The sequence below is a fragment of the Thalassovita litoralis genome (assembly GCF_900182725.1).
In the GTDB taxonomy this organism is placed as follows: domain Bacteria; phylum Pseudomonadota; class Alphaproteobacteria; order Rhodobacterales; family Rhodobacteraceae; genus Thalassobius; species Thalassobius litoralis.
Genome location: NZ_FXTO01000014.1, coordinates 1 through 94,963, shown reverse-complemented (window position 1 = coordinate 94,963; position 94,963 = coordinate 1). Strand labels below are relative to the sequence as shown.

General features: G+C 58.8%; 88 protein-coding genes and 4 tRNA genes. 41 read left to right on the top strand and 51 right to left on the bottom strand.

All coding sequences use genetic code 11. The features are described 5' to 3' along the window. Positions 1-96 precede the first annotated feature (96 nt). From FN828_RS12000 to FN828_RS11970, 7 genes are all read right to left on the bottom strand, one after another. Positions 97-942, bottom strand: a complete 846-nt coding sequence (locus tag FN828_RS12000; protein WP_142493718.1) for a DUF4394 domain-containing protein — start codon at positions 940-942, stop codon at positions 97-99. A 42-nt stretch (positions 943-984) separates the two neighbouring features. Further along, positions 985-1,440 (bottom strand): peptide-methionine (R)-S-oxide reductase MsrB, encoded by a 456-nt coding sequence (msrB, locus tag FN828_RS11995; RefSeq protein ID WP_142493717.1) that lies wholly within the window; start codon positions 1,438-1,440, stop codon positions 985-987. A gap of 70 nt (positions 1,441-1,510) precedes the next feature. Then, positions 1,511-2,062: a fasciclin domain-containing protein gene (locus FN828_RS11990; RefSeq protein WP_142493716.1), complete on the bottom strand. Its 552-nt coding sequence runs from the start codon at positions 2,060-2,062 to the stop codon at positions 1,511-1,513. 122 nt (positions 2,063-2,184) lie between these two features. Continuing rightward, on the bottom strand, positions 2,185-2,871 hold the full coding sequence (locus FN828_RS11985; RefSeq protein WP_142493715.1) for an anti-sigma factor: 687 nt from the start codon (positions 2,869-2,871) through the stop codon (positions 2,185-2,187). Further along, positions 2,868-3,377 carry a sigma-70 family RNA polymerase sigma factor gene (locus tag FN828_RS11980; RefSeq protein WP_235891469.1) on the bottom strand — a complete coding sequence of 170 codons (510 nt, stop codon included), beginning with the start codon at positions 3,375-3,377 and terminating at the stop codon, positions 2,868-2,870. The genes FN828_RS11985 and FN828_RS11980 overlap by 4 nt, the downstream gene beginning before the upstream one ends. Positions 3,378-3,810: 433 nt before the next feature. Next, entirely contained in the window at positions 3,811-4,236 is a 426-nt protein-coding gene (locus FN828_RS11975; protein WP_142493713.1) for a thermonuclease family protein, read from the bottom strand. Positions 4,237-4,421: 185 nt separating this feature from the next. Next, the gene (locus tag FN828_RS11970; protein ID WP_142493712.1) at positions 4,422-4,754 is read right to left on the bottom strand and encodes a hypothetical protein; all 333 of its coding nucleotides are present in this window, start codon (positions 4,752-4,754) and stop codon (positions 4,422-4,424) included. A gap of 740 nt (positions 4,755-5,494) precedes the next feature. Between FN828_RS11970 and FN828_RS11965 the strand changes: the two genes are divergently transcribed. The 3 genes from FN828_RS11965 (at position 5,495) to FN828_RS11955 (ending at position 5,951) form a co-directional block, all read left to right on the top strand. Beyond that, positions 5,495-5,571, top strand: a tRNA-Asp gene (locus FN828_RS11965). Between the two features lie 35 nt (positions 5,572-5,606). Continuing rightward, a tRNA-Asp gene (locus FN828_RS11960) sits at positions 5,607-5,683 on the top strand. A gap of 46 nt (positions 5,684-5,729) precedes the next feature. Continuing rightward, positions 5,730-5,951: an RND transporter gene (locus FN828_RS11955; RefSeq protein ID WP_142493711.1), complete on the top strand. Its 222-nt coding sequence runs from the start codon at positions 5,730-5,732 to the stop codon at positions 5,949-5,951. A 14-nt stretch (positions 5,952-5,965) separates the two neighbouring features. Here FN828_RS11955 and FN828_RS11950 read toward each other — a convergent pair whose 3' ends face one another. After that, positions 5,966-6,715, bottom strand: coding sequence for a hypothetical protein (locus FN828_RS11950; RefSeq protein WP_235891468.1), 750 nt, complete (start codon positions 6,713-6,715; stop codon positions 5,966-5,968). Between the two features lie 90 nt (positions 6,716-6,805). Between FN828_RS11950 and FN828_RS11945 the strand changes: the two genes are divergently transcribed. Continuing rightward, a complete protein-coding gene (locus tag FN828_RS11945) occupies positions 6,806-7,678 on the top strand; it encodes a glycosyltransferase family 2 protein (RefSeq protein ID WP_142493710.1) in 873 nt (290 codons plus the stop codon). On the opposite strand, the gene FN828_RS11940 is transcribed toward FN828_RS11945, so the two are convergent. Both FN828_RS11940 and FN828_RS11935 read right to left on the bottom strand, forming a co-directional pair. Beyond that, complete coding sequence (locus FN828_RS11940; protein WP_142493709.1) at positions 7,675-8,556, bottom strand: alpha/beta fold hydrolase; 882 nt, start codon at positions 8,554-8,556, stop codon at positions 7,675-7,677. The genes FN828_RS11945 and FN828_RS11940 overlap by 4 nt on opposite strands. 67 nt (positions 8,557-8,623) lie before the next feature. After that, the gene (locus FN828_RS11935; protein ID WP_142493708.1) at positions 8,624-9,997 is read right to left on the bottom strand and encodes a M20/M25/M40 family metallo-hydrolase; all 1,374 of its coding nucleotides are present in this window, start codon (positions 9,995-9,997) and stop codon (positions 8,624-8,626) included. 170 nt (positions 9,998-10,167) lie between these two features. Here FN828_RS11935 and hemA point away from each other — a divergent pair, with 170 nt between their 5' ends. The 3 genes from hemA to ispG all read left to right on the top strand — a co-directional run bounded on the left by hemA (position 10,168) and on the right by ispG (position 13,970). Beyond that, positions 10,168-11,397, top strand: a complete 1,230-nt coding sequence (gene hemA, locus FN828_RS11930) for a 5-aminolevulinate synthase (RefSeq protein WP_142493707.1) — start codon at positions 10,168-10,170, stop codon at positions 11,395-11,397. 109 nt (positions 11,398-11,506) lie between these two features. After that, a complete protein-coding gene (locus FN828_RS11925) occupies positions 11,507-12,730 on the top strand; it encodes a helix-turn-helix domain-containing protein (RefSeq protein WP_142493706.1) in 1,224 nt (407 codons plus the stop codon). 106 nt (positions 12,731-12,836) lie between these two features. Then, a complete protein-coding gene (gene ispG / locus FN828_RS11920) occupies positions 12,837-13,970 on the top strand; it encodes a flavodoxin-dependent (E)-4-hydroxy-3-methylbut-2-enyl-diphosphate synthase (protein WP_142493705.1) in 1,134 nt (377 codons plus the stop codon). A gap of 9 nt (positions 13,971-13,979) precedes the next feature. Here ispG and FN828_RS11915 read toward each other — a convergent pair whose 3' ends face one another. From FN828_RS11915 to FN828_RS11905, 3 genes are read right to left on the bottom strand one after another with little or no spacing between them, the layout of a single operon-like run. Next, positions 13,980-14,504, bottom strand: a complete 525-nt coding sequence (locus tag FN828_RS11915; RefSeq protein ID WP_142493704.1) for a hypothetical protein — start codon at positions 14,502-14,504, stop codon at positions 13,980-13,982. Further along, a complete protein-coding gene (locus FN828_RS11910; protein ID WP_142493703.1) occupies positions 14,494-15,243 on the bottom strand; it encodes a DsbA family protein in 750 nt (249 codons plus the stop codon). Before FN828_RS11910 ends, FN828_RS11915 begins: the two co-directional genes overlap by 11 nt. Before the next feature lies 1 nt (position 15,244). Continuing rightward, positions 15,245-16,573 carry a M48 family metalloprotease gene (locus tag FN828_RS11905; protein ID WP_142493702.1) on the bottom strand — a complete coding sequence of 443 codons (1,329 nt, stop codon included), beginning with the start codon at positions 16,571-16,573 and terminating at the stop codon, positions 15,245-15,247. Positions 16,574-16,635: 62 nt separating this feature from the next. Between FN828_RS11905 and FN828_RS11900 the strand changes: the two genes are divergently transcribed. The 7 genes from FN828_RS11900 (at position 16,636) to FN828_RS11870 (ending at position 25,901) form a co-directional block, all read left to right on the top strand. After that, positions 16,636-17,784: a pyridoxal phosphate-dependent aminotransferase gene (locus FN828_RS11900; RefSeq protein WP_142493701.1), complete on the top strand. Its 1,149-nt coding sequence runs from the start codon at positions 16,636-16,638 to the stop codon at positions 17,782-17,784. A gap of 103 nt (positions 17,785-17,887) precedes the next feature. After that, on the top strand, positions 17,888-19,108 hold the full coding sequence (locus FN828_RS11895; RefSeq protein ID WP_142493700.1) for an N-acetylmuramoyl-L-alanine amidase: 1,221 nt from the start codon (positions 17,888-17,890) through the stop codon (positions 19,106-19,108). A gap of 115 nt (positions 19,109-19,223) precedes the next feature. Then, the gene (locus FN828_RS11890; protein ID WP_142493699.1) at positions 19,224-21,776 is read left to right on the top strand and encodes a penicillin-binding protein 1A; all 2,553 of its coding nucleotides are present in this window, start codon (positions 19,224-19,226) and stop codon (positions 21,774-21,776) included. A 90-nt stretch (positions 21,777-21,866) separates the two neighbouring features. Continuing rightward, a complete protein-coding gene (gene prfB / locus FN828_RS11885; RefSeq protein WP_142493698.1) occupies positions 21,867-22,994 on the top strand; it encodes a peptide chain release factor 2 in 1,128 nt (375 codons plus the stop codon). Positions 22,995-23,096: 102 nt separating this feature from the next. Further along, positions 23,097-24,512, top strand: a complete 1,416-nt coding sequence (locus FN828_RS11880; RefSeq protein ID WP_142493697.1) for an amidase — start codon at positions 23,097-23,099, stop codon at positions 24,510-24,512. Positions 24,513-24,582: 70 nt separating this feature from the next. Beyond that, complete coding sequence (locus FN828_RS11875; RefSeq protein ID WP_142493696.1) at positions 24,583-25,371, top strand: DUF2189 domain-containing protein; 789 nt, start codon at positions 24,583-24,585, stop codon at positions 25,369-25,371. 275 nt (positions 25,372-25,646) lie between these two features. Then, positions 25,647-25,901 carry an EF-hand domain-containing protein gene (locus tag FN828_RS11870; protein WP_142493695.1) on the top strand — a complete coding sequence of 85 codons (255 nt, stop codon included), beginning with the start codon at positions 25,647-25,649 and terminating at the stop codon, positions 25,899-25,901. 66 nt (positions 25,902-25,967) lie between these two features. Here FN828_RS11870 and ilvN read toward each other — a convergent pair whose 3' ends face one another. The 4 genes from ilvN to FN828_RS11850 all read right to left on the bottom strand — a co-directional run bounded on the left by ilvN (position 25,968) and on the right by FN828_RS11850 (position 30,788). Then, a complete protein-coding gene (gene ilvN, locus FN828_RS11865) occupies positions 25,968-26,528 on the bottom strand; it encodes an acetolactate synthase small subunit (protein WP_142493694.1) in 561 nt (186 codons plus the stop codon). Positions 26,529-26,601: 73 nt separating this feature from the next. Then, a complete protein-coding gene (locus FN828_RS11860) occupies positions 26,602-28,356 on the bottom strand; it encodes an acetolactate synthase 3 large subunit (protein WP_142493693.1) in 1,755 nt (584 codons plus the stop codon). 363 nt (positions 28,357-28,719) lie between these two features. Continuing rightward, on the bottom strand, positions 28,720-29,364 hold the full coding sequence (locus FN828_RS11855) for a response regulator transcription factor (protein WP_142493692.1): 645 nt from the start codon (positions 29,362-29,364) through the stop codon (positions 28,720-28,722). Beyond that, on the bottom strand, positions 29,361-30,788 hold the full coding sequence (locus tag FN828_RS11850; RefSeq protein WP_142493691.1) for a cache domain-containing protein: 1,428 nt from the start codon (positions 30,786-30,788) through the stop codon (positions 29,361-29,363). Before FN828_RS11850 ends, FN828_RS11855 begins: the two co-directional genes overlap by 4 nt. Positions 30,789-31,030: 242 nt before the next feature. Between FN828_RS11850 and FN828_RS11845 the strand changes: the two genes are divergently transcribed. The 3 genes from FN828_RS11845 to FN828_RS11835 all read left to right on the top strand — a co-directional run bounded on the left by FN828_RS11845 (position 31,031) and on the right by FN828_RS11835 (position 35,591). Beyond that, entirely contained in the window at positions 31,031-32,116 is a 1,086-nt protein-coding gene (locus FN828_RS11845) for a TRAP transporter substrate-binding protein (protein ID WP_142493690.1), read from the top strand. A 178-nt stretch (positions 32,117-32,294) separates the two neighbouring features. Next, positions 32,295-33,218 (top strand): TRAP transporter small permease subunit, encoded by a 924-nt coding sequence (locus FN828_RS11840; protein WP_142493689.1) that lies wholly within the window; start codon positions 32,295-32,297, stop codon positions 33,216-33,218. An 18-nt stretch (positions 33,219-33,236) separates the two neighbouring features. Then, complete coding sequence (locus tag FN828_RS11835; RefSeq protein ID WP_142493688.1) at positions 33,237-35,591, top strand: TRAP transporter large permease; 2,355 nt, start codon at positions 33,237-33,239, stop codon at positions 35,589-35,591. A 133-nt stretch (positions 35,592-35,724) separates the two neighbouring features. Here FN828_RS11835 and FN828_RS11830 read toward each other — a convergent pair whose 3' ends face one another. The 4 genes from FN828_RS11830 to FN828_RS11815 all read right to left on the bottom strand — a co-directional run bounded on the left by FN828_RS11830 (position 35,725) and on the right by FN828_RS11815 (position 38,152). Beyond that, positions 35,725-36,540: an arginyltransferase gene (locus tag FN828_RS11830; RefSeq protein WP_142493687.1), complete on the bottom strand. Its 816-nt coding sequence runs from the start codon at positions 36,538-36,540 to the stop codon at positions 35,725-35,727. Between the two features lie 87 nt (positions 36,541-36,627). Further along, positions 36,628-37,065 (bottom strand): RDD family protein, encoded by a 438-nt coding sequence (locus tag FN828_RS11825; protein ID WP_142493686.1) that lies wholly within the window; start codon positions 37,063-37,065, stop codon positions 36,628-36,630. A gap of 60 nt (positions 37,066-37,125) precedes the next feature. Then, positions 37,126-37,575, bottom strand: a complete 450-nt coding sequence (locus FN828_RS11820; protein ID WP_142493685.1) for a DUF2852 domain-containing protein — start codon at positions 37,573-37,575, stop codon at positions 37,126-37,128. Positions 37,576-37,684: 109 nt separating this feature from the next. Further along, positions 37,685-38,152, bottom strand: a complete 468-nt coding sequence (locus FN828_RS11815; RefSeq protein ID WP_142493684.1) for a YbaK/EbsC family protein — start codon at positions 38,150-38,152, stop codon at positions 37,685-37,687. Positions 38,153-38,233: 81 nt separating this feature from the next. On the opposite strand from FN828_RS11815, the gene FN828_RS11810 reads away from it, so the two are divergent. Together FN828_RS11810 and FN828_RS11805 are read left to right on the top strand one after the other, a co-directional pair. Beyond that, on the top strand, positions 38,234-41,017 hold the full coding sequence (locus tag FN828_RS11810; protein WP_142493683.1) for a [protein-PII] uridylyltransferase family protein: 2,784 nt from the start codon (positions 38,234-38,236) through the stop codon (positions 41,015-41,017). A gap of 15 nt (positions 41,018-41,032) precedes the next feature. Beyond that, complete coding sequence (locus FN828_RS11805) at positions 41,033-41,302, top strand: hypothetical protein (RefSeq protein ID WP_142493682.1); 270 nt, start codon at positions 41,033-41,035, stop codon at positions 41,300-41,302. A 21-nt stretch (positions 41,303-41,323) separates the two neighbouring features. On the opposite strand, the gene eda is transcribed toward FN828_RS11805, so the two are convergent. Both eda and edd read right to left on the bottom strand, forming a co-directional pair. Further along, the gene (gene eda, locus FN828_RS11800; protein ID WP_142493681.1) at positions 41,324-41,965 is read right to left on the bottom strand and encodes a bifunctional 4-hydroxy-2-oxoglutarate aldolase/2-dehydro-3-deoxy-phosphogluconate aldolase; all 642 of its coding nucleotides are present in this window, start codon (positions 41,963-41,965) and stop codon (positions 41,324-41,326) included. A gap of 7 nt (positions 41,966-41,972) precedes the next feature. Further along, the gene (gene edd, locus FN828_RS11795; RefSeq protein WP_142493680.1) at positions 41,973-43,781 is read right to left on the bottom strand and encodes a phosphogluconate dehydratase; all 1,809 of its coding nucleotides are present in this window, start codon (positions 43,779-43,781) and stop codon (positions 41,973-41,975) included. Between the two features lie 126 nt (positions 43,782-43,907). Here edd and FN828_RS11790 point away from each other — a divergent pair, with 126 nt between their 5' ends. The 3 genes from FN828_RS11790 to FN828_RS11780 are packed head-to-tail and all read left to right on the top strand — an operon-like array spanning position 43,908 to position 48,375. Continuing rightward, on the top strand, positions 43,908-46,595 hold the full coding sequence (locus FN828_RS11790; RefSeq protein WP_185959003.1) for a CHAT domain-containing tetratricopeptide repeat protein: 2,688 nt from the start codon (positions 43,908-43,910) through the stop codon (positions 46,593-46,595). 41 nt (positions 46,596-46,636) lie between these two features. Next, positions 46,637-47,833, top strand: a complete 1,197-nt coding sequence (locus tag FN828_RS11785) for an RSP_2647 family RNA methyltransferase (protein ID WP_142493678.1) — start codon at positions 46,637-46,639, stop codon at positions 47,831-47,833. Then, complete coding sequence (locus FN828_RS11780; protein WP_142493677.1) at positions 47,830-48,375, top strand: RSP_2648 family PIN domain-containing protein; 546 nt, start codon at positions 47,830-47,832, stop codon at positions 48,373-48,375. The genes FN828_RS11785 and FN828_RS11780 overlap by 4 nt, the downstream gene beginning before the upstream one ends. Here the strand turns inward: FN828_RS11780 and FN828_RS11775 are convergent. Both FN828_RS11775 and FN828_RS11770 read right to left on the bottom strand, forming a co-directional pair. Beyond that, positions 48,372-49,061 carry a M48 family metallopeptidase gene (locus FN828_RS11775; protein WP_142493676.1) on the bottom strand — a complete coding sequence of 230 codons (690 nt, stop codon included), beginning with the start codon at positions 49,059-49,061 and terminating at the stop codon, positions 48,372-48,374. The genes FN828_RS11780 and FN828_RS11775 overlap by 4 nt on opposite strands. Before the next feature lie 38 nt (positions 49,062-49,099). Further along, positions 49,100-50,263 (bottom strand): cytochrome P450, encoded by a 1,164-nt coding sequence (locus FN828_RS11770; RefSeq protein WP_142493675.1) that lies wholly within the window; start codon positions 50,261-50,263, stop codon positions 49,100-49,102. 118 nt (positions 50,264-50,381) lie between these two features. On the opposite strand from FN828_RS11770, the gene FN828_RS11765 reads away from it, so the two are divergent. After that, the gene (locus FN828_RS11765) at positions 50,382-51,113 is read left to right on the top strand and encodes a maleate cis-trans isomerase family protein (protein WP_142493674.1); all 732 of its coding nucleotides are present in this window, start codon (positions 50,382-50,384) and stop codon (positions 51,111-51,113) included. Between the two features lie 72 nt (positions 51,114-51,185). Here the strand turns inward: FN828_RS11765 and FN828_RS11760 are convergent, their stop codons facing one another. From FN828_RS11760 to FN828_RS11750, 4 genes are all read right to left on the bottom strand, one after another. Beyond that, positions 51,186-52,370, bottom strand: coding sequence for a vWA domain-containing protein (locus FN828_RS11760; protein WP_142493673.1), 1,185 nt, complete (start codon positions 52,368-52,370; stop codon positions 51,186-51,188). 3 nt (positions 52,371-52,373) lie between these two features. After that, the gene (locus FN828_RS20530; protein WP_185959002.1) at positions 52,374-52,541 is read right to left on the bottom strand and encodes a hypothetical protein; all 168 of its coding nucleotides are present in this window, start codon (positions 52,539-52,541) and stop codon (positions 52,374-52,376) included. After that, positions 52,538-53,917, bottom strand: a complete 1,380-nt coding sequence (locus tag FN828_RS11755) for a DUF2927 domain-containing protein (protein WP_235891467.1) — start codon at positions 53,915-53,917, stop codon at positions 52,538-52,540. Before FN828_RS11755 ends, FN828_RS20530 begins: the two co-directional genes overlap by 4 nt. Before the next feature lie 100 nt (positions 53,918-54,017). Next, positions 54,018-54,857: an AAA family ATPase gene (locus FN828_RS11750; protein WP_142493672.1), complete on the bottom strand. Its 840-nt coding sequence runs from the start codon at positions 54,855-54,857 to the stop codon at positions 54,018-54,020. Between the two features lie 181 nt (positions 54,858-55,038). Between FN828_RS11750 and dksA the strand changes: the two genes are divergently transcribed. The 4 genes from dksA to FN828_RS11730 all read left to right on the top strand — a co-directional run bounded on the left by dksA (position 55,039) and on the right by FN828_RS11730 (position 58,135). Continuing rightward, complete coding sequence (dksA, locus tag FN828_RS11745) at positions 55,039-55,461, top strand: RNA polymerase-binding protein DksA (protein WP_142493720.1); 423 nt, start codon at positions 55,039-55,041, stop codon at positions 55,459-55,461. A gap of 74 nt (positions 55,462-55,535) precedes the next feature. After that, positions 55,536-56,714, top strand: a complete 1,179-nt coding sequence (locus FN828_RS11740; protein WP_142493671.1) for an FAD-dependent monooxygenase — start codon at positions 55,536-55,538, stop codon at positions 56,712-56,714. A gap of 103 nt (positions 56,715-56,817) precedes the next feature. Then, positions 56,818-57,624 carry an exodeoxyribonuclease III gene (gene xth / locus FN828_RS11735; protein ID WP_142493670.1) on the top strand — a complete coding sequence of 269 codons (807 nt, stop codon included), beginning with the start codon at positions 56,818-56,820 and terminating at the stop codon, positions 57,622-57,624. Between the two features lie 67 nt (positions 57,625-57,691). Then, positions 57,692-58,135, top strand: a complete 444-nt coding sequence (locus FN828_RS11730) for a GNAT family N-acetyltransferase (RefSeq protein ID WP_142493669.1) — start codon at positions 57,692-57,694, stop codon at positions 58,133-58,135. Between the two features lie 113 nt (positions 58,136-58,248). Here FN828_RS11730 and FN828_RS11725 read toward each other — a convergent pair whose 3' ends face one another. Next, positions 58,249-58,572 (bottom strand): HesB/IscA family protein, encoded by a 324-nt coding sequence (locus FN828_RS11725; RefSeq protein ID WP_142493668.1) that lies wholly within the window; start codon positions 58,570-58,572, stop codon positions 58,249-58,251. An 85-nt stretch (positions 58,573-58,657) separates the two neighbouring features. Here FN828_RS11725 and FN828_RS11720 point away from each other — a divergent pair, with 85 nt between their 5' ends. The 8 genes from FN828_RS11720 to FN828_RS20525 all read left to right on the top strand — a co-directional run bounded on the left by FN828_RS11720 (position 58,658) and on the right by FN828_RS20525 (position 67,143). Further along, a complete protein-coding gene (locus tag FN828_RS11720; protein ID WP_142493667.1) occupies positions 58,658-59,845 on the top strand; it encodes a deoxyguanosinetriphosphate triphosphohydrolase in 1,188 nt (395 codons plus the stop codon). 5 nt (positions 59,846-59,850) lie between these two features. Continuing rightward, positions 59,851-61,674, top strand: coding sequence for a cation:proton antiporter (locus FN828_RS11715; RefSeq protein ID WP_142493666.1), 1,824 nt, complete (start codon positions 59,851-59,853; stop codon positions 61,672-61,674). Positions 61,675-61,748: 74 nt separating this feature from the next. Further along, positions 61,749-63,494, top strand: coding sequence for an arginine--tRNA ligase (gene argS, locus FN828_RS11710; RefSeq protein WP_142493665.1), 1,746 nt, complete (start codon positions 61,749-61,751; stop codon positions 63,492-63,494). A 76-nt stretch (positions 63,495-63,570) separates the two neighbouring features. Continuing rightward, entirely contained in the window at positions 63,571-64,458 is an 888-nt protein-coding gene (locus FN828_RS11705) for an SPOR domain-containing protein (RefSeq protein ID WP_142493664.1), read from the top strand. Next, positions 64,434-65,453 carry a beta-N-acetylhexosaminidase gene (gene nagZ / locus FN828_RS11700; protein ID WP_142493663.1) on the top strand — a complete coding sequence of 340 codons (1,020 nt, stop codon included), beginning with the start codon at positions 64,434-64,436 and terminating at the stop codon, positions 65,451-65,453. The genes FN828_RS11705 and nagZ overlap by 25 nt, the downstream gene beginning before the upstream one ends. A gap of 6 nt (positions 65,454-65,459) precedes the next feature. Continuing rightward, positions 65,460-66,257: a segregation and condensation protein A gene (locus FN828_RS11695; protein ID WP_142493662.1), complete on the top strand. Its 798-nt coding sequence runs from the start codon at positions 65,460-65,462 to the stop codon at positions 66,255-66,257. After that, entirely contained in the window at positions 66,250-66,897 is a 648-nt protein-coding gene (gene scpB / locus FN828_RS11690; protein WP_142493661.1) for an SMC-Scp complex subunit ScpB, read from the top strand. The genes FN828_RS11695 and scpB overlap by 8 nt, the downstream gene beginning before the upstream one ends. Before the next feature lie 78 nt (positions 66,898-66,975). After that, entirely contained in the window at positions 66,976-67,143 is a 168-nt protein-coding gene (locus tag FN828_RS20525; protein WP_185959001.1) for a hypothetical protein, read from the top strand. Here the strand turns inward: FN828_RS20525 and FN828_RS11685 are convergent. The 10 genes from FN828_RS11685 to FN828_RS11640 all read right to left on the bottom strand — a co-directional run bounded on the left by FN828_RS11685 (position 67,118) and on the right by FN828_RS11640 (position 75,069). Beyond that, positions 67,118-68,275, bottom strand: coding sequence for an MFS transporter (locus FN828_RS11685; protein ID WP_142493660.1), 1,158 nt, complete (start codon positions 68,273-68,275; stop codon positions 67,118-67,120). The genes FN828_RS20525 and FN828_RS11685 overlap by 26 nt on opposite strands. Positions 68,276-68,339: 64 nt before the next feature. After that, positions 68,340-69,428: a 2'-deoxycytidine 5'-triphosphate deaminase gene (locus FN828_RS11680; protein ID WP_142493659.1), complete on the bottom strand. Its 1,089-nt coding sequence runs from the start codon at positions 69,426-69,428 to the stop codon at positions 68,340-68,342. A gap of 96 nt (positions 69,429-69,524) precedes the next feature. After that, entirely contained in the window at positions 69,525-70,325 is an 801-nt protein-coding gene (locus FN828_RS11675) for a crotonase/enoyl-CoA hydratase family protein (RefSeq protein WP_142493658.1), read from the bottom strand. Positions 70,326-70,521: 196 nt separating this feature from the next. Beyond that, a tRNA-Pro gene (locus FN828_RS11670) sits at positions 70,522-70,598 on the bottom strand. 70 nt (positions 70,599-70,668) lie between these two features. Further along, a complete protein-coding gene (locus tag FN828_RS20855; protein WP_235891466.1) occupies positions 70,669-71,622 on the bottom strand; it encodes a MerR family transcriptional regulator in 954 nt (317 codons plus the stop codon). 18 nt (positions 71,623-71,640) lie between these two features. After that, positions 71,641-71,943 carry an integration host factor subunit alpha gene (gene ihfA, locus FN828_RS11660; RefSeq protein ID WP_142493657.1) on the bottom strand — a complete coding sequence of 101 codons (303 nt, stop codon included), beginning with the start codon at positions 71,941-71,943 and terminating at the stop codon, positions 71,641-71,643. Positions 71,944-72,057: 114 nt separating this feature from the next. Then, positions 72,058-73,032: a beta-ketoacyl-ACP synthase III gene (locus FN828_RS11655; RefSeq protein WP_142493656.1), complete on the bottom strand. Its 975-nt coding sequence runs from the start codon at positions 73,030-73,032 to the stop codon at positions 72,058-72,060. A 3-nt stretch (positions 73,033-73,035) separates the two neighbouring features. After that, positions 73,036-74,136 (bottom strand): phosphate acyltransferase PlsX, encoded by a 1,101-nt coding sequence (plsX, locus tag FN828_RS11650; protein ID WP_142493655.1) that lies wholly within the window; start codon positions 74,134-74,136, stop codon positions 73,036-73,038. Positions 74,137-74,159: 23 nt separating this feature from the next. Then, positions 74,160-74,366: a 50S ribosomal protein L32 gene (gene rpmF / locus FN828_RS11645; RefSeq protein WP_142493654.1), complete on the bottom strand. Its 207-nt coding sequence runs from the start codon at positions 74,364-74,366 to the stop codon at positions 74,160-74,162. A gap of 142 nt (positions 74,367-74,508) precedes the next feature. After that, positions 74,509-75,069 (bottom strand): YceD family protein, encoded by a 561-nt coding sequence (locus FN828_RS11640; RefSeq protein WP_142493653.1) that lies wholly within the window; start codon positions 75,067-75,069, stop codon positions 74,509-74,511. An 88-nt stretch (positions 75,070-75,157) separates the two neighbouring features. Here FN828_RS11640 and FN828_RS11635 point away from each other — a divergent pair, with 88 nt between their 5' ends. The 3 genes from FN828_RS11635 (at position 75,158) to FN828_RS11625 (ending at position 78,358) form a co-directional block, all read left to right on the top strand. Beyond that, positions 75,158-75,613 (top strand): outer membrane protein assembly factor BamE, encoded by a 456-nt coding sequence (locus tag FN828_RS11635; protein ID WP_408033804.1) that lies wholly within the window; start codon positions 75,158-75,160, stop codon positions 75,611-75,613. Between the two features lie 83 nt (positions 75,614-75,696). Continuing rightward, entirely contained in the window at positions 75,697-76,434 is a 738-nt protein-coding gene (locus tag FN828_RS11630) for a GNAT family N-acetyltransferase (RefSeq protein ID WP_142493652.1), read from the top strand. Between the two features lie 103 nt (positions 76,435-76,537). Further along, complete coding sequence (locus FN828_RS11625; protein ID WP_142493651.1) at positions 76,538-78,358, top strand: ABC-F family ATP-binding cassette domain-containing protein; 1,821 nt, start codon at positions 76,538-76,540, stop codon at positions 78,356-78,358. A gap of 57 nt (positions 78,359-78,415) precedes the next feature. Here the strand turns inward: FN828_RS11625 and FN828_RS11620 are convergent, their stop codons facing one another. Together FN828_RS11620 and FN828_RS11615 are read right to left on the bottom strand one after the other, a co-directional pair. Next, positions 78,416-79,171, bottom strand: coding sequence for a 3-hydroxyacyl-CoA dehydrogenase (locus FN828_RS11620; protein ID WP_142493650.1), 756 nt, complete (start codon positions 79,169-79,171; stop codon positions 78,416-78,418). Between the two features lie 75 nt (positions 79,172-79,246). Further along, complete coding sequence (locus FN828_RS11615) at positions 79,247-80,335, bottom strand: AbrB family transcriptional regulator (RefSeq protein ID WP_142493649.1); 1,089 nt, start codon at positions 80,333-80,335, stop codon at positions 79,247-79,249. 291 nt (positions 80,336-80,626) lie between these two features. On the opposite strand from FN828_RS11615, the gene FN828_RS11610 reads away from it, so the two are divergent. After that, positions 80,627-82,099 (top strand): calcium-binding protein, encoded by a 1,473-nt coding sequence (locus FN828_RS11610; RefSeq protein ID WP_142493648.1) that lies wholly within the window; start codon positions 80,627-80,629, stop codon positions 82,097-82,099. A gap of 285 nt (positions 82,100-82,384) precedes the next feature. Here FN828_RS11610 and FN828_RS11605 read toward each other — a convergent pair. The 5 genes from FN828_RS11605 to FN828_RS11585 form a co-directional block, all read right to left on the bottom strand. Continuing rightward, positions 82,385-82,458 (bottom strand) — tRNA-Gly (locus FN828_RS11605). Positions 82,459-82,573: 115 nt separating this feature from the next. Beyond that, complete coding sequence (locus tag FN828_RS11600; protein ID WP_142493647.1) at positions 82,574-82,975, bottom strand: potassium channel family protein; 402 nt, start codon at positions 82,973-82,975, stop codon at positions 82,574-82,576. 8 nt (positions 82,976-82,983) lie between these two features. Continuing rightward, positions 82,984-83,631: a DsbA family oxidoreductase gene (locus FN828_RS11595; protein WP_142493646.1), complete on the bottom strand. Its 648-nt coding sequence runs from the start codon at positions 83,629-83,631 to the stop codon at positions 82,984-82,986. An 88-nt stretch (positions 83,632-83,719) separates the two neighbouring features. After that, positions 83,720-85,180, bottom strand: coding sequence for a calcium-binding protein (locus FN828_RS21000; protein WP_185959000.1), 1,461 nt, complete (start codon positions 85,178-85,180; stop codon positions 83,720-83,722). Positions 85,181-85,378: 198 nt separating this feature from the next. Beyond that, positions 85,379-86,899 carry a class I adenylate-forming enzyme family protein gene (locus tag FN828_RS11585; RefSeq protein WP_142493644.1) on the bottom strand — a complete coding sequence of 507 codons (1,521 nt, stop codon included), beginning with the start codon at positions 86,897-86,899 and terminating at the stop codon, positions 85,379-85,381. Between the two features lie 65 nt (positions 86,900-86,964). Between FN828_RS11585 and FN828_RS11580 the strand changes: the two genes are divergently transcribed. Then, entirely contained in the window at positions 86,965-87,588 is a 624-nt protein-coding gene (locus tag FN828_RS11580) for a helix-turn-helix domain-containing protein (RefSeq protein ID WP_142493643.1), read from the top strand. Between the two features lie 62 nt (positions 87,589-87,650). Here the strand turns inward: FN828_RS11580 and FN828_RS11575 are convergent, their stop codons facing one another. Together FN828_RS11575 and FN828_RS11570 are read right to left on the bottom strand one after the other, a co-directional pair. Continuing rightward, entirely contained in the window at positions 87,651-87,764 is a 114-nt protein-coding gene (locus FN828_RS11575; RefSeq protein WP_142493642.1) for an entericidin EcnA/B family protein, read from the bottom strand. A 7-nt stretch (positions 87,765-87,771) separates the two neighbouring features. Then, positions 87,772-89,586, bottom strand: a complete 1,815-nt coding sequence (locus FN828_RS11570) for an extracellular solute-binding protein (protein ID WP_142493641.1) — start codon at positions 89,584-89,586, stop codon at positions 87,772-87,774. A gap of 220 nt (positions 89,587-89,806) precedes the next feature. Between FN828_RS11570 and FN828_RS20520 the strand changes: the two genes are divergently transcribed. Beyond that, a complete protein-coding gene (locus tag FN828_RS20520; protein WP_185958999.1) occupies positions 89,807-89,980 on the top strand; it encodes a hypothetical protein in 174 nt (57 codons plus the stop codon). A gap of 12 nt (positions 89,981-89,992) precedes the next feature. On the opposite strand, the gene gyrA is transcribed toward FN828_RS20520, so the two are convergent. Next, positions 89,993-92,722 (bottom strand): DNA gyrase subunit A, encoded by a 2,730-nt coding sequence (gene gyrA / locus FN828_RS11565; RefSeq protein WP_142493640.1) that lies wholly within the window; start codon positions 92,720-92,722, stop codon positions 89,993-89,995. Between the two features lie 276 nt (positions 92,723-92,998). After that, positions 92,999-94,807 carry a calcium-binding protein gene (locus FN828_RS20995; protein ID WP_185958998.1) on the bottom strand — a complete coding sequence of 603 codons (1,809 nt, stop codon included), beginning with the start codon at positions 94,805-94,807 and terminating at the stop codon, positions 92,999-93,001. Positions 94,808-94,963 lie beyond the last annotated feature (156 nt).

Here is a 94,963-nt window from a genome sequence, read left to right as displayed (position 1 = left end):
CCTGCGCGACGAACAGTGTGATCCCAAAGTCGTCGAGAGCATCATGGCCGACGAGAAGAGCTGCTGAGGCAAGACGGCCCTCGGCGGAACCTTACGTTACATGCCCATCGATACCGCGAAGCTTGAGATATCGGACGTGCCGAGATCCGCGAGCAGGGTTGCGGCCCCTGATGTCACGTCGATGGCATAAAGCCCGGTAGTGTCCTGCCCGTCGATTCGAAGAACCGCGTAGGCTTCATTCACGCCTTCTTTGGCGGAAACGATGTCGAAGCCACCGACGGGCAGGATGTCTACCGGTTTCCCGTCAATTGTGATCAGGCCAATGGTCGCGAGCGTTCCAGCATTATTGGCCAGGCTGACCAATGCGTTTGCACGTGCATCGAGCGCATATTGGAACGTGCTGTCCGCCTTCGCGCCACTGATGGCGTTGGTATAGGCATTGGCAAATATCAGAGGCTCTGCCCCTTCGGACATATCGCCTTCGGCATAAAATAGATTGCTGAAACGGCGGACGGAGTTAGCGCGCTCGTCCCCAAAATCACTCGGGAAGTAGACCAGGTTCTCGCCTGTAGAGCCGACCGCGCGCACGGCGTCGATCTTGTTATTAAAGTCAAATGCCACAACGGAGCCCTCCGCGATCATCGCGTCGTCCATGAAGATTGCGGACTGGTCCATCGTCTGACCGGTCATTGGGTTGATTGTAACAATCATCCCATCGGCAAAACCGACCAGCTCGCGGGTGACAGGACGCCATGCGATGGACCGAACCGGTGTGGAAAGCGTGACGCTGCGCGCGTCACCGGGCGCCGCGAGGCTGTCCATCACCATCAGGCTGGTGCCGTCACCTGAGAGGGCATAGCCTATCTTGCCTGCGTGGCCATCAGCCGGCACTGGCGTGGCAAGAAGAGTAATGGTTGAAGTAATAGCTGTGAGACGAAACATGGGTTTTCCTTTATTTGTTATATGTGTAGAGCGGGGTTCTGGTCAGGTGAGGAAGGTCAGGCTGACACCATTGAGGCAATGACGCTTGCCGGTTGGTTGCGGTCCGTCGTCAAAGATGTGGCCCAGGTGAGAGCCGCAGCGACGGCAATGCACCTCTGTCCGGGTGGCAAAGAGGGTGTTGTCTGGCTTTGTGTCCACGGCATTGGGCAGGCTTTGCCAAAAGCTCGGCCAACCGGTGCCGCTGTCGTATTTTTGCGCAGAGCTGTAGAGCGGCAGGTCGCAACCCTTGCAGTGATAGGTCCCCTCACGGGATTCTTTATCTAGGGGGCTGGAAAAGGCAGTCTCGGTGGCTTCCTCGCGCAGGACGGCATATTCCAAATCCGTCAGCATTGCGCGCCATTCGGCCTTGGTGCGGGTGACCTCGAACCGGCCTTCCGCTGCACGCAACGGAAAGGCAGCAGAGCACAGTATCCCGGCGATAATTGTGCGGCGTTTCATTGGTGCCTCCTGGTCTTGGGGGTGGCTCCCCTCGCGCGAAGCGAGGGGAGGGCGAACGCGGAGTGTGGCCTTATTTGGGCACCAGAACCGAGTTCACCACGTGGATCACACCGTTCGACTGATCGACATCGGCCACGGTCACTTTGCTGGCATTGCCGCTTTCGTCGAAGATGTAGACATTGCCGCCCACAACCTTGGCCGACAGCGCATCACCCGAGACGGCGTTGAAGTGGTAGAAGCCGTCGGGGCTTGCCTTGGCTGCGGCCATTATATCGGCGGCGGACCAGTCACCGGCCACCACATGCGCAGTCAGAACCTTCTGCAGCATGGCCTTGTTTTCAGGTTTCAGAAGCGTTTCCACCGTGCCAGCGGGCAGAGCGGCAAAAGCGTCGTTGACAGGCGCAAACACGGTGAAGGGACCGTCGCCTTGCAGCGTCTCGACCAGATCGGCGGCTTTTACCGCGGCAACCAGGGTGGTGTGGATCGGGGAATTGACGGCATTCTCGATGATATTGCGCTCTTCCAGCATCGGTGCGCCGCCCACGGTGGGGTTCATGGCAAAGGCTGCGGTGGCAAAAGCGATGGCAGTGGTCGAAGTGGCAACAAATGTTTTGATGGTCATGGTCTTTCTCCGTTTTTGAGGCGAGGCCGTTTGGCCTTGCGATGGAGAAGACACGAGAGGCGGTCCAAGGAAGTTTCAGAAAAAATCTGATTTTGTAAAAAAAAATGGATTATGGTTTTAGATCAAGCGTTTGTCACAGGACCGACAGCCAAAACCTCTCCTGTAGGCGCACCTGTCGGAGAGCCACCGAGCGGTTCGTCGCTGATCGCAAGAAGGCCATTGGCCAGCCGCTGTGCGATGTCCTGTGTAAGCTCAATCCGGGTCTCCGTGTCTGCCGGGAGCACACCCAGCGATACAGGCGCATCACTTCCCTCGGCGATCAGCCAAAGTTCAAGCACCCGGCCCGGGCGCGCCGCCCCTGCTTCGCGCGTCAATTCAAGCGCGTTTGTCTGAGCGATGAAGCGCGCCGCAACAACCAGCGTGCCATCTTGCGCGGCCACGCTGGCGGTTAAGCTTGGTTCAAAGACCGGGTCTTGGATCAGCGAAGGGGTTAGGAACGCGGCCCCCACCACAATCGCAGCGACGGCCACGCCACCGGCCAGCCAAGTCCACAAGGAACGCTTTGGCTTGGCGGCATCGGGAAAGAGCACCGCTTGCAGCTTGTCTTTCACCATAGCTGGTGGCGTTATGGGGGCGATGCCGTCGGTCAGGGCGACAAGCGATGCATCCCAGTCACGCACCAGCGCCCGCAGAGCTGGTTCCATAGTCAAACGCGCCTCAAAAACCGCAAGCTCTTCCCCATCCAGAAGATGCAAGACGTACTCACCGGCCAGAGCCGCATCGTCGTTATGATCTTCTTTCTGGCTCATCGGCTCAGACAATCCTTCAGTGTCATCAGGCTGCGGCGCAGCCAGGTTCGCATCGTGTTCAGCGGCACATCGTATCGTGCTGCTAGGTCTTTGTAACTGTCGCCGTCCAGATAGGCCCGGCGTACCGCCTCTGATTTGTCTGACTCTAGCTCTTCGAAACAGTCATTCAGCCGTTTTCGTTCGGACGAGGCAATTGCCTCAGCCTCGGGTGTGGGCGACCCATCCGAGAGGTCATGCACATCGTCGATGTCCACATTCCCAGTTTTCCGCGCCCGCAACCGGTCAATGGCCGTGTTTCGCGCCAGAGTGATCAGCCATGTCATCGGACTGTAACCGCCTGCTTTGTATCGGTCGGCCTTGTTCCAAACCTTTACAAAAACATCCTGCAGCGCGTCTTCTGCTTCAGCTCTGTTGTTTAAGACACGAAGACACACCCCAAAAAGTTTCGAGGAGGTCGCGTCATAGAGTAAAGAAAACGCCTCGCGGTCCCCGAGGCTGACGCGCATAATTGCGCTCTCTATGTCATTCGTGTCCGTCAAAATGATATGATTCCCGTCGCCTAGCAGAGAGACAATGGTTCAACGATGGCGAAAAAACCAGTTGGAATCTGAAATTATATCTACAGGCAACGGACTGCCAAAACCCATTACCATAACCTGCACGGCAATAACGGTTTTTCACGGTTTTCCGCCTCCCCTAGAAACAAGCTATTGAAAGGTAAAAAACCATCAAAACCCATCCAGTTTGGGCAGTTTTTTGTCTAGGTCTATGGAGCCAGACATTCCTACACAGTGCAGCATTAATGGTGCTTTTGCCTTTCGGGGACGTTAAATGGTTTGAGTTCCCTGTGCATCAAAAAGCTGAAAACAAACTGACCCCCTAAACTCAATAGCTGATACTCTGCGCGTTCTCCGGTGGTTTGGGGGCTGCCGGCAGACCTTAACGCTGGCAGTAACCTGCGCGTTTTATTTTGGCGCGTGCAGAGGCGGTTTCCAGAGAGCGGTATCGTCCGCCGGAGTATCTCGCACAATCCAGCGCCATACCCGACTGTATGGCAATTGCGCCGATGTCTGTACCGTCAAGGTAGCACACTCCAACCCACCGGTCATATGTGCGATCACCGTTCAGGTCGCATTTCACGAACTTACCAGCCACAAGCCGCTGCATAAACAATTTCGCTTGTTTGCCTGCGCGCGTTGATACCTCTGGGCCATCAACGCCATTTAACCTGATCGGCGTTCCTGCAACCACAATGGTGTCTACGTCCCTGACGCGCGTTACGCGCCCCTCAACAGTATCCTTGGCCGCCAGAAAGGATGGGTAGAGAAGGGTCCAGATAGAAAGAGCAACAATAAGGAGACGCATACGAGAAAATCACTGCATAGTGGAGGTCGATGATGTCCGCTTATATGGCATGTAAATCGGTTGGCAAGTTAGGGGCAACTCTTTGAAACGCCGCTCTCTGAAAACGGGATGATTGGGCAAATTTTAAAGACCAGCCATTTGCTTCGGCCGGCCTCCAAGACAGGTGTTCATGCGATGCCTGGGCATCATCGCTTTCTGTTGGCCTGAATGGCCATCATTATAGCCATTGCGCTGGCCGCATCACCGGCTGAGCCCGGTAGTTCGTCGCTGCTATCGTTGGCCTTCACAACGCTTATCTCGGCGCGATTCATCACACTGAGCTCCAGATTGGCAGATGTCCTATCTGCCACGGTCATGATCTGTTCCAGCAGGCTGGCCAGCATGTGCCAAGCATAAATGGGCGGAGGGGTCTTTCCGCTGGACCATGTCTTGATGGTTGCCTGGGAGACGCCAAAGTAGTCTGCGGCTTGCTTGTGCGCCAGTCCGCATATGTCAATTGCTGCTTTAAATGTGGTCATCTGTTTTGCTTTTGGTGAATCAGGTTGTGCTCGATCTGCCTGCCTTAGATTCCTAATTAGACCAAAAGTATAGAGTTCGCAACGAGAGCTGCGGGGCGCTCCGCAAAATGACGGGATAGGCGATGCGCCACCTGCCGGATAGGGAGCCGATTTGCCTTGAGGTCAGGTCGGCAGCGCTGGGATGTGCAATTTTACGAAGTGCATAGCAGTTCAATGAACCTGTTGAACCTGACTTTGCCTGTGAAGGCGGCAAAAAATAGTGAATAAAAACAGTTCTGTTGACGAAGAATCAATAGATTGAGCGGCCCGTTCTTCGTTTACACCGAAGATGTCGGGAGTTCGAGTCTCTCATCACCCACCATTTTCCCTTATATCAAAGACTTATGCCGCATATTTGTTGTGCGTTATCGCAAACAGCTTAGCGCGCGACTCGTTCGGGAAACAGGCATACGCCCGATTTTATATCGGTTTGCGGTTCGGGTACGGCAAAGGTGCCAGATTTTTAATCACGCACGGGCAGGGCGGCGGTTGATCCATTCGTGTTCCTGATTTTTTTTGCCGGGGGTTTCGCGTGAAAATCCCGAATTTATAGGGGAATTTACCCCATCTAAAAGGTGGCGCTATTCGCCTGAAAGGCCGCGATGAATTATTTGTAATTTTTCCGCCCACAGGCGCTTGACGCCCGCGACCGCTACGCATAAACACCCCCTCACGCTCAGGACGATATGAGCGGGCAGCGAGCGGTTGTAGCTCAGTTGGTTAGAGTACCGGCCTGTCACGCCGGGGGTCGCGGGTTCGAGCCCCGTCAACCGCGCCACCGCTGTCCAATCTAATGTCCCGACGCAGAAAAGCGCGGTTGTAGCTCAGTTGGTTAGAGTACCGGCCTGTCACGCCGGGGGTCGCGGGTTCGAGCCCCGTCAACCGCGCCATTTTCTCCCTTGAAATGGCGCCGCGAATATCCAGAGGACCATAGCAATGCGTTGGATTGATAGCTTGCCTTGGACCTCGGTCGCAATTGCCTGTGCCACGCTGGGATTGGCCCCGTTCGTTCCCGAACCGCATATCTGGGAAAAGCTGAGGATGCTGGCCAGTGGTACGCTGGCGCGTCCGGTTGATATATTCGATCTGCTGTTTCACGGGTTTCCGTGGCTGTTGGCAGGGGCCAAGGGGCTGCGTCAGGTGGCGCGGCGGGGGTAGTTCCGTCCCTGACCTTAGTCGTAACAATAGCCCAAGGCCGATTCCATCGGCAGGTCCAGTTCCTGCCGCAGAAAGGAAAGCTGGCCTGACGGAAAAGACGATGGACCCGAAGGACGGTTAACCGCCGCGTTGAATCTGGCCCCCAGCCGTTTCACCACCGGACGCAGGGCGTTTTCTGACACAGGCAGGCCTATCGCAGCACGAAACTGCGCCAGAAACCCTTGTGGATCGGCCAGAACGGTTTCCTGACGCACCACGACACAGGCGCAACCGCGTTGCAGAAAGCTAAGATGACTGCGCAGTTTTCCGGTACGCAGACGCAGCAGATTCGCATAGGGCAGGCCCGTCAACGGATCACGATCCTGTTGTAATGGTTCCCCCAGCATGAGCGGGCCGGTGCCGGGGAAATATTTGGTGTGATCAATCACCGTGTCCCAAGGCGCCCGCAGGAATTGATCAAAGGGCAGGGCCTGATGGTCGGGTTTTGTGTGCCACGGCTTTGCAAACATCGACAGCGCCCAAGGCCGCGCATCCCGCAGGCTGATCAACACCACCATATCCCGCGGAATCGCCAGCGCCTGCATATGCCCGTGCTTCCAGCCCTGCAATTCAACTGGCTGAAGCGGCGTATTCCGGCCCAACAGACGTTTCAGGTAATTCGTGCCGCTGCTGCGTTCCCCGATCACCTGAAACCGGGTTGGCGCAACGGCACCCGGCACGAAATGCAGGCCGGTTTCGGCGAAACTGTCGGGTAGGGCGATCACGAAGGCTCCTGCATTCAAAATTCGATTCTCTTATAGCAGTAAATTCGTTACGGTCACGAAAAGGCAGAAAAAGAGCAGAGGCCACAGGCGATGCAATCGACCGTTGCGGTTGTCACGATGGTACGGGACGACCTGTTTTTCCTGAAACTTTGGCTGAACCACTATGGGCGGCAGTTCGGGCGTGAAAACCTGTATATCGTCAATCACGGGCGCGGCACGGATGTGGCGCGGCTGGCCGAAGGGTGTAACATCATCGGTATTCCCGGCGACGGACAGCGCAATTTCGATATGAAACGCTGGCGGTTGCTGAACAATCTGGTGATGGGGCTGCGGTCATATTACACCCATGTGATCGTGGGCGATGTGGATGAATTGGTGGTGATTGATCCGGCAGACGGGCGTACCCTGTTGGAGTTTCTGACAGAGGTGCGCAAGAACCGGGTTTATACGCCGCTGGGACTGGAAGTGATCCACCGCATCGACCAGGAACATCAGCCGATCACCGATCATGTGCTGGGGCTGCGACGCCATGTACGGCTGGCCCCGCATTATTCCAAGCCCTGTATCATTTCGACCGGAACCAAGATCGCACGGGGTGGGCATTACACCCAGTTTGAACAATTGTTCACGCCGGATTGCCTGTATCTGCTGCATCTGAAATTTTGTGACTTTGGGGAATATGCGGCGGCAATGAACCGGCGCAATGCGCTGACACAGGATCTGGGGGCGGTGCAGGACGTGTCTATCGGGCGGCATTGGTTTGCCGAAGCACGGGGCGAGGATCGCGCCGTATTTGATGCGTTCGCCGACTTACCGATGGTCGAAGGGTTCGATATGCGCCCCTATCGTAAAAAGATGCAGCGCAGCTTTGGCCCGCGCGGCGATACCGGGTTTTTTGAATTTGAACGCCCCGAATATAAGCTGCAATTCCAGTTGCCGGATCGATTTAACAGTATCGTCTAGTGGTCTGACAAAAAACGAAAAACAGCCTGCGCGGTTTCCTGTGGGGCAGTGTCGGGGAAAAAATGCCCGCCGGGAATGCCTGCGGCCTGCATATTCGGGCAACGGGCGGCCCATGTGCCGGGAACATCATAGGCCTTGGCCATTGCGCCATCCGCACCGTACAGGATCAGCGCCGGGCAATCCACGGTCCGTTCCAGATCGGCCTGATCCAGCGCGAAATCCACCTGAAGCGCCGCGCGGTAATCGTTGCACATGCCGCGGATCGTGTCCGGGTCGCGCCATGCGGCGCGATATTCCGCCAACAGGGCCGGATCAAAATCCGACAGTTGCGATGCGCCCCAGCCCAGCAGGCAGCTTTCAAAATAATAATCCGGGTCCGCGCCGATCAACCGTTCCGGAAACGGGGCGGGTTGGGCCAGAAAGAACCAGTGATAATAAGCGGTTGCCACCTGCTGCGTCAGTTGATCCAGCAACAGATGGGTGGGGATGATATCCATCATGGTCACGGTTTTCACTGCGCCCGGATGATCCAGCGCCATGCGATGCACCGTGCGCGCGCCCCGGTCGTGGCCAACGGCGTGAAATTGATCAAAGCCCAGCGATGCCATCAACGCCACCTGATCCGCCGCCATGTCCCGAAACGAACAGGCCGCCACATCCGCAGGCTTGGACGATGCCCCATAGCCGCGCAGATCGGCGCAGACCACGGTGAACCGCTGCGCCAGAACCGGCGCGATATGGGTCCACATCGCGCGGGTCTGCGGAAAGCCATGCAGTAATAAAACCGCCGGGCCAGTCCCCCCTTTGCAAAAGGCAATCTGAACCCCGTTCACATCGGCCACGCCGTCCTGAAACCCTTGCATCGTTTTGCCTTTCATCTTGCCAAAAATACTCTGGGGGAGTCGCGCAAAGCGCGGCGGGGGCAGCGCCCCCACCGGCCCATCCTCAGCGCGTCAACGCTTCCAGAATCCGTGCCCAGCTACGGATGCCGTGGTGGAAGCTGGATACGTCGTATTTTTCATTCGGGCTGTGGATCTGGTCATCGTCCTTACCAAATCCGATCAACATGGAGTCGGTTCCCAGAATATCCTTGAAATACCCGGCAATCGGAATTGACCCACCGCACCCCACATAAGCTGCCGCATTGGGCCATTCGTCTGACAGCGCCGCGCGGGCCTTATCGAACATCGGATTGTCGATGGACATTTGCGAAGCGGGCGATCCTTTTTCAGTGCGGTATTCGATGCTGAACCCTTCGGGCAGGCGGCTTTCGATATAGGCGCGGAACGCTTTGCGAATTTTATCCGGGTCTTGCTGCCCGACCAGCCGGAAGCTGACCTTGGCGCTGGCCTTGCTGGGCAGTACGGTTTTGAACCCCGCGCCAGTATACCCGCCCCAGATGCCATTCACATCGCAGGTGGGCCGCGACCAGATCATTTCCAGCGGCGTGCGGTCCTGTTCACCTGCGGGGGCTTTCAGGCCGACTTCGCCCAAAAAGGACGCGTGATCAAAATTCAGCGATTGCCATTGGGCGCGCACTTCGTCCGGCAGTTCTGGCACATCATCATAAAAACCGGGCAGGGTGATCCGGCCCGTATCGTCATGCAGGTCGGCCAGAATGCGGGTCAGCACGCGGATGGGGTTCATCGCAATGCCGCCATACATCCCCGAATGCAAATCGCGGTCCGGGCCGGTGATGGTGAAATCTTCGCCCAGCAACCCGCGCAGCATGGTCACGATGGCGGGGGTGGTTTCTCCGAACAGACCCGTGTCGCAGATCAGCGCGATGTCGGATTTCAGTTCGTCCGCGTTGTCCTGCATGAACGGCACCAGCGACGGCGAGCCTGATTCCTCCTCGCCCTCGAAAAAGAAGGTGATCTTGCAGGGCAGGCTGCCGTGGATGGATTTCCACGCGCGGCACGCTTCGACAAAGGTCATCAACTGCCCCTTGTCATCGGACGACCCGCGCCCGCGAATGACCTTGTGGCCGTTGTCATTTTCAATCGCCGGATCAAAGGGATCGCGGTTCCACAGTTCCAGCGGGTCCACGGGTTGCACATCGTAATGGCCATAAAACAGGATATGTGGCCCGTCGCCATCAACATGCCCCACCACCATCGGATGTCCGGGGGTGGCGCGTTTTTCGGCAGCAACCCCAAGGCTTTGCAGATCAGCCACCAGCCAATCGGCGGCGGTCTGGCAATCGTCCTTATAGGCCGGGTCGGTGGAAACTGACGGGATGCGCAGCAATTCCATCATCCGGTCCAGCGCCTGCGGCAGGTCTTCGTCAATACGGGAAAGGACGGTGTCCAAACTCATCGGGGTCGCTCCTGTGTCTGTTTGGGGCGAAGCGTAGCATCCGGTGCCGCACTGTCCAGAGGGGGACTTGATGGAAATCAAGGTGGCGGGCAGGGTATGGGCCTAAGGCAAGACATGGGAAAACCCTGCTCAAAAGGCAGGCATATGCGAACAAGACAAGGAAGACCCCCGTGGATTATTCGGCTCAACTGGATCAGGCGCTGAACGCTTTGCACAGCGAAGGACGCTATCGTACTTTCATCGACATCGAACGGAAGAAGGGCCAGTTTCCTCACGCGGTCTGGCAGCGGCCCGACGGGACGGAAAAAGACATCACTGTCTGGTGTGGCAACGATTATCTGGGCATGGGGCAGCATCCCGTGGTTCTGGCCGCCATGCACGAAGCAATCGACGCCACCGGCGCGGGATCGGGCGGGACGCGGAATATTTCCGGCACCACGGTCTATCACAAACGGCTGGAGGCCGAACTGGCCGACCTGCATGGCAAGGAAGCCGCGCTTGTATTTACCAGCGCCTATATTGCCAATGATGCCACGCTCAGCACGTTGCCCAAACTGTTTCCGGGGCTGATCATCTATTCGGATGAATTGAACCACGCCTCGATGATCGAAGGGGTGCGCCGCAATGGCGGGGCCAAGCGCGTGTTCCGGCATAATGACGTGGCCCATCTGCGCGAATTGCTGGCGGCGGACGATCCCGCCGCGCCCAAGCTGATCGCCTTTGAATCGGTCTATTCGATGGACGGCGATTTTGGTCCAATCGAAGCCATTTGCGATCTGGCAGACGAATTCAACGCCCTGACCTATATTGACGAGGTTCACGCTGTCGGCATGTACGGCCCGCGCGGTGGCGGTGTGGCGGAACGGGATCGGCTGATGCATCGGCTGGATATTATCAACGGTACGCTGGCCAAGGCCTATGGCGTGATGGGCGGCTATATCGCGGCCAGCGCCAAAATGTGTGATGCGGTGCGGTCTTATGCGCCGGGCTTTATCTTCTCGACCTCGCTGGCGCCAACGCTGGCGGCGGGGGCCACTGCGTCGGTTGCGTTCCTGAAAACAGCCGAGGGGCAAAAGCTGCGGGACAAACACCAGACGCAGGCGAAAATCCTGAAAACCCGCCTGAAGGGGCTGGGCCTGCCGATCATCGACCACGGCAGCCATATCGTGCCGGTGATCGTGGGCGATCCGGTTCATACCAAAATGCTGTCGGATATGCTGCTGGATGGATACGGGGCCTATGTGCAGCCGATCAATTTCCCAACGGTGCCGCGCGGTACGGAACGGTTGCGCTTTACCCCGTCCCCGGTGCATGGCGCGGCGGAAATGGATCACCTTGTCCGTGCGCTGGATGGGCTTTGGGCGCAGTGTAAGCTGAATCGTGCCGAAATGTCCGCCTGAACCTCCGCAGACTGCATTTGTCCTTGAGTTATGCTACGCTGGCGGAAAGAAAGGTCGTATCTCGAATCGAGCAGGTTCGGCAAGCGGCGAAGCTTAGGGGCAGATGGGGATGATCAGGCGCAAGACACCGCGTATGGACGAGGAGCCACAGGTCGAGCCGAAAGGTTTCGACGCGTTCGAGATGCGTTTGGGGGACTCCATGCGTGGCGAACGGGCCACGATGGGGAAATCCTTGCTGGATGTGCAGCGCGAGCTGCGCATCAAGGCGTCCTATATCGCTGCCATAGAAAATGCCGATCCCTCGGCTTTTGACACGCCCGGTTTTATTGCTGGCTATGTGCGGTCATATGCCCGCTATCTGGGGATGGACCCGGATCAGGCCTTTGTGGATTTTTGCCGTGAAAGCGGATTTTCCACCGCACACGGTATGTCAGCCGAGGCATCTTCGATCCGCAAAAAACCAACACCTGCCGCGCCCATCGTGTCTGAACGGGACCCGTTCGCCACGGCAGCGACGCCATTCGCCCCATCGAAAGAAGCATTCTTTGCACGGGTTGAACCCGGTGCCATTGGTTCGGCGCTTGTGTTGTTACTGTTGATTGGCTCTATCGGGTTTGGTGGGTATACCGTTTTGAACGAGGTGCAGCGCGTACAGTTGGCCCCGGTTGAAAATACCCCCGATGTGCTCGCCGATCTGGACCCGCTGGCGAACCGCCCGCTGGGCCGCGAACAGGCGGCAGATGCGCGCACCGGCGGTACGGGGTTGTATACTCCCCCCAGCGCCGAGGCGCTGGACAGGTTGTATCGCCCACAGGCGCTGGACGTGCCCGTGATGGTGGCGCGCGATGCTCCGATTTCGACGTTGAACCCCGATACGGTTGGCAGTTTCCGTGCCGAAGACGAACAGCCAGTACAGATGGCCTCTGTCACTGGGGGCGCCCGTGAACCGTCCTCGGTTCCGTCGGTGCCGCAGGTGGTCGAACAGGCCGCTCCCGGTGTGGAAATGGTGGCTGTGCGCCCGGCGTGGGTGCGCGTGCGGGCCGCCGATGGCAGCGTGATCTTCGAGGGGATCATGGAAGCTGGCGACCGCTGGATCGTACCGCAAACCGAGGAAGCCCCGACATTGCGGGTAGGGGAATCCAGCGCGATTTATTTCGCGGTGAACGGCCAACATTACGGCCCGGTCGGCAATCGTGGGACTGTCACCAGCAATCTGGCGCTGTCGGTGGATAATCTGACCTCGGCGTATACGGTGGCGGATCTGGCCCAGCATCAGGAATTGGCCCGGACTGTGGCGCAGGTCGATACCCTGCCGCAGCCCGTGGCGGATTGATCGCACCGTTTCGGTATCATTTGTGAATACCCCCTTGGCCGCATTGAAGCGCAGGCCGGGGGGCGCTATTTAGCCCACAGAACCCAATGATCCAAGGACGGGACGCATGTCGCTGAACCATGTTCGCCCGTGGCGCAATATCTATCGCCGCGAAAGCCGAAAAATCCATGTTGGCCCCGTGGCTGTTGGGGGGGACGCGCCGATTTCGGTGCAGACCATGACCAACACGCTGACCACCGATGTCAAAGCGACCATTGATCAAATCCAGCGCGCGGCAGATGCCGGGGCAGATATTGTACGCGTGTCGGTGCCTGACGAAGGGTCGTCCAAGGCGCTCAGGGAAATCGTGCGCGAAAGCCCTGTGCCGATTGTGGCGGATATTCATTTCCATTACCGGCGCGGGATTGAATCGGCGCAGGCCGGTGCGGCTTGTCTGCGGATCAACCCCGGAAATATCGGGTCGCCCGAACGGGTGAAAGAAGTCATTCAGGCGGCACGGGATCATGGGTGCTCCATTCGGATCGGTGTGAATGCCGGATCGCTGGAAAAGCATCTGTTGGAAAAATACGGCGAACCCTGTCCCGATGCTATGGTTGAATCCGGGATGGAGCATATCCGCATTCTTCAGGACAATGATTTCCACGAATTCAAAATCAGCGTGAAGGCCAGCGATGTGTTCATGGCGGCGGCGGCGTATCAACAACTGGCCGAACGCACGGATGCGCCGATCCATCTGGGCATTACCGAGGCCGGGGGGCTGATGTCCGGGACGATCAAATCCTCGATCGGGTTGGGCAATCTGCTGTGGATGGGTATTGGCGATACGATCCGCGTTTCCCTGTCTGCCGACCCGGTAGAAGAGGTGAAGGTCGGATATGAAATCCTGAAATCGCTGGGCCTGCGGCATCGCGGGGTGAATATCATTTCCTGCCCGTCCTGCGCACGGCAGGGGTTTGATGTGATCAAAACCGTGGAAACGCTGGAAAAACGGCTGGAACATATCAAAACGCCCATGAGCCTGAGCATCATCGGCTGCGTGGTCAATGGCCCCGGAGAGGCGCTGATGACCGATGTGGGCTTTACCGGCGGCGGGGCCGGGTCTGGCATGGTGTATCTGGCGGGCAAGGCCAGCCATAAGATGAGCAACGATCAGATGGTCGATCATATCGTGGCCGAGGTGGAAAAACGCGCCGAAGCGATTGAGGCGGGCCAAGTCGAAGTGATGGATGAGGACGTTTAAAAACGCCCTCTAACGAACTTGCTTCGCAAGGTATTTTTCCAAAACCACGGCGGGAACATCGCCGCGCACGATCATGGTTTCAAAGACATAGCTGGGGGCGGTATCCAACCCCAGCTTTTGCGCGGCGGGGGCGTTCAGCGGTAGCTGATACAGGTGGATGCGTCCGGCCGTGGCCCAATCTGTCAGCATGTCCAGCTTTGCAACACAGTCCGGGCAATCGGGGGCTGTAATAATCGTCAGGCGCGGGACATTTTCCGGCCCGGCCACGGGTTGCGCGAACAACTGAGGGGCCAGTTCCACCAGCAGGGCGCGATCCGCGTCGATTTCATCACGATACCCCAAGGCGGCGGTCGGAACGGCTGGGCGGTCAGGCTGAAACGCGGGCAGGGTCAGCGCCGGATCGGCCAATAGAACCTGCCGGATTTCGCGCCCCATCAGGGCGCGTTCCGTGGGGGTCAGGCTGCGAAAATCAGTCTCCGCAGCCTGCGCGGTTGTCGCGGTCAACAAGACCACAAGGAAGGGCTTAATCCGCACGAACGGCGGCCACCAGTTCCATCATATTTGCCAGCGGTACGTAGCCGCGCAGCATTTCCTGTTCCAACACAAAGGTCGGCGTGCCAGAGATTTGCAGCGCCCCGGCCAGCGTGTGATTGTCGCTGAGGATTTGGTTCACCTGCGGATCGTTCAGTTTCGCCACGATCGCATCGGTATCCAGGTCCAGCTTGTCCGCCAGCCGCGCCAGCGATTTTTCCGCGATATTGCCCTTGAAGCCCATCAGTTCGTTATGGACCTTTTCATAGGCGTCATCGCCCGCGACCAGTTTCGTCGCAATCGCAAACCGCGAGGCCAGAACCGACTGTTCGCCCAGAATCGGGAACTCTTTGACGATGAAACGGATATTTCCGTCTGCTTCGATCAGTTGGTTCACCTCGTCAAAGGCCTTTTTGCAGTAGCCACAGCGGTAATCCATGAATTCAACCAGCGTGATGTCACCATCCGGGTTGCCGCCAACCCAGCTATTGGGGTCTTCAAAGATTTGCTTGGCATAGGCCTGAACCATCTGTTGTTCGGCCTGAACCTGTGCCTGTTGCTGGCGGCTTTCATAGATTTGATACGCCTCCAGGATCACTTCGGGGTTTTCCAGAAGATAGGCGCGGATTTCAGCACGGAACGCGGCGCGTTCGTCATCCGACATAGCAGAGATGTCAAAAGCCTGGGCCGGGGCGGCGAAACCAGCCGCGATCAGCGCCGCAGAGGCGAGAAGTTTTTTCATATCAATTCCTTTGTTTTACAGCGGCTTCCGAGGCAGAAATCACATCCTGCGCCCGAAGCCAAGGGGCGGAGCCGCGAGGCAGTAACCCCTCGGCGCGTTTGGCATGGATCAGCGCATCTTTGGGTCGACCGATCAGCGCATAGCGTTCCGCTGTCACGACCGAGGCCAGCCCGGTTTGCCCGGTCTGCGCATAGGCCATAGCAAGATCACGCAAAAGGTGCGGATCGTTTGCATCTTTTCTATGCGCTTTTTCAAGAACTTGCTGGGCGTTTTTTGCCTGTCCGGCGGCCAGCAGCGCTCGCCCATATCCCCCCAGTACCAGCGCATTATCGGGGGCCAGTGATGCGGCGGTTTTGGTGGCGGCGACTGCGGCTTGTGCTTTGCGGCTTTCCAGCAGGATTTGCCCACGCAGATCATGGGCGAAGGCGTCCTTTGGCCGCATCGCCACCAAACGGTCGGCGCTGGCGATGGCGCGGGCGGTATCGGGTTTGCGGTGATAGGCGACCGCTTCGCGCATCACCTGAATATCCGGCGTCAGGCTTTTGGCCGCGCGGCGCAGCGTCCAACTGGACGCGCGTTCATAGGCTGACAGTTTTCCTTGGGCGCGGGCAAACCAGTATTCGGCATCTGGGTTCGGCTTGGTGTGATCTGTCAGGCCTGCTGACAGGGCCTTGATCGCGCGCAGCCGGTCGCGGGACAGTGGATGGGTGCGGGCATAGGGGTCTTGCCGATTTTCCGCCAGCATGTCCTGACCGCGAAAAATATCCAGAACTTCCAGAAAGGCCTGTGGCGGGATGCCTGCACTGACCATGTAGCGCAGGCCAGATGTATCGGCGGCGCTTTCTTCGGCGCGGGTGTGACCCAAAAACACCCGCTGGGCCGATCCGGCCATCCCCAGCCCAATCCCCGAGGCCGCAGAGCTGTTACCCGAACTGACCGCCGCGGCAGCGGCCAACGCCATCCCCAGCCCGGCCAGCGTATTCGCCGCGCGGGCGTTTTGCATCCGGCGGGCAATATGGCCATTGGCGATATGGGCGGCTTCGTGGGCGATCACCGATTGCAATTGCGCGGCGCTGGTCAGTTTCAGCAACAGGCCGGAATGAATAAAGATATGCCGATTATCAACGATAAAGGCGTTATAGGTGTGATCATCAATCACCATCACCTGAATCGATGACGCAGGCAGACCCGCGGCTGTCAGCACAGGCCGCGCCAGACGGGACAGCGCGTGTTCGATATCGGCATCGCGCAACAGCGTCACCGCCCGCGCAGGCAGGGCCATACACAGAAGGATCGTCAAAACTGCGGCGATCTGGCGTAGCTGTGGCATTGACGGCGTGCCTGTTTCCCTGTGAATTGGCGCTTCTTACATGGCACCATAGGAAGATAGAGATGCGAAACTCAAGGCGTGGCGAGGTTGATCCCTTTATTGTGATGGACGTGATGGAGGCCGCCCGCGCCGCCGAAGAAGCCGGGCGCCATATCATCCACATGGAAGTGGGCCAGCCCAGCACGCCAGCCCCGGCAGGCGCACGGCGAGCCTTGGCGCAGGCGATGGAACAGGATGCGTTGGGCTATACCGTGGCCTTGGGGTTGCCCGCACTTCGCAAGCGGATCGCGCAACTATATGGGGAATGGTATAACGTCGATCTGGATTGGAACCGGGTTGTTGTGACACCGGGGTCCAGCGGGGCGTTTATTCTGGCCTTTACCGCGTTGTTTGATCGCGGCGCACGGGTGGGGATTGGCGAACCGGGGTATCCTTCGTATCGGCAAATCCTGAAGGCGCTGGATCTGGAACCCGTGGGATTGCCCGCCCGCCCGGAAAACCGGCTGCAACCTGTGCCTGCGGATTTTGCAGGGCTTAATCTGGATGGGTTGATGGTGGCCTCGCCTGCGAACCCGTCGGGGACTATGCTGGACCGTGATGCGATGGCGGCGTTGGTGGGGGCTTGTGCGGAAACCGGAACCAGTTTCATCAGCGATGAAATTTACCACGGCATCGAATACGAGGCCAAGGCGGTCACGGCGCTGGAAGTCACGGATGATTGTTATGTGATCAATTCGTTTTCCAAGTATTTCAGCATGACCGGATGGCGTGTGGGTTGGATGGTCGTGCCAGAAGATCATGTGCGGCTGGTCGAACGGATCGCGCAGAACATGTTTATCTGCCCGCCCCATGTCAGTCAGGTGGCCGCGTTGCACGCGATGGAATGCCGCGAGGAACTGGACGCGAATATGGCGGTCTATGCGAAAAACCGGGCCATGATGATCGAGGGACTACCCAAGGCCGGATTCGACCGGATCGCGCCGCCGGATGGGGCGTTCTATATTTATGCCGATGTCAGCCATCTGACCAATGACAGCCGCGCCTTTGCCGCCGAGATTTTGGAAAAAGCCGGTGTCGCGGTCACGCCGGGGCTGGATTTCGATCCGGTGCGCGGGGCAGGGACGTTGCGGTTTTCCTATGCCCGATCAACGGCGGATATGGAGGAAGGCCTGCGGCGGCTGACTCGTTTCATGCAAGAACGCAGCGCCTGACGCGGCGTCGCGCCTTTGAGTATTTATAGCAAGATGAAAGCAGGGGCTGGGCAGACCCGGCCCCTTTGCGCTATTTTCAGGTGAAACCAGCCGGGCAGGGCGGATGAGCAGAATTTTACGGGTTATTTTGGTGTTGGTGGCGTTGCTGCCGGTCACGGCGCGGGCGCAGGATTTCAGCGGTCTGGCGCGGGTCGAGGTGGGCAATTCCCAGATCTCGGATGCGTGGGGCGGTGGGCTGAGGCTGGAACTGGCGCTGACGCAGGGCGTACCATTCCGGGTGTATACGCTGGATGAACCGCGGCGTCTGGTGCTGGATTTTCGGGAAATCGACTGGACGGGCGTGACCAGCGATGTGCTGCTGAATGCGGATCGTGCCAGCGGGGTGCGGTTCGGGACATTCCGGCCCGGATGGTCGCGGATGGTGCTGGATTTAGCCGGGCCGATGGCGCCGGAGGCTGTGGAAATGAAGGTTGATCCGACCAGCGGAAAGGCGCGGCTGCGCGTCGATATGGCGCCGGTCGATCAGGCCAGCTTTGCCGCCGGAGCTGGCGCACCGCATGATCCGCGTTGGGATTTACCTGCCCCTGCGCAGGTGGCGCAACGGCAGGCGCGCGGGGACGGCCCCTTGGTGGTGGTTCTGGACCCCGGTCACGGCGGCATTGATCCCGGCGCGGAACGGGAAGGCAAGGCAGAAAAAGATCTGATGCTGGCCTTTGCCAAGGAGCTGAAAGAAGTCTTGCTGCGGTCAGGCCGGTTTCAGGTGGTCCTGACCCGCGAAAACGATGAATTCGTATCGCTGGAACGCCGGATAGCCATCGCGCACGAGGCTGGGGCGCATGTGTTCCTGTCGCTTCATGCGGATGCTTTGTCCGAAGGACAGGCGCAGGGCGCGACGTTGCATTTATTGCGCGACAGCGCCAGTGACGAGGCGACGCAACAATTGGCGGAGCGCCATGACCGGGACGATATTCTGTCTGGTGTGGATTTGCGCGGGCAGGACGATGTTGTGGCCGGTATCCTGATGGATATGGCGCGACAGGAAACCCAACCCCGTGCCGAACGTCTGGCGCGGGGTATGATTACGGGGTTTCGCACCGCAAAGGTGCCGGTCAATACGCGGCCTTTACGATTTGCTTCGTTTTCGGTGCTGAAATCGGCTGATATTCCGTCGATCCTGCTGGAGGTGGGGTTCATGTCGAATGCCCGCGATCTGAAAAATCTGGGCAATCCGAACTGGCGGTTGGAAATGGCGGTCGCGATCCGGGATTCACTGCGTAAATGGATGACAGAAGATGCCGCCCTGAAGGAATTGGTGCGGCATTGAACCGGGTGAAACAGCCGGGGGGCGGAAAGCTGCCGCCTGTTCAACGCTTCTTGTTTTGACGCTAGCTGTCGTGAACAGTATAGAGGCGCAACCTAATTGATAAAGGCGGCGGCGGGTGCTGAGGTTTATACTTTCCTTTTTCGGGTCCATTTTCACGGCAGTCACATTGGGGCTGGCGGTTGTTGCGCTGAGTATCGGGGCCGTGTTCTGGATTTACGGGCAGGATTTGCCAAGCCACGAAAGCCTTGCGCAGTATAAACCGCCGACAATCAGCCGGATTTATTCCGGCGAAGGGCAGATTATCGACGAATTTGCCAAGGAACGCCGCCTGTTTGCCCCGGCGGATGAAATCCCGGACATGGTGAAACACGCCTTCATCAGCGCCGAGGACAAGAATTTTTATACCCACAAGGGCTATGACGCGCGCGGGATGGTGTCTGCCGCGATTGATGCCGTGAAATCGCGCGGGCGTAATGTGCGCGGGGCGTCGACCATCACGCAGCAGGTGATGAAGAATTTCCTGCTGGGCGGCGAGCGCAAGATCGAACGCAAGATCAAGGAAATCATTCTGGCCACCCGTCTGGAAGAAACGCTGCCGAAGGATAAAATCCTTGAGCTGTATCTGAATGAAATCTTCCTTGGGCAGAATTCCTATGGTGTGGCAGCTGCGGCGCAGACCTATTTCAATAAGACTCTGAGCGAGTTGACCCCGCACGAGGCGGCAATGCTGGCGTCCATGCCCAAAGCGCCGTCTGATTTCCATCCGGTGCGCAACAAGGACCGGCTGTTGAAACGCCGGAATTATGTGCTGCGCGAGATGAAGGAAAACGGATATATCACGGCGGCCGTGTACGAAACCGAGGTAAAAGCCCCGCTGCAATCGGTGCAAAACGGAGATTTCGAAAGCTTCCGCACGGCGCTGCCGCCGCGGGATTACTTTACCGATGAAATCCGGCGGCAACTGTCGGATGAATTTGGCGAGGGCGAGTTTTTTACCGGCGGCCTGACCGTCCGCGCCACGATTGACCCAGAAATGCAGGTGGATGCCGCTGTGGCGCTGCGCCGGGGGCTGGAAGAATATGACCGCTCGCGGGGGATTTGGAACGGCACCGGCAAGAAAATCGACCCGGCCAAGCTGAGCACCGAAGAAAGCTGGCGTGCGGCCTTGGCGGAAACCGAAGTATCGCGCGACATTCAATTGAATGGGCGCTGGTATCCGGCGGTGGTGTTGGAACTGGGTAAAAACGACGCCCGGATCGGCATCGAAGGGATCGACACCGACGCGGACGGCCATTGGATCGAAGCCAAGGACGTGCAATGGGCGCGTAAGCGGCTGGACGATGGCAAGCTGGCGAAAAAGGCCCGCGTGGCGGCGGACCTGCTGGATGTGGGCGATGTGGTTCTGGTGCGTGCCATGACCAAGGACAGCGATAACAGCTTTATCCGCTGGACCCTGCGGCAAGTGCCCGAGGTGCAGGGCGGATTCATGGCAATGGACGTGAATACTGGCCGTGTGATCGCCATGCAAGGCGGGTTCAGCTATCAGGATTCGGTGTTCAACCGTGCCACGCAGGCGATGCGCCAACCCGGTTCCAGCTTCAAGCCTTTCGTCTATGCCTCGGCCCTGGACAGCGGCTATAGCCCCGCCACGATCGTGATCGACGCCCCGATCGAGATTAACACGCCCCAAGGGCTGTGGCGGCCCAAAAACTCGTCCAACCAATATTACGGGCCAACACCGCTGCGGACTGGGATTGAACGGTCGCGGAACCTGATGACGATCCGACTGGCGCAAGAGGTGGGCATGGACGTGGTGGCCGCCTATGCCGAAAAATTCGGGGTCTATGACCAGATGGGCGAATTTTTGGCGAACTCTTTGGGGGCCGAAGAAACCACGCTGTTCAAGATGGTGGCCGCCTATGCGATGTTCGCCAATGGCGGCGAACGGGTGGAACCCACGCTGGTGGACCGGGTGCAGGACCGCTATGGCAAAACGATCTATCGGCATGACAAACGGGTTTGCACCGATTGCGCCGATCCGATGCTGCGGAAATCAGACAGCCCCCATATCGTATCGAACCGCGAACGGGTGATGGATGCGATTACGGCGTATCAGTTGACTTCGATGATGCAGGGGGTGGTTCAGCGCGGGACTGCCGCGGGTGTGGTGCGTCTGGGGGTGCCGACCGCTGGCAAGACCGGGACCACCAACGATGCCAAGGACGTTTGGTTTGTCGGCTTCACCAGCAATATCGTGGCGGGCTGTTACATGGGCTATGACACGCCGCGCCCGCTGGGGCGGGGGGCCTATGGCGGGTCCATGTGCGGCCCGGTGTTTCAGGAGTTCATGCTGAAAGCGACCGAAAAATATGGCGGCGGGAAATTCCGCGTGCCGCCGGGCGGGCATTTCATCAAGATTGATCGCTTTACCGGCGCACGTCTGGCGGATGATGCCGGTGGGGAAAACGTGGTGGCGGAATATTTCCGCGATGGCGAAGAACCGATTTTCGGCGTCATGTATGATGGCGGTTTCGCTATGGGGTCGAACCTGCCGCTGTTCGAAGAAGTGCAGGAACATTCGCAAGAGGTGACGACCTCAACCGGGCAACGCGCGGTGGTGGGACCGAAAGCGTCTTTCGGGTCGGTGTCTTCGGGCGGTTTGTATTAACCCAGCATTCAGACCATGCGCCCCGCCTTGCCCCGGCTGGCGGGGTAAGCTATCACGCAAGCCGGAAACGAAAATTAGCAGGATTATCCCATGCGCGCAGAGGTTCAGAACACGGTTTCAGCCATCGAGAAATCGCTTGCCCTGTTGCGGCAGCGGATGAATTGGGAAACCGCCCAATACCGGATGGAAGAATTCAACGCCCGCGTTGAAGACCCGACCCTGTGGGACGATCCCGATGCCGCGCAAAAGCTGATGCGTGAACGCCAGTCATTGCTGGATGCGATCACCGCGCATGACGATATGAAACAAGAACTGGCCGACAATATCGAGCTGATCGAACTGGGCGAAATGGAAGACGATCAGGATGTCGTCAAAGAGGCCGAAGATTCGATCAAGACGCTGGCAAAGAAAGCCGCCGAAAAAGAACTGGAAGCCCTGCTGAACGGCGAAGCGGACGGCAGCGATACCTTCCTTGAAATCAACTCGGGCGCGGGGGGGACGGAATCCTGCGACTGGGCGTCGATGCTGGCGCGGATGTATGTCCGCTGGGCCGAAAAAAAGGGCTACGAGGTCGAGCTTCAGTCGATAAACCACGGCGAAGAGGCTGGGATCAAATCCGTGGCTTATAAAATTTCCGGGCATAATGCCTATGGCTGGCTGAAATCGGAATCCGGGGTGCATCGTCTGGTGCGGATTTCGCCCTATGACAGCTCGGCGCGGCGGCATACCTCGTTCAGTTCGGTCTGGGTGTATCCGGTGGTCGACGACAATATCGAGATTGATGTGAACCCCGCCGATATTCGGATTGATACCTATCGGTCCTCGGGGGCGGGTGGTCAGCACGTCAACACCACCGACTCGGCGGTGCGGATCACGCACATGCCCACCGGGATTGTGGTCACATCATCGGAAAAATCGCAGCACCAGAACCGTGATATCGCCATGAAGGCGCTGAAATCGCGCCTGTACCAGATGGAGCTGGACCGCCGTAACGAAGCCATCAACGCCGCCCACGAAGCCAAGGGCGATGCCGGGTGGGGCAACCAAATCCGGTCTTATGTGTTGCAGCCGTATCAGATGGTCAAAGACCTGCGCACGGGGTTTGAAACCTCGGACACGCAGGGGGTTCTGGATGGCGATCTGGATGGGCTGATGGCGGCCACGCTGGCGATGCAGGTGTCGGGCAAATCGCGGGCAGAGGCGAACGCGGAAGACTAAATTTGTGCTGGCAGGCTTGTCAGTTGCAAACAGTTCAGAAAGATTACACCGGCAGGGGAATTTCCCCTGCCTTTTACGTTTCGTCCAATGGGGAGAATTGGAATGGGTGATCTGCTGGACCGCGACGCGCTGGACCTGTCGGGGATGATCGAACGGCGCGAACTGAGCGCCGAGGAATTGATGAAGGCCACGCTGGCGCAAATCGGCGCGTGGAACCCCCATGTTAATGCCGTTGTGGCGCAGCGAGATGGCGACGAAATGCTGGCCGAAGCTCGCGCCGCCGATAACACCCCGCGCAAGGGCTGGCTGCATGGTATCCCGATGGCGGTGAAGGATCTGGCCAATGTCAAAGGGCTGGTTTCGTCCTTTGGGTCGCCCATTTTCGCCGGGCAGGTGGCCGAGGCGGATGATATATTCGTGGCTCGGATGCGGGCGGCGGGGGCGCTGATCCTTGGCAAAACCAATGTGCCGGAATTTGGGCTGGGCAGTCACACGTTCAATCCGGTTTATGGCCCGACACGCAATCCCTATGACGTGACGCGCAGCGCCGGGGGATCGTCCGGTGGGGCGGCTGTGGCACTGGCAACCCGGATGCTGCCAATTGCCGATGGATCGGACATGATGGGCAGCCTGCGCAATCCGGCGGGGTGGTGCAACGTGTATGGGTTCCGCCCGACATGGGGGCGGGTGCCGTTTGAACCGATTGGCGACAGTTACCTGCAAACGCTGGCTACAAATGGCCCGATGGGGCGGTCCCCCGCAGATATTGCCGCGCTGTTGCAGGTGCAGGCCGGGCGCGACCCGCGTCAACCTTTTGGTCTGGACAACGAAGATTTCAGCGCCGGGCTAACCACCCCGGTGACGGGGCAGCGAATTGCATGGCTGGCGGATTGGGACGGGGCCTATGAGATGGAACCCGGTATTCTGGACCTGTGCGAGGCCGCGCTGGATGTCTACCGTGATCTGGGCGTGACCGTGGATCGGGTGCAGGCTCCGTTCCCTGCCGAAAAGATATGGGAGGCATGGCAAACCCTGCGCTGGTACGCTGTTGCCTGTAAATTCGCGCCGCTTTATGCGCAGGATAAAACCCGTGCGATGCTGAAACCTGCGGCTGTCTGGGAAATTGAAAACGGCCTGCCGCTAAGCGGGATGGACGTTCATCGGATGAGCGTGATCCGGTCCGAGTGGTTCCGGGCTGCGGCAGAGCTGTTTACCAAATACGATGCCTTTGCCATTCCCACCGCACAGGTTTGGCCCTTTGATGTGGACATGGTGCATCCGACGCAAATCAACGACAAGGACATGGATACCTATCACCGCTGGATGGAGGTGGTGATCCCCGCCAGCCTGCTGGGCCTGCCTGCGCTGTCGGTTCCGGTTGGGTTTGGGACCAATGGTTTGCCGATGGGGATGCAACTGGTTGGGGCATCGCGCAACGATGCGGGCATTCTGCAATTGGGACAGGCGTATCACGCTGCGACACAATGGCCCAGTAAAATGCCGCCAAAGCTACCCTGACGCTTGATTTTACGGGCAAAACCCGCTCCCATACTCAAAAATATGAATATTTTCGCTTTGGGAGGAGTGGATGCCGTATGAATTGGAACACGGTGCGCCCGAATTAGGGCGCGCCAGTTTTGATGTGTTGAAAGAAGCCCTGCGCCGGGCGTGGGCCGATATGAAACGCGCCCCCGGTTTCGGGTTTGTCTTTGCCTCGGTCTATGTGGTGTTGGGGCTGATTTTTGCGTGGATCACCTTTGCCACCGGAAAAACCTATTGGCTGATCTTTGCGGCTGTGGGCTTTCCCCTGTTCGGGCCGTTCGCAGCGGTGGGCCTGTACGAGGTCAGCCGCCGGATCGAACAAGGCCGCGCAATGGATATGTATCAGATTTTCGGTGTCATAGCGAAACAGTCCAAACGGCAACTGCCATCCATCTGCGCCATCGTGATTTTCATGTTTCTGTTCTGGTTCTTTATTGCCCATATGATTTTCGCCCTGTTCATGGGGCTTAGCACCATGACCAATGTATCATCGTCCTATGATGTGTTTTTGACCCCAAACGGGGTGATGATGCTGGGCGTGGGAACCGTGGTGGGCGCGCTGTTTGCGCTGCTGCTGTATATGATCACGGTCATCAGCCTGCCGATGCTGCTGGATCGCGAGGTGGATTTCGTTACCGCCATGATCACCTCGTTCCAAACGGTTGTGCGCAATCCCGTGCCAATGCTGGCGTGGGCATTGTTCATCGCGGCGGTGACATTCGTGGCCATGATCCCGTGGTTTCTGGGGCTGTATGTGGTGCTGCCGTTATTGGGTCATGCGACATGGCATTTATATCGCCTGCTCAGCGATGCGGGGGCGGTCGATCCTGTCTGAGTCGCGGATCGGCGGGTTCCCTCTGATCCTGATCCGCCGCGTCGATCGGCAACAGATCGCGCGGCGGACCGATGCGGATCGGTGGCGGTTCGCCTGTTGGGGCAGGGGCCGTGGAACCGGGCGGACCATCGCCTGTTCGGTGATGGGATTCGCGCAGTCTGGTGCCTAAAAGTGACCTGTTTTCAGTGGGATATTCATTGCTGGCGGTGCAGGTGCTTATCTGTGGTCAAGGCGCGGATGGGCCGCGCCAAAAGCCAAAGTAAAGGACCACATTCATGACTATTGCACATCGGATCACCGCGACCGCTTTTGCCATCACTCTGGCGGCACCGCTGCTGGCGGCACAAATTGATCCCGCCATCGACACTGACGGGGACGGGGCCTATAGCCTGGCGGAATTGCAGGTGGTGGCACCGGACATGACCGAAGACAGCTTTAACAGCTATGACATTTCGGCCGATGGGGTTCTGGACGCGGATGAAGCCGCCGCCATGCAAGAGGCCGGACTGCTACCGGCGAAAGAAGGTTAAGCCATCATCGCAATGAAAAAGGGGCCGGTGAAAACCGGCCCCGTTTCCGTGATCCATTCGAGGGATTTACAGCCCGCGTGACAGGGCCGCTACGCCGGTGCGGGCTACTTCGACCAGACCCAGCGGGCGCATCAGATCGGCAAAAGCGTCAATCTTTTCGGGCGTGCCGGTGATTTCAAAGACAAAGCTTTCCAGCGTGCTGTCCACCACATTGGCGCGGAAAATATCGGCCAGACGCAGCGCCTCGACCCGTTTTTCGCCATCGCCCTGCACCTTGATCAGGGCCAGTTCACGTTCAACGGCGGCCCCTTCTACGGTCAGGTCGTGAACTTCGTGAACCGGGACAATCCTGCCCAGTTGCGCCTTGATCTGTTCAATCACCTGCGGCGTGCCAGTGGTGCAGATGGTGATGCGCGACCGATGTCCGGCATGGTCGATTTCAGCCACGGTCAGGCTGTCGATGTTATAACCGCGCGCACCAAACAGGCCGATCACACGGGCCAGAACGCCCGCTTCGTTATCGACGATCACGGCCAGCGTGTGTTTTTCGCTGACGTCCGAAAAATTCGGGCGCAGGTTATATGCGGAATGTTTGGAGGAGCCTTTTTTGATCTGTAGGGCAGACATGATGTTTTCCTTGCTGAAGGGTACGGGATGGAAAGGCCGGGCGCAGCAACACCGCCGCGCCCGAAGCCCGTCATCAAACCAGAACGGCGCCGGTGTTGCCGATGGCGTCCTTGGTGCTGGCATCGCCCAGCAGCATCTTGTTATGCGGCTCGCCCGACGGGATCATCGGGAAGCAGTTTTCGTGTTTTTCCACCAGACAGTCGAAAATCACCGGGCCGTCATAATTGATCATTTCCATGATCGCATCGTCCAGATCATCCGGGTTGTCGCAATAGATGCCCTTGGCCCCGAATGCCTCGGCCAGCTTTACGAAATCGGGCAGCGCCTCGGACCACGAATGTGAATAGCGTTCGCCATGCAGCAATTCCTGCCATTGGCGCACCATCCCCAGACGTTCATTATTCAGGATGAACTGTTTCACCGGCAGACGGAATTGTACGGCGGTGCCCATTTCCTGCATATTCATCAGCCAAGACGCTTCGCCCGCGACGTTGATCACCAGCGATTCAGGATGCGCCATCTGCACCCCGATCGAGGACGGGAAGCCATAGCCCATCGTCCCCAATCCGCCCGAGGTCATCCAGCGATTGGGATCGTCAAAGCCCAAATACTGCGCGGCCCACATCTGATGCTGCCCCACTTCGGTGCAGATATAGCGGTCGTGGCTTTTGGTCAGCGCCTCAAGCCGTTGCAGGGCGTATTGCGGTTTGATGGTCTTGCCGGATTGGGTGAATTTCAGGCAGTCGACTTTTTGCCATTCGTTGATTTTGCCCCACCATTTGGCCAGACCTTCCTTGTTGGTCTTGCGCCCGCGCGCTTTCCAGACTTTCAGGATGTCTTCCAGAACATGAGCCACGTCACCGACAATGGGAATATCCACCCGGATCACCTTGTTGATTGATGACGGGTCAATGTCTATATGCACCTTTTTGGAATTCGGGCTGAACGCATCAATGCGGCCTGTGATCCGGTCATCAAAACGGGCGCCGATATTGATCATCAGATCGCAATCGTGCATTGCCATATTGGCCTCGTACAGGCCGTGCATCCCCAGCATTCCCAGCCATTTATCGCCCGAGGCCGGATACGCCCCCAACCCCATCAGGGTCGAGGTGATCGGGAACCCGGTCTGTTCCACCAGTTCACGCAACAGTTGGCTGGCCGCCGGGCCGGAATTGATGACGCCGCCGCCGGTATAGAAAATCGGCTTCTTCGCGGTTTCCATCGCCGCGACCAATTCGTTGATCGCGTCCATGTCGCCTTTGAGTTGCGGTTTATAGCGGCTGGTCGAAACCTTTTGCGGCGGGGTATATGCGCCGGTGGCAAATTGCACATCCTTGGGAATGTCGATCAACACCGGGCCGGGACGGCCAGCGGTGGCAACATGAAACGCCTCGTGCAGCGTGGCGGCCAGCGCGTCGGTTTCCTTTACCAGCCAGTTGTGCTTGGTGCAGGACCGGGTGATGCCCACGGTGTCTGCTTCCTGAAACGCATCCGAGCCGATCATAAAGGTCGGCACCTGACCCGTCAGAACCACAATCGGAATGCTGTCCAGCAGCGCATCGGTCAGGCCCGTCACGGCGTTAGTAGCACCGGGACCCGAGGTCACAAGCGCCACACCCGGCTTTCCGGTGGAACGGGCATAGCCTTCGGCGGCGTGAACGGCCCCCTGTTCGTGGCGCACCAGAATGTGACGAATATCGTTCTGCTGGAAAATTTCATCGTAAATCGGTAGCACAGCGCCTCCGGGATATCCGAATACGACGTCCACACCCTGATCCTTGAGGGCTTGAACTACCATTTTCGCTCCGGTCATTTGACGTGTCATGTTTTTGCTCCGTTTACGACGTCACTGTTATTGCCAAAGAAAAGCCCCCGATTTTTGGTCGGGGGCGCATGGGGTACCGTTATGGTGTCCGTTACCGGCCCATGCGCCATTTACCTACGATTACGACTAGCGTGTTCATCTAAAGGCTCCTTCGTGCGTGCGTGACCTTATGAGTGTGCGTGCGCAGCGTCAACCGTCATTCGACGGCAAATATGCCAAAAATCGGGTGAAATCTTTTCGATTATTACCCGAATTTGGAAATCCGCGACATTTTAGTAGGCGTGGTGACGATTCGACGGGTGGAATCGAAATCTTGAAAAGATTTCGGACCACGTTCCTTCAAAGAAAGCGGCACCGGCGCGATCAAAGGCTGACGCCGGTGCCTTGCAAAACCCCGTGTTCCAGCGCGTAGCGGGTCAATCCCGCGGTCGAGGAAATGCCCAGCTTGCGTTTGATATTCTTGCGATGGGTTTCGACGGTCCGCACGGAAATATCCAGGATCAGGGCCACTTCCTTGTTGGATTTGCCCTGTGCCAGTTGCAACAGAACCGTTTGTTCGCGTCCGGTCAGTTGTTCGCGTTGATCGCCGTTCGGCGGGGCCAGTGATCCCTTGGCGCCTGTACACAGATAACGTTCGCCCTGCATCACCGTGTCGATCGCCGTTTTGATTTTTTCCGGTGGAACGTCTTTCAGGACATAGCCGCGTGCTCCGTGGCTGAGCGCGGACGAGATATATTCGGGGCTGTCATGCATGGACAGGATCAGAATGCGGGTGTCCGGGCAGCGTTCCAGCACCATTTCCGTTGCCGTCAGCCCGCCGATGTCCGGCATATTCAGGTCCATCAGGATGACATCCGGGGACAAGCGCTGAACCTGTTCCACGATCTCGCGCCCATTCTTCAGTGCGCACAGGATTTCAATGTCATCATAGGCTTCCAGAATGGACTGAATGCCTTCGGCGACCATCGGGTGATCATCGACAATCACAACTTTGACCGGAGTGTTCATTCGACTGACTTCTTCTTATGGGATGTGGCGTCTTCGGGGGGCAGCAGGTGGGTCAGGGGAACCTTTGCGACAATCTCGGTGCCGGTGCGGCTGCTGGAAATGGTCAGGGTGCCATCCAACTGATCAATCCGTTCCTGCATATTACGCAAACCCAATCCTCCTGGTCCGCCTTTGGTCTGGCGGGATTGTGGAATGCCCTGTCCATTATCCGAAATCCGCAAGGTCGCGCCAGTGCGATGGCCGCGCAGGTCCATCTGCACACGGGTCGCGCCCGAATGGCGTTCGATATTGGTCAGGGCTTCTTGGGCAATCCTGTACAGCGCGATTTTGGATTCCTGATCCAGGCGGTTGCGAAAGACGACGGTGCTGAAATCCGTTTCGATGCCTGTGCGGGCGCTGAAATCTTCGGCCAGAGTTTTGATTGCGGGGCCAAGGCCCAGATCGTCCAATACGCCGGGGCGCAAGTCGCGGCTGATGCGACGCACCTCTTGGATGGCGCCGGACAGGTTGGATATGCCCCGGTCCAATGTATCGGCGGCGCGCGCGTCGCCTTGTGTCAGGCGTCGCTTGGTGGTGTCCAACGCATAGCGCACCCCGACAAGGATCTGGCTGATCCCGTCATGCAATTCCCGTGCAACGCGGCTACGTTCTTCTTCTTGGGCGTCGAAAACACGTTGGGTCAGCGCCTTGAGCTTGGCATCGGCCAGTCGTCTTTCGCGGATATTCAGCGCCATCCCCGAGATGAACACCAGCAGCAGGGCTGCCAGCGTGATCGCCCCAATATAATAGAACGTGTGCTGCACGCGCTGTTCCATCTCGATCCGTGCGGCCTGAACCGAGGCTTTGACATCGTCGATGAACACCCCGGTGCCAATGGCCCATTGCCAGTCCTGCAACCCCAACACATAGGCCACCATTTCGGCCTCTTCCCCGGTTGATGGTTTTTCCCATAAAAATTCATGCCAGCCCGCCCCCTGACGGGCCAGATCAATGAATGTGTCCACCACGGGCGTGCCTTGGCTGTCTTTCAATCCGCGCCAGTTGTGTCCAATATATTCGGTCTGGCGCGGGCTGACCAGATTGGTGCCGTCATAATCATAGACAAAGAAAAAGCCGTCCTTCCCATAGATCATGGCCGCCAAAATCTGGGCCACCTTTTCCTTGGCGGCTTCGTCATCGGGGGCGGCGACACCGTAAATGAAATAGAAACCGTTCCGGGCCTGCGTGACGTAATTGCGCAGCTCTTCTTTCTTGGCTTGCAACATACGCTGTTCCATCGCCAGAATTTCACGTTCCGCCACGCGGTGCGACTGCACCCCGACCATAAGCGCGATTCCGATGACGGACACCAACAGCGGTAAGGTCGCCAGAAGGAACAGCTTCTGGGCATAGGTCGGGCGCAGCGGGAACCAGTGATGCGGCATTGGCGAATCGTTCGGGCGGTTTGCGGGGGCTGTCGAAAGCTGACGGTCACTATCACCCAGACCGTCGCAAAGTGCAAAAGGCGGGAAATGCCATGCTTTACGCAAGGGAAGGCGGGAAAACAACAAAAACTGCGTATTTCTAGGTATTCACATCAAAAAGCGGTCAGGTAATGTGACCATACTATAAACGATCCGTCCGCTTCCTTTGGGGGGCGGGCCTGAAACTGTCTGGGAGGATACCGATGGATCGTCGTTCTTTTCTGAAAACCTCTGCCTTTGGTGGCGCCGCAGCAGCCTCGACGGCGCTGGCAGCACCGGCTTATGCGCAGGGTAAGCGTACCCTGACCATGGTAACGACCTGGGGTCGTGGTCTGGCCGGTGTGCATGACAGCGCGCAATACTGCGCCGACATGATCACTGCTGCCAGCGATGGCAACCTGACCGTTGAGGTGAAAGCCGCAGGCGAACTGGTTGGCGCGTTCGAGGTGTTCGATGCCGTTTCTGCCGGTCAGGCTGACATGTACCACGGCGTTGACTACTACTTCATGGGGCAGCACCCCGCGTTGTCGTTCTTCAGCCAGGTGCCGTTTGGCATGACCTTCCAAGAATACAACAACTGGTACTACCACGGCGGCGGCATGGCGCTGCAAGACCAACTGTATGAAATCTTCGGTCTGAAATCCTTCTCGGCCGGGAACACCGGCCCGCAGTCGGGTGGCTGGTTCAACAAAGAAATCAACAGCCCCGACGATTTCCAAGGCCTGAAGTTCCGTATGCCCGGTCAGGGCGGTCAGGTGCTGGGCAAACTGGGCGCATCGGTGCAAAACCTGCCCGGTTCCGAAGTGTATCAGGCGTTGTCCTCGGGCGCGATTGACGGCACCGAATGGATCGGTCCGTGGGCGGACGAGAAGGCTGGTTTCCAAGAAATCACCAAAATCTATTACACTGCCGGTTTCCACGAGCCGGGCCCGGTTCTGAGCCTGACCACCAACCGCGATGTGTATGACAGCCTGACCCCTGCACAGCAGCAGATCATTCAACAGGTGGCCACCGCGTCGAACCTGTGGACGATGTCGCTGTTCATGGCGAACAACTCGGCTGCGCTGGCCCGCCTGCAAGCTGGTGGCGTGAAGGTCATGGAATTCCCTGACAGCGTGTGGGATGCCTTTGGTGCCGCCGCGAAAGAGGTTGTGGACGCGCCGCTGGACGATCCGCTTTATAAAGAGTGCTACGACAGCTACTTTGCCTCGATCGGTCCGTCGGCTCGTTGGGGTGCCCTGTCGTCGGGGACCTACACCGCACAGCGCAACCGCGTGATGGGGCTGTAATCCGGCCAATCGGTTAAGAATAGCGCCCCCGTTCCCCGGACGGGGGCGCATTTGACTTCGCAGGGCGGGTGTACGCCGCCCCGGATTTCCGATGCCGCAGACGCGCATACCCGACAGGGGCACCGGGCGGCGTCCGATATCCGAACTTCCTGTTCCACAGCAACAGAGGGCTTGAACCATGGAGGAGAGAGGCGGAAGCCTGCTTCTTGGACTAATTGATTTGCTGGGGTGGATCGCCAGCAACTTCGTGATGGCATTCTACAATCTGGGATATGCCGTAACCCATCCGCAGCTTTGGCTGGACTGGTCGGATAAACAGGCCATCATGCGCTTTGTTTATTATGGCGGTTCGGTTCAGTTCTTCTTTGTTGTGATGGCGATTTTCGTTGTGCTGACCATCTTTGGCCTGATTTTCCGCCGCTTCATGTGGGGGATGGTGATCGGGCTGGAGGGCTTTGCCAACACCGTCGGGCGGTTCTTTGCATGGGCCGGTCTGCTGATGGTGTTCCAGCAAATCGTGATCGTGTTCATCCAGCGGGTTTTCGCCCGTCCCGACATGTCCTTTGGCTTCGGGATACCGCTACAGATGGATATTTCGTGGTTCTCGGAAGAACTGAAACTGTATAACGCAATGGTTGTTTGCCTGTGTGCCACCTATGCGTTCGTGCAGGGCAGCCACGTCCGGGTGGACCTGATTTATGCCGGGCTAAGCCATCGCGGTAAGCGGATCGTTGATATGGTTGGCTCGCTTCTGTTCATGATGCCGATGGCGGTACTGACGTGGATGTATGGCTGGTTCTTCCTGTGGCGGCACCTGATTGTGCCGAAACCGTCGGCCAGCGACCAATTGGACCGACTGCTGGCGAAATCCCGCGCGTTGCGCTGGAATGTGGAAACGATCAGCTTCTCGCCCAACGGGTTCAACGGGTATTTCCTGTTCAAGATCCTGCTGATCACATTCGCCGCAATGGTCTTCATCCATGCCGTAGCCTTCTTCTACCGCTCGTTCCTTGAATTCGTCGAAGGCGAAGAAAGCGCGGGCAAATACCTTGACAAGGATACCCTTGGCGAGGGCGAAGAAGCCTACGAAGGCACGCACTAAGATAAAGGGTCCAAGGATATGCTATTCGGACTAGATGGCGTCGAAATCGGCCTGATCATCGTCTTCCTTTGCCTTTTCGGGGGCATTCTGTCTGGTTTCCCGGTGGCCTTTGCCATCGGTGGGGCCGGTATCATTTCGTTTGGGATCATCGCGGCGCTGGATAGCGCGGGATTGTTGATCCATCAGGCCATCGACACCTCGTCGCAGGCCTATAACAGCCTGATTGCGTCGGGGGTAAAGGCCGATGCGATTTCGATCTTCCGATACCCGGAACTGCCGCGCGTGGCGCAGCATGTATTTGAACGGGGCTGGGAAACCGCGCTGGACCGCAATGTGTCCTTTATCGTGAACCGGATGAACGAACGGGTTCTGGCGGGGGCGTCGATTGAAACGCTGCTGGCAGTGTTGATGTTCGTGCTGATGGGGATCACGCTGGAGCGGTCGAAAATCGCGAATGATCTGCTGACCACGATGGCGCGGGTGTTCGGCCCGCTGCCGGGCGGTTTGGCCGTGTCGGTTGTGGTTGTGGGCGCGTTTTTGGCGGCATCGACCGGGATCGTGGGGGCCACGGTTGTGACGATGGGCCTGCTGTCGCTGCCCACCATGTTGCGCAACGGCTATTCGCCGGAACTGTCAACCGGGGTGATTGCGGCCTCGGGGACGCTGGGGCAGATCATCCCGCCGTCCATCGTGATCGTTCTGCTGGGGACGCTGGCAGGGGATCTGTATTCCACCGCACAAGAGGCCCGCGCCGTCAGCGCAGGTTGTACCGATGCTCTGACCTATCTGGGTGAACCGGCTGTGGTATCGGTGGGGACATTGTTCCAGGCCGCAATGCTGCCGGGTATCCTGCTGGCGATGTTGTATGCGGGATATGCGTTTGTTTTCGCGTTGTTTAACCCGAAAAAAGCCCCCGCTGTCGAACTGGGTCATTCCAATCACGAACCGATCAGCCGCCGCGAAGGCTTTACCTGGTTTGTCGGTCTGCCGGTCGCCCTGATTGCGGGGACGATGCTGCTGGCTGAATTGGGCGTGGTCGGCAATCAAAGCACCACCGTATCCGGGTTTTCCGAAGCGGGACAAAATGCCAGCCTGCGCACCAACGTGTCCGCAGAATGTCAGGCGTCGATGATCGACCTGCATGGGCAATCCGCGTGGGATAAAGCCGTGTCCGAACAAAAGGCCATCGACGAAGCCGGTGGCGTGACCGAAGCCAAGAAACTGAGCGAGGAAGAAATCGCGCAGTTGCAGGCGGAAAAGATCGCGAACGCTGCTCCGATCGGGACCGGAATTGCCACGATCATCGTCGTGTTCGGTCTGACCCTGTTGCTGGGACGTGGTGTTGCCCCGTCGGCGGATTCCAAGCCGCTGATCATTGGGGCGTTTGGCCTGTTGCTGATGGCGCTGGTGGATATGCTGCTGATCAGCCCAACCACCTCGGCTGGGGCGACGTTGATCCTGATCCTGATCCCGCTGGTTCTGACGCTGTATGGCAGCAAGGAAGCAGCCGCCCGTGCCGCGAAAAACGAACTGATCCGTGTGGTGTTCCCGCCGCTGGTTCTGATCGTGGCGGTTCTGGGGTCGATCCTTGGCGGTGTCACCAACCCAACCCCGGCGGCCGCACTTGGCGCTGGCGGTGCGGTGATGCTGGCGGCCTATCGCAAGCTTCAGGATCAGGGCAAATCGGGTAAGATCATCCTGTATGCAACTGCGGCCATCGCTGTGATGCTGCTGATCGGGATGAATTTCGATCTGCGGGTCAACAATGATCATGTCACCGCAGAAAGCTGGATTGCCTTCTTTGCTGCATATGGGGCCTATCTGTTCTCGGCTTTTGGTCTGGTCTATGCGGGCTGGGTGCTGTTCACCGCCGGGGTGCTGACCCCCATCGTGCGCGAAACCGCCAAGGTTTCTTCGATGGTGTTCACTATTCTGATCGGATCGCAGTTGCTGAACCTTGTGGTCATCTCTTTCGGGGGGGAACATTATATCCAGCAATTCCTGAAATCGTTTGATAACGAATTCACGGTCTTCCTGCTGGTGATGCTGGTTCTGTTCATTCTGGGCTTTGTTCTGGACTTCCTGGAAATCATCTACATCGTGATTCCGATCGTTGGCCCGGTGATTTACGGCGGTACGTTCGATCCCAAATGGGTCACGATCATGATTGCCGTGAACCTGCAAACCTCGTTCCTGACGCCACCGTTCGGATTTGCGCTGTTCTATTTGCGCGGGGTGGCTCCAGCCAGTGTGACAACGGGCCATATCTATCGCGGGATCATTCCGTTTGTGTTGATCCAGGTGGTCGGACTGGCAATCCTGTGGTTCTTCCCGTCGATTGTGACCATCGTCCCGGCGCTGATCCCGAACTAAGGGGCAGGGGCCGACAGAAAAAAAGAAAGCCGCCTTTCGGGGCGGCTTTTTTGCTTTTGCGGCAGGGGGTGCGGTTGTGTCCGGCGCATGTGGCACAAAAGTGGGAACTGGTTTTCTGTTCCTCGACTATGCTCTAGCGGTCGCGCAAATCGGGAAGGCTGATATTCGCGACCTGTTCGGCAATCGGATCGGTGGACAGCGGGTGCAATTCGGCCCCGTATTCCTCGGCGGGGCGCATTTTTTCCCATTGGCCGCCAACATACAGCTCCAACCCCGAGAATTTGGATTTGTAGCCCATCTTCGGCGATCCCGGCACCCAATAGCCCAGATAGACAAAGGGCAACCCGGCTTCTTGTGCGATCTGGATATGGTCCAGAATGATATAGGTGCCCAGACTGTGTTTTTCGCGGTCGGGTTCGTAGAAGGAATAAACCATGCTGACTCCATCCTCTAGGATGTCGGTCAGGCAGACGGCTACCAAATCGCCGGTTTCCGCATCCGCATATTCCACAACGCGGGTACGGATTTGGGTTTCTTCGATCATCGCGGCAAATTCAAACACATCCATATCGGCCATTCCGCCATCGGCATGGCGGCTGTCCAGATAGTGGCGGAACAGATCGAACTGTTCCTCGGTCGCCCAGGGCGAGGTTGCCTTGCGGGTCAGGCCGGAATTGCGGCGCAGGGCGCGGCGCTGGCTTTTGGTCGGGGTGAAATCCGCCACACGGATGCGCGCAGACATACAGGCCGCGCAATCGGTACAGGACGGGCGATACAGCACATTCTGCGAGCGGCGAAATCCCTGTTTCGACAAGCTGTCATTTAAACGCTCTGCCCCGTCCCCCTGAAGCGCGGTGAACAGTTTCCGTTCCATCCGGCCCGAAAGATACGGGCAGGGTTGCGGCGCGGTGACATAGAATTGAGGGGCCAGTGGCAGGGTATGACGCATCGGAACTCGGTAATATCGGTTTCAGGCGAAACGATAACAACCATTCCCCAACGCGCCAAGGGGTAGATTACGCCCGTGGTTACGCCCTTAGTAGCGGGCCGGGCGGTTAATCGCCACGCTGCCCATGACATGATCGGTCAATCCTTGGCCGCGTTCCGTGGTGGCCATCAGGACCACAGACACCAGTTGCAGCGGCATGATGGCAAAGGATAGGTTCAAACCAACCGTATGTAAAAACGCCTGCCCAAGGTCAAACCGGGCGCCGCTGGCATTGCGAAACTCAATCGCCATCAGCCGCATCCCCAAAGTGGCAGAGCCATTGGCGATGGTGATGACGCGGTACACAAACCCCACAGCGGCCATCAGAAACGGAAAGAAAAACAATCCGGTAAAGGCGGTAAACGGTACAACCAGCACCGTGATCAATGCAATCAGAACCGTGTCCAGAACGAAAGCGATCAGCCGCTTCATGGCGACATCTTCGTAAAATTCGGGCTGGGTCTGGGGATCGGGCAGGTGCCACATGTCGGCGTTCCCTTTGTTGCAAAAGAAGGATGGCCCGGCATGTCGCCGGGCCGCCCGGTATCAGGCGTTTTCGCGGCTGTCCGTGTCTTCGGACCGATCCGCCGATGCGTTACGGGCGCGATCATCCATGAACTGATCGAATTCGGCCTTGTCCTTGGCTTCGCGCAGGCGTTGCAGGAAGGCTTCGAACTGGTCTTGTTCTTCTTCCAGACGTTGCAGGGTATCGGCCTTATAAGCGTCAAAGGCCGAATTGCCCGAGGATTTCATCGCACGAAAGGATTGACGGGCCAAAGGCCCACGGCGGCTGCATTTTTGTCCGAACATTTTTTTGCTCCAGATCATGTAAAAAAGAAGGGCCAGGCCGACCGGCCAGAAGAAAACAAAGCCCAGAACCATAGCGGCGATCCAAGCCCCTTTTCCTTTGCTGTCCAGCCATGCTTCGGCCCGCGTGAACCATCCCAGACGGGGGGCAGGTGCAGCGGGGGCAGAATATGCGGCGGCGGATGTCATCAGGGTCTCCCTTGTCTATGTTGATGTGAATGCGTTTCACATTGAATAGATTGGCACCGATGGGGCGCCTTGCAAGGGTTGATGTAAATCTTTTTTACATTGATCTGAATTACTGCGTGAAATCAGCCTCTTGCGCGCCTGTAATCCGGGGTAGATCGGCTGAATTTAGCTCGAAAATATGGTGCGGGGTGCCTGCTGCGGCCCAGATGGTTTCAAATTCCAACAGGCGCGGGTCCAAAAAGGCACGGATCGGGTTCAGGTGTCCCACGGGGGCCACACCCCCGATGGCAAAACCAGTTTGCGCCCGGATCAGCGCGGCATCCGCTTTGCCCAATTCTTCGCCCGCAACGGCGCTGGCCTTGGCGGCGTCCACCATATTGCCGCCAGCGGTCAGGAACAGGATAGCCTCGCCGCTGGTTTCACCGCGAAAAATGATGGATTTGGTGATCTGATCCAACGCGCATCCGGCGGCATCGGCGGCCTGTTGGGCGGTGCGGGCCACGCCCAGTTCCTTGATTTCGGTTTCAATTCCCAGATCGTCCAGCGCCTTGCGCACCCGTTTCATGCTTTTGCTCATACCGTACCTCCGTGATCTTGGCGCACTATTCCCGTGTTTTGCCCCATTGACCAGCCCCCGCCGCCACAGCAATGTGCGGCCATGAATTTCGCATCTCGCATCACCCGTTCGCCGCGCCCTTTCGACCCCGATCGTGGGGCAGAAACCCGCGCCCTGTTTCCTGATTTTGCGCCGGAACTGGCCAGCGTGATTGATGGCACCGCAGGCTGTAGCCCCTATCTGAAATCGCTGATGGAAAAAGAGCGCGATTGGCTGCCCGTTGCGCTGGACAATCCCGAACAGGCGGTCAGTGATGAATTCGACCGCCTGCGGGGAACCGCACCGGATCAGATGCCAAACGCGTTGCGGCAGGCCAAGCGCCGGATTGCGCTGTTGACCGGGCTGTGTGATGTGGCCGGGGTCTGGCCGCTGGAACAGGTGACGGGAACCTTGACCCGCTTTGCCGATCTGGCCAGCGATCTGGCTTTGCAGGTGACGGTTGGCGCGGAAATACGGCGCAAAAAGCTGCCCGGCGCGACCGAGGATGACATCGCCACAGCGGGCGGCATGGTCAGTCTTGCGATGGGCAAAATGGGCGCGTTCGAGCTGAATTATTCCTCGGACATTGATCTGATTTGCCTATTCGACGAAACCCGGTTCGATCGGGACGATTACCATGATGCGCGGGCGGCCTTCGTGCGGGCGACGCGGAAAATGGCGTCTATGCTGAATGACCTGACCGCCGAAGGCTATGTTTTCCGTACCGATTTGCGCCTGCGCCCCGATCCGGCAGTCACGCCCGTGTGCATGGCGATGGCGGCGGCGGAAACCTATTACGAAAGTCTGGGCCGAACATGGGAACGCGCGGCCTATATCAAGGCGCGGCCATCGGCGGGGTATCTGGCGGCGGGCGATGGGTTCCTGAAAACCCTGCGCCCCTTTATCTGGCGCAAGCATCTGGATTTCGCGGCCATTCAGGACGCCCATGACATGCGCCTGCGCATCCGCGAACACAAAGGCACCGGCGGGCGGCTGGTGTTGGAAGACCACAATATGAAACTGGGCCGCGGCGGTATCCGCGAGATCGAATTTTTCACCCAGACCCGTCAGTTGATTGCAGGCGGGCGCGATCCCGATTTGCGTCTGCGCGGCACTGTCGAAGGGTTGGCTGCTTTGGCGGCCAAGAATTGGATTCCGCAGGACGTGGCCGATGTGCTGACGCGGCATTATCGTTATCACCGCGAGGTCGAACACCGCCTGCAAATGGTCAATGACGCGCAGACCCATGCCTTGCCCAAATCTGACGAGGGGTTCAATCGACTGGCCTGTTTCATGGATACCGATGTGGCGGCGCTGCGGGCGGAATTGCGCGACCGGCTGGAACAGGTACATGATCTGACCGAAGGGTTCTTTGCCCCAGATGCCGCGCCCAAATCGGCCCCGGATTTGCCCGAACTGGATGAAACAATCATCCAACGCTGGGCGGCTTATCCGGCGTTGCGGTCTGAGCGGGCGATGACGATTTTCAAACGCCTGCGCCCTGAATTGCTGTCGCGCCTGCAACGGGCGGCCAAACCGGCCGAGGCCTTGCTGGTGCTGGATGGGTTCCTGTCTGGTTTGCCCGCCGGGGTGCAGCTTTTTTCCCTGCTTGAGGCGAACCCGCAACTGATTGATCTGTTGATCGACATCGCGGGAACGTCACCCGCGCTGGCGGCGCACCTGTCGCGCAATGCGGGGGTGTTTGATGCGGTGATCGGTGGCGGGTTCTTTGCTGATTGGCCGGGGCAGGTGGCCTTGGTGGCGGAATTGACCGCGCGGCTGGATGCGGAACCGGATTACGAACGCAAACTGGACACCGCCCGTCGCTGGGCCAAGGAATGGCATTTCCGCATTGGCGTGCATCATCTGCGCGGTTTGATTGATGCTGACCGGGCCGCCCGCGAATATGCCGATCTGGCGCAGGCGTCCTTGTCCGCGTTGTGGCCGGTGGTCGTGGCGAATTTTGCGCTGAAACATGGGGATCAACCGGGGCGCGGGGCGATGGCGCTGGGAATGGGCAGCTTGGGCGCGGGGCGGATCAATGCCGCGTCGGATCTGGATCTGATCGTGATCTATGATGCCGATGGGGTGGAAATGTCAGACGGACGCCGCCCGCTGGCCACCCGCGCCTATTATGCGCGCTTGACGCAGGCAATGGTCACCGCCGTGACCGCCCTGATGGCCGAGGGGCGTTTGTACGAAATCGACATGCGCCTGCGCCCCTCGGGAACGCAGGGTCCGGTGGCGGTCAGCCTGACCAGCTTCCATGATTACCAGACATCCGAGGCATGGACATGGGAACATCTGGCGCTGACCCGCGCCCGCCCGGTGGCAGGGGAAACTGATGTGGCCGTGGCTGTGGAACAGGTCCGCGCACAGGTGTTGGCGCTGCCGCAGGACGCGGTCAGGGTGTTGGGCGATGTGGCGGAAATGCGCGACCGTATCGCCGCCGCCAAAGCCCCCGCCGGGGTCTGGGATGCAAAGATCGGGCCGGGCCGGTTGCAGGACATCGAACTGACCGCGCAGGCCGGGGCGTTGCTGACCCATCACACTGGGCAATCCGTGCATGGGGCGATTTCTGCGGCTGTCGCTGCGGGGCTGCTGAATGCCGCAGAAGGTACTGCGCTGACCGATGCCTATGATTTATGTTGGAAGGTGCAGATGGTTTCCAAGCTGCTGACGGATAAGCCGCTGGACCCCGACGAAATCGGCGAAGGTGGGCGGGGCATGTTGCTGCGCGAAACCGGATTTGACAGCGTGACGGCGCTGCAAGCGGAACTGGAAACCACAACGGCCAAGGCCGGGGACGTGATTTCAACGGTGCTGGCGCGCCCTTATTTAAGTTGATGGAGTAGATAAGATATGATCTCTAACCCATTGGACCCAAAGGGATTGATTCGTGAATCCTTTCTGATCGAAGGGATCAGCGAGTCCGAGTGCCGATCAATCTTTCTGGACTGGGCGCTAAGTTTGCCTGTGGGAACGGACAGCCAACAAGCGTTGGCGGATTTACATGCCAAATATGCGGCCAGTTACCCCGATCATCCGATGACCGAGGTGATGGCGCAAGGCTTGCAGCAGATCACTGTGCCACGCCGCCGTGGCGGATGGCGCAGCAGAACACGAAACTAATCAATATTTTGCGGCATGATCTTAATGTAAAACCGCAGCTTCGGCGGCAAGGGCGCGAATACCGTCCCAGTCACCTTTTTCAATCAGATCGGCGGGGGCAACCCATGACCCGCCCACGCTGCGCACATTGGAAAGTCGTAGGTAATCCAGCGCATTATTGGGACCGATCCCGCCTGTTGGGTTAAACAGGATTTGCGGCAATGGTGCGCCGATGGCTTTTAGCGCGGCGGCACCGCCGGATGCCTCGGCCGGAAAGAATTTTTGCACGGTATAGCCGCGCTCCAGCAGGGCCATCGCCTCGGATGCGGTGGCGGCACCGGGCATCAGGGGCAGATCCGCCGCCTCGCAAGCCTCTAGCAAACGATCGGTTGCACCGGGCGATACGGCGAATTGCGCCCCGGCGGCGCGGGCTTGTTTTGCGTCTTCGGCGCTCAGAACCGTTCCCGCGCCGACAATGCCGCCCGGTATATCGGCCATTTCACGGATGACCGACAGGGCCGCCGGGGTGCGCAATGTCACCTCCAACACCGGCAACCCGCCCGCAATCAGTGCGGTGGCCAGGGGGCGGGCGGTGGCGATGTCATGCACCACCAAAACCGGCACCACAGGGGCGCGCAGGCATAGGGATCGGGTAAAATCGCTGGCTTCTTTTGGGGTTATCATGGACACCTCATGTCAGCAGGGGGCTGGCGCCTTCGGTGGCGGGGCCAACATTCTGCCGGAAAATTTCAAATAATTCACGCCCCAGACCCGCGCCATTATCCGACAGATCGGGCTGCACCGGATCGCGAGTCTCGAAATCCGGGGCCAGATTGGTTAATTCCCCGGTTATCGCATTCACCCGCAGCACGTCACCATCCCGAACGCGCGCCAATGGTCCGCCGACTGCGGCTTCGGGGGCGACATGGATGGCCGATGGCACCTTGCCAGAGGCACCCGACATGCGCCCATCTGTGACCAGTGCCACCCGTAACCCACGATCCTGCAACACGGACAAGGTGGGCGTCAGCCCGTGCAATTCGGGCATCCCGTTGGCTTTTGGCCCCTGAAACCGCACCACGACCACCGTGTCGGTGGTGAATGCGCCTGCTTTGAAAGCGTCCTTGACCGCTTCTTGGCTGTGGAACACGCGGGCGGGGGCTTCGATCACATGACGGTCTGGGGCAACGGCGGATACTTTCATCACGCCCAGACCCAGATTGCCCTGCAACACCGACAAACCGCCACTGCGCTGAAACGGGTCCGATGGCGGGCGCAGGATTTTGTCATTTTCGCTGTGACGCGGTGCAGGGTTCCAGCTTAGGGTGCCATCGGTCAGGCGTGGTTCATGCGCGTAGCGTTCCAGCCCCGGTCCGGCCACCGTTTGGGTATCCGGGTGCAGTAATCCCGCCGCCAGCAATTCACCGATCACATAGCCCAGTCCGCCAGCCGCGTGGAAATGGTTCACATCGGCCAATCCGTTTGGATAGACCTTGGCCATCAGGGGGGTTACGGCAGAAATATCGGAAAAATCCTGCATTGTCAGGTGGATGCCTGCTGCTTTTGCCATTGCGGGCAGGTGGATCAACAGGTTGGTGGACCCGCCCGTTGCCATCAGCCCGACGATCCCGTTCACAAAGGCGCGTTCGTCCAGCACATCGCAAACCGGGGTGTAGTCATGGCCCAAGGCCGTAATCGCCAATGCGCGTTCGGTGCCCGCGCGTGTCAGCGCATCGCGCAACGGGGTGTTGGGCGTCACAAAGGACGCGCCGGGCAGGTGCAGTCCCATAAATTCCATCAGCATTTGATTGGAATTGGCCGTTCCGTAAAAGGTGCAGGTGCCCGGCCCGTGGTAGCTGGCCATTTCCGCCTGCATCAAGGCCGTGCGGTCAATTTCCCCCTTGGCGAACTGGGTCCGAATGCGGGATTTTTCATCGTTGGGCAGGCCGCTGGTCATCGGCCCCGCTGGCAGGAAAATGCCCGGCAGATAGCCAAAGGTGGCTGCCGCCATCACCAGCCCCGGCACGATTTTATCGCAAACCCCCAGATACAAGGCCGCGTCAAAGGTGTTGTGCGACAGCGCGACCGCTGTCGCCATCGCGATCACATCGCGCGAAAACAGCGATAGCTCCATCCCTGTCTGGCCCTGTGTCACGCCATCGCACATGGCCGGAACGCCGCCAGCCACCTGGGCGGTGGCACCATTGGCGCGGGCGGTGGCACGGATCAGATCGGGAAACCGTTCAAAGGGCTGATGCGCCGACAGCATATCGTTATAAGAGGTGACAATGCCCAGATTGGGCGCGCGCCCCTGCGCCAATGCCCCCTGATCTGCCCCCATCGCCGCATAGGCATGGGCCTGATTGCCACAGGTCAGATGCGCCCGGCGCGGTCCTTCGTCTGCGGCGCGGCGCATTCTGTCCAGATAGGTCTGGCGGGACGGGGCGCTGCGTTCGACGATGCGGGCTGTGACGCTGGCAATCGTAGCGTTCAGACTCATGCGGACCTCTCTTTCACAGGTGAACTATATACCGTTAGCGGTAACGCGACAAGCAGCCCGCTATGACCGTATTTGTCATCTGAATTGTGTGGACCGACCCCATGCAGGCAGGGTAATTTTATGGGCATGAAACAAATATTTTTCGTTATTCTTTCTGTGATTGTATTCATGTCGCCGGTCGCTGCGCAAGTGTTGGGCGAACCGATGGAGTCCTATATCCGCGAACAAGAAGCGGTGATGGATCGCTATTTTGAAACGGGCGATTATCAAAACGCCGAAGCTGTTTTGCGCCCCCTGATAGCTAAGGCAACCGAAGCAGCCGGTCCCGCACATATCAAGGTGTTGCGGATGCGGCAGGCGCTGGCGAATGTGATCCGGCTTCAGGGGCGCTACAATGATGCGCTGCGGGAAATGCAGGATGCCTATGACATCTGGGAAAAGAACTATCTGAAATTTAACCCGTATCGCATGGATGCAGCGATGCAACTGGCTGTGCATCTGTCGAAAACGGGAAATGCGAACGATGCTCTGCCACTGGCATTGGAGGCCACCAAATTCGCTGAATCCGTATGGGGGGGCGCGAATGAACAGACGATGCTGTGGCAATATAATACCGCCGGAATATTCAAAGAACTGGGATATTGGGACGAGGCGCTCAGGATTTTCGACGGTGTTTTGCCGCGTCTGGATGCCGCGAATACCCCGAAAACCCGGCACTATGCCTGTTCCGTCTCGCAGGAACGGGCGCGGTTGTTGCGTGATATGAACCGCCCGCAAGAGGCCGCGCAGGCCTATGAGGAAACGCTGAAACGGGATGCCGCCTGTTTCCCGCCCAATCACCCCGAAATCGTTCATGCTTTGGGGGAATATGCGCTGGTTTTGTATAAGGTCAGGGATTTTGACCGGATGGGGCAGATCATGGACCAGTGGCACGATGGGTTGATGGCATCCTACGGGGAAAACTCGTTGCCCTTTGCCGAATATCTGGGCAACCGGGCCTTGATGAAATCGCATGGCACGCTTGGCACACCGGCCTTCGAGGATGCGTTGGCGGATATGCGGGCCTCTGTCCTGTTGCGCGAAAAACTGTTGCCGCCAGATCATAGCTTTATCGGCAAGGCCTATATGAACCTTGGGGCGATGGAAAATGACGCGGGCCATTACGGTATCGCGTGGCAAATGGCGCTTAGGGCGGAACAGGCCGGGCAGGGTAGCCGCCAATTGCTGATGGATACGCTGCTGAATGCCCGCGAATCCGGGGAAATCCCCGAGGATGAGGCCTTGAGCCAAGCCTTTCGTCTGGTGCAGGTCAACCACAACAGCGCCGCCCGCGCGGCCTATGAAATGCTGGCGCAACGGGTTGAACTGGGGGACACGGCCAAGACCGAAAACATGCGCCGTTTCACCGATATGCAGCGGCGTCAGGACCAGTTGCAGCGGGATATGTCCTATTTGGCGGCCTTGCCCAGTGCCGAACGCCGCCCCGATACCGAACGCGACATCCGCGCCGAGATGGAACAGCTTTCTGCGCAGATCAATACTCTGGGCGATACGCTAAGCCAGCAGGATATTCCGTTTGAAGCGATGTATCAGACCAAGCCGCTATCCTTGGCGGACGCGCAGGCCATGCTATCCCCGCAAGAGGCGCTGGTGATCTTTGACATCGGTCCCGAAGATTGGGACCGGCATTATGTCTTTGTCGCCACGCAGGACCGGGCGGAATGGCGTGAACTGCATGTCAGTATCGACAACCTGAAGGCCGCCATACGGGATTTGCGGGCCTCGATTGATTTGCGTATGGGGGTGCGGGCCGGGATCGCGCTGAAAAAGCCCACGGGGCCGGATCGCAATGCCTATGACCTCTATGCCGCGCATTGGGTTTATACGCAGACCTTTGCCCCCATCGCGGATATGTTGGCGGGCAAAGATCACATCTATACCGAATTGCGCGGGCCGTTATCCGCTGTGCCGCCGCAGTTGTTGGTACGCAATGACGTGGCCGCACAGGCACAGGCCGATTGGTTGGTGCGTCATCATGCGGTGACTGTCATACCGTCGATCCAATCCCTGAAGGTCACAACGCTGGCCCGCCAGACTGCCCGCGCAGGCAAACCGTTTTTGGGGTTTGCCGATCCGATCTTTGGCGATGGAACGACGCCGCCGGATCAGCAGGTGGCCAGTCTGGATGTCACCCGCGCGGCGATGCGGGGGGCGCTGGCGCCTTTGCCCGAAACCGCGGTCGAAGTTCGCGCGGTTGCACAGGCGGTTGGCGCCCCGGTGGCGCAATCGGTGCGTCAGCAATCCACCGCTAGCGAAGCAGACCTGAAACACGAAGATTTGCGCGATTATCGCGTGCTGTATTTCGCCACGCATGGGTTGGTCGCGGGGGATATGGTGACGGCCGATCAACAATTGGCCGAACCCGCGCTGGCGCTGACCGCCGGGCAGGGCGAGGACGGGTTGTTGACCGCGTCTGAAATTGCATCGTTGCGGCTGAACGCCGATTGGGTGGTGCTGTCGGCCTGTAACACCGCTGTCGGTGATGAACCGGGGGCCGAGGCACTGTCGGGGTTGGCGCAGGCCTTTACCTATGCCGGGGCGCGGGCGTTGATGGTGTCGCACTGGCCGGTCGAAAGCCGGTCTGCCGTGGCACTGATGACCGACCTTTTTGCCCGCCGCGCCGCCGATCCCACGCTCAGCGCGGCAAAGGCACAGCAACAGGCGATATTGGCGATGATCGACGCGCCACAACGCGCCGAATGGTCCCATCCGGCCTATTGGGCGCCGTTCATTCTGGTGGGTAATCCCGATTGATCCCGCTTCCCAAGGCGCAATAACAGGGATAAGAGGGCGACATGACAGAACACAGCCTTCCCATCGTCCGCATGAAACCGAAATCCAACGCCCGCGCCATCCGGCACGGGTTCCCTTGGGTTTACGATAACGAAATGGTCACAGACCGCCGCACCAAGGCATTGACGCCGGGGACAATTGCGGTGCTTCAGGACGAAAACCGCACCGATATGGGGCTGGTGGCGGTGACGCCGGGGTCGCGTATCCTGTGCCGGATGCTGGACCGCGATGTGACCGCGCAGGTGGATCAGGCATGGTTCGCCGCCCGCCTGTCCAAGGCGCTGGAAATGCGCGAACGGCTGTATGACCAACCGTTCTATCGCCTGATCCACGCCGAGGCCGATGGCCTTCCGGGTGTGGTGATCGACCGTTTCGGGGATGTGGCCGTTGTTCAGCCCAACGCCGCATGGGCCGATGCGCGGATGGATGATCTGGTGGCGGCGCTGGTGCAGGTGACGGGCGTAACGACGGTTTTGAAAAACGCCTCGGGCCGTGCGCGTGTGTTGGAAGGCTTGGATGATGACAGCGCCGTGATGCTGGGCGATGCCCCCACAGCGCCGATTCCGGTGCCGATGAATGGCGCGATCTATATGGCTGATCTGATCGGGGGGCAGAAAACCGGCCTGTTCTTTGATCAACGCCCCAATCACGCCTTTGCCGCCCGCTTGTCACAAGGCGCGCGGGTGTTGGATGTGTTTTCCCATGTTGGCGGGTTTTCCTTGGCGGCTTTGGCTGGCGGTGCCGAAACCGCGCTGGCGGTCGACGGATCAGACCCCGCGCTGGAACTGGCCTCGCAGGGGGCCGATGCGATGGGCAAGGCCGACAGCTTTGCCACCCGCAAGGGCGATGCCTTTGACGTGCTGACCAAACTGGCCGAAGAAGGCGCGAAATTCGAGGTGGTGATTTGCGATCCCCCAGCATTCGCCCCCAACAAACAAGCGTTAGAGGCCGGATTGCGGGCCTATGAACGCATCGCCCGTCTGGCTGCGCCGCTGGTGGCCGAGGGGGGCTATCTGGGGCTGTGTTCGTGTTCGCACGCCGCCGACCTGGCCAAATTCCGGGGCGCCTGTGTGCGTGGGATCGGGCGGGCAGGGCGATCTGCCCAATTGATCCACACGGGATATGCCGGGCCGGACCATCCGCTGATGCCGCAACTGGCCGAAAGCGGCTATCTGAAAGCGCTGTTTTTCCGCCTATGAAGGCGTTGCTGGATACCTGCGTGATCTATCCCACGGTGATGCGGGAAATTCTGCTGGCCGTGGCCGGAACCGGGGCGTTTCAGCCGCTTTGGTCTGACCGCATTCTGGAAGAATGGGCGCGGGCTGCCCGCAAACTTGGCCCCGATGGGGAACCGCAGGCGCGGGCAGAAATTGCCCTGCTGCGGGCGCAATGGCCCCGTGCCAATGTCAGCTATCCCCCATCGCTGGAGGCGCGGCTATATCTGCCCGATGAAAATGATCGGCACGTTCTGGCAGCGGCGATTGCCGGATCGGCGGATGTGATCGTCACGATGAACGCACAGGATTTCCCCCGCCATACCCTGAGCGAAGAAGGGCTGGCCCGTCAGGCCCCCGATGAATTTCTGTATGGGTTTTGGCTGAACGCCCCGGATGCCGTTGCGGCGGCGGTGGAACAGGTGCGGCAACAGGCGGACCGCCTATCGGGCGAAACATGGGATGTGCGGCGGCTGCTGAAAAAGGCGCGGTTGCCCCGATTGGGCAAGGCACTGTCAGCGGCTTAGCCGGAAATGCCCCATTTCGCCTCGTGTCGTTCGATCATGGCGATCCGTTCGGCGGTTTTGGGATGGCTGAGCAACCACGCGGGAATAGTACCGCCGCGCCCGCCGGTTAAATCTTCCAGCTTGTGAAACAGCGATTTCTGCGGCGCGGTGCCCAGCCCCGCCTTGACCATCAGGGCGCTGGCATATTCATCCGCTTCGTATTCGTCACCGCGCGACATGCGGGCCGCCAGCAATGTTGTCAGCCCATTGGCGATATAAACCCCGATCCCCGGCAACAACCGTGACAGGAACATTCCCAGCGCCGCCCGCAATGCGTTCTGTCCGGAAAAGTCGATCATCCGCCGCCGGGTATGCCCCAGCGCCACATGACCCAATTCATGCGCGATGACGCTGGCGATTTCATCGGCTGACACCTCGCCCGCCTGAAATTTGCGATAAAACCCGCGCGTCAGGAAAACCCGCCCATCCGGCGCGGCCAGCCCGTTGACCGGATCGACCTCGTATATGAACACCCGCACGCGGGGGACATCCAGCGCGCGGGCCAGCCGGTCCAGAACCGGGGCTAGGGCCGGGTCCGCCAGTTCGGTTGACCGCGCATCCAGTTCCTTGCGCGTGCGGAACGCAGAAAACCAGTACATCGCCAGCGCATAGATGACAGCCAATAAGATCGGAGAGAATCTGAGCATGGGTCAGATATGGGGGCATATGGCCCCAAAGCAAACCCTTAGCTGTCCCATTCCACCGGCATTTTGGTGGGACCGCGAAAGGCCCAGCCCACAAAGGGCGTTTCGCCCGCCAATCGCAGCCCGTTCAGCCGTTCAAATGCCAGCGGCAGCGCCACCTGCGTAATCAGCGCCCGGCTGGCCGCCGCCCCGGCACAGAAATGCGGCCCCGCGCCAAAGCTGATCGCTGGGCCGGTATCGCGGAAGATGTCGAACTGATCTGGCGTATCAAAATGGGCTTCGTCCCGCCCGGCGGATGAAAACATGAAAAATACGCGGTCTTCGGGGGCCAAATTCACCCCCAGCACATGATCCGCCTGCGCCACCCGGCGCGGGGACATGCCAATGGGGGAAATCCAGCGGGCGTATTCCTCGAACGCTTGCGCCCATGTCGCCCGCCCATCCTGCACCGCCTGCAATTGGTCCGGGTGGGTCAGCAAGGCCCAGATCGTCCCGGCAATCGCGTCACGCGGTTCATTCTGCCCTCCGGATATGATCAGCTTCACATTGGCACGAGTGGCCTTCAGATCCAGCCCGCCCTGCATCTGCACGGACAGGCCGGACATATTGGGCGCGGCCTGTAAGGCGGGGATCATCGCATCAATATGCCGATCAATGGATGCGGTACAGTCGTGGCACTGCGCCGTGATCGCGGGATCGCCGGTGTAATTGGCACAGCCGTCAATCATGCCCTGACTGACACGATCCATTTCCGCCGCCTCCATATTGGTCAGCCCGGTGATCAGCTTCAGCGCCTCGGCCGAAACGGGCATGGCATAGTCGCGCACCATGTCACAGTCCCCGTGTGGGGCCAGATCATCCAGAATGCGCGTAGCCGCTGCGGTAAAAGCAGGCAGCCACACATCCCGCACGGTCCGCGGGCTAAGGGCCGGGAACAGGATTTTGCGTTCGCGCTGATGTGCGTCGCCATCCTTGCGCATCATGTTTTCGCCCATCAGGATCGTCATCAACCCATCCGGCTGATGCGAAGAAAACACATCTGTCCGCTTTTCCTGTGCGAAAATATCGTCCCGTCGGGTGAACAGCGTCGCCCCCAGTTCCGGCACATATGTCACAGGGGTGTGCGCCCGCATCTGTGCCAGCGTGGGATAAGGATCAGCGCGAAAGGCGACCGGATCAATATGGGTAACGGGCGCGTCAGACATGGGCGTTCTTCCTTGGGCTTTGATCATTTACAGGGGATGCTGCCGCATTCTGCTTGGACCTGCCAGAAAAACCGTGTCAGGATTTCAAAAACACGTAGCCACGGCAGGGATGACAGGGATGCAGATCACGCTGGACAATGGATTTGGGCAGACCGCGCGCATGGCGGTGATCGTGCTGTCCACGGATGAAACCGTGGAAAACGAGGCGCGGCTGATCCTGCGGGATCGTCCGGTTAGCCTGTTGCACAGCCGCGTGCCAGCCCATGCGGATGTGACCCCCGAAACGCTGCGCCTGATGGAGGACGGAATGCCCGCCACGGCGGCGTTGCTGCCTGCGGGGCAGGATGTGATTGGCTATGCCTGCACGTCCGGCGCGACGGTGATCGGGCCGGATCGGGTGGCCGCGCTGATCCAAAGCCACCACCCGAACACCCCCGTCACCAATCCGATTTCGGCGGTTGTGGCGGCCTGTCAGGCGTTGGGGGTGACGCGGATCGCCTATGTGTCGCCCTATGTGGAAACGGTAACGCGACCGATGCGGGCGTTTTTGGAACAGCACGGCATTGTCACCATCACCGAAGCCAGCTTTGGCATCAAGGAAGACTGGACTGTCGCACGCATCCCGGAAAAAGAAACGGAAAACATGGTTCTAGACGCCATTTCTAATGTGGATGTTGATGCGATATTTACCAGTTGCACCAATTTACGAACCTTTGGCCTGATTGATCGGATCGAGGCCAAAACCGGCCTGTCGATGATCAGTTCCAATCAGGCACTGCTGTGGCATATGCTGAAACTGGCCGGGGTGGATGCGCGTGGCTGGGGACCGGGGAAACTGTTCCAGGTCTGAGGCGGGGGCGCTGCCCCCACGGCGCTGACGCGCCGTTCCCCCGGAGTATTTTGAGCAAGATGAAAACGGGCCTTAGCGGCTGAGCTCCTTCATGCCCTTTTCCAACCCTTCCAGTGTCATCGTCACCATCTGGTTTTCAAAAATATCCTGAATCATTTTGATCGACTGGGTATAGGCCCAATAGCGTTCCGGCACCGGGTTGATCCACAGGTTCGAGGGCCATTGTTCGCGGGCGCGTTCCAGCCAGACCTGACCGGCCTCGGGGTTCCAATGTTCGTTCGCGCCGCCCGGATAGTGGATTTCATAGGGTGACATAGACGCGTCCCCGATGAAAATACACTTGTAGTCCGAACCATAGGTGCGCAGCACGTCCCAAGTGGGGGTTTGCTGATCCCAGCGGCGGCGATTGTCTTTCCACACGCCTTCGTAAAGGCAGTTATGGAAATAGAAATGTTCCAGATGTTTGAATTCGGATTTGGCGGCGGAGAACAGTTCTTCCATCACCTTGATATGCGGGTCCATTGATCCGCCGACGTCCAGAAACAGGATCACCTTGACCGCGTTGCGCCGTTCCGGGCGGGTCTGCACATCCAGATAGCCATGTTCGGCGGTGGCGCGAATGGTGCCGTCCAGATCCAGTTCATCATGCGCCCCGTTGCGCGCCCAGCGGCGCAGGCGTTTCAGCGCCACTTTGATGTTGCGGGTTCCCAGTTCGACCGTGTCATCCAGATTTTTGAATTCGCGCTTGTCCCAGACTTTGACGGCGCGGCCATGACGGCCCTTTTCCTGACCGATCCGCACCCCTTCGGGGTTGTAACCATGCGCGCCAAAGGGCGAGGTGCCCGCCGTGCCAATCCATTTGTTGCCGCCCTGATGGCGGCCTTCTTGTTCTTCCAGACGCTGTTTCAGCGTTTCCATCAGCTTCTCGAAGCCGCCCATCGCTTCGATTTCGGCTTTTTCTTCTTCGGTCAGGTATTTTTCAGCCATTTTTTCCAGCCAGTCGGCAGGAAGTTCGATGGCTTCCAGCACATCGCCCAACTGAATCTGATCCAGCCCCTTGAAGGTTTGGGCAAAGGCGCGGTCGAACTTGTCAATATTGCGTTCGTCTTTCACCATCGCGGTGCGGGCCAGATAGTAAAACCCTTCGACGTCATAGGTGACCAACCCCGCCTTCACAGCCTCCAGAAAGCTAAGGTATTCACGCAGGGATACCGGGACGCCAACAGAACGGAGATTTTCGAAGAAGGGGAGGAACATGGATCAGACCGCAGCTCTATGGATGAAGATGGTGATGAATAGGGCAATGACCATGAATAACACGCAATAGGCGATGGCGTATTGTGTCATGTCCTTGCCGTTGCCGCCGCGCAGCTTTGCGCGGGTGGCGCCTAAAATAAGTCCCAGAATGGCTCCTGCGATGACGATCATAGCTGCCCGTTGCTCCTTTTTAGCGGGGACAGGGCCGCGATTTCACGCAGACGGGCGTGAACGGCCTGGTCCGAGCCAATTCCGTATCTTGCCCAGCCCAGACTGTCCAGTCTGACCGCCTGTGCCTCGGTCGGGCGGTTCAACAGGTCCAGCGCCTCGGCTCGCAGCATTAGAAGCGTTGACAGCAAAGCGCCATTTTCATGCCGCGCGGCAACCGCCAGATAAGGCGAGGTTTGCAACAGCGCTTCTTCGCCGTTGCCTTCGGATATGGCATAGGCGGCCAGCTGCGCGGCCACATGGGCGGCGTGTAACTGGGTGTTGGGGCTGCGGGTATAGAAGTTCTGCGCCGCCCGGAAATGCGCCAGCGCCAGTTCGGCATTCATGCTTTGGGTCAACCGCCCCAGCGCATAATGCGAAAACGCCCGGCGATGATCGGTCCAGCCTGCGGATTCAGCAATGGCCAGCGCCTTGCGGGCCGCAGACAGGCGTTGTGCGGGGGCGGTTCCGGGGCCAAGCGCGGTTTGGGTGGCCTCGATCCACGGTCGCGGCGTATCAGGCAACGGATGCAGGGGGGACCGCTGCCCGGCGGGGTTCAGGCGGGCCAGAATGCGGGGCAGGCGGGCGGCCACCTGATCCCGGCGCATCCCGTTGCGCAATTCCGGCGCGTAATAGGTGCGCAGGATCAGCATGTCATAGCTGGTCAAAACTGTGTGAATATTATCGTCGTTGAACACCGAATCCGGCAAACGGTACAGATCGTTCAGCGGTCCCAGCGCCTGTGCCAGTTCTTCGTGCAGGCAATCGCGGGTTTCCTGTGGCGGCGAATCCACCGGCACGAAAATCGCCATTTGGCGGCGCTCTTGCAGCAGAACCCAATCGGTTTTGGGGGATTGCGCGGCACGTGGGTATTCTGACAGCCGGGTGATGTTTGGCACCACGAAACAGGCGGCCTGAGGCAGCACGCGCTGAATCTCGCTTCGGGTGACGGCGTTGATGGTGATCCCCGCAGGCCCATCCGCCACCTGTCGAATGTCGATACCGGCTTCGTTGCGCAATCGGCCCAACAATCTGCCCAGATCATGCTGAAATGACGCTGGTGCCTTTCCCGATACCTTGACGGTGATCGGTTCCTCGAAACGGGTGAAAACATCCAGTTCGCGCCCGGATTCCAACCGAAAGCTCAGGTCCAGGAAATCCCGCGCAATATCCGCGTTCGAGGTGCGCACGCGCTCCAGCACCTGCCCGGAAAAGGTTTTCATCGGGGGCAGTGTGATTGCGGGGGAACTGGCGGCCCGGCTGGCGACACCACCGGACCCGGTTGCCATACAGCCGGTCAAAAGGGCCATAGCCGCAAAGCTGAACAGGATTTTTTTCATACTGTCATCCTGCCGCTGCACAGGGGCCGGGGCAATTGTTTTCCGAATGCCCCGGCAAATTTGACGACCAAAAGGGCAGGGGCCGCGGCCCCCGTGCCAATCAGCGTTGCGACCGCGCCATAAAGGCCAGCCGTTCAAACAGATGCACGTCCTGTTCGTTTTTCAGCAGCGCACCATGCAGTTTCGGCAAGGCATTCGGCCCGTCGCGTTTCAGATCTTCGGGGGTCATGTCTTCGGCCAGCAGCAGTTTCAGCCAATCCAGCACTTCGCTGGTGGACGGTTTTTTCTTCAACCCCGAGGTTTCGCGGATTTCATAGAATTGGGTCAGCGCGGTGGTCAGCAGCTTTTCCTTGATTCCGGGGTGATGCACTTCGACGATTTGTTTCATCACTTCCGGCTCCGGGAACCGAATGTAGTGGAAGAAACAGCGCCGCAAAAACGCGTCTGGCAGTTCTTTTTCATTGTTCGAGGTGATGATCACGATCGGGCGCTGTGCGGCCTTGATGGTTTCCCCGGTTTCGTAAACGTGGAATTCCATCTTGTCCAATTCCTGCAACAGGTCATTGGGGAATTCGATATCGGCCTTGTCGATTTCGTCGATCAGCAGAACAACTTTTTCGTCCGCCTCAAACGCCTGCCAAAGCTTGCCCTTTTTGATGTAGTTTTTCACATCATGCACGCGTTCTTCGCCCAGTTGGCTGTCGCGCAGGCGGCTGACCGCATCGTATTCATACAGGCCTTGCTGGGCCTTGGTGGTGGACTTGATGTTCCATTCGATCATCCGCAGCCCCAACGCCCCGGCCACCTGAAGCGCCAGTTCGGTTTTGCCGGTTCCCGGTTCGCCCTTGACCAACAGCGGCCGTTCCAGCGTGACCGCAGCATTGACCGCGACCTTCAGATCGTCGGTGGCCACATACGCATCTGTTCCCTGAAATTTCATGGTTCCATCACCCTCTTGCCCTCTTCGCGGCACACAGTAGCTTGAACAGCACCGGGCCGCAATAAGTGGCGTTTAAGGGTAGTGACAATGCCTAAGTCTTGCGTTAAGTCGGCGGCGGGAGGGTGCCCAGATGTCAAATCATACGTCCTTGGCTGAGGTTGACCTTGTAGAGGGGAAAGAGATGAAGGCCGAAACCTTTATTTCCGACGATTACCGTCCGGCGGAAGATGAACCATTCATGAATGAGCGCCAGTTGGAATATTTCCGGCGCAAATTACTCAACTGGAAAAACGATATCCTTGAAGACAGCCGCGACACGATCGAAGGGCTTCAGGACAACACGCGCAATATCCCCGATATTGCAGATCGTGCGTCCGAAGAAACCGACCGTGCGCTGGAATTGCGGACCCGTGACCGGCAGCGCAAACTGGTGTCCAAGATCGACGCGGCCCTGCGCCGTATCGAAGAAGGCGAATATGGATATTGCGAAGTGACTGGGGAACCGATCAGCCTGAAACGGCTGGACGCGCGTCCCATCGCCACCATGAGCCTGGAGGCGCAGGAACGTCACGAACGGCGCGAAAAGGTGCATCGCGACGACTGATCGCGGCGAATGCCTGTTTTCAGATAGAAGCGCCGGGGTTTGCCTCCGGCGTTTTTTCGTTTCAAAGGAATGCCATGAATCTTCTGGGTATGAAAATCGCAGTCATTGGCGGCGGAATCGCAGGTTTGGCCGCATCGCGGGCGCTGGCCTTGCGGGGAGCGTCGGTCACGGTTTTGGAACAGGCCGCCGAAATCAGCGAGGTCGGCGCCGGTCTGCAAATCAGCCCCAATGGGTTTGCGGTGTTAGACGCGCTTGGGCTGGGGGATGCCTTGCGCCGCCGGGCCGTTCAGGGACAGGCGGTCAGCCTGCGCGATTACCGCAAGGGCGAGGTGCTGCGGCTGGATCTGACCCGGCTGGAGAACCGCAATTACTATTTCGTTCACCGCGCCGATCTGATTGACCTGTTGGCCGAAGGCGCGCGCGATGCCGGGGTAAAGCTGCGCCTGCTGCAACAGGTGTCCGATGTGGTGCCGGGCAATCCCCCCACGATCCGCCTGACTACGGGCGCGGACCTGCACCCGGATCTTGTGATTGGGGCGGATGGGTTGCATTCGCCCAGCCGTCGGGCGCTGAACGGGGCAGATCGGCCGTTTTTCACCCGGCAGGTTGCTTGGCGGGCTACCGTTCCGAACACGCTGGGGCTGGGGCCGGTGGCCCGTGTGCATATGGGGCCGGGGCGGCATGTGGTCAGCTATCCGCTGCGCGGGGGCGATCTGGTGAATATCGTGGCGGTGCAGGAACGCCGTAGCTGGACCGACGAAGGCTGGAACCACGCGGATGACCCGGCAAATCTGCGTGCGGCCTTTGCGGATTTCGGGCCAGAGGTGTCGCAAATGCTGGCGCAGGTGTCCGAAGTAAACCTGTGGGGTCTGTTCCGTCATCCGGTGGCGGCCCGGTGGTTTGGTGAAAATACGGCCATTCTTGGCGATGCCGCGCATCCAACGCTGCCCTTTCTGGCGCAAGGGGCCAGTATGGGGTTGGAAGATGCCTGGGCTTTGGCGGATGAGCTGGCCATGACAGACAGTCTCGCCGCAGGTCTGGCGGCCTATCAACCGCGCCGCCGCGCCCGCGCGACAAAGGTTATCAATGCCGCCACGGGCAACGCGTGGAAATATCACTTGGGCTTTTCGCCGTTTCGATTTGCCGCCCATACTGCATTGCGATTGGGCGGGGCATTGATGCCGGATCGGATGATGCATCAATTCGACTGGCTGTATCTGCATGATGAAACCCGCCAGCCGCATGTGGCCTGAACTGACTTGTGTCCCCAATACCCTTCTGCGGATGTCTTGGCAGAGGGTTGCGCAATGGGCGAACCACAAGGCATAGAGAGATAAACCCAGCAGGAGAGCGCGCATGAAAATCGCCACGTTCAACATCAATGGCATCAAGGCGCGGATCAATGCCTTGCCGGATTGGCTGGACGACGCCCAACCTGACGTGGTGGTGTTGCAGGAAATCAAATCGGTGGACGATGCCTTTCCGCGCGAAATTTTCGAAGACCGTGGCTATAACGTGGAAACGCATGGCCAGAAAAGTTTCAACGGCGTGGCGATCCTGTCAAAGCTGCCGTTAGAGGATGTGACTCGCGGATTGCCGGGCGATGAAAGCGACGAACAGGCCCGCTGGATCGAAGCGACTGTAGTCGGGAAAACGGCGATCCGGATTTGCGGCTTATACCTGCCAAATGGCAATCCGGTTGAACTGGAGCCGGACGGCACCCCAGTGGCGGGGGGGAAATACGCCTACAAACTGGCTTGGATGGAACGGATGCGCCAGCGCGCGCAGGCATTGCTGGACAGCGAAATGCCCGCGCTGATGGCAGGGGATTACAACATTATTCCTCAAGAAGAAGATGCCAAGCGCCCGGATGTCTGGCGTGAAGATGCGTTATTCCGCCCCGAAAGCCGCGCGGCATTCCGAAAGATTCTGAACCTTGGCTTTACCGAAGCATTCCGCGCCCGCACCCGTGGGCCGGGGCATTATTCGTTCTGGGATTATCAGGCCGGGGCATGGAACCGGGATGATGGGATTCGGATCGACCATTTCCTGCTAAGCCCGCAATGTGCCGATCTTTTGCAGGACTGCCGCATTGACCGAGAGGTGCGCGGGCGTGAAAAACCTTCGGATCACGTGCCGGTCTGGATTGAACTGGATGCATGAAGCCGCCTGCTGGCTTGTGTCCTGCCACTGGTTGCGCGCAGTATGATCTGTGGACAAAGGGTGTGACATGATCCGGCAAGCGACCGCAGAAGATGAAACCGCAATCCGGCAATGTGCCGAGGCTGCATATGTCCGTTACGTGCCGCTGATAGGGCAAAAACCAGCGCCAATGATTGCGGATTTTGCCCGTCAGATTGCGCAGGGCCGTGTGTTCGTGTCCGTTCGGGACGGTAGCTTGCAAGGGTTTATCGTGTTTTACCCGGAAGACGCGCATATGATGCTGGAGAATGTCGCGGTTTTTCCCGAAGCGGCAGGCGGTGGTATCGGGAAGGCGTTGATCCGTTATTGCGAAGATACAGCCCGCAGGATGGGGATCGCTGCTGTGCGTCTTTATACCAATGAAAAGATGGTTGAAAATTTGTCGATCTACCCCGGCATGGGCTATGTCGAGACAGGTCGCCGTGTCGAAGACGGGTTTGCACGGGTGTTCTTTGAGAAACAGTTAAGCTGATCCGCAGCAGTAAGGGGTGGGTAAAATTCTTTAAAAGAATTTTGAACGGAAAATTTGCAATTTTCCGGGCCTCCGGCGGGAGTATTTGGGATCAGAAAGAAGCCGGATATTGGTTACATCGAAAAGGATGTGCCACAGCCACAAGAGGACGTGGCATTGGGATTGTCGATCACGAAGCGCGCACCAATCAATTCTTCGGTGAAATCAATCGTCGCCCCGGTCAAAAACGGCAGCGATACGCTGTCGACCACGACTTTTTCGCCAGCCCCTTCAAGGATCAGGTCGTCCGTGGTGGGGTGATCCAGTTTGATTTCATATTGAAAACCTGAACACCCGCCGCCTTCGACGGCGATGCGCAGGGCTTGTCCTTGCGCATTTGCGCCGATTTCAGACAGGCGGGCAAAGGCACGGTCGGTCACTTTTGGGGGCAATTGCATGTGATTTCAGGCTCCTGCACGGTTTCTTTGGGTGCTGCAATGCAATATATGTGGGGGACGTACAGGCGACAAGGACCAGTTAGGCATGGCAGCCCCCTTTGCATCGGACCCCGGCCAAAGCCGCGGTCGGCTTTATCCCGAAGAAGAAAGCGCATTTCGGTCCTGTTTTCAACGGGATCGCGACCGGATCATTCACGCCAGCGCGTTTCGGCGGCTGAAGCACAAGACACAGGTTTTTATCGAACACGAAGGCGATTATTTCCGCACCCGCCTGACCCATTCCATCGAGGTGGCGCAGGTGGCACGGACCATCGCGGGAACGCTGGGGTTGAACCGGGAACTGACCGAAGCCGTGGCGCTGGCGCATGATCTGGGGCATACGCCGTTCGGTCATACTGGCGAGGATGCGCTGGCGGAACTGATGGCCCCCTATGGCGGCTTTGATCATAACGCACAGGCCATCCGTATCGTCACCAATCTGGAACGGCACTATGCCGAATGGGATGGGCTGAACCTGACGTGGGAAACGCTGGAGGGGATCGCCAAGCACAATGGCCCTGTGACGGGGGATATCCCGTGGGCCTTGGCGGATTATGACAGACGGCACGATCTGGAACTGCACACCCATGCCAGCGCCGAGGCGCAGGTGGCCGCGTTGTCTGATGACATCGCCTATAACAATCACGACCTGCATGATGGGTTGCGGGCCGAGCTGTTTTCCACCGATGAGCTGGCAGAGATGCCTATTCTGGATGGCTGTTTTGCCGAGGTGGATGCCAAATACCCCGGCCTGAACTATTACCGCCGCCGCCACGAGGCGCTGCGCCGGTTTTTTGGCGTGCTGGTCGAGGACGTGATCGCCGTGACGCAGGCCAATCTGCGCGAACTGAACCCGCAATCCGTCGCGGATGTGCGTGGGGCCGGGCGGATGATGGCGCAGTTTTCGCCCGCCCTTTGGAGTGACCTGAAAATCATCCGCGAATTTCTGTTCCATCGCATGTACCGCGCCCCCGAGGTGGTCGAGGTGCGCAGTTATGTCACCGATGTGGTGCGCGAATTATTCGCGATCTATATGAAACAGCCGGAAATCCTGCCGCGGCAATGGCGCAAGGATGTGCAGGAGGCGCAGACAGATACCACGCTGGCGCGGATCGTTTCGGATTATATCGCGGGCATGACGGATCGGTTCGCTCTTCAGGAACATGAGCGGCTGACCGGACGGCAGGCTATTCCGGCAGGCCGCCGCGCCACACCCATTCAGCGCGGGGGCTGATACAGATGGTCACGCAGGATTTGGCCGGGGCTTTGGACCCGATGACCGCGATTGCGCTTGTTGGTGTGTTGGGCGTGGGGGCGCAATTTCTGGCGTGGCGAATGCAGATGCCCGCCATTGTGCTGATGTTGGTGGCCGGGATCATTGCTGGGCCGGTGACGGGATTTCTGGACCCGGCGCGCGATATTGGCCCGCTGGTGGGACCAATCATTTCCATTGCCGTGGCGATCATCCTGTTCGAAGGCGGGCTGACGCTGGACCGGGCCAAGCTGATGGATGCGGCCAAGGGGGTGCGACGGCTGGTGTTCGTCGGCGCACCGCTGGGATGGCTGAGCTCCGCCCTGGCGCTGCATTATGCGGCGGGTCTGGATTGGCAAACCAGCGCCGTTTTCGGTGGCATTATGATCGTCACCGGCCCCACAGTGATTGCCCCGCTGCTGCGGCAGGCAAAACTGTCGCGCCGCCCCGCTGCGTTGCTGCAATGGGAGGCAATCGTCAACGATCCCATCGGTGCCTTGGCGGCAGTGCTGGCGTTCGAGGTGGTGATGGTGCGCAGCACGGCGTCTTCGGGGTGGCACGCGACGCAGGAATTGGTGTTGGGGATTGCCTTGGCCGGGGCGGCAGGGGCCGCCGCGGGCTATGGGCTGGCCACGGCATTCCGGCGCGGCTGGGTGCCGGAATATATGAAAGTGCCCGTGTTATTTGCCACGTTGCTGGCGGTTTTTGCGGCCACGGATTCCGTCTTGCATGAAAGCGGGCTGCTGGCGGTGACTGTGATGGGGGTTGTGATCGCCAATGCGGGGTTGCCGTCATATGCGGAAATCCTGCGGTTCAAGGAACATGCCACGGTGTTGTTGGTGTCGGGCGTGTTTATCCTGCTGGCGGCTTCGCTGGATTTTGCCATGCTGGGGCAACTGACGTGGCGGGCAGCCTTGTTCGTGGGGGCGGTTGTGCTGTTGGCGCGGCCCCTGACGGTGATCCTGTCGCTGATCGGCACCGGGCTGCCGTGGCGCGAAAAGGCGCTGATTGCACTGACCGGACCGCGCGGCGTGGTGCTGGTGGCGGTGGCGGGGCTGTTTGGCGAACGTCTGGCGGCCTTGGGGGTTGCGGATGGGGCGCTGGTGGCGCCTTTGGCCTTTGTTTTGGTGACGGCCACGGTGGTCTTGCATGGGTTTACGTTGAAACCGTTGGCGCAGGCGTTGGGCTTGGCGGGCGGCGATGCGCCGGGCATTTTGTTGGTCGGGGGATCGGCGTGGTCCACGGCATTGGCCGAAGCCTTGCAAAAAGCCAAGGTCGAGGTGCTGATCGCCGATATGAACCGGGGGCGTTTACAGGCGGCGCGCCATGCGGGCATTTCCACCTTCTATGGCGATATTCTGTCGGAAGCGGCAGAGCATAATCTGGAACTGGCCCGCTTTACCCGGCTGGTCGCGCTGACCGATAATGATGCCTATAACACGCTGGTCACAACGGATTTGGCCCCGGAATACGGGCGGGACAACGTGTTTCAACTGGCCCGTGCCAAGGAAAATCAGGCCCGCTATGCCCTGCCTGCCACGTTGGGCGGGCGCGTTTTTGCCCAAGGCAAAAGTCTGGAGGATTTACACGCGTTGATCCGGGCCGGATGGGAATTTCGTACCACTGGCCTGACGTCTGAATATGATTTCGCACAATGGCAAGCGGATCGCCCTGACGCCCTGTTGATCGTGGCAATCTATCCAAACGGGCAATTACGGTTCCCGCGTGAAGACAGCCGCCTGAAAGGGGGCGACGGGGTGCAGTTGGTGCATTTTTCCCCACCGAAGCTTGTGAAAGACCCCGCCGCATAAACCAAGCCAACAGGGGGCGTTGACCTTTTACCCTTGCGTGGTAAACCCCGCGCAAGACGAAAGGATTGATCGCGATGAACCTGTTTACCGAAATGCGCGTGCTGGTGCTGGATACGCTGGGGCAAATGGCTGCCGCCGGGGATCTGCCCGAAGGGCTGGATTATGCCAATGTGGCGGTGGAACCGCCCCGCGATGCCGCGCATGGGGACATGGCGACCAATGCCGCGATGGTACTGGCCAAACCCGCCCGGATGAAGCCCCGCGACATCGCCGAAAAGCTGGCCGCGCGTCTGGGCGCGGATGCCCGCATCACCAGCGCCGAGGTGGCCGGTCCGGGGTTCCTGAACCTGCGTCTGGACGCGGGGCTGTGGCAGGGGATCGTGAAAACCGCCCTGACCGAAGGCAAGAAATATGGCCGCTCTGACATGGGGCAGGGCAAGAAGGTGAACGTTGAATACGTCAGCGCCAACCCCACTGGCCCAATGCATGTGGGCCACACCCGCGGCGCGGTGTTCGGCGATGCGCTGGCCAGCCTGCTGGATTACGCGGGCTATAACGTGACGCGCGAATATTACATCAACGATGGCGGCGCACAGGTCGACGTGCTGGCGCGATCGGCCTTTGAGCGTTACCGCGAGGCCAATGGGCTGGAGCCGGAAATCGCCGAAGGCCTGTATCCCGGCGATTACCTGATCCCCGTTGGAGAGGCGCTGAAGGAAAAATACGGCGATAGCCTGCTGGACAAGCCCGAGGCCGATTGGCTGGTCGATGTGCGCGAATTTTCCACCGAAAAGATGATGGAAATGATCCGCGAGGATCTGGCATCGCTGGGCGTGAAAATGGACGTCTATTATAGCGAAAAATCGCTGTATGGCACCGGCCAGATCGAATCCGCGCTGGACCGGCTGAAAGGGTTGGGCCTGATCTACGAGGGCGTGCTGGAACCGCCCAAGGGCAAGCTGCCCGAGGATTGGGAAGAGCGCGAGCAGACCCTGTTCAAATCCACCGAATACGGCGATGACGTGGATCGCCCCGTGCAGAAATCGGATGGCAAATGGACCTATTTCGCCCCTGACATTGCCTATCACTGGACCAAGATCGACCGGGGTTTTGATCTGCTGATCGACGTGTTTGGCGCGGATCATGGTGGGTATGTCAAACGGATGAAAGCCGCCGTTGCGGCGCTGTCGGAAAACCGTGTGCCGCTGGATATCAAGCTGATCCAACTGGTGAAACTGTTCAAGAATGGCGAACCGTTCAAAATGTCCAAGCGGGCAGGGACATTCGTAACCCTGCGCGATGTGGTGGATCAGGTGGGCGCAGATGTGACCCGCTTCCATATGCTGACCCGTAAAAACGATGCGCCGCTGGATTTCGATTTCGATAAGGTGTTGGAACAATCCAAGGACAACCCGGTTTTCTATGTGCAATATGCCCATGCGCGGGTGTGTTCCGTGCTGCGCAAGGCGACCGAGGCCGGGATTGCCCATGATGACGCCACGCTTGCGGCAGCGGACCTGTCCGGCCTGACGCACGAGGCTGAGTTGACCGTGGCCAAGAAGCTGGCTGAATGGCCGCGTCTGGTGGAAATCGCGGGCCGCACCAATGAGCCGCACCGGATTGCATTTTTCCTGTATGAACTGGCATCGGATTTCCATTCTTTGTGGAACCGGGGCAATGACGATATGTCCTTGCGGTTCCTTCAGGATGGGGATGCGGCAGCAAGTCAGGCGAAAATCGCCCTTGCGCGGGCTACAGCCGTTGTTATTTCCGCAGGTCTTGGTATTCTGGGCGTAACCCCGGCGGAAGAGATGCGCTAAAGCGCACGAAACACCCGCCGGAAACGCAGAGCAGAGCAGACCGAAGGGGCCAAAACCCCAAGGAGCAGAGGCGCATATGGCGGAGATACAGGCAAACGGGGGCTTTGATGCCCCCGAAGGCAGCATGGCATTCGGGAAAATGGCCAATTGGGCCGGGGCGGCGGTTTCGCTGGCGCTGGTTGTTGGCGTGGGTGTTTGGGGCTATCAGTTGGTGGCACGCGATGTCAGCGGCATTCCCGTGGTTCGCGCCGCCGAAGGCCCGATGCGGATTCAGCCAGACGATCCGGGAGGCGCGGCTGCGGTCAATCAGGGCTTGGCGGTCAATTCGGTTGCGGCAACCGGCAGCGCGGAACCGCCTGCGGATCAGTTGATCCTTGCCCCGAAACCTATTCAGCTTTCGGACGAAGATGTGGCACAGGGACAATTGGCAACGGCTGTTTCTTCAACGGCTTCGGCTGCGGCGCACTCCTCGGGCACGTCTGTTTCGGTTGATGATCTGGTGGCCAGCCTGACCCAGGACGCAGAGCCGCTGGAAACCCTTCAACCAGCCCGAATGAAAGCCCCCGAGGTTGATGTTCCCGGTGTCGAAAGGGGGCTGGGCCGTTCGCTGCGCCCGCAAACGCGCCCCGCCGGATTGCAAAAGACTTCGGCCCCGGCTGCTTCGGTGTCTGCGCCGTCTGGTGCTGTCGAAGTGGATGCTGGCAGCCTGCCCGCTGGTACGCGTCTGGCCCAGCTTGGCGCTTATGAAAGCGCGGAAATCGCCCGCAAGGAATGGGATCGTCTGTTTGGACGGTTTGGGGACTATATGGACGACAAAAAGCGCGTGATCCAAAAAGCCGAAAGCGGCGGGCGGACGTTCTATCGCCTGCGGGCGCATGGGTTTGCGGATATCAATGATGCCCGTCGGTTTTGTTCGGCCCTTGTGGCGGAAAAGGCCGAATGTATTCCGGTGACAACCCGATGAGCATTCACTTCGGTGCGACGATCCTTGACCCGCTGGGCCTGCGGCTAAGCGTCGAGGAAAAACGGTTCTTTGCACAGGCGAACCCGTTCGGGTTCATCCTGTTTGCCCGCAATCTGGACACCCCCGATCAGATCCGTGCCCTGTGTGCCGATCTGCGTAATGCTGTCGGGCGCGATGCCCCGATCACGATTGATCAGGAAGGTGGCCGCGTTCAACGCCTGCGCGCACCCAATTGGACGGAATGGCTGCCGCCGCTGGATCATGTTCGCGCCGCAGGGGAGAACGCGGCAGAAGCGATGTATCTGCGCTATCGGCTGATTGCCCATGAACTGCGCGATCTGGGGATCGACAGCAATTGTGCGCCGCTGGTGGATGTGGCCGGGCCGGAAACCCACCCATTTTTGCAAAACCGCTGTTACGGCATGGATGCCGATACCGTGACGCGTATGGGCCGCGCGGTGGCCGATGGGTTGCTGGACGGTGGCGTGTTGCCGGTGTTGAAACATATTCCGGGGCATGGACGTGCCGTGGCGGACAGCCATTTGGAATTGCCCCGCGTGGATGCCGATCCTGCCGATCTGGCGACCCGCGATTTTGCGCCGTTCAAAGCGTTGAACGATTTACCGATGGGGATGACTGCGCATCTGGTTTACAGTCAGATTGATCCCCAACCGGCGACCACCTCGCCGGTGATGATGCGACTGATCCGTGATGAAATCGGATTTGATGGGCTGATCATGACCGATGACATCTCGATGAAGGCCTTGTCGGGGTCGCTTGGGGATTTGTCAGCGTCATCGCGGGCGGCGGGCTGTGACGTGGTTTTGCATTGCAATGGCACGCTTTCGGAAAAGCAACAGGTGGCCGAAGCGGCTGGTTTGCTGGATGAAGACGGCCAACGCCGCGCTGATGCGGCCCTTGCCGTGCGGAAAAGTCCCGAAAATGTTGACATTCCCGCCCTTCAGGCCAAGCTGAACGCGCTGATCAAGACCTGAGCGGGAATGACCGAAAGACAGACAGAACTGTTACCGGAACAATCCGTCGCCGAACGGCTGGCAGCCGAGGCGCTGATTGTTGATGTGGATGGGTTTGAAGGCCCACTTGACCTGTTGCTGACCCTGTCACGCACGCAGAAGGTGGATCTGCGCAAGGTGTCGATCCTGCAACTGGCGCAGCAATATCTGGATTTTGTGGAACGCGCCAAACAGTTACGTCTGGAACTGGCGGCGGATTATCTGGTGATGGCGGCGTGGCTGGCCTTTTTGAAATCCCGCCTGTTGCTGCCACCGGACCCCAGCGAAGACGGCCCATCGGGCGAAGAACTGGCCGCGCATCTGGCCTTTCAGTTGGAACGCCTGCAAGCGATGCGCGATGTGGCGGCCCGGTTGATGGCGCGGGATCAGAAAGGGCGCGATTTCTTTGTGCGCGGCATCCCCGAGGATGTGACCCGTATTCGCCGCGTGACCTATTCGGCGACATTGCTGGACCTGATGCAGGGCTATGCCCGTATCCGCACCAAGGACGAATTCCGCCCCTTTGTGATGGATCGTGATTCCGTTTTCACGATGGAACAGGCCTTGGAACGGATGCGTGGGCTGATTGGCTTTGCCGGAAGCTGGACCGATATCGTCAGCTATCTGCCGCCGGGTTGGGAAAACGATCCGATCAAGCGCCGTTCAGCCACGGCGGCGACCTTTGCCGCATCGCTGGAACTGGTGAAAGAAGGCAAGGCCGAAATCCGGCAATCGGGTACGTTTGAACCCATTCACGTCCGCAGAAGAGAGGGCCGGGATGGCTGACGACCTGCACGATACGGAAACCAGCCTGTTCGAGGCGCCGCCAATGGCCGAACAGGAACGCATGGTCGAAGCGATCCTGTTCGCCACAGCGGAACCTGTGACCGTGCGCGAATTAGAAGCCCGCCTGCCGCATGGCTGTGACGCGGCACAGGCGTTGGAACATCTGCGCAAACGCTATGATGGGCGTGGCGTGCATGTGGTAAAGGTTGGGGACGCATGGGCCATACGCACCGCGCCCGATCTGGGGTTCCTGATGCACAAGGAAACCGTGGAAATCCGCAAGCTGTCCCGCGCGGCGGTCGAAACGCTGGCAATCATCGCCTATCACCAGCCTGTCACCCGTGCCGAAATCGAAGAAATCCGGGGGGTTTCCGTATCTCGTGGTACGATTGATCAACTGCTGGAAATGGAATGGATTCGGTTCGGACGCCGCCGGATGACGCCGGGCCGCCCTGTGACCTTTGTGGTGACGCAGGAATTTCTGGATCACTTCGGGCTGGAAAGCGCCCGTGATTTGCCGGGGCTAAAGGAATTGCGTTCCGCTGGTTTGCTGGAAAGCCGCCCGCCGCCCGCCATCAACGAAGGGCTGGAAGACGAGGATGACGAGGAACAGACTGATCTGTTCGACGACGAGGATTGATCTGTTCCGCCAACGCGCCATGAAAACGGCGCAATCCGGGGATAGGGTTCGGGGCAGGCAAATCCAAAGGGGGCCGTTATGAATGCCAACCAACTGATCAACATGGTTTTGCGTATGGTTTTGCGGAAGGCCGTGAACACTGGCGTGAACCGCCTTGCCGGTGGGAAATCCGGCCCGCAGGGGGTGAAAGCGGCAAAACGTGCGCGTCAGGCGATGCGCGTCACTCGGCGGCTGAACAAGTTTTAACCCGGTTCGGCAAAAGCGCTTCGGCGGCGGCAATGGCGGCAAACAGCGCGGACAGGGCCAGACAATAAGATAAACCACCGGCGTCATACGGGATTTTGTAAAACACCGCGCCGCCCATAACGGTCAGGTAGGTCACAGCGGAATTCAGCCCCATGATCGCCCCACGCTGTCGCGGGTCCAGACTGGTCAGGCGGTCCACGACCATATTCAGCGCGAAATGCTGGAAAATCCCCCAGACAAAGGCGATCGGCAGGAACACCGCATAGGTCAGGCTGGCCAAATCCATCGCGGTATACACCAAGGTCAGCCCGCCAAAGGCAAAGACCCCGACCTGACGGATGGATAGCATTTCCAGGTATCTGTTAAAGAAAACGGCCAGACCAAAACCCGCACCATAAAACATGGTGATCATTCCGGCGGATGATGTGGAACGGTGCATGTGTTCTACAACGTGCGCCCCCAGATAGATATAAGCGCCGTTAAAGGCCAACATCAGCATGGCATTTGCCCACAGCCCACGCCCAAGGCCGGGAACCCGCAACGCAGCAAAGGGCGAAGTCGCCCCGGTGCTGTGCCGCTCTGCGGACATCTGGCAACGGCCCAGCAGAACCCAGATGACCAAGGTCATCAGACACATAATGCCGTAAACGGCACGCCATCCCAAATGATCGGCAATGACCGCCGCCAGCGTGACCCCGCCAATCAGCGAAAGGGTCCAGCCCGTCAGAACCGATCCGATGGTCTGTTTTTCCCGCCCTTTCGGGGCAAGCTGTGCGGCCAGTGAATAGATCGACGGCAGCGCCATCCCGGCCCCCAGACCCGCCATTGCCTGCCCCAGAATAAGCAATCCCACAGAAGGCGCGCAGGTCGACAGGATCAATGCCACGATCAGCAACGCACAGGCCCATCGCAGCGCCTTATCCGCGCCTATAACATCCGCCCGTGGGGCCAGTACCAAGGCAGATAATGCCGTGCCCGCCCCAAATGCTGCGGCAGCCCGAAGGATCAGCGAAACCTCGGTTGACAGGTCGGCTGCAACAGCCGGGGCAATAGGCGGCAATACCAGTGAATTGGCCCCAATTACACCAATCGCAGCCGTCAAAAGGGGAATGGGACGGCGTAAAACTCTCATAAGTGGAGATGTGCAGGGATTTATCAATCGGTCAAGAAAATCCCCGAAATTTGCCTGCTTGACCTTACGTCCGCTGATCGTCCATGCGGAAATGTTTGCTAAGTTTCAGGCCTTGTCCCTGATAGTTGGATGCAATTCCCGCCCCGTACAGTTGATCGGGGATTTCGGTCATGCGTTCATACACCAACCGGCCAACAACCTGCCCATGTTCCAGAACAAAGGGGGCTTCGTGGCAGCGGACCTCCAGAACCCCGCGTGATCCGGCCCCGCCTGCGGCGGCATGGCCGAAACCGGGATCGAAGAACCCGGCATAATGCACCCGAAATTCCCCAACCATCGCCAGATAGGGGGCCATTTCCGCAGCATAGGCCGGGGGGATATGCACCGCTTCGCGGCTGACAAGGATGTAAAACGCGCCGGGGTCCAGAATGATCTGACCGGATTTGCTGCGCACTTCTTCCCAATACTTGGCCGGGTCGTAATGACCGATCCGGTCCAGATCAATCACCCCAGTATGGGGTTTGGCGCGGTAGCCAACCAGATCGCCCGATGCGGGTTTCAGATCGACGGAAAACCCCAGACCTTCGTCAATCACCGCATCGCCATCGACCAGCGGCGTTTCGTTGTGCAGGCTGCGCAGTTCCGCATCCGTCAGAACCGCCTGACCAGCCCGGAACCGAATTTGATTCAGCCGCATTCCGGGGCGGACCAGAACGGAAAAGGACCGGGGGCAGATTTCCGCATAAAGCGGCCCGCAATAGCCGGGTTGGATGCGGTCGAATTCTTCGCCGCCGTCGGTGATGGTGCGGGTCAGCAAATCCAGCCGCCCGGTCGAGCTTTTGGCATTCGCCACGGCCTGCACCCCATCGGGCAGCGCCAGCGTTTCCATCAGTTCCACCACATAAACGCAGCCTTTTTCCAGAACGGCCCCGTTGGTCAGGTCGATCTGGTGCATTTCAAATTCATCTAACCGCTGCGCCACGGTGCGCCCATGTCCGGCCAGAAATGACGCCCGCACCCGCCACGCCCGCAATCCCAAGCGCAGGTCCAGACTGGCGGGTTGGATCTGTTCGGGAATGACCGCAGGCTGGGCCGTGATTTGGCCGTTCGCGATCATGGTTTGCAATTGCTGGCTGGGTAGCACGCCGGTCATGGTTTTCCCCTTTGGAATTGACTTGTCTTAGCAAAGACTTGGCGTGTGACGGAATAGGAAAAGGCCGGAAATCCGGCCTTTTCAGGGGTTTCCGCGTTATTTCGGCTTTACGCGGGCTGCCGTTTTGTTGGCAAACGCCTCTAGCCGCCCGCGCGAGGCGGGTTGCGTGTTCACGATCCCGGCCACCACGGATTCGGCATAGGCCGCATCCAGCGCCGACATATTCTGAACATGGCTGATGGCCGAACAGATCGCGAAATTCGACAGCGGTGGGTTTTCAGCCGCAGCACGCGCGATTTCATAGGCTTTGGCTTCGCTGTCTTCGACCAGATATTGCGCCAGACCAACCTGCACGGCTTCGTCCTGCGCATAGATGCGGCCTGTCAGCATCATATCAATCATCCGGGCCTTGCCCACCAGATCGGCCACGCGGATTGTCGCGCCGCCGCCGGTGAACAGGCCGCGCTGGCCTTCGGGCAGGGCGAAATAGGTGGTTTGATCCGCCACGCGAATATGGGCCGAGCTGGCCAGTTCCAGCCCGCCGCCAACAACCGCGCCTTTCAGGGCGGCAATGATCGGCACCCCGCCATATTCCATTTTGTTGAACGCTTCGTGCCAGCGCAGACACAGGTGCATGAATTCTTCGGGACGGCGGTCTTCCTGATGGTGTTCCACCAGATCCAGACCGGCACAGAAATGCGTGCCTTCTGCGCGCAGCACAACGGCCCTTGCGCCGATTCGTGGCAGGGTCGAGAAAATCTCGATCAGTTCTTCCACGGTTTCGGCGTTCAGCGCGTTACGTTTGTCTGCGCGATTCAGGGTGACGGTGGTGATTCCGTCCTCGTCCATGCTGACCAACAGGTTTTTCAGGTCAAAATCATCAATAGATTTAGCCATTTGATCCTCCCAATTCAAAATCCTGCACAGCTTCTCTGCCGGGGCTGGGAAGTCAAGCAGCAGGGGTATGAAATTTGACCAAGCGGACGGTTTTGCCGCAACGGAAGTCCCACAGACAGGACTGGAAAGGGGGGAACAACACAACCAGACAGGCCCGAAAATTCGGGGCCTATCTGGCTGATGTTGAGAGATTTTTTGGTCGGGCTAGCAGGACTCGAACCTGCGACCTTCCGTCCCCCAGACGGACGCGCTACCAGGCTGCGCTATAGCCCGACGGTTTGCTCTTCATACTGATTTTCCGGGTGGGGGCAAGAGCGTTTCGCGGATTTTTTCGCCGTATTTGTCAGTTCCCCGACAGGCGCGACCGCAACTGTGAAATCTCGTCCTTGAGTGCGGTCAATTGGGATGGGTTTGTTGTGGCCAGCGACGCGCGATTTCGCATCAGCCGCGACAGGATGCCCGAACCCGCCGTCGAATGTGCATCAACCGCGACATCAACGATGGCAGGTTTCCGGACTTCGACAGGTGAAACCACAGATTCGGCATCCTGTCCGTCCTCCGGCATCTCTGGCTCTGTGGCGAAGTCCGTGTTGGTTGAATGCTCATCTTCAACGGGGGCGTCCGCAGGCGTGTGTTGCGGTTCGCTCAGTTTTTCTGACGCGACGGTATCGGATGCCGGTGCCGTGTCGAACACATCAAAGAAGGACGGGGTGTCAAAACTGTTTGCTTCCAACTCAGGGGCAGGGCTGTCGGGCAGGGGGGCTGCCTCGGGTTCTGCCGTTGATGGTGCATGGTCATCCTGTGGCGCTGGCTCACTCAGTTCCGCCTCGGCGCTGGCAGTGTAGTCGTCCATCGCTTGCTCGTAGCTGGATGCGCTAAGCTCTTGATCGGCCTCCTCGGACGGGGGGGCATCGTTGCGGGGGAACTGAAGCAGCGTGGCGCTTTCCGGTTGTTCCGCTTGGGCGCGAAGCGCCGCCAGTTTTTCCGGCGAGGGAACCAACTGTCCGGCCTCGGCGTGCGTATCGAGTGGCTGCGACAGGTCGGACACATAGGCCGCCCCCTTTTCGCGCAGCATCTTTTGCACGCCTTTGATGGTCATGCCGTCATCATGCAGCAGCTTTTTGATACCGCCCAGCAGCAGCATATCCTGCGGACGGTAATACCGCCGCCCGCCAGCGCGCTTGATAGGCTTTATCTGTGTGAACTTGCTTTCCCAGAAGCGCAACACATGGGCCGGACGGTCCAGCCATTCGGCAACTTCACTGATAGTCCGAAACGCGTCGGGGGATTTGCTCATGGTGCCGCCCCCCGGCTATCAGCCCTTATTTCCTGACGCGACCCGCTCTTTCATCAGATGAGAGGGACGGAAGGTCAGAACGCGGCGCGGGTTGATCGGAACCTCTTCGCCGGTTTTCGGGTTGCGCCCAACGCGGGCGGCTTTTTCACGGACAGAGAACGTACCGAAGGACGAGATTTTCACCTGCGCCCCGTCAACAAGAGCGTCTGACATATGTTGCAGAACGCTTTCGACCAACTGGCTGGCGTCATTGCGCGACAATCCCACCTCGCGAAAGATGGCATCGCTCAGGTCCATGCGTGTCAGAGTTTTTTCGCTCATATCCGTCCCCTTGTTTTCCGCAGCATGGGCGAAGCGAATTTCCGAGTCAATATCAATGGCTTGGGGGGCGCATTTTCAGCAAGTTAAAGGACGAAAAACTGCGTGGGGCCGGGTTTACCAGCGCAGGACCACAGACCCCCAGGCCAGCCCGCCGCCGATCGCTTCGGCCACCAGAAGATCGCCCTTCTTGATTTGCCCGCGTTCGACACCCACAGACATGGCAAGCGGGATCGACGCGGCAGAGGTATTGCCGTGATCCTGTACAGTCACCACCACGTTATCCATCGACAGGCCCATTTTCTTGGCCGTGCCCTGAATGATGCGGATATTGGCCTGATGCGGCACGATCCAATTCACATCCGAATCAGAAAGCCCCACTTTTTCCAAGGCCTTATGGGCCGTGCTTGTCAGTTTTTCCACGGCCTGACGGAACAGGGGATTGCCCTGCATCCGCAATTTCCCGGCGGTGCCGCTGGTGGAGACGCCACCATCGACATACAGCATATCCCGATACCGTCCGTCCGAATTCAAATCCGCTGACAGGATACCGCGATCTGCGGTCTGGCCGGTGCCATCTTCGGCGGCCAAAACCAAAGCACCAGCCCCATCCCCGAACAGAACGCAGGTGGCGCGATCTTCCCAGTCCATGATCCGGCTAAAGGTTTCCGCGCCCACAACCAGCACACGCTTTGCCTGCCCGGCAAGAATCAGCGCATTTGCATTGGCCAGCGCAAAGATGAACCCGGCACACACGGCCTGTACGTCAAACCCAAAGCCTTGGGTCATGCCCAGTTTGCTTTGCACCATCGTGGCGACAGATGGAAATGTCAGGTCCGGGGTCGAGGTGGCAACAACGATTGCATCAATGTCATCGGGGTTCAGACCGGCATTATCCAATGCGGCCCGTGCGGCATGTGTTGCCAAATCCGAAGTGGTTTCCCCATCGGCGGCAAAATGCCGACGCTCGATCCCCGAGCGGCTGCGAATCCATTCGTCACTGGTATCGAGGGTCTTTTCGAATTCGCTATTGGGAACGATTCTTTCCGGCAGGTAGTGCCCCACACCCTGCACAACGGCGCGTATTGTCATGATTTAGTCGCTGCTTTCCGCTTCGTCAGTTCCGGCATTCTTAGCCAGTGCTGTGGCGGATGCAACCCGCTGTGCCAGTTTCTCTCCGAAGCCGGACTGCGACAGTTGGAAAGCCAGCTTCACAGCCGCCGCCACCCCGGTCGCATCGGCCGAACCATGAGATTTCACGACAGTACCGTTCAGACCCAAGAAAACACCGCCATTCACGCGGCGCGGGTCCATTTTCTTTTTCAGCCGTTGCAGCGATGTATAGGCCAAAACGGCGGCCAGACGTGACAGGGGCGAATATTTAAACGCCTCTTTCATCTGATCGCCGATCAGGCTGGCTGTGCCTTCGCCGGTTTTCAGCGCGATATTGCCGGTGAAGCCATCGGTGACGATCACATCGCATCGATTCCCCGGAATATCACCGCCTTCGACAAACCCGACAAAATCGAAACCGGCCTTGGGCGCGGTATCGGCAATCAGGTCGTGGGCGGCTTTTAGCTCGGCGCGGCCTTTGTGTTCTTCGGTGCCGACATTCAACAAACCGACCCGAGGACGCTCAAGATGCAGCCCATTGCGGGCATAGGACGTCCCCATGAGCGCGTATTGCAGCAAATCCTGTTCATCGGCGCGAATATCCGCACCGACATCCAGCATCACATTGAACCCCTGCGGATTACGGGACGGCCACAGAATCGCAATGGCAGGGCGGTTCACCCCCGGCAATTTACGCAGGCGGATCATCGACAGCGCCATCAACGCGCCGGTGTTGCCACAGGAAACGCAAACATCCGCCTCGCCAGAGCGGACGGATTCCAAGGCGGACCACATCGAAGTGTCCTTGCCGTGGCGCATCACCTGACTGGGTTTGTCGGTCATGCGCACCACATCTGTAGCATCGCGAATCTGAACCCGACCGGCCAGCGGTTTGCGCTTGGCGACCAGTTTTTCCAGCTCCTCGCGGGGGCCATGCAGGACAAACCCGATATCCGGGTTCTTTTTCGCAGACACGGAAATACCGGCGACAACAGCCGCCGGTCCTCGATCTCCGCCCATGGCGTCGACCGAAATAATGGTGCGCCCGGCACCCGCCTTAGTCTGATCGTTGTGAACGGACATGCGGACGCCGGTCCCCAAAGTGCTTATGCTGCGTCTTCGTCCAGCTCGACTTCGTCAGCCAGCGCGACCACTTCACGGTCGGCATAGTGGCCGCAGGACGGGCAGACGTGGTGGGGGCGCTTTAGTTCGCCACAGTTGGAGCACTCGTTCGGGTTTGCCGCAACCAGCGCGTCATGTGCGCGGCGGTTGTTGCGGCGCGACTTGCTTACTTTGTTCTGTTGGACAGCCATGTCACAACCTCAATTTCCTGTGGGCATATAGCCCGGTTTCACGTGGGTGCGTGGCTCATATTCGGTCAACGCCGACATGTCCAACCCAAAATTCGGATGAGGGGCGGAAAATACTGCGATTTCCGAAAGGCGCAAGTGGTTTTTACCTTTCGGGATCGTCCTTTTTCGCCATTTGATCGCGCAGAGCGGCCAAACCGGCAAAAGGTTTCAGATCTTCGTCTCTCAGCGCCTCTTTACCCGGTTCGGTATAGGTTGCACTACCCATTTCCGCATTTTCTGCCTTGGGATATAACGGCAGGGCCAAAGACAAGGCCTCGATCATCACCGCAGACGGGTCAATGACGCTGCCCAAAGACTCGATCGAGTCATCTTCGGCCATTTCGATTTCATCATCGTCGCCGCTCATGTCCGGCATCTGAGCCAGAAAACGCCGCACAACAGATTCGTCCAGACGGGTCGTGACAGGGGCCAGCGTGACAACACAGGGCTGCACCACGGTTGCGCCCAGTTCTGCCTCCAGCCGCCAATCGCGTTTGCCTTCGGCGATAATCTGGCCTTTGAAACGCAGCTTGCGCAGGTCCAACAGCCCCAGTTCCGCCGCAATGGCAGATATGTCATCTTTGTCCGGCGTCAGATCGAACCGGGTGGGGCGGGTTTGAGACAGGTCGGCCACCCGCAGGGCGTGGCTGGAGGGATTTGTCATGTGATGCAGGATTTCCTTTGCTTGAACCGAAGCCATTCCTTCTGTAATCGGATTAAAAGGCACAAGGTGCCAAGACAAGGGGGCAGCCATGACAGGCATGGGGTTGAAACTGAAAACCGTTCTTGCAGCGGGGGCTTTGGTGGCTCTGACCGCTTGCACGACGCAGTATCGCAACCACGGCTATGTCCCGCTGGAGGAAGACCTGTCCAACATCGTCGTAGGTGTGGATACCCGCGACAGTGTGGCTGAAACCATCGGCACGCCCTCGACCGGCGGGGTGTTGAACGACAGTGGCTATTACTATGTCCACAGCAAGGTAAAGCATTACGCCTATCGCCAGCCGCAGGTGGTGGAACGCGAAGTTCTGGCCGTGACCTTTGATAAGCGGGGCGTTGTCCGCAATATCGAACGGTTCGGCCTGTCTGACGGCAATGTGGTGCCACTGTCCCGCCGCGTGACCGAATCCAGCGTCGTCGACAAGAGCTTCTTGCGGCAGCTTCTGGGCAATCTGGGCCGCTTCACCGCTGGCGATTTCATCGAGTAATTTCAGTCGTCACCGGGATGACACATCTGGTATGCTAGGTCGTGCGAAACAAAGGGTTCGCATGACCTGCACGAGGTGCTGAAATGCTGTCTTTGACAAAGGGGCGCTATTCTACGCGTCTTGCAAAAACTCCGGCGGATATTCGCGCGGCGCAGGCATTGCGGCATCTGTGCTTTCGCGGGGCCGATGCGGGCGACGGGCTGGATGCGGATGATTTTGACAGCATTTGCACGCATTTCCTTGTGGAAGAGCAGCGCACGGGGCGCTTGGTGTGTTGTTTCAGGGTGCTGCCGCTGACCGGCGAAGAGATCGGGCGCAGTTACTCGGCGCAGTTTTACGAACTGTCGGCGCTGGCTGAATTTCCCGGCCCGATGGTGGAAATGGGCCGGTTCTGCATTCATCCGCAGGTGAAAGACCCCGATATTCTGCGTGTGGCGTGGGGGGCGATGACGCGGTTTGTGGACGATAACGGGATCGAAATGCTGTTTGGCTGTTCGTCTTTTCACGGGACGGACGAGGCGGAATATCTGGATGCCTTTGCCATGCTAAAGGAACGTCATCTGGCCCCCCGGCGGTGGCTGCCGCGCGTGAAAGCCCCACAAGTGTTCAGATTCGCGCAAAAACTACGCCGTAAGCCGGATACTAAGCTTGCCATGCTACGGATGCCGCCGCTGTTGCGGACCTATCTGCTGATGGGGGGATGGGTCAGTGATCATGCCGTGGTGGATCGGCATATGAATACGCTGCATGTGTTTACAGGTTTGGAAATCAGCGCAATCCCCCCGGCCCGCAAGCGATTGCTGCGCGGAGTGGCCGGGTAAGGGGGCGTTGCCCCCGTCGCCTGCGGCGCCCCCCCCAGAGTATTTTCAGCAAGATGAAAGCCGGACGCTTGACGCGGCGGGGCGGCGTGGTTAGCTGCGCGGCATGGCACGCGCACCTTTGTTACAACTGACCGATATTTCGCTGACCTTTGGCGGCGATCCCGTATTTCATGACCTGTCGCTGGTGGTTCAACCGGGCGACCGGGTGGCGCTGGTGGGGCGCAATGGATCGGGGAAATCCACCCTGATGAAGGTGATGGCCGGGCTGATCGAGGCCGACGCCGGGGCGCGGATCGTCCCGCCCGGAACCAGCGTGGGCTATATGGAACAAGACCCTGATATGGCAGGGTTTACCACCTTGGGCGATTTTGCGGCCAGCGGGCTGGACGCGGCGGAAATGTATCGGGTGGAAATGGCGGGCGAAGGGCTGAAATTCGATCCGGCGCGCCCCGTGGAAACTGCATCCGGCGGGGAACGGCGGCGGGCCGCGCTGGCCAAGCTGATGGCCGAAGCGCCCGAATTGATGCTGCTGGACGAGCCGACCAACCATCTGGATATCGAAGCGATCGCTTGGTTGGAAAACGAACTGAAACAGATCCGTGCGGGATATGTTCTGATCAGCCACGACCGCGCCTTTTTGCGTGAACTTACGCGCGCAACCCTTTGGGTTGACAGGGGAATGGTGCGTCGTCAGGAAAGGGGCTTCGAGGCGTTCGAGGAATGGCGTGATAAGGTCTGGGATGACGAGGATATGCAGCGTCATAAGATGGACCGCAAAATCAAGTCCGAAGGGCGTTGGGCTGTCGAAGGCATCAGCGCCCGGCGCAAGCGCAACCAAGGACGGTTGCGGGCGCTGCACGCATTGCGGGCGGAACGGGCCGGTCAGATCCGGCGTCAGGGTGCGGCGGCGATGGAATTGGCCTCGGGTCCGAAGTCCGGCAAGAAAGTTGTTGAAGCCGAAGGAATTTCAAAGTCTTACGGCGATAAGTCGATCTTGAAAAACTTCTCGATCAAGATCGAACGCGGGGATCGCGTGGCGTTTGTGGGACCGAACGGGGTTGGTAAAACAACGCTGCTTAAGATGCTGATGGGGCAGGAAAACCCCGATTCTGGCACGATCAAAATGGGCACCAATCTGTTGCCTGCGATTTTCGATCAAAGCCGGGCGCAACTGGACCCGGAAATGAGCCTGTGGGAAAGCCTGACCGGGGACGCGGATATGCGGGTGTCGGGCAAGGCCGATCAGGTTTTGGTGCGGGGGCAGCCCAAGCATGTTGTGGGCTATCTGAAAGAATTCCTGTTTGATGAACGTCAGGCAAGAGCGGCTGTTAAGTCCTTGTCCGGTGGGGAAAAAGCGCGGCTTCTGCTGGCGAAGCTGATGGCCAAGGAAAGCAATCTGCTGGTGCTGGACGAACCGACCAACGATCTGGACATCGAAACGCTGGACCTGTTGCAGGAACTTCTGGACGATTACGATGGCACGGTGCTGTTGGTCAGCCACGACCGGGATTTTCTGGATCGTGTGGCGACGCAGACCGTTGCGATGGAAGGCGACGGGCGGGCGGTTGTTTATGCAGGAGGCTGGAGCGATTACCGCGTGCAGCGTGGCGCGGACACCCCAGAAGAAAAAGACGAGAAAATAAAACCTTCGGAGGCAAAAGTAAAGCCGTCCGCCAAGGATGCCGCCCCGGCCAATGGGCTGAGCTTTACCGAAAAACACCGTCTGGAGGCATTGCCGGGAATCATCGAACGGCTGGAGGCTGAGATTGCCAAGCTGGAACAATTCCTGATGGACCCGGACCTGTTCACCAAGGAACCAGTGAAGTTCCAGAAAGCCACCGATGCGCTGGTCGAACGGCAAAACGCGCTGTCCGAGGCCGAAGAAGAATGGTTGCTGCTAGAGGAAAAAGCCGCAGGGGCGTAAGCCCCACAGACCGGATGAAAGCAGGGGCGCACCGTGATTGGATGCGCCCCAATTCGTTTATTGCATCCGCAATGCGCCGTCGATGCGGATCACTTCGCCGTTCAGATAGCCGCATTCGCAGATGAACCGCGCCAGCGAGGCATATTCGGACGGATCACCCAGACGCTTGGGGTTGGTCACGTCCTGCGCCAGTTGGGCGCGGACTTCTTCGGGCAGGGACATCAGCATCGGGGTCAGGAAGATCCCCGGTGCAATCGCCATGACGCGGATGCCTTCGCGTTGCAGGTCACGAGCCATCGGCAAAGATGTGGCGACAATCCCACCCTTGGACGCGCCATAGGCCACCTGACCTTTTTGACCGTCAAACGCCGCGACAGACGCGGTGTTGATGATGACGCCGCGCTGGCCGTCTTCGGTAGGGTCATTTTTGGCCATTTCAGCCGCAGCCAGACGGGCCACGTTGAAGCTGCCGATCAGGTTCACGCTGATGATGCGCTGGTAATGTTCCAGGCTGTGCGGGCCGTTTTTATGCAGGGTCTTTTCCGCAGTGCCGATCCCGGCGCAGTTGATTGCGGTGTTGATCTTGCCCATCGCGGCAACGGCTTTGGTCAGGGCGTTCTGAACGGATTCTTCGCTGGTGACATCGGTTTCCACGAAGGTGCCGCCGATTTCTGCCGCAACCTGTTCGCCACGCGCGGCGTCACGGTCCAGCAAGGTGACTTTGGCACCCGAGGCCGCGAACAGGCGAGCGGTTGCCTCGCCAAGGCCCGAGGCTCCTCCGGTGATCACGGCGCAGGTTTCATTCATTTGCATGGGACGTCCTCTCTCGTCTGGGGAAAATGAACATGTGTGTTCAATAATGGGCGGGATTGGTTATGTCAAAGCCTGTTACCGTGGCGGGCGCTGTTTGCCGAGGCTAGGCCACAAACGGGCAGCCAACCCCATGCCCAGCACGGTCAGCACAATACGAAAGACATGGTGAATGGTGACAATCGCAGGGTTGGCGTGCAGCGACAGGGCGACCAGCGCCATTTCGGTGACGCCCCCCGGCGCAAAAGAAATCAGCAGCACATCCAGATGCAGCCCGGTAAGAGGTTCCAGGATCATGGCGCAGAGCAGCCCAAGCCCCAGCATCCCCGCGACCGAGATCAGCGACAGCCCCGCTGCTTTTACCATCGTGCGGCCCCTTAGCCCGGCAAAACGAATGCCAAGGCTGGTGCCGATGACCACCTGAGCCACATTCACCGCAGATTGTGGCACCGGCAGATCAGCCAAGCCCGAGATGGTGACAGCGGCGGCAGCCAAGAGCGGGCCGGTCAGTTGTGCGGCGGGCAATCGGATGATTTTCCCGACACCCAACCCCAAAACACCGACCATGATGACAAGCGGCAGAGCATGTAGATCGGCCCCGGTCCGCGCAAGGGTTTGCCCCGCAGCGGACCCGACCGGGGCACCAAACCACAGCGACAGGCCCACCGGAACCATTGTAATCACGATAATGATACGCAGGAATTGCTGCATGGTCAGCAGCGCGATATTGGCCCCGGCCTCTTCTCCCATGGCGATGGATTCCATCAGCCCGCCGGGGGTGCCGGAATAAAACGCCGTGGCCGGATCATAACCGCCGATGCGGCGAAAAACCAAATAGTTGAACCAATGCGCCGCGCCAACGAACACCGTCAGCATCGCAAAAGAGGCCGCGTAGCCGGGCAGGGCCGCAATCACCGCAGGCGTAACCCGTGTGCCGATCATAACGCCAATGACCATCAGAAATGGCAGGCGGAAGCTATTTGGAAACACAAAGCCCTGTGGCAAGACAGAGGACCAGAACAATGCAATCAGCCCTGACACAATCAAGCTACCCAGCATGAAGGGAAGCGGCAGATGCAGCCATGACGCAATAAACCCACCAAACGCGCCAACCGATGTCAGGCCAAGCGTGTATAAAACAGTCGTCAGATGGGGCTTGATGTGCATATTAATCACTCGGATATAAATAGCTATATTTCATAACAGCGTAGTCGCCACAAGGACGTATGGGGTGCTGTCCCATGCCTATAAAACCCCAAGAAAGCAGCATTGTCGAACCGGATTTAGCCGTTCGGGCGCAAAGCTGCTGCACGGTGGACGCAGGACTGACCGAGCTGGAAAACCGCCATGTCAATGTAAATCTTAGGATTGTGTTCAGGTTTTTCAGTATTTAACCTAGGTGGAAATTCGGCCATTCCGGGTATTGGCGTAACACATTAATAAATAGGAATATTGTTGATGATCCGTGGAGTTTCAAAAAGCAGATTTGTTTTTTTGCGGGATACGCTGGTGCCGGTGGCAATCAATCTGCGCGGCAGCAAAGGAAACGACAACCTGAAGGGGTCAGCGCTGATCGGTCTGGATGGTGATGATACGCTGTCTGGCGGTGCGTCCGGGGATTTGTTGCATGGGGATACATCTGCCTCTCCGGGGGTCGAAAACAGCGACGACGGGGATGACGTGGTGCTGGCCGGGGCGGGAAATGATACCGTTTATGGCAGTGGTGGGAATGATCAGATTTGGCTGGAAGATGGCGATGATTACGCCCACGGCGGGTCCGGCAATGACATGATTGGCGGCGGTCTGGGCGATGATCTGATTTTCGGGGCAGGCGGGGCCGATACGATTTTCGCCGGTGATGGTTATGACACGGTCTATGCCGGGACGGGCGATGATGTGATTTGGGCCGGACTGCATGATGACGTGGTGAACGGCGACGACGGAAACGATGTCATCGGTGGCGCGGATGGCAACGATACGCTGCTGGGGGGCGAAGGGCACGACACTTTGTTCGGTGGCTTCGGGGATGACGAACTGTGGGGCGGCAACGGCAACGATGAAATCTGGGGCGTTGATGGCGATGATTTCATCAATGGCTGGAATGGGGATAACTTGATCGGTGGCGGCAATGGATACGACACGATCGAGACCCGGTTCGGGAATGACACTCTGTATGGCGGTATTGGCGAAGATAGCGTGACCTCGGCCGGGGGACATAATGTTATCTGGCTGGGCGCGGGCGATGATTACGTGATGACGGGGGATGGTCACGATCTGATTGGCGGCGGCGATGAAAATGACAGCATCGTATCCGGCGCCGGGAATGACACCCTGTATGGTGGCAACGGCGATGATACGATTGCCACAACGGATGGGGATAACCAGATCTGGGGCGGTGCCGGGAATGATGGAATCACCGCAGGCGCGGGTGCCGACACGATTGATGCCGAAGACGGGAATGATAACGTGTGGGCCGGGGCTGGCGACGATTTGATTTTTGGCGGGGCTGGCCACGACCGCCTGACAGGGGATCTGGGGCGCGATACGCTGTGGGGCGGCGATGGTGACGACACGCTTTTCGGCAATGAAGGCAACGATTTGCTGTTTGGCGGGACGGGGGCAGATTCTTTGTACGCCGGGGCCGGGTCAGATACCCTGACAGGTGGCGCGGGGCAGGATGTATTTCTGATGCGGGAAGATCTGGGAACCGCAATTGTAACGGATTTCAGGATTGCGGATCGGGATCAAATTGCCATTTCGCGGGATCATTGGCTTGGGTCGCACGGGTCATTGACCACCGAAGAGGTCGTCTTGCGATTCGCCGATGTAACAGAACGGGGAACGCTGCTGAGCTTTGGCGGGGGAACCACGATTATGTTGGAAAACCATTATGATCTGGATTGGCTGTCGGACAATATGACGATCCTGTAATCGCGGCTAAGGCCGCGTAGTCCAGCGCTGATTTAACCGGGGTATGCGCCACATCAAAAAGATGCGCATACCCTGCCTGTATGAGGGCATTCAAGGCGCAGCGCTTTTGCTTTTCGTATGAATTGATCCAGCCTGACGTGCAGCGGTTTGCTTCGGGAGTTTCTTCGGGACATGCCCTCCGAATGGTATCCCAATACCCGAATGCCGGACGGCGGGGCGGGATTGGGCAACGCAATACATCAACCCATAATGGGTTGATAAAAAACGATATATTATCCGGGATTTTGGAGCGGGTAGCGGGAATCGAACCCGCGCGTTCAGCTTGGGAAGCTGACAGGCTACCATTACATCATACCCGCAATGGTGCGTCCTGATAGCATCCGAGTCGTGGAAAGTTCAAGCGCAATTATGGCCCAACCGTTGCGAGATTTCGCGCGTTTATTAAAAACCTGTTTGGGGTTTTCTAAAACGGTTTTAAGGGGCCGGGGTCTTTTCCGCCACCGGCGCGGGTGGGTCGGGTTGGTCGTCCTCATTCGCGGCGGACGGTTCCGCGTGGGGATGGCGGGAATGCGGCCCCAGACGGGCAATCAGCCATTCGGTATGTTCTTCGCGCTTGCGGACGGTGAACGCCCCGAATTGCTGAATGGCGACGGCAAACACACCCAGACCGACAAAGATAAACACCGTGGTGCCAATACGCCCCACGGGGGTGACAGGGACCATTTCCCCATATCCAACCGTAGACAGCGTAACCACGGTAAAGAAATAAGAATCCAGCCAACTCCAGCCTTCGATGTAGTGAAAGAACACAGTGCCGCCCAGAACGATCAGGGCCAGTGTCACCAAAAGGGTCAGGATGCGCAGCAGGCTTTTCATTACAGGGATCAGCTATCCTCGGCTGCGCGTTGTTCCAGAATTTCGTCCATGACCTTCAGCCATAAATCTGTGGGCTGCGCCCCCGGCACCGCATGACGGGATGCGACGATAAAGGTGGGCACAGAATTCACGCCCATTTCCCGCGCCGATACATCCTTGTCCCGGATCAGTTGGGTGTCTTCGTCGGTGGCCAGAAGCCGCAACACGACCGAGGCATCCATACCCGCGCTGTCGGCTATATCGGCCAGCACGTCATGACTGCCAATATCGCGGCCATCGCGGAAATAGGCGCGGAACAGCGATGAAACGATCGCGGTTTGCCGCCCTTCGATCCCGGCCCAATGGATCAGGCGATGAGCGTCCAGCGTGTTGGGCGTGCGTTCCATCGCTTCGAAATTGATGTCCAGCCCGGCAGCTTTGGCATGTTCGACAACAGGGGTATATGCCCGCACAGCGCCTTCTTTGCCACCGAATTTGGATTCCAGATAGGTGCGCCGATCCACGCCTTCGCGGGGCATGTCGGGGTTAAGCTGGAACGGGTGCCATTCGATCACGAACGGGTGGTTCGGGCGCTGTTCCAGCGCGCGGTCCAAATTTGCTTTGCCAATGTAGCACCACGGGCAGATCGGATCGGACAGAATATCAAGCTTGACCATCGGGGCCTCCGGTTTTCGGGTCCCGTATAGGTAATGTCTGGCGCAGCCAAGGGAAAGGGTCGATTTCGGCCCCCTCCGGTGGGGTGGGTCAGATGATGGTGATATGGGTGGCCAGATCGCTTATGTTGAAATAGTTCTCAAGGAGGATCGTGTTGGCGTCGTCGAAATAAAGAGCAATGCCAGTATCGCTTAGGACAGCATATCGCGCCACAACCTGTTCTGCGGTCAGAGGGGTATCACCAGGGCGTGCCCAAATGCCATTGTTCAGTTCCAGTTGATCGCCTTCTGCCGTGTCAAAATCACTGATTAAATTGTTGCCGATGGACGACAGGAATTCAAAGACATCCGCGCCGTCATCGCCCCAGATCGTATCGTTCCCCCAGTAGCCCAGAATCCTGTCATCGCCGGTTCCGCCGTGGATTTGGTCATCGCCTTGCCCCCCTTCGAGAGAGTCGGCGCCACTACCGCCCCAAATCGTATCGTTATCCCAGCCACCGTAAATGCTGTCGTTGCCATCCGCCCCCATCAGAAGATCTGTACCACCGCCACCATCAATGCTGTCATCGCCGGTAACGCCCGAAATCGTATCGTTTCCTTCGCCTGCCATGACGGTATCATGGCCGCTGCCCGCCCAAATTTCATGATTACCGCTGCCATAGGAATTGAAAATATAATCATCGCCCCCGGCGGCATAAACGGTATCGTTGTTGATCTGGTCGATGTCGGAACCGCCAACGTCGATCCAGTCAATACCGTCACCGCCGCCAATCAGGTCCGAACCGTGTCCGCCTGTCAGGTCGTTATTCCCGGCGCCGCCCCAGATTTCATCATCGCCATTCCCACCATTCAGGGTGTCGTTGCCCGCACCACCATACAGCGTGTCGTCACCATTGCCTGCGTGTAGGTAATCGTTATCGTCGGCACCGCCCAACAGGTCATTCCCATCGTGACCGTAAAGCGAGTCATCTCCGGCTCCGCCCCAGATGATGTCATTCCCGCCGCCGGAAAACAGTTCATGTTCGCCGTGCAGATAGTCATTGCCCGCCCCGCCATAAAGGGTATCGTCGCCTGCATCGCCCCATAGGTAATCGTTGCCATCCCCGGCCCCTAGCAGGTCGTTTCCCGCTCCGCCTTGGGCATTATTGTTACCAGAGCCGACCCAGATCACGTCATTGCCATTGCCGCCAGCGGCATAGTCGTTTCCGGCCCCGGCATAAATGGTGTCATTGCCCGTTTCATCAATCGCGGCATCGTTCCAGCCGTGGCCGAAAATTTCATCGTCACCGTTTCCGCCATCCAGCAGGTCGTGGCCTATGCCGCCTTCCAGTGTATCGCCCCCGTCGCCGCCATAGATGGTGTCGTTGCCACCGAACCCTTCGATACTGTCATACCCCAAGCCGCCCATGATAAGATCGTCATCCGGGGAGCCGGGGATGATGTCATCGGTATCGGTGCCGGACAGGGTTGCGAATATGCGATCAAGCTCAGCCAGCTTTGCAACAAGTTGATTCAGATAGGCGCTGGCGGCTAAAGGCAATAGACTGGACATGTTCCCCCACTTTAAAAAGTTGTTTGTCTTTCGATCAGTGCTGTGGGGTGACATTGCCAGCCTGCACAACACCGAACAAAAGCGTAGGGGAAGACTGGCTTATTCTGACTGAAAGATACAGGTTATATCTTGTGTATTTTGGAAATAGCCTTTGCGCAGAAATTTTGCGCAAAGGCTATGATCCGCTACGCGACCCGATCAGCCGCGCGGGAACAGGGGTTTCAGCGCCTTGCGGGACAGTTTACCGTTGGGGTTGGTGGGCATCGCGTCCAGCCGCACCCAGGCACGGGGCTGTTTGTAGCGGGCCAGTCGCTCGGCGGCATAGGCTTTCAGATCGGCTTCCGGGATGTCCACATCCGATGTGTAGAAGGCCGCGATGATGCTGGCGTCTTCCTTGATCTGGATGTCTGTCACGCCGACCTCTCGGATCAGGGGATGGGGCAGCAGGGTGGCTTCGACCTCCAGCGGGGAAACGCGGTAGCCCCCGGCATTCATCATGTCATCCACACGCCCGTGGAAGCTGATATCGCCGTTTTCCGACATCGAGGCATGATCCCCGGTCAGGAACCAATCGCCTTGAAATTTCGATGCGGTGTCTTCGGGTTCGCCGTAATAGCCCAGCATCAGGCCCATGTCGGATTTGTGAACTGCAATTGTGCCGTCTTTTCCGCACTCTACCGGGCCTTCTTCACCCACGATGGCAACCTTGCGGCCCTGTTGGGGGCGGCCCAATGTGCCGGGTTCCGCCGGGTGATCGGGGCTGGCGGAAATAAAGGTGGAACATTCCGACATGCCGTAGGCTTCGAAAATCAGCTTGCCGCCCGTGGCATCGGTCCAATGCTGGCGGATCGTGTCAGACAGCTTTTCCCCGGCAGCAAGACCGTGGCGCAGTTTGGGCAGGTCCAGCGTTTCATGCGACCCAAGGAATTTGCGATAAACCCCCGGTGCGGCTGCGAAAATCGTGGCGTCATGACGTTTCAGAAGCAGCGGCAACGAGTCAATCGGCACGCCTTCGGCGGGGATCAGCGCGGTGGCGCCGACGCTCCAAGGATCCATAAGGCCAGTGCCAAGGGTAAAGGTCCAGTTAAAGGCACCCGCGTGCAGCAGGCGGTCCTCGCGCGTCAGGCCGTACCAGCCCGAATGCATCATCTGCCGCGCCCAGATTGCGCGATGGGCGTGCATCACGGCGCGCGGAATTCCCGAGGTGCCAGAGGTATAAATGATATAAGCCAGCCGGTTCGGATCACCCATATCGTAATCCGCCGGGGGCAAATCGCGCATGGCAATCAGTTCAGCGGTTTCCACCATCGGCAGGCCGGTATCGTCCGGGCAGGCCACATCCTTGTCAAACAGGATGCCCGCCGGGGACAGTTGGGCCACCATCTTGCGCACTTCTGCCGCGGTCAGCATAGATGACGTTGGCACCGGCACCAGCCCCACGGCAATCGCCCCCAGATAGGCCAGCGGAAATTCCACCGTATTGCCCAGCCGCATTAACAGGATGTCACCGGGTTTGAACCCCTTTTGCAGCAGGCCCGTGCCAGTCCCCAGAACGGCGGCTTTCAGGCGTCCGTAGCTCCAGCGTTCGGACCCGGCAGGCGACAGCACCGCAAGGGCAATCTTGTCCGGGTCCACGTCCGCCTGTGACAGGACGTGGGCAGTGAAATTGAACGGTGCGGGGCAGGGCGCAAAGGCGCCGTGATCAAAAATAGATAGCATGTGTATTATTTACGGCGGCGCTGCGGCAGTTGCAAGCGTCCTCGTGCAGTCGTATGAGTTTTGTCATGAGCCAGCGAGACCCCAAAGCCATCATACGAATTGCCCGTGAAACCGGGGCCGAGGAACAGGGCGAACCCCTGAATCTGGCAACGCGCGTGCGCGAGCTGCGCAAGGCGCGCGGTATGACACTGGAACAGGCAGCGCAACAGGCGGGGCTGGCGCGATCCACGCTGTCTAAAATCGAAAACGGCCAGATGTCGCCCACCTATGAGGCGCTGAAAAAGCTGGCGACAGGGCTGGATATTTCCGTGCCGCAATTATTCACGCCACCGGTCAAGGATCAGATTAATGGCCGCATGGCCGTCACCCGTTCAGGCGAAGGTGCGGCCCATGCGACCACCACCTATGAGCATGAACTGCTGGCCAATGCCCTGGTGAAAAAGCAAATGCTGCCGTATCGGGCGCGTGTACGGGCGCGATCCATGGACGAATTCGATGGATGGGTGCGCCATGATGGCGAGGAATTCCTGTATGTGCTGACCGGGGTGATCCGGCTGTATACCGAATTTTACGAACCCGTCGAAATGCGCCGGGGCGACAGCGCCTATTACGATGCCACGATGGGGCATAACGTGATTTCCGTCAGTGACGAGGATGCAACGATCCTTTGGGTGACGTCCTTGGTATAACGCCCCGGTGATACGACGGCGAGGAACCCGCGCCGTGTTGATGCGATTATTGGGGTGTCCCGTCAGAACCAGCTTTGAACCCGGCGCGCCCCGCCAGAGATGTCCTGCCCGATGCCATCCACCGTGGCGCATCCGGCCAAAAGACCCAGCAGGGCCAGAACCATCAGCTTTTTCATTTTTTGTTCACTCCTCGTACCACCAGACATCGGGAATCCACCCATTCCGGCCCCCGTAGATCGGGATATGTTCAGGATATTTCAACTGTTTCGCATGGGCAATCCGATCCGGGCCAAAGCGCCAGATCGGAATCACGTAGCGACCCGCCATTAAAACACGATCCAAGGCGCGGGCGGCTGCGATGAAATCGGTGCGGTCGGTGGCTGTCAGCATCGCGTCAATCATCGCATCGGCGGCGGGGCTGGTAATCCCCATCAGGTTGCGGCTGCCGGGACGTTCCGCGCCCTCAGCCCCCCAATAGAGTTTCTGTTCATTGCCCGGCGACAGCGATAGATCCCGGCGAAATGGCATGACGTCGAAATCAAAGGCGGTTTCGCGGGCGGCGTATTGGGCGTTGTCTACGGTGTTGATCGTCATCGCGATGCCCAGCCGTTCCAGCGCCGGGCGATAGATGTCAAACACGGCCTGACCCACACCGTCGCCCTGACGCAGCAGCACCTCGAAAGTGAAGGGCTGACCCGCGGCATTGACCAGCGTCCCGTCTTGGACGGTCCAACCTGCCTGCTCCAACAGGGCCACGGCGCGGCGCAAATCCTTGCGGTTGCGCGGGCTGGTGTCACCTGCGGGCAGGTCATAGTCCTGAAGCGTGCCGGGCGGCAGGGTATCGGCATAAGGGGCCAGCAGTTCCGCCACGCGGCCCGTTGCCGGGCCGGGACGCAGCCCCAGTTCCGAGTTCGCGAAATACGAGGTGATCCGCGCCTGCCGCCCGCCGGTGATCGTATCGTTGATATAAGGGAAATTGAACGCCAACAGCATCGCCTGCCGCACCCGCCAGTCATCAAAAGGCGCGCGGCGGGTGTTCATCACATACCCTGTCATGCCGGTGGGGCGCTGGTGCTGAATTTCGGCTTTCACCACATCGCCACGGCTGACGGCGGGAAAATCATATTGGGTGGCCCATGTTTCGGCGTTGGTTTCGCGGTACAGGGTCAGGGTGCCGGATTTGAACGCCTCGAACAGCACACTGTTATCACCGAAAAATTCAAGCCGGATTTCGTTCAGATTGTTGGTGCCACGCCGAATGGGCAGGTCGTTGCCCCAATAATCGGGGTTACGGGTCAGGGTGACAGATCGACCCTGTTCGTAATCCGACACCACATAGGGGGCCGATCCGATGGGAACGTCATGAATGGTGGTTGCGGTGAAATCCCGCCCGTCCCATTGCGCCTTTTTCAGGATCGGGCGCAATCCGGCGATCAGCGGCAATTCCCGGTCGGGGGTGTTGAAGGTAATCCTAAGCGAACGCGGCCCGGTCTGTTCGATCCGATCCACCTTTTGCTGAAATCCCAGATAGCGGGGGTGTCCCTGTGTCCCCAGCGTTTCATAGGACCAGATCACATCTTCGACGGTGACGGGGCTGCCATCCGAAAACCGCGCCTGCGGGTTCAGGGTAAATTCCACCCAAGACCGATCCTGTGGCACCTCGACCGATTCGGCCAAAAGCCCGTAGAGCGTGAACGGTTCATCCATGCTGCGCGTCAGAAGTGATTCATAGGCAAGGAATCGCAACTGCCACGGTACCGTTCCTTTGCGTATGAACGGGTTAAGCGAATCGAATCCGCCGGTATTTCCCTCGACCAGACGCCCGCCTTTGGGGGCATTGGCATTGGCATAGGGCAGGGACACAAAATCTGGGGGCAGGGCCGGATCGCCATACATGGCGATACCATGTGTAGGGTCAGCCAGTGCTGTTGAACTCAAGAAAATAAGCGCCAAACAGGCCTGAACGGACCTGACGTATGGGAAATTCAGTGGTCGCATTTTGGGGACAATCCTGCTCTGCCCTTTGTTTCTTGGGACTTAGGGTAACGGTGAATTGACGTCTTTTCAAACTTTTGGCTTGGAGTCGTGCGGCCAATTGCTTATAAAGAGATCACTGCTCGATAGGTTTCTTGCCTGTATGAAACCTGCCTCAATAACTTAACGCCAGCCTCGTGCTGGCGTTTTTTTTGTGTGCAGTTCTTGGGGCTTGGTGTTTCGCATGGAATGCTGGGGGTGGCATGTCTGGCATTACGGGGACGATGCGGGGGTGGCTTATCGCTATACTATGAACCTGCTGCGCCTTACCAAGGATGATCCCCAGAATATCGCAGATTGTCCGTATCGGCAGGGCGCACAGGAATGCCCCCTGTCCGTGGGGAAAGCAAAAGAATAAGGGCTGATGCCCTTATTCTTCCTCGCCTTCGTCGTCGCCTTGTTCCGCGATGCGGGCGACCGAAACCACCTCTTCGCCGGTGCCGGTGTTGAATACCTTCACACCGCCAGCAGACCGCGACCGGAACGAAATACCATCGACCGGCACGCGGATCGACTGTCCCTTGGATGTGGCAAGCATCACCTGATCGTCCAGTTCAACAGGGAAGGACGCCACCAGTTCCCCACCGCGCATGGCTTTGTCCATCGCGGTCACGCCCATGCCGCCACGCCCACGCACCGGGTAATCGTGGCTAGAGGACAGCTTGCCAGCGCCATTGGCGGTGATCGTCAGGATCAGGTTTTCCGCCGCCGACATTTCCGCATAGCGTTCCTGCGGCAGGGCGGTGTCGGCATTCCCGCCGTCCTCGTCCGCTTCGGTTTCGTCGGTCACACCAGCCATCAGGCGGCGCATTTTCAGATAGGCCGCGCGTTCGTCCGGCGATGCCTCGAAATGCCGGATGACGGACATGGAGACCACGCGATCCGCCCCGGACAGCCTGATCCCGCGCACCCCGGTGGATTTGCGGCCCTTGAAGACACGCACATCGGTGGTGGGAAACCGGATGGCGCGGCCCGAATTTGTGACCAGCATCACATCATCGTCTTCGGATGCAATGCGGGCGTTGACCAGTTCCACCCCTTCGGGCAGATCCATCGCGATTTTACCATTGCGCATCACATTGGTGAAATCAGACAGCGCGTTGCGCCGCACATCCCCGGCTGAGGTGGCAAAGACGATTTGCAGGTCTTCCCATTCTTCTTCGGGGCGGTCGACCGGCATAATGGCGGCAATCGAAACGCCCGTAGGAATGGGCAGGATGTTGACGATGGCCTTACCCTTGGCGGTACGCCCGCCCTGCGGCAAGCGCCATGTCTTCAGCTTGTAGACCATGCCATCGGTGGTGAAGAACAAAAGCTGGGTATGGGTGTTGGCCACAAACAGGGTGGTGACCACATCCTCTTCCTTGGTCTGCATCCCTGACAGCCCCTTGCCGCCGCGTTTCTGGGCGCGGAAATCGGCCAGCGGGGTGCGTTTAATCCACCCGCCCGAGGTGATGGTGACAACCATATCCTCGCGTTCGATCAGGTCTTCATCTTCCATGTCGCCAGACCAGTCGACGATTTCAGTCCGGCGCGGCACGGCGAATTGTTCGCGCACTTCGCGCAGTTCATCGGCAATGATACCCATGATCCGTTCGCGCGAACCCAGAATTTCCAGATATTCGCGGATGTTTTTCGCCAATTGCTGCAATTCATCCGTGACTTCCTGTACCCCGATCTGGGTCAGGCGTTGCAGGCGCAGTTCCAGAATGGCGCGGGCCTGCGTTTCCGACAGGTTATAGGTGCCGTCGTCATTCATCGTATGGGTCGGATCGTCAATCAGGCGGATATATTCCGCGATCGACCCGGCAGGCCAGCGGCGCGTCATCAGCTTTTCGCGGGCTTCGGCGGCGTCGGCGCTGGACCGGATGGTTGCCACAACCTCGTCCACATTGGTGACGGCCACGGCCAGACCACACAGGATATGCGCCCGTTCCCGCGCCTTGCGCAGCAAATAGGCGGTGCGGCGTGCCACGACATCTTCGCGGAAGTCGATGAAAGAGGTCAGGAACCGCCGCAGCGTCAGCTGTTCGGGCCGCCCGCCGTTCAGCGCCAGCATGTTGCACCCGAACGAGGTTTGCATCGGCGTAAAGCGGAACAGTTGGTTCAGCACCACCTCAGCCGTGGCGTCGCGCTTCAGTTCGACCACCACGCGCACGCCGTTGCGGTCGGATTCGTCCTGAACATGGGCGATGCCTTCGATCTTTTTATCGCGCACTTGTTCGGCGATTTTTTCGATCATGCTGGCCTTGTTCACCTGATAGGGGATTTCGTCCAGAACGATGGCATAGCGATCTTTGCGGATTTCCTCGACCCGTGTCTTGGCACGGATGATGACGCTGCCGCGCCCTTCCAGATAGGCCTTCCGCGCACCCGAACGGCCCAGCATGATCCCACCTGTGGGGAAATCGGGGCCGGGGACATATTGGATCAACTGTTCGCTGGTCAGGTCTGGGTCGTCGATCAGCGCCAGCGTAGCGTCGACCACTTCGCCCAGATTATGAGGCGGAATGTTGGTGGCCATACCAACCGCAATACCGCCAGCCCCATTGACCAGCATGTTCGGGAACCGTGCGGGCAGAACCGTGGGTTCGCGGTCTTTGCCGTCATAGTTATCCTGAAAATCGACGGTGTCCTTGTCGATGTCATTCAGCAAGAAGGCTGCGGGCTTGTCCATCCGCACCTCGGTGTAACGCATGGCGGCGGCGTTATCGCCATCCATCGACCCAAAGTTACCCTGACCATCCAGCAGCGGCAGCGACATGGAAAAATCCTGCGCCATGCGGACCAGTGCGTCATAAATCGCGCTGTCGCCGTGCGGGTGGTATTTACCCATGACATCCCCAACCGGACGGGCCGATTTACGATAGGGTTTATCGTGGCTGTTGCCGGTTTCGTGCATCGCATACAGGATGCGCCGATGCACAGGTTTCAGGCCGTCGCGCAGATCGGGAATGGCACGCGAAACAATCACGCTCATCGCATAATCGAGGTAAGAGGATTTCATTTCCTCTGTGATCGAAATGCTGGGGCCAGAATATACAGGCCGTTCCGGCGCGTTTTGTTCTTCGTTTTCAGGGGTTTGAGGCTCGTCGCTCACGTAATTCCACCGCTCTGTCTGGATCGTCTATATTTTGTTACACGGGTTATATCAGAGCCATCATATAGGGCGCAATGCCTAGCGGCCCCAAGCCGCGGCTGCCAGACGGGTAGGGTGATAAGATATTGTTTTTGTTTGATTTTAAAACGAAAAGATTAAATATTTCACCGTGACCGTGAAAAAAGCCGGAGATTCCGTGATGTACGCGCGGGTTCCCCTGTCCCAAACGTGAAAAAGCCCCGGACATGCCGGGGCTTTCGTTTCTATATCCGTTGATTACATGATGGCGATCTGGGCTTCCAGATCGGTCATGTTCCAGACACCATCCAGCACGATCACTTCGCCATTGTCGATGAACTGCAACTCGATGCCAGAGGTTCCCCATGTTGCGAAATGGCCCATCACCTCGGCGGCGGTCAGGGGGCCAAAGCTGTCCCACAGGGTTGAATCCAGTTCCAGCATATCGCCATCAGCGGTGCTGAAATCGCGGATCAGGCTGTTGCCATCACCCGCGTAGAACAGGAACGTATCAGCGCCTTCGTTACCCCAAAGCGTATCATTTCCGCCCTGACCGCTGAGCGTGTCATTGCCCGCGCCGCCATTCAGCAGGTCGTTGTCGCCGCCGCCTTCCAGCAGGTCAGCGCCATCGCCACCCCACAGGGTATCGTTTCCGGCGTCACCCATCAGGGTGTCATTGCCTTCGGCCCCCATCAGAAGGTCAGCATCGCCACCGCCCGAGATACTATCATCACCCGTCACGCCAGAAATCGTGTCCGCGCCATCGCCGCCCAGAACGGTGTCATTGTCGGCACCCGCCCAGATTTCATCGTTGCCTGCGCCGCCGCTGATGTCATCTGCGCCGCCGCTGGAATAGATCGTATCGTTCCCTTCGCCGCCACCAATGATATCATTGCCACTAGCACCGCCCAGCAGGTCATTGCCATCACCACCTTCCAGGATGTTGCTGCCAGTCCCGCCCCAGACTTCATCATCGCCTGCGCCAGCAACGGCGATGTCATCGCCATCACCGCCATAAATGGTGTCGTTGCCGTCGTCGCCCAAAAGCCAATCATCACCCTCGGCCCCGCCGATCAGATCATCCCCGCTTCCGCCAACAAGGGTGTCGTGGCCAAGCCCTCCCCACATTTCATCGTCACCACCCATGCCATAGGCGAAATCATCCCCGTTCCCGGCATAGATCGAGTCATTCCCGTCCAGCGATCCTTCGACGGAATCATCGCCATACAGGTCGTCGTTACCATCGCCACCGCCCACAAGGTCAGCGCCCGCGCCAGCATAGACCGTATCATTGCCGCTGCCTGTCCAGATCGTGTGTGAAACCGGATCAACGCTTGCCAGACCGACTTCGTAAGTCGACCTCACCAGATCGGCCCCGGCACCGCCATAGACGGTATCGCTTCCGTTCTGGGCGTGGAAATAACGCAATACAAATGTATCATCCCCCGCGCCGCCATCCAGCAAGTTGGAGCCCCAGGCCGATCTGATCGTATCGTTTCCTGCACCACCCCAAGCGACTGAATGAATGTTGACAGCATCGGCACCGCCTAAACCATTTTCCATGATCGAGATGTCATCATCGCCGTCGCCGCCATAGATGGTGTCCTGACCATAATGAGCAGTGATCGAGTCGTTTCCGTCACCACCGCTCAGAATATCGTTTCCGTAGCTGCCGATGATCGTATCATTACCGCCGTCGCCCGTGATGGTGTCATCGCCGCTGCCGCCGTCAAGGTAATCATTTCCCGGCACCAAGGTATCGCCAGACAGACCGCCATCTTCGCCCGCGATGGCATCGTTCCCGCTCCCGCCATAGATGGAATCGCTGCCTTCGCCACCCCCCAGAGCATCATTGCCATCGTTGCCTTCGATCCAGTCATTTCCGCCTTGGCCATAGATCGCATCATCCCCGCCAAGACCGACAAGGCTATCCGCGTCTGCGCTGCCGTTGATCAGATCATTATCTGCCCCGCCGGTCAGGTTTGCAAAGACCTGCGTCGCATCATCCAATTTATTCAAATAGTCGGCCAAAATCTGGCTGACATTAATCGTAGTTGGGTTAGTCATTTGTGCCTCTTGATTATACTTAGGCTCAGGACCCATTAATCGGCTTGAGATCGCATTGGTCGCATGCTTCAAATCCCCAAACTTTCAGGGGGTATCATGAGCAATCTATTTTGGCTGACCGACGAACAGATGGCGCGGCTGCGACCGTTCTTTCCC

What these genes read in the sequence shown, in the direction of transcription:
- FN828_RS11725 (WP_142493668.1), bottom strand. Translation starts at nt 58,572, where the DNA reads ATGCAATTGCCCCCAAAAGTGACCGACCGTGCCTTTGCCCGCCTGTCT.
- FN828_RS20530 (WP_185959002.1), bottom strand. Translation starts at nt 52,541, where the DNA reads ATGATCGTCATCGCAGGAGCCATTCTGGGACTTATTTTAGGCGCCACC.
- FN828_RS21000 (WP_185959000.1), bottom strand. Translation starts at nt 85,180, where the DNA reads ATGTCCAGTCTATTGCCTTTAGCCGCCAGCGCCTATCTGAATCAACTT.
- FN828_RS11860 (WP_142493693.1), bottom strand. Translation starts at nt 28,356, where the DNA reads ATGACACGTCAAATGACCGGAGCGAAAATGGTAGTTCAAGCCCTCAAG.
- FN828_RS11775 (WP_142493676.1), bottom strand. Translation starts at nt 49,061, where the DNA reads ATGCTCAGATTCTCTCCGATCTTATTGGCTGTCATCTATGCGCTGGCG.
- FN828_RS11975 (WP_142493713.1), bottom strand. Translation starts at nt 4,236, where the DNA reads ATGCGTCTCCTTATTGTTGCTCTTTCTATCTGGACCCTTCTCTACCCA.
- FN828_RS11855 (WP_142493692.1), bottom strand. Translation starts at nt 29,364, where the DNA reads ATGAACACTCCGGTCAAAGTTGTGATTGTCGATGATCACCCGATGGTC.
- FN828_RS11850 (WP_142493691.1), bottom strand. Translation starts at nt 30,788, where the DNA reads ATGCCGCATCACTGGTTCCCGCTGCGCCCGACCTATGCCCAGAAGCTG.
- FN828_RS11940 (WP_142493709.1), bottom strand. Translation starts at nt 8,556, where the DNA reads ATGAAAGGCAAAACGATGCAAGGGTTTCAGGACGGCGTGGCCGATGTG.
- FN828_RS20520 (WP_185958999.1), top strand. Translation starts at nt 89,807, where the DNA reads ATGGAATGCTGGGGGTGGCATGTCTGGCATTACGGGGACGATGCGGGG.
- FN828_RS20995 (WP_185958998.1), bottom strand. Translation starts at nt 94,807, where the DNA reads ATGACTAACCCAACTACGATTAATGTCAGCCAGATTTTGGCCGACTAT.
- FN828_RS11765 (WP_142493674.1), top strand. Translation starts at nt 50,382, where the DNA reads ATGCAGATCACGCTGGACAATGGATTTGGGCAGACCGCGCGCATGGCG.
- argS (WP_142493665.1), top strand. Translation starts at nt 61,749, where the DNA reads ATGAACCTGTTTACCGAAATGCGCGTGCTGGTGCTGGATACGCTGGGG.
- FN828_RS11935 (WP_142493708.1), bottom strand. Translation starts at nt 9,997, where the DNA reads ATGAGTTTGGACACCGTCCTTTCCCGTATTGACGAAGACCTGCCGCAG.
- FN828_RS11580 (WP_142493643.1), top strand. Translation starts at nt 86,965, where the DNA reads ATGAGCCAGCGAGACCCCAAAGCCATCATACGAATTGCCCGTGAAACC.
- FN828_RS12000 (WP_142493718.1), bottom strand. Translation starts at nt 942, where the DNA reads ATGTTTCGTCTCACAGCTATTACTTCAACCATTACTCTTCTTGCCACG.
- FN828_RS11790 (WP_185959003.1), top strand. Translation starts at nt 43,908, where the DNA reads ATGAAACAAATATTTTTCGTTATTCTTTCTGTGATTGTATTCATGTCG.
- FN828_RS11905 (WP_142493702.1), bottom strand. Translation starts at nt 16,573, where the DNA reads ATGCCACAGCTACGCCAGATCGCCGCAGTTTTGACGATCCTTCTGTGT.
- ilvN (WP_142493694.1), bottom strand. Translation starts at nt 26,528, where the DNA reads ATGTCTGCCCTACAGATCAAAAAAGGCTCCTCCAAACATTCCGCATAT.
- FN828_RS11585 (WP_142493644.1), bottom strand. Translation starts at nt 86,899, where the DNA reads ATGCTATCTATTTTTGATCACGGCGCCTTTGCGCCCTGCCCCGCACCG.
- FN828_RS11830 (WP_142493687.1), bottom strand. Translation starts at nt 36,540, where the DNA reads ATGCGTCATACCCTGCCACTGGCCCCTCAATTCTATGTCACCGCGCCG.
- FN828_RS11780 (WP_142493677.1), top strand. Translation starts at nt 47,830, where the DNA reads ATGAAGGCGTTGCTGGATACCTGCGTGATCTATCCCACGGTGATGCGG.
- prfB (WP_142493698.1), top strand. Translation starts at nt 21,867, where the DNA reads ATGCGCGCAGAGGTTCAGAACACGGTTTCAGCCATCGAGAAATCGCTT.
- FN828_RS11925 (WP_142493706.1), top strand. Translation starts at nt 11,507, where the DNA reads ATGATCAGGCGCAAGACACCGCGTATGGACGAGGAGCCACAGGTCGAG.
- FN828_RS11770 (WP_142493675.1), bottom strand. Translation starts at nt 50,263, where the DNA reads ATGTCTGACGCGCCCGTTACCCATATTGATCCGGTCGCCTTTCGCGCT.
- plsX (WP_142493655.1), bottom strand. Translation starts at nt 74,136, where the DNA reads ATGTCCGTTCACAACGATCAGACTAAGGCGGGTGCCGGGCGCACCATT.
- FN828_RS11570 (WP_142493641.1), bottom strand. Translation starts at nt 89,586, where the DNA reads ATGCGACCACTGAATTTCCCATACGTCAGGTCCGTTCAGGCCTGTTTG.
- msrB (WP_142493717.1), bottom strand. Translation starts at nt 1,440, where the DNA reads ATGAAACGCCGCACAATTATCGCCGGGATACTGTGCTCTGCTGCCTTT.
- FN828_RS11785 (WP_142493678.1), top strand. Translation starts at nt 46,637, where the DNA reads ATGACAGAACACAGCCTTCCCATCGTCCGCATGAAACCGAAATCCAAC.
- FN828_RS20525 (WP_185959001.1), top strand. Translation starts at nt 66,976, where the DNA reads ATGAATGCCAACCAACTGATCAACATGGTTTTGCGTATGGTTTTGCGG.
- FN828_RS11705 (WP_142493664.1), top strand. Translation starts at nt 63,571, where the DNA reads ATGGCGGAGATACAGGCAAACGGGGGCTTTGATGCCCCCGAAGGCAGC.
- FN828_RS11740 (WP_142493671.1), top strand. Translation starts at nt 55,536, where the DNA reads ATGAATCTTCTGGGTATGAAAATCGCAGTCATTGGCGGCGGAATCGCA.
- FN828_RS11685 (WP_142493660.1), bottom strand. Translation starts at nt 68,275, where the DNA reads ATGAGAGTTTTACGCCGTCCCATTCCCCTTTTGACGGCTGCGATTGGT.
- FN828_RS11730 (WP_142493669.1), top strand. Translation starts at nt 57,692, where the DNA reads ATGATCCGGCAAGCGACCGCAGAAGATGAAACCGCAATCCGGCAATGT.
- nagZ (WP_142493663.1), top strand. Translation starts at nt 64,434, where the DNA reads ATGTATTCCGGTGACAACCCGATGAGCATTCACTTCGGTGCGACGATC.
- FN828_RS11640 (WP_142493653.1), bottom strand. Translation starts at nt 75,069, where the DNA reads ATGACAAATCCCTCCAGCCACGCCCTGCGGGTGGCCGACCTGTCTCAA.
- ispG (WP_142493705.1), top strand. Translation starts at nt 12,837, where the DNA reads ATGTCGCTGAACCATGTTCGCCCGTGGCGCAATATCTATCGCCGCGAA.
- FN828_RS11820 (WP_142493685.1), bottom strand. Translation starts at nt 37,575, where the DNA reads ATGACATCCGCCGCCGCATATTCTGCCCCCGCTGCACCTGCCCCCCGT.
- dksA (WP_142493720.1), top strand. Translation starts at nt 55,039, where the DNA reads ATGAAGGCCGAAACCTTTATTTCCGACGATTACCGTCCGGCGGAAGAT.
- FN828_RS11675 (WP_142493658.1), bottom strand. Translation starts at nt 70,325, where the DNA reads ATGGCTAAATCTATTGATGATTTTGACCTGAAAAACCTGTTGGTCAGC.
- FN828_RS11945 (WP_142493710.1), top strand. Translation starts at nt 6,806, where the DNA reads ATGCAATCGACCGTTGCGGTTGTCACGATGGTACGGGACGACCTGTTT.
- FN828_RS11815 (WP_142493684.1), bottom strand. Translation starts at nt 38,152, where the DNA reads ATGAGCAAAAGCATGAAACGGGTGCGCAAGGCGCTGGACGATCTGGGA.
- FN828_RS11835 (WP_142493688.1), top strand. Translation starts at nt 33,237, where the DNA reads ATGCTATTCGGACTAGATGGCGTCGAAATCGGCCTGATCATCGTCTTC.
- FN828_RS11720 (WP_142493667.1), top strand. Translation starts at nt 58,658, where the DNA reads ATGGCAGCCCCCTTTGCATCGGACCCCGGCCAAAGCCGCGGTCGGCTT.
- FN828_RS11630 (WP_142493652.1), top strand. Translation starts at nt 75,697, where the DNA reads ATGCTGTCTTTGACAAAGGGGCGCTATTCTACGCGTCTTGCAAAAACT.
- FN828_RS11825 (WP_142493686.1), bottom strand. Translation starts at nt 37,065, where the DNA reads ATGTGGCACCTGCCCGATCCCCAGACCCAGCCCGAATTTTACGAAGAT.
- FN828_RS11895 (WP_142493700.1), top strand. Translation starts at nt 17,888, where the DNA reads ATGAGCAGAATTTTACGGGTTATTTTGGTGTTGGTGGCGTTGCTGCCG.
- FN828_RS11970 (WP_142493712.1), bottom strand. Translation starts at nt 4,754, where the DNA reads ATGACCACATTTAAAGCAGCAATTGACATATGCGGACTGGCGCACAAG.
- eda (WP_142493681.1), bottom strand. Translation starts at nt 41,965, where the DNA reads ATGATAACCCCAAAAGAAGCCAGCGATTTTACCCGATCCCTATGCCTG.
- FN828_RS11695 (WP_142493662.1), top strand. Translation starts at nt 65,460, where the DNA reads ATGACCGAAAGACAGACAGAACTGTTACCGGAACAATCCGTCGCCGAA.
- FN828_RS11875 (WP_142493696.1), top strand. Translation starts at nt 24,583, where the DNA reads ATGCCGTATGAATTGGAACACGGTGCGCCCGAATTAGGGCGCGCCAGT.
- FN828_RS11990 (WP_142493716.1), bottom strand. Translation starts at nt 2,062, where the DNA reads ATGACCATCAAAACATTTGTTGCCACTTCGACCACTGCCATCGCTTTT.
- FN828_RS11910 (WP_142493703.1), bottom strand. Translation starts at nt 15,243, where the DNA reads ATGAAAAAACTTCTCGCCTCTGCGGCGCTGATCGCGGCTGGTTTCGCC.
- edd (WP_142493680.1), bottom strand. Translation starts at nt 43,781, where the DNA reads ATGAGTCTGAACGCTACGATTGCCAGCGTCACAGCCCGCATCGTCGAA.
- scpB (WP_142493661.1), top strand. Translation starts at nt 66,250, where the DNA reads ATGGCTGACGACCTGCACGATACGGAAACCAGCCTGTTCGAGGCGCCG.
- FN828_RS11600 (WP_142493647.1), bottom strand. Translation starts at nt 82,975, where the DNA reads ATGAAAAGCCTGCTGCGCATCCTGACCCTTTTGGTGACACTGGCCCTG.
- FN828_RS11870 (WP_142493695.1), top strand. Translation starts at nt 25,647, where the DNA reads ATGACTATTGCACATCGGATCACCGCGACCGCTTTTGCCATCACTCTG.
- FN828_RS11715 (WP_142493666.1), top strand. Translation starts at nt 59,851, where the DNA reads ATGGTCACGCAGGATTTGGCCGGGGCTTTGGACCCGATGACCGCGATT.
- FN828_RS20855 (WP_235891466.1), bottom strand. Translation starts at nt 71,622, where the DNA reads ATGAGCAAATCCCCCGACGCGTTTCGGACTATCAGTGAAGTTGCCGAA.
- FN828_RS11620 (WP_142493650.1), bottom strand. Translation starts at nt 79,171, where the DNA reads ATGCAAATGAATGAAACCTGCGCCGTGATCACCGGAGGAGCCTCGGGC.
- rpmF (WP_142493654.1), bottom strand. Translation starts at nt 74,366, where the DNA reads ATGGCTGTCCAACAGAACAAAGTAAGCAAGTCGCGCCGCAACAACCGC.
- FN828_RS11755 (WP_235891467.1), bottom strand. Translation starts at nt 53,917, where the DNA reads ATGAAAAAAATCCTGTTCAGCTTTGCGGCTATGGCCCTTTTGACCGGC.
- FN828_RS11615 (WP_142493649.1), bottom strand. Translation starts at nt 80,335, where the DNA reads ATGCACATCAAGCCCCATCTGACGACTGTTTTATACACGCTTGGCCTG.
- ihfA (WP_142493657.1), bottom strand. Translation starts at nt 71,943, where the DNA reads ATGAGCGAAAAAACTCTGACACGCATGGACCTGAGCGATGCCATCTTT.
- xth (WP_142493670.1), top strand. Translation starts at nt 56,818, where the DNA reads ATGAAAATCGCCACGTTCAACATCAATGGCATCAAGGCGCGGATCAAT.
- FN828_RS11595 (WP_142493646.1), bottom strand. Translation starts at nt 83,631, where the DNA reads ATGGTCAAGCTTGATATTCTGTCCGATCCGATCTGCCCGTGGTGCTAC.
- FN828_RS11955 (WP_142493711.1), top strand. Translation starts at nt 5,730, where the DNA reads ATGCGTTGGATTGATAGCTTGCCTTGGACCTCGGTCGCAATTGCCTGT.
- FN828_RS11655 (WP_142493656.1), bottom strand. Translation starts at nt 73,032, where the DNA reads ATGACAATACGCGCCGTTGTGCAGGGTGTGGGGCACTACCTGCCGGAA.
- FN828_RS11635 (WP_408033804.1), top strand. Translation starts at nt 75,158, where the DNA reads ATGACAGGCATGGGGTTGAAACTGAAAACCGTTCTTGCAGCGGGGGCT.
- FN828_RS11810 (WP_142493683.1), top strand. Translation starts at nt 38,234, where the DNA reads ATGAATTTCGCATCTCGCATCACCCGTTCGCCGCGCCCTTTCGACCCC.
- FN828_RS11980 (WP_235891469.1), bottom strand. Translation starts at nt 3,377, where the DNA reads ATGCGCGTCAGCCTCGGGGACCGCGAGGCGTTTTCTTTACTCTATGAC.
- FN828_RS11575 (WP_142493642.1), bottom strand. Translation starts at nt 87,764, where the DNA reads ATGAAAAAGCTGATGGTTCTGGCCCTGCTGGGTCTTTTGGCCGGATGC.
- FN828_RS11805 (WP_142493682.1), top strand. Translation starts at nt 41,033, where the DNA reads ATGATCTCTAACCCATTGGACCCAAAGGGATTGATTCGTGAATCCTTT.
- FN828_RS11845 (WP_142493690.1), top strand. Translation starts at nt 31,031, where the DNA reads ATGGATCGTCGTTCTTTTCTGAAAACCTCTGCCTTTGGTGGCGCCGCA.
- FN828_RS11985 (WP_142493715.1), bottom strand. Translation starts at nt 2,871, where the DNA reads ATGAGCCAGAAAGAAGATCATAACGACGATGCGGCTCTGGCCGGTGAG.
- FN828_RS11760 (WP_142493673.1), bottom strand. Translation starts at nt 52,370, where the DNA reads ATGTTCCTCCCCTTCTTCGAAAATCTCCGTTCTGTTGGCGTCCCGGTA.
- FN828_RS11625 (WP_142493651.1), top strand. Translation starts at nt 76,538, where the DNA reads ATGGCACGCGCACCTTTGTTACAACTGACCGATATTTCGCTGACCTTT.
- FN828_RS11680 (WP_142493659.1), bottom strand. Translation starts at nt 69,428, where the DNA reads ATGACCGGCGTGCTACCCAGCCAGCAATTGCAAACCATGATCGCGAAC.
- FN828_RS11610 (WP_142493648.1), top strand. Translation starts at nt 80,627, where the DNA reads ATGATCCGTGGAGTTTCAAAAAGCAGATTTGTTTTTTTGCGGGATACG.
- FN828_RS11880 (WP_142493697.1), top strand. Translation starts at nt 23,097, where the DNA reads ATGGGTGATCTGCTGGACCGCGACGCGCTGGACCTGTCGGGGATGATC.
- FN828_RS11900 (WP_142493701.1), top strand. Translation starts at nt 16,636, where the DNA reads ATGCGAAACTCAAGGCGTGGCGAGGTTGATCCCTTTATTGTGATGGAC.
- FN828_RS11750 (WP_142493672.1), bottom strand. Translation starts at nt 54,857, where the DNA reads ATGAAATTTCAGGGAACAGATGCGTATGTGGCCACCGACGATCTGAAG.
- FN828_RS11840 (WP_142493689.1), top strand. Translation starts at nt 32,295, where the DNA reads ATGGAGGAGAGAGGCGGAAGCCTGCTTCTTGGACTAATTGATTTGCTG.